General features: G+C 52.8%; 95 protein-coding genes (1 of these 95 running past the window's edge). 43 read left to right on the forward strand and 52 right to left on the reverse strand.

The window, feature by feature from the left end:
- Positions 1–540 precede the first annotated feature (540 nt).
- From AC0YNU_RS00005 to AC0YNU_RS00085, 17 genes are all read left to right on the forward strand, one after another.
- A complete protein-coding gene (locus AC0YNU_RS00005; protein ID WP_475753892.1) occupies positions 541–1,815 on the forward strand; it encodes an ADP-ribosylglycohydrolase family protein in 1,275 nt (424 codons plus the stop codon).
- A gap of 526 nt (positions 1,816–2,341) precedes the next feature.
- On the forward strand, positions 2,342–2,470 hold the full coding sequence (locus tag AC0YNU_RS00010) for a DUF4023 family protein (RefSeq protein ID WP_475752264.1): 129 nt from the start codon (positions 2,342–2,344) through the stop codon (positions 2,468–2,470).
- Between the two features lie 387 nt (positions 2,471–2,857).
- Complete coding sequence (locus AC0YNU_RS00015) at positions 2,858–3,172, forward strand: WGxxGxxG family protein (RefSeq protein WP_475752265.1); 315 nt, start codon at positions 2,858–2,860, stop codon at positions 3,170–3,172.
- Positions 3,173–3,492: 320 nt separating this feature from the next.
- Positions 3,493–4,650 (forward strand): glucose 1-dehydrogenase, encoded by a 1,158-nt coding sequence (locus tag AC0YNU_RS00020; RefSeq protein WP_475752266.1) that lies wholly within the window; start codon positions 3,493–3,495, stop codon positions 4,648–4,650.
- Positions 4,647–5,816, forward strand: a complete 1,170-nt coding sequence (locus AC0YNU_RS00025; RefSeq protein ID WP_475752267.1) for a Gfo/Idh/MocA family protein — start codon at positions 4,647–4,649, stop codon at positions 5,814–5,816. The genes AC0YNU_RS00020 and AC0YNU_RS00025 overlap by 4 nt, the downstream gene beginning before the upstream one ends.
- 40 nt (positions 5,817–5,856) lie before the next feature.
- On the forward strand, positions 5,857–6,627 hold the full coding sequence (locus tag AC0YNU_RS00030) for an SDR family NAD(P)-dependent oxidoreductase (protein WP_475752268.1): 771 nt from the start codon (positions 5,857–5,859) through the stop codon (positions 6,625–6,627).
- A 33-nt stretch (positions 6,628–6,660) separates the two neighbouring features.
- On the forward strand, positions 6,661–7,503 hold the full coding sequence (locus AC0YNU_RS00035) for an MBL fold metallo-hydrolase (RefSeq protein ID WP_475752269.1): 843 nt from the start codon (positions 6,661–6,663) through the stop codon (positions 7,501–7,503).
- Positions 7,504–7,606: 103 nt separating this feature from the next.
- Complete coding sequence (locus tag AC0YNU_RS00040) at positions 7,607–8,392, forward strand: SDR family NAD(P)-dependent oxidoreductase (RefSeq protein WP_475752270.1); 786 nt, start codon at positions 7,607–7,609, stop codon at positions 8,390–8,392.
- Between the two features lie 25 nt (positions 8,393–8,417).
- Entirely contained in the window at positions 8,418–10,406 is a 1,989-nt protein-coding gene (locus AC0YNU_RS00045; RefSeq protein WP_475752271.1) for a YjhG/YagF family D-xylonate dehydratase, read from the forward strand.
- Positions 10,407–10,787: 381 nt separating this feature from the next.
- Complete coding sequence (locus AC0YNU_RS00050) at positions 10,788–11,876, forward strand: alpha/beta fold hydrolase (RefSeq protein WP_475752272.1); 1,089 nt, start codon at positions 10,788–10,790, stop codon at positions 11,874–11,876.
- Between the two features lie 654 nt (positions 11,877–12,530).
- Positions 12,531–13,070: a cupin domain-containing protein gene (locus AC0YNU_RS00055; RefSeq protein WP_475752273.1), complete on the forward strand. Its 540-nt coding sequence runs from the start codon at positions 12,531–12,533 to the stop codon at positions 13,068–13,070.
- Between the two features lie 264 nt (positions 13,071–13,334).
- On the forward strand, positions 13,335–15,797 hold the full coding sequence (locus tag AC0YNU_RS00060; protein WP_475752274.1) for a discoidin domain-containing protein: 2,463 nt from the start codon (positions 13,335–13,337) through the stop codon (positions 15,795–15,797).
- A gap of 618 nt (positions 15,798–16,415) precedes the next feature.
- On the forward strand, positions 16,416–18,635 hold the full coding sequence (locus tag AC0YNU_RS00065; protein ID WP_475752275.1) for a golvesin C-terminal-like domain-containing protein: 2,220 nt from the start codon (positions 16,416–16,418) through the stop codon (positions 18,633–18,635).
- A 368-nt stretch (positions 18,636–19,003) separates the two neighbouring features.
- Positions 19,004–19,552, forward strand: a complete 549-nt coding sequence (locus AC0YNU_RS00070) for a class I SAM-dependent methyltransferase (protein WP_475752276.1) — start codon at positions 19,004–19,006, stop codon at positions 19,550–19,552.
- Between the two features lie 270 nt (positions 19,553–19,822).
- Positions 19,823–20,026, forward strand: a complete 204-nt coding sequence (locus AC0YNU_RS00075) for a hypothetical protein (RefSeq protein ID WP_475752277.1) — start codon at positions 19,823–19,825, stop codon at positions 20,024–20,026.
- Between the two features lie 90 nt (positions 20,027–20,116).
- Positions 20,117–20,632 carry a hypothetical protein gene (locus AC0YNU_RS00080; protein ID WP_475752278.1) on the forward strand — a complete coding sequence of 172 codons (516 nt, stop codon included), beginning with the start codon at positions 20,117–20,119 and terminating at the stop codon, positions 20,630–20,632.
- A 466-nt stretch (positions 20,633–21,098) separates the two neighbouring features.
- Positions 21,099–22,892 carry an alanine--tRNA ligase gene (locus tag AC0YNU_RS00085; protein WP_475752279.1) on the forward strand — a complete coding sequence of 598 codons (1,794 nt, stop codon included), beginning with the start codon at positions 21,099–21,101 and terminating at the stop codon, positions 22,890–22,892.
- A 418-nt stretch (positions 22,893–23,310) separates the two neighbouring features.
- Here AC0YNU_RS00085 and AC0YNU_RS00090 read toward each other — a convergent pair whose 3' ends face one another.
- The 3 genes from AC0YNU_RS00090 to AC0YNU_RS00100 form a co-directional block, all read right to left on the reverse strand.
- Positions 23,311–24,489: a hypothetical protein gene (locus AC0YNU_RS00090; RefSeq protein WP_475752280.1), complete on the reverse strand. Its 1,179-nt coding sequence runs from the start codon at positions 24,487–24,489 to the stop codon at positions 23,311–23,313.
- 61 nt (positions 24,490–24,550) lie between these two features.
- Positions 24,551–25,381, reverse strand: a complete 831-nt coding sequence (locus tag AC0YNU_RS00095) for a carbohydrate ABC transporter permease (protein ID WP_475752281.1) — start codon at positions 25,379–25,381, stop codon at positions 24,551–24,553.
- Complete coding sequence (locus AC0YNU_RS00100) at positions 25,378–26,358, reverse strand: carbohydrate ABC transporter permease (protein WP_475752282.1); 981 nt, start codon at positions 26,356–26,358, stop codon at positions 25,378–25,380. The genes AC0YNU_RS00095 and AC0YNU_RS00100 overlap by 4 nt, the downstream gene beginning before the upstream one ends.
- Before the next feature lie 250 nt (positions 26,359–26,608).
- On the opposite strand from AC0YNU_RS00100, the gene AC0YNU_RS00105 reads away from it, so the two are divergent.
- The 11 genes from AC0YNU_RS00105 to AC0YNU_RS00155 all read left to right on the forward strand — a co-directional run bounded on the left by AC0YNU_RS00105 (position 26,609) and on the right by AC0YNU_RS00155 (position 39,406).
- A complete protein-coding gene (locus AC0YNU_RS00105; protein ID WP_475752283.1) occupies positions 26,609–27,649 on the forward strand; it encodes a LacI family DNA-binding transcriptional regulator in 1,041 nt (346 codons plus the stop codon).
- A 167-nt stretch (positions 27,650–27,816) separates the two neighbouring features.
- Complete coding sequence (locus AC0YNU_RS00110; protein ID WP_475752284.1) at positions 27,817–28,692, forward strand: sugar phosphate isomerase/epimerase family protein; 876 nt, start codon at positions 27,817–27,819, stop codon at positions 28,690–28,692.
- A 60-nt stretch (positions 28,693–28,752) separates the two neighbouring features.
- The gene (locus tag AC0YNU_RS00115; RefSeq protein ID WP_475752285.1) at positions 28,753–30,189 is read left to right on the forward strand and encodes an ABC transporter substrate-binding protein; all 1,437 of its coding nucleotides are present in this window, start codon (positions 28,753–28,755) and stop codon (positions 30,187–30,189) included.
- 70 nt (positions 30,190–30,259) lie between these two features.
- Positions 30,260–31,672, forward strand: coding sequence for an MBL fold metallo-hydrolase (locus AC0YNU_RS00120; protein WP_475752286.1), 1,413 nt, complete (start codon positions 30,260–30,262; stop codon positions 31,670–31,672).
- Between the two features lie 25 nt (positions 31,673–31,697).
- Positions 31,698–32,279, forward strand: coding sequence for a histidine phosphatase family protein (locus AC0YNU_RS00125; RefSeq protein WP_475752287.1), 582 nt, complete (start codon positions 31,698–31,700; stop codon positions 32,277–32,279).
- Positions 32,280–32,342: 63 nt separating this feature from the next.
- On the forward strand, positions 32,343–33,578 hold the full coding sequence (locus AC0YNU_RS00130) for an MBL fold metallo-hydrolase (protein ID WP_475752288.1): 1,236 nt from the start codon (positions 32,343–32,345) through the stop codon (positions 33,576–33,578).
- 417 nt (positions 33,579–33,995) lie between these two features.
- Positions 33,996–34,976: a tRNA dihydrouridine synthase gene (locus AC0YNU_RS00135; protein ID WP_475753894.1), complete on the forward strand. Its 981-nt coding sequence runs from the start codon at positions 33,996–33,998 to the stop codon at positions 34,974–34,976.
- A 175-nt stretch (positions 34,977–35,151) separates the two neighbouring features.
- Positions 35,152–35,562 carry a DUF2332 family protein gene (locus AC0YNU_RS00140; protein WP_475752289.1) on the forward strand — a complete coding sequence of 137 codons (411 nt, stop codon included), beginning with the start codon at positions 35,152–35,154 and terminating at the stop codon, positions 35,560–35,562.
- Positions 35,528–37,267 carry an ABC transporter ATP-binding protein gene (locus AC0YNU_RS00145; protein ID WP_475752290.1) on the forward strand — a complete coding sequence of 580 codons (1,740 nt, stop codon included), beginning with the start codon at positions 35,528–35,530 and terminating at the stop codon, positions 37,265–37,267. Before AC0YNU_RS00140 ends, AC0YNU_RS00145 begins: the two co-directional genes overlap by 35 nt.
- A complete protein-coding gene (locus AC0YNU_RS00150) occupies positions 37,248–39,083 on the forward strand; it encodes an ABC transporter ATP-binding protein (RefSeq protein WP_475752291.1) in 1,836 nt (611 codons plus the stop codon). The genes AC0YNU_RS00145 and AC0YNU_RS00150 overlap by 20 nt, the downstream gene beginning before the upstream one ends.
- Before the next feature lie 182 nt (positions 39,084–39,265).
- Complete coding sequence (locus AC0YNU_RS00155; RefSeq protein ID WP_475752292.1) at positions 39,266–39,406, forward strand: paeninodin family lasso peptide; 141 nt, start codon at positions 39,266–39,268, stop codon at positions 39,404–39,406.
- A gap of 161 nt (positions 39,407–39,567) precedes the next feature.
- On the opposite strand, the gene AC0YNU_RS00160 is transcribed toward AC0YNU_RS00155, so the two are convergent.
- On the reverse strand, positions 39,568–40,422 hold the full coding sequence (locus tag AC0YNU_RS00160; RefSeq protein WP_475752293.1) for a LysR family transcriptional regulator: 855 nt from the start codon (positions 40,420–40,422) through the stop codon (positions 39,568–39,570).
- 135 nt (positions 40,423–40,557) lie between these two features.
- On the opposite strand from AC0YNU_RS00160, the gene AC0YNU_RS00165 reads away from it, so the two are divergent.
- Together AC0YNU_RS00165 and AC0YNU_RS00170 are read left to right on the forward strand one after the other, a co-directional pair.
- Positions 40,558–41,214 (forward strand): flavodoxin family protein, encoded by a 657-nt coding sequence (locus AC0YNU_RS00165; protein ID WP_475752294.1) that lies wholly within the window; start codon positions 40,558–40,560, stop codon positions 41,212–41,214.
- A 510-nt stretch (positions 41,215–41,724) separates the two neighbouring features.
- On the forward strand, positions 41,725–45,741 hold the full coding sequence (locus AC0YNU_RS00170) for an Ig-like domain-containing protein (RefSeq protein ID WP_475752295.1): 4,017 nt from the start codon (positions 41,725–41,727) through the stop codon (positions 45,739–45,741).
- 436 nt (positions 45,742–46,177) lie between these two features.
- On the opposite strand, the gene AC0YNU_RS00175 is transcribed toward AC0YNU_RS00170, so the two are convergent.
- The 5 genes from AC0YNU_RS00175 to AC0YNU_RS00195 all read right to left on the reverse strand — a co-directional run bounded on the left by AC0YNU_RS00175 (position 46,178) and on the right by AC0YNU_RS00195 (position 52,677).
- Entirely contained in the window at positions 46,178–47,092 is a 915-nt protein-coding gene (locus tag AC0YNU_RS00175; protein ID WP_475753896.1) for a metallophosphoesterase family protein, read from the reverse strand.
- Between the two features lie 88 nt (positions 47,093–47,180).
- Positions 47,181–49,199: a hypothetical protein gene (locus AC0YNU_RS00180; protein WP_475752296.1), complete on the reverse strand. Its 2,019-nt coding sequence runs from the start codon at positions 49,197–49,199 to the stop codon at positions 47,181–47,183.
- Between the two features lie 250 nt (positions 49,200–49,449).
- The gene (locus AC0YNU_RS00185; RefSeq protein WP_475752297.1) at positions 49,450–51,753 is read right to left on the reverse strand and encodes a carboxypeptidase regulatory-like domain-containing protein; all 2,304 of its coding nucleotides are present in this window, start codon (positions 51,751–51,753) and stop codon (positions 49,450–49,452) included.
- Positions 51,731–52,117 carry a hypothetical protein gene (locus AC0YNU_RS00190; RefSeq protein WP_475752298.1) on the reverse strand — a complete coding sequence of 129 codons (387 nt, stop codon included), beginning with the start codon at positions 52,115–52,117 and terminating at the stop codon, positions 51,731–51,733. Before AC0YNU_RS00190 ends, AC0YNU_RS00185 begins: the two co-directional genes overlap by 23 nt.
- Positions 52,114–52,677 (reverse strand): sigma-70 family RNA polymerase sigma factor, encoded by a 564-nt coding sequence (locus AC0YNU_RS00195; RefSeq protein WP_475752299.1) that lies wholly within the window; start codon positions 52,675–52,677, stop codon positions 52,114–52,116. The genes AC0YNU_RS00190 and AC0YNU_RS00195 overlap by 4 nt, the downstream gene beginning before the upstream one ends.
- A 230-nt stretch (positions 52,678–52,907) precedes the next feature.
- Here AC0YNU_RS00195 and AC0YNU_RS00200 point away from each other — a divergent pair, with 230 nt between their 5' ends.
- The 3 genes from AC0YNU_RS00200 to modB all read left to right on the forward strand — a co-directional run bounded on the left by AC0YNU_RS00200 (position 52,908) and on the right by modB (position 55,573).
- Complete coding sequence (locus tag AC0YNU_RS00200; protein ID WP_475752300.1) at positions 52,908–53,798, forward strand: cation diffusion facilitator family transporter; 891 nt, start codon at positions 52,908–52,910, stop codon at positions 53,796–53,798.
- Positions 53,799–54,101: 303 nt separating this feature from the next.
- The gene (modA, locus tag AC0YNU_RS00205) at positions 54,102–54,884 is read left to right on the forward strand and encodes a molybdate ABC transporter substrate-binding protein (RefSeq protein ID WP_475752301.1); all 783 of its coding nucleotides are present in this window, start codon (positions 54,102–54,104) and stop codon (positions 54,882–54,884) included.
- 26 nt (positions 54,885–54,910) lie between these two features.
- Positions 54,911–55,573 (forward strand): molybdate ABC transporter permease subunit, encoded by a 663-nt coding sequence (gene modB / locus AC0YNU_RS00210; protein WP_475752302.1) that lies wholly within the window; start codon positions 54,911–54,913, stop codon positions 55,571–55,573.
- 193 nt (positions 55,574–55,766) lie between these two features.
- On the opposite strand, the gene AC0YNU_RS00215 is transcribed toward modB, so the two are convergent.
- The 12 genes from AC0YNU_RS00215 to AC0YNU_RS00270 form a co-directional block, all read right to left on the reverse strand.
- Positions 55,767–58,982: a glycosyl hydrolase gene (locus AC0YNU_RS00215; RefSeq protein ID WP_475752303.1), complete on the reverse strand. Its 3,216-nt coding sequence runs from the start codon at positions 58,980–58,982 to the stop codon at positions 55,767–55,769.
- Between the two features lie 359 nt (positions 58,983–59,341).
- Positions 59,342–59,986, reverse strand: coding sequence for a formylglycine-generating enzyme family protein (locus AC0YNU_RS00220; RefSeq protein ID WP_475753898.1), 645 nt, complete (start codon positions 59,984–59,986; stop codon positions 59,342–59,344).
- A 60-nt stretch (positions 59,987–60,046) separates the two neighbouring features.
- Positions 60,047–60,568 carry an AAA family ATPase gene (locus AC0YNU_RS00225; RefSeq protein ID WP_475752304.1) on the reverse strand — a complete coding sequence of 174 codons (522 nt, stop codon included), beginning with the start codon at positions 60,566–60,568 and terminating at the stop codon, positions 60,047–60,049.
- Positions 60,569–60,748: 180 nt separating this feature from the next.
- Positions 60,749–61,411, reverse strand: a complete 663-nt coding sequence (locus tag AC0YNU_RS00230; protein ID WP_475752305.1) for a FusB/FusC family EF-G-binding protein — start codon at positions 61,409–61,411, stop codon at positions 60,749–60,751.
- Positions 61,412–61,699: 288 nt separating this feature from the next.
- On the reverse strand, positions 61,700–62,788 hold the full coding sequence (locus AC0YNU_RS00235) for an NAD(P)H-dependent flavin oxidoreductase (RefSeq protein ID WP_475752306.1): 1,089 nt from the start codon (positions 62,786–62,788) through the stop codon (positions 61,700–61,702).
- Between the two features lie 183 nt (positions 62,789–62,971).
- Positions 62,972–64,495 (reverse strand): malate:quinone oxidoreductase, encoded by a 1,524-nt coding sequence (locus tag AC0YNU_RS00240; protein WP_475752307.1) that lies wholly within the window; start codon positions 64,493–64,495, stop codon positions 62,972–62,974.
- Between the two features lie 306 nt (positions 64,496–64,801).
- Positions 64,802–65,071 carry a CD3324 family protein gene (locus AC0YNU_RS00245; RefSeq protein ID WP_475752308.1) on the reverse strand — a complete coding sequence of 90 codons (270 nt, stop codon included), beginning with the start codon at positions 65,069–65,071 and terminating at the stop codon, positions 64,802–64,804.
- 251 nt (positions 65,072–65,322) lie between these two features.
- A complete protein-coding gene (locus AC0YNU_RS00250) occupies positions 65,323–66,525 on the reverse strand; it encodes an enolase C-terminal domain-like protein (RefSeq protein ID WP_475752309.1) in 1,203 nt (400 codons plus the stop codon).
- 1,709 nt (positions 66,526–68,234) lie between these two features.
- Entirely contained in the window at positions 68,235–71,963 is a 3,729-nt protein-coding gene (locus AC0YNU_RS00255) for a fibronectin type III domain-containing protein (RefSeq protein WP_475752310.1), read from the reverse strand.
- Between the two features lie 309 nt (positions 71,964–72,272).
- Positions 72,273–73,103 carry a carbohydrate ABC transporter permease gene (locus AC0YNU_RS00260; RefSeq protein ID WP_475752311.1) on the reverse strand — a complete coding sequence of 277 codons (831 nt, stop codon included), beginning with the start codon at positions 73,101–73,103 and terminating at the stop codon, positions 72,273–72,275.
- 11 nt (positions 73,104–73,114) lie between these two features.
- Positions 73,115–74,032, reverse strand: coding sequence for a carbohydrate ABC transporter permease (locus AC0YNU_RS00265; protein WP_475752312.1), 918 nt, complete (start codon positions 74,030–74,032; stop codon positions 73,115–73,117).
- A gap of 84 nt (positions 74,033–74,116) precedes the next feature.
- The gene (locus AC0YNU_RS00270) at positions 74,117–75,469 is read right to left on the reverse strand and encodes an ABC transporter substrate-binding protein (protein ID WP_475752313.1); all 1,353 of its coding nucleotides are present in this window, start codon (positions 75,467–75,469) and stop codon (positions 74,117–74,119) included.
- 320 nt (positions 75,470–75,789) lie between these two features.
- Between AC0YNU_RS00270 and AC0YNU_RS00275 the strand changes: the two genes are divergently transcribed.
- Positions 75,790–76,953, forward strand: coding sequence for a GntR family transcriptional regulator (locus AC0YNU_RS00275; protein WP_475752314.1), 1,164 nt, complete (start codon positions 75,790–75,792; stop codon positions 76,951–76,953).
- Positions 76,954–77,116: 163 nt separating this feature from the next.
- On the opposite strand, the gene AC0YNU_RS00280 is transcribed toward AC0YNU_RS00275, so the two are convergent.
- The 8 genes from AC0YNU_RS00280 to AC0YNU_RS00315 form a co-directional block, all read right to left on the reverse strand.
- Complete coding sequence (locus AC0YNU_RS00280; protein ID WP_475752315.1) at positions 77,117–77,977, reverse strand: YheC/YheD family protein; 861 nt, start codon at positions 77,975–77,977, stop codon at positions 77,117–77,119.
- Positions 77,978–77,997: 20 nt separating this feature from the next.
- Positions 77,998–79,089, reverse strand: coding sequence for a glycosyltransferase family 4 protein (locus AC0YNU_RS00285; protein ID WP_475752316.1), 1,092 nt, complete (start codon positions 79,087–79,089; stop codon positions 77,998–78,000).
- A gap of 234 nt (positions 79,090–79,323) precedes the next feature.
- Entirely contained in the window at positions 79,324–80,427 is a 1,104-nt protein-coding gene (locus AC0YNU_RS00290; protein ID WP_475752317.1) for a GerAB/ArcD/ProY family transporter, read from the reverse strand.
- Positions 80,428–80,440: 13 nt separating this feature from the next.
- Complete coding sequence (locus AC0YNU_RS00295) at positions 80,441–80,665, reverse strand: hypothetical protein (RefSeq protein ID WP_475752318.1); 225 nt, start codon at positions 80,663–80,665, stop codon at positions 80,441–80,443.
- Positions 80,662–81,864, reverse strand: coding sequence for a Ger(x)C family spore germination protein (locus tag AC0YNU_RS00300; RefSeq protein WP_475752319.1), 1,203 nt, complete (start codon positions 81,862–81,864; stop codon positions 80,662–80,664). Before AC0YNU_RS00300 ends, AC0YNU_RS00295 begins: the two co-directional genes overlap by 4 nt.
- A 6-nt stretch (positions 81,865–81,870) precedes the next feature.
- Positions 81,871–83,397: a spore germination protein gene (locus AC0YNU_RS00305; RefSeq protein ID WP_475752320.1), complete on the reverse strand. Its 1,527-nt coding sequence runs from the start codon at positions 83,395–83,397 to the stop codon at positions 81,871–81,873.
- A gap of 227 nt (positions 83,398–83,624) precedes the next feature.
- Positions 83,625–83,888, reverse strand: coding sequence for a hypothetical protein (locus AC0YNU_RS00310; protein ID WP_475752321.1), 264 nt, complete (start codon positions 83,886–83,888; stop codon positions 83,625–83,627).
- Positions 83,885–84,613, reverse strand: coding sequence for a phytanoyl-CoA dioxygenase family protein (locus tag AC0YNU_RS00315; protein ID WP_475752322.1), 729 nt, complete (start codon positions 84,611–84,613; stop codon positions 83,885–83,887). The genes AC0YNU_RS00310 and AC0YNU_RS00315 overlap by 4 nt, the downstream gene beginning before the upstream one ends.
- A 252-nt stretch (positions 84,614–84,865) precedes the next feature.
- On the opposite strand from AC0YNU_RS00315, the gene AC0YNU_RS00320 reads away from it, so the two are divergent.
- Positions 84,866–85,810: a helix-turn-helix transcriptional regulator gene (locus AC0YNU_RS00320; protein ID WP_475752323.1), complete on the forward strand. Its 945-nt coding sequence runs from the start codon at positions 84,866–84,868 to the stop codon at positions 85,808–85,810.
- A 112-nt stretch (positions 85,811–85,922) separates the two neighbouring features.
- Positions 85,923–86,450 (forward strand): type 1 glutamine amidotransferase domain-containing protein, encoded by a 528-nt coding sequence (locus AC0YNU_RS00325; protein ID WP_475752324.1) that lies wholly within the window; start codon positions 85,923–85,925, stop codon positions 86,448–86,450.
- A 172-nt stretch (positions 86,451–86,622) separates the two neighbouring features.
- On the opposite strand, the gene AC0YNU_RS00330 is transcribed toward AC0YNU_RS00325, so the two are convergent.
- Positions 86,623–87,372, reverse strand: coding sequence for a phytanoyl-CoA dioxygenase family protein (locus AC0YNU_RS00330; protein WP_475752325.1), 750 nt, complete (start codon positions 87,370–87,372; stop codon positions 86,623–86,625).
- 323 nt (positions 87,373–87,695) lie between these two features.
- Here AC0YNU_RS00330 and AC0YNU_RS00335 point away from each other — a divergent pair, with 323 nt between their 5' ends.
- From AC0YNU_RS00335 to AC0YNU_RS00345, 3 genes are read left to right on the forward strand one after another with little or no spacing between them, the layout of a single operon-like run.
- On the forward strand, positions 87,696–88,925 hold the full coding sequence (locus AC0YNU_RS00335; RefSeq protein ID WP_475752326.1) for a glycosyltransferase family 4 protein: 1,230 nt from the start codon (positions 87,696–87,698) through the stop codon (positions 88,923–88,925).
- Between the two features lie 11 nt (positions 88,926–88,936).
- Entirely contained in the window at positions 88,937–89,110 is a 174-nt protein-coding gene (locus tag AC0YNU_RS00340) for a hypothetical protein (protein WP_475752327.1), read from the forward strand.
- Between the two features lie 3 nt (positions 89,111–89,113).
- The gene (locus tag AC0YNU_RS00345) at positions 89,114–89,716 is read left to right on the forward strand and encodes a class I SAM-dependent methyltransferase (RefSeq protein WP_475752328.1); all 603 of its coding nucleotides are present in this window, start codon (positions 89,114–89,116) and stop codon (positions 89,714–89,716) included.
- 166 nt (positions 89,717–89,882) lie between these two features.
- On the opposite strand, the gene AC0YNU_RS00350 is transcribed toward AC0YNU_RS00345, so the two are convergent.
- Positions 89,883–90,515, reverse strand: coding sequence for a DUF1796 family putative cysteine peptidase (locus tag AC0YNU_RS00350; protein WP_475752329.1), 633 nt, complete (start codon positions 90,513–90,515; stop codon positions 89,883–89,885).
- Between the two features lie 195 nt (positions 90,516–90,710).
- Between AC0YNU_RS00350 and AC0YNU_RS00355 the strand changes: the two genes are divergently transcribed.
- Genes AC0YNU_RS00355 through AC0YNU_RS00365 form a run of 3 tightly spaced genes read left to right on the forward strand, consistent with a single transcriptional unit; the run spans position 90,711 to position 92,537 of the window.
- On the forward strand, positions 90,711–91,046 hold the full coding sequence (locus AC0YNU_RS00355) for a hypothetical protein (RefSeq protein ID WP_475752330.1): 336 nt from the start codon (positions 90,711–90,713) through the stop codon (positions 91,044–91,046).
- Positions 91,047–91,050: 4 nt separating this feature from the next.
- On the forward strand, positions 91,051–92,133 hold the full coding sequence (locus AC0YNU_RS00360) for a glycosyltransferase family 4 protein (RefSeq protein WP_475752331.1): 1,083 nt from the start codon (positions 91,051–91,053) through the stop codon (positions 92,131–92,133).
- A gap of 14 nt (positions 92,134–92,147) precedes the next feature.
- Positions 92,148–92,537, forward strand: coding sequence for a hypothetical protein (locus AC0YNU_RS00365; RefSeq protein WP_475752332.1), 390 nt, complete (start codon positions 92,148–92,150; stop codon positions 92,535–92,537).
- Between the two features lie 93 nt (positions 92,538–92,630).
- Here the strand turns inward: AC0YNU_RS00365 and AC0YNU_RS00370 are convergent, their stop codons facing one another.
- Positions 92,631–93,545 (reverse strand): NAD-dependent epimerase/dehydratase family protein, encoded by a 915-nt coding sequence (locus tag AC0YNU_RS00370; RefSeq protein WP_475752333.1) that lies wholly within the window; start codon positions 93,543–93,545, stop codon positions 92,631–92,633.
- Positions 93,546–93,732: 187 nt separating this feature from the next.
- On the opposite strand from AC0YNU_RS00370, the gene thpR reads away from it, so the two are divergent.
- On the forward strand, positions 93,733–94,344 hold the full coding sequence (gene thpR, locus AC0YNU_RS00375; RefSeq protein ID WP_475752334.1) for an RNA 2',3'-cyclic phosphodiesterase: 612 nt from the start codon (positions 93,733–93,735) through the stop codon (positions 94,342–94,344).
- 106 nt (positions 94,345–94,450) lie between these two features.
- Here the strand turns inward: thpR and AC0YNU_RS00380 are convergent, their stop codons facing one another.
- The 20 genes from AC0YNU_RS00380 to AC0YNU_RS00475 form a co-directional block, all read right to left on the reverse strand.
- Positions 94,451–94,768, reverse strand: a complete 318-nt coding sequence (locus AC0YNU_RS00380) for a thioredoxin family protein (RefSeq protein ID WP_475752335.1) — start codon at positions 94,766–94,768, stop codon at positions 94,451–94,453.
- Positions 94,769–94,774: 6 nt separating this feature from the next.
- A complete protein-coding gene (locus AC0YNU_RS00385; RefSeq protein WP_475752336.1) occupies positions 94,775–95,149 on the reverse strand; it encodes a MerR family transcriptional regulator in 375 nt (124 codons plus the stop codon).
- A gap of 187 nt (positions 95,150–95,336) precedes the next feature.
- Positions 95,337–95,894, reverse strand: coding sequence for a cob(I)yrinic acid a,c-diamide adenosyltransferase (locus AC0YNU_RS00390; protein WP_475752337.1), 558 nt, complete (start codon positions 95,892–95,894; stop codon positions 95,337–95,339).
- Between the two features lie 33 nt (positions 95,895–95,927).
- Positions 95,928–99,221 carry a fused isobutyryl-CoA mutase/GTPase IcmF gene (gene icmF / locus AC0YNU_RS00395; RefSeq protein WP_475752338.1) on the reverse strand — a complete coding sequence of 1,098 codons (3,294 nt, stop codon included), beginning with the start codon at positions 99,219–99,221 and terminating at the stop codon, positions 95,928–95,930.
- 207 nt (positions 99,222–99,428) lie between these two features.
- A complete protein-coding gene (locus tag AC0YNU_RS00400; RefSeq protein ID WP_475752339.1) occupies positions 99,429–100,709 on the reverse strand; it encodes an ArsB/NhaD family transporter in 1,281 nt (426 codons plus the stop codon).
- A gap of 179 nt (positions 100,710–100,888) precedes the next feature.
- Complete coding sequence (locus AC0YNU_RS00405) at positions 100,889–101,812, reverse strand: tyrosine-type recombinase/integrase (protein WP_475752340.1); 924 nt, start codon at positions 101,810–101,812, stop codon at positions 100,889–100,891.
- A gap of 272 nt (positions 101,813–102,084) precedes the next feature.
- The gene (locus AC0YNU_RS00410; RefSeq protein ID WP_475752341.1) at positions 102,085–103,080 is read right to left on the reverse strand and encodes a Gfo/Idh/MocA family protein; all 996 of its coding nucleotides are present in this window, start codon (positions 103,078–103,080) and stop codon (positions 102,085–102,087) included.
- Between the two features lie 155 nt (positions 103,081–103,235).
- Positions 103,236–103,712 (reverse strand): GNAT family N-acetyltransferase, encoded by a 477-nt coding sequence (locus AC0YNU_RS00415; RefSeq protein WP_475753900.1) that lies wholly within the window; start codon positions 103,710–103,712, stop codon positions 103,236–103,238.
- A gap of 260 nt (positions 103,713–103,972) precedes the next feature.
- The gene (locus AC0YNU_RS00420) at positions 103,973–104,503 is read right to left on the reverse strand and encodes a hypothetical protein (RefSeq protein WP_475752342.1); all 531 of its coding nucleotides are present in this window, start codon (positions 104,501–104,503) and stop codon (positions 103,973–103,975) included.
- Between the two features lie 403 nt (positions 104,504–104,906).
- Entirely contained in the window at positions 104,907–105,845 is a 939-nt protein-coding gene (locus AC0YNU_RS00425; RefSeq protein WP_475752343.1) for a GNAT family N-acetyltransferase, read from the reverse strand.
- A gap of 13 nt (positions 105,846–105,858) precedes the next feature.
- A complete protein-coding gene (locus AC0YNU_RS00430) occupies positions 105,859–106,704 on the reverse strand; it encodes a P-loop NTPase family protein (protein WP_475752344.1) in 846 nt (281 codons plus the stop codon).
- Positions 106,705–106,760: 56 nt separating this feature from the next.
- The gene (locus AC0YNU_RS00435; protein WP_475752345.1) at positions 106,761–107,219 is read right to left on the reverse strand and encodes a hypothetical protein; all 459 of its coding nucleotides are present in this window, start codon (positions 107,217–107,219) and stop codon (positions 106,761–106,763) included.
- Between the two features lie 209 nt (positions 107,220–107,428).
- A complete protein-coding gene (locus AC0YNU_RS00440; RefSeq protein WP_475752346.1) occupies positions 107,429–107,896 on the reverse strand; it encodes a hypothetical protein in 468 nt (155 codons plus the stop codon).
- Between the two features lie 39 nt (positions 107,897–107,935).
- The gene (locus tag AC0YNU_RS00445) at positions 107,936–108,673 is read right to left on the reverse strand and encodes a DUF3221 domain-containing protein (RefSeq protein ID WP_475752347.1); all 738 of its coding nucleotides are present in this window, start codon (positions 108,671–108,673) and stop codon (positions 107,936–107,938) included.
- Between the two features lie 271 nt (positions 108,674–108,944).
- On the reverse strand, positions 108,945–110,333 hold the full coding sequence (locus AC0YNU_RS00450) for a UDP-N-acetylmuramoyl-tripeptide--D-alanyl-D-alanine ligase (protein WP_475752348.1): 1,389 nt from the start codon (positions 110,331–110,333) through the stop codon (positions 108,945–108,947).
- A gap of 71 nt (positions 110,334–110,404) precedes the next feature.
- Entirely contained in the window at positions 110,405–111,694 is a 1,290-nt protein-coding gene (locus AC0YNU_RS00455) for a histidine--tRNA ligase (RefSeq protein ID WP_475752349.1), read from the reverse strand.
- Between the two features lie 289 nt (positions 111,695–111,983).
- Positions 111,984–112,637 (reverse strand): HAD hydrolase-like protein, encoded by a 654-nt coding sequence (locus AC0YNU_RS00460; protein WP_475752350.1) that lies wholly within the window; start codon positions 112,635–112,637, stop codon positions 111,984–111,986.
- Positions 112,638–112,807: 170 nt separating this feature from the next.
- The gene (locus AC0YNU_RS00465; RefSeq protein ID WP_475752351.1) at positions 112,808–113,542 is read right to left on the reverse strand and encodes an ECF transporter S component; all 735 of its coding nucleotides are present in this window, start codon (positions 113,540–113,542) and stop codon (positions 112,808–112,810) included.
- Complete coding sequence (locus AC0YNU_RS00470) at positions 113,515–115,308, reverse strand: ABC transporter ATP-binding protein (protein WP_475752352.1); 1,794 nt, start codon at positions 115,306–115,308, stop codon at positions 113,515–113,517. Before AC0YNU_RS00470 ends, AC0YNU_RS00465 begins: the two co-directional genes overlap by 28 nt.
- Positions 115,281–115,343, reverse strand: the final stretch of a protein-coding gene (locus AC0YNU_RS00475) for an energy-coupling factor transporter transmembrane component T (protein WP_475752353.1). 831 nt of this gene lie beyond the right edge of the window; the window shows 63 of its 894 coding nt (coding positions 832–894); its start codon lies off the right edge, out of view; it ends in the stop codon at positions 115,281–115,283. Before AC0YNU_RS00475 ends, AC0YNU_RS00470 begins: the two co-directional genes overlap by 28 nt.

Here is a 115,343-nt window from a genome sequence, read left to right on the forward strand (position 1 = left end):
CGACCTCCTGATGGGCTTTTTGAGGCTTTTGACCTCGTGCGTAACCCCATCGTACCGAGGCGCTCGTTTTTGTTCAAACGCCAAATTATTCGTTTTACAGGAATTCTAACGAAGAACATTGGTTGAAAGCATTTTGGAGCAGTTGCCGGCGGCAGCTGCTCCATTTTCCGTTTAACTTAAGGGCATAAGCCGTAGGCAAATCAATCATGATTACAGTGAAGTCAATGGAGTCGGCCTTATTAGGTAACCTGTAGAAGTGTTAAATGTCGATTTATTCGGGATATATTAGTTTACGGATGTTATTAGTACAATTCATTCATAACAGCTTTTCATTCGTTATATCATGCCAACAATTCAATGGTGAGGGGTTTAAACTGTATGATAATTCCATATCATGAATTACGCAAAACATGCTCGGGGCGAATTGCGATGCTAGAGACGCAAGGTCATGATATCTCAAATCTTTACGAGTCGTTGGAGAGCGTGCCGGACAGTTACGATGCTTTGCTCGCGTTTGCCAAGTCAATCGTTGACGTACCGATGCGAGCAGATTTTACTTATGAGGAGCCTAACGATATCCGGGGCATTCAAACGGCAAGACCACAAGAGCGAGAGGATAGCCTGCCCTTATACATTAACGAAATAGAGATTCGGGATAAAGTATACGGCGGCGTCTATGGACGGATGCTCGGTTGCATTTTAGGCAAGCCTTTCGAATCTGCTATGACGCTGGCAGACATTCGCAGCTACTTGGAAGGCGCCGATGCTTGGCCGCTGCGGGATTTTGCCCCGGCGTACAGTCCGAGCCAAACCCGGCCGCTTCGCAGGGATTGTATCGAAAGCACGAAAGGCCATGTCAAATACGTGCAGCCAGACGACGATTTAAACTACATGATTTTCGGACTGATGGTTCTGGAGCATTTCGGACCGCAATTTAAAACGCAGGATATGGCTTATCTGTGGAGAGAAAATATGCCTTATGGTTGGAACTGGGGGCCGGAACATTCACGGATGTGCTTACTTTCATGCTTGTGGTGGGATTACAGAAATACGCTTCCCGAAGGCAAGGAATGGGATGATTTCGTTGCGTTGTTTAACGACGGCGAAGAGCTTATCGGCGCAATGATCCGCGGCGACTCCTTCGGACTCGTGAATCCGGGCAGAATGGAAGCGGCTGCCGAAATGGCTTGGCGCGACGGAAGATTAACTCACGGGAAAACGGGACTATACGCGGAAATGTGGACCGCCGCGGCGATTGCTGCTGCCTTCCACGAACAGGACCCCGTCAAAGTCGTTCAAGCCGGCATTGATCAGTTGCCTCAAAATTCCAGGTATGCGGAATGCATGAGAGAAGTTCTGGAATGGTCTATCTCCGAACCGGATTGGTTGAAAGTTTACGAGAAGATTAATGATAAGTGGGGGTATCTCGGGTTTAACGGAACGTTTAATGAAAGCGCGGCAATCGTCAATGCCCTTGTACATGGCGTCGACGAATACGGCAACGTCGATTTTGAGCAAATCATCTGCATGCAGGTAATGCAGGGATGGGACAGCGATAGTTCTGGCGCAACTGCCGGCTGTATAGCGGGCGTTATGGCTGGGGTCCGCAATATTCCGGAAAAATGGCTGTCTCCTATCAACGATACTTTCTATTCTACGGTTGCGGGCGAGAAGGAGACACGAATTAGCGCCTTCGCCGAGAGAATGTATCAGATGAGCCGAACTGTGCGCGCTGCCGCTCAATCTAAAGTTCCGACTCTGGTTCAACAGTCGGATGTCCAAGGGGAATCGGTCCATTTTACCGAGAAACGATAGCCCGGTGATGGATGCGGATCTGGTGCGCAAGGATGACCGTTTTGAGGTTATACGCACCCGCTAGGCCATACGCGAGTCAATTGAATAAGTAAATACTGACAGCGCGCATCAATAAACAATCGGTGCGCGTTATTTCATTTTCACTTGATAGCGAGCCTGATTGTGGGAATGAGTGATTGCTTGAAGTTAATCATGGGAATGCTTCTGACGTTATTATTAACGGAAGGGTTGAAACCCGCCTATCGCGCGGATTTATGCAAGTATGAAGATTGCGAATAAGAATAAAAATCAATGCGTTGAGGAAAGTTATGAACTGATTTCAAAGGAAAAAGAAGGCGAGCTTGAAACAGGCCAATTTGTATAATGCCTCATCGCCTGTGCTGCAGAAAGAATAAGACAAGCAAGTCGCGCAATATAAGCAAATGCAGCAAAAAACAGTGCAATTTGCTCAACAAGACACTGTTCAGTTTTTAATGACGGCCAGTTGTCCTTTGCAAGATGCAAATACAAAGCGAGGTGAAGGTGCATGGAATCCACGAATGAATTTGTGAAAAAGTTCAATGAGACACAAGCCAAGCAACGAAAAAACGCGGAGACAGGCAAAGGCAAACCATCGCAGAAACTGCAAAATGTGCAGCATACAAACAATCCTTGACTACTAAGAGTTGCAGCTATTTAACGACCGTCTACAAAATCCGTTGTAGCTGGTCGTTTTTGTATTGTATTATGACAAGCACAGGGTAGAGTGAAGGAATCATCTTGCTTGCTTTGACTTATGCCGCTCTAAAAGGAGAGGGACAAGGTGTTCTTTTTCAGCAATATGTCCGGTAAAGGTTGTTTATTTAGTTTGGTTGTTACCATCCTGGTCAGCGGATTGTTTTATTTGATTGGCAATATGTTTGGTTTTCCTTTTTTCCTATTTGTTCCTTTCGTCTTTTTGCCTTTTATGTTTAAAAGAAGATAACGGCTATGCGGAACGTATATTTAAATTCCTTAGGGGGAAAACCAAAGCAGAATTACAAACTGCCGAGGAGTTGACTCCATGAGGAAAGTTAAATTTCTATTGATGTTTTCACTGCTAAGCTGCTTTGTATTAATGCTGGGTGCCGGAATCATAAGCGCTGCGGGCTCAAATCATGTAAACAGCATGAACGCACCTGCTACCCAGGGCAACCAGTCTTATGACGATCGTTCAATGAATAGCTACAATGCGACCTCAACTGCAGGAGGGAATTATCGCGCTAATGCAGTTAACGATGACAACGATTTCGATTGGGGCTGGTTAGGCCTATTAGGTTTAATCGGTTTAGCCGGACTGAGAAGTCGTAATCATGACCGTACACCTGAGCGCTCGTAATTGAAAAATCGATTGATATAAGAGACTGTGGCTAACAATAGCCATGGTCTTTTTCTTTGTGAAAATTACTAATTACTGCTTAATCCCAAGCTCTACGAAGTATAGGGATACAGGCAGGATATTCAGTTCAACTGTGGAAGTATAGAATGACATCCTTTTCATTTCAAAAGAGGCATCATTGCTATCCAATAATTGTATAAATGTATACAAGCATTTTTGTAAGCACTTACAATATTGGAGTGAACGGGTTAGACGAGATGCATGAATCCGTCATCTTTATCAAAAAAAATTTCTGAATATTTGGATAAGGAGCGATAATTTTGAAAGCGATCACGATCAGCGGCGGGGAGAGTCTGGCGACAGTGTCGCTCGTGGATATGCCAAAGCCGAAATTGACCAGTCCGCAAGACGTATTAATTCAGGTGCTTTGCGTCGGACTAGACGGAACGGACCGGGAAATCATCGTAGACAACTATGCTCGATACCCCGAAGGCAGATCGGAAATGGTGATCGGTCACGAGTTATTAGGCGTTGTTGAGGAAGCCGGACCTGAGTCCGGACTAACCTGCGGCGATCTCGTTACGGCCCTCGTAAGAAGACCGTGCGGCGAAGAAGCTTGCGTCAATTGCCGCAACGGGCAGCAGGACTTTTGCCAAACGGGCCGTTATGTGGAACGGGGCATAAATCGTGCAGACGGGTACCTGTGCGAGTATATCGTAGAGCATATGAACTATGTCATTAAAGTTCCTGAGAAGTGCTTGCCGTACGGGGTATTAATCGAACCGCAAAGCATCGTGGAAAAAGTATATACGCAAACGTTACAGATTCAACAGCGAATGATGTGGCAGCCTCAGACGGTGCTAGTTATAGGTTCCGGGCCTTTGGGCATTTTGGCGGCGATGACATGCAGAGTTCTCGGCCTTGACACTTACGTTTGGTCCAAATCGGACGCTGAAAGCTTGAACGCGGACATCATCCGCTCCATCGGAGCAATTTACCAGGAAGCTGTATCCTCCGACGAAGACCCATTCTATTCCGGTTTAACCGCATACACGAAAGAATTAGACGAAAAGTTTGACATGATCTGGGAATGCAGCGGTCACGCGCCTCTCGGTTTCGAAGCGATTCCCCTATTGAACAATAACGGCATTCTCGCGCTTCTCGGCGTTACTCCCGGCAGCGGCAGTCTCGATTTGCCAAGCGATTTTACGTATCGGGAAATGGTCATGAAAAATAAATGCATCATTGGCTCCGTCAATGCATCATATCACGATTTTAAGACCGCGATTGATCGTCTTCACGACATCGAGAGCCATTATCCAGGCATGCTGGACATGCTCCAAACGAATCGGTTGTCTATCGAGGACGTACCGGACATTGATTTTGGCAAGATGACAATTAAAGCGGTTGTTGACGTGGTTCCCCAAGCTCAGTGGGCTTCTATTACGATGAAAATCAAGGAGGATATAGGACAATGAGCAAAAAACAAATCCGGGTTGGCATGATTGGCTATAAATTCATGGGCAAGGCCCATTCCCACGCATACAGGGACGTGCCGTTCTTTTTTGACTGCGACGGCGTTCCGGTGATGCAGGCGATTTGCGGACGAGACGAGGAAGGCGTGAAGGCGGCAGCTCAGAAGCTGGGTTGGGCATCGTACGAAACCGATTGGCGCAAGCTGATCGAACGAGACGACATTGACTTGATCGATATCGGTGCCCCGAATAACGCCCATGCCGAAATTGCCATTGCCGCCGCTCAAGCCGGCAAACATATCCTTTGCGAGAAGCCGCTTGCGATGAGCGTGGAGGAAGCCAAACAAATGCTGGAGGCGGTTAACGAAGCCGGGGTTATTCATATGATTTGCCATAACTACCGCTTTGTACCGGCTATTCAATATGCGAAGAAGCTGATCGATGAAGGAAAACTAGGCAGCATCTATCACATTAGAGCGAATTACTTGCAAGACTGGATCATAGACCCTAACTTCCCGCTCGTATGGCGTTTGAAAAAAGAAGTGTGCGGTTCTGGCGCGCTTGGGGATCTTGCCGCCCATTCACTTGATCTTGCCCGGTTTCTGGTAGGCGAGTTCAAGGAAGTGAACGGAATGATGGAAACCTTCATCAAGGAACGCCCGATCGGAGAAATGAGCGGCGGCTTAAGTGCCAGCGTGAAGGGAGGAGAACTCGGCAAAGTCGACGTAGACGATGCGTCTATATTTATGGCCCGCTTCGAAAACGGGGCTGTCGGGGTATTTGAAGCTACGCGTTTTGCCGGCGGCAACCGCAACGGAAACCGCTTCGAGATCAACGGTACGAAGGGCTCGATCCGTTGGGATATGGAGCAAATGAACACGCTGGAATTTTATTCAGCAGATGATGAGATTGGATCGCAAGGGTTCCGCTCCATTAATTGCCAGGAAGAAATTCATCCCTATGCGGGAGCGTATTGGCCGCCTGCCCATATTATCGGCTATGAGCATACCTTTATCAATCTGTTAGCCGAACTGATGAACAGCATTGCGAATGGCAAAAATCCGACGCCTGATTTCGAGGACGGCCTTAACAATCAAATGGTGCTGGAAGCCGTTGAGAAATCAGCCCAGACAGGGCGCTGGGTATCCATATCGGAAATTAGAGGTTAGTTGCTTGGCGGAACGTGAGGCACGGGAAGGAGGGATCGACATGGGAGGCCGGCTTAATGGCAAGGTCATAGTGATAACGGGCGGAACGAAGGGGATCGGTAAGGGAATCGCTTTGATGTGCGCCCAAGAAGGTGCTTCGGTTGTGGTGGGGGGAAGGAATGCAGAGGACGGCGCCAAAGTTGTACAGGAGATACTGGATGTCCACAGCGTAGAGGCGTTGTTTGTCAAAGGAGACATCAGCCGAGAAGCGGCATGCAAGCAGCTGATCGATGAAACGGTCAACAAGTTCGGCAGAGTCGACGGTCTTGTCAACAACGCCGGCATTTTCCCAAGAGGCTCGATGGTGGATACGTCCGAGGAAATGTTTGATGCGATTTTTGCCGTCAATATGAAAGGCTCTTTCTTCTGTTCCATGTACGCGATTCAATCGATGCTGGAAACCGGAGGAGGTTCCATCGTCCATATGGGCTCGACGAACGGCTACAAAGGCGGGAAAGAATTAGCCGCATACGCTTGTTCCAAAGGAGCCATGCGCACCTTAAACCGCCACATCGCAGGCCATTACGGCAGCAACCATATACGTTCGAACTGGATTACCGTCGGTTGGGTGGCCTCTGAGGGCGAAATCGAACTTCATCAAGACATGGGCATCAGTCCGGACGATCTGCAGAAGAAGGCGTCATCGGTTATTCCTTCCGGCCGCATGCAAACGCCTGAAGATATCGCGTACGGAGCGGTCTTCTTATTGTCCGGTGAATCAAGCCAAGTGACTGGCACCGAGCTGCACATCAGCGGAGGGATCGGCCTATGACGGACAAACTACGCGACAATGGGGGCTCGGCTTATGACAGATAAACGATACAACCGGCTCGGGGAAGAACTGATCCAAGAGATCGACCATACCCGCGTACCGTTCGGTATGCTCGCGATTTGGTTTCTCGGTCAGTGCAGCGTTGTGGTCAAAGGGGCGGATACCGTCATTTACATCGATCCGTATTTGACTCCATCGGCTTATCGGGCATTTGAGCCGCCGCTAAAGCCTGGGCAGATGACGAACGCCCAGTATGTTTTAATTACTCATGACCATATGGACCATATGGATCCGGACACCATTTCCGCTTTGGCAGAAGCTCACAGCCATCCGGTGTATATGGCACCCGGATATTGCCGGGAATCGATGCTGCGATTCGGGGTTCAATCGGAGAAACTGATCTCGGCGCGTACGAACGAGTGGTGGAATGGGCCGGGATTCCGCATCAAGCCGCTGCCCTCAGCCCATGAAGAGTTGGAATACGACGATGAGTTGGACCACCGGTTCGTCGGTTACGTCGTGGAACTCAACGGCGTTACGATGTATCACGCCGGAGACACGACCGTATATCCCGGACTGATCGAAGCGCTGCAAGCCGAATCGATCGACCTCGGCATGGTGCCGATCAACGGACGCGACACGTTCCGCAATGCGATGAATATCGTCGGCAACATGAATTATAGAGAAGCGGCTGAGCTCTCGGTCGCAGCCGGCTTCGATACCGTCATCCCGCTTCATTACGATATGTTCGCAGGAAATTCAGAACGCCCCGGTTATTTTATCGACTATCTGTACGATCGTCATCCTATGCAGAAGAGTCATGTATTGGCTCGGTTCGAGCGATTCGTGTACGTATCCGCTGCTGCATTGCGTTAATTGCTTTCGGGGCACGATGCAGCGCCAACCATTCTGCATTCATTCCAGGAAGTCATGGATTCGGCTAACCCGGCCGAAGGAAATATTCCAAGAGGTGATTCCGATGGTAACAATGGACTTACGCGGTAAAAATGCGCTTGTAACCGGTTCTAGCAGAGGTCTTGGTAAACAATACGCGATTGACTTGGCTCGCGCAGGCGCGAATGTCATTATTCATGATATCAATGAAGAGGCCGCGGCTCGCTTTAACGAGGCGGCTTCGGGTAGCGCAGTGGCGGTCGAGATTGCTGAGCAATATGGCGTTAAGAGCCATTTCATAACGGCGGATATGTCCGATTCGGAACAAGTGAAGGCGTTGATCGATCAATCGATCGAGACATTCGGATCACTTGATATTTTAATCAATAACGCCGGCGGCGATATCGGCCTGAATACGCCCCGTCCGGACCCGAACGACGCGCTCGATATCTCCGTGGATGACATCCGCTCGGTCGTGGAACGCAACCTGCTGTCAACGATGTTTGCGTGCAAGTTCGCAGGTCTGCATATGCGCGAGCGCCGTTCAGGTAAAATCGTCAACGTAGGTTCGGTCGCCGGACATGTCCCGGTGCGGGAAGGTATTATTTACGCCGCGGCGAAGATGGGGATTTCCCAATACACCCGCAGCTTAGCGGAGCAGCTCCGCCCGTTTGACGTCAACGTCAATTGTATTTCGCCAACGGCGACCTATACGGCACGATTCCTCGCTACCCGTACCGTTTCCGGACAAGAGGATCTCTCGCGCTTGCAGCAGATCGCTCAGCCGGAGGATATGTCCAATATCATCATGTTTTTGTGCGGTCCGCAGTCGGATGCCTTATCCGGCGAGACCATTGTCTGCTGGAGATAATGTGACGTAAGAGGTGAGATAAGCGATGAGTGACGCATTAACGTATATCATGGGGCAGGAAGATCCGGAGAGTTACAACTTGCAAACCCATGCGGAGGGTCCGGAGGGCTCGCTTCCTCTGACGAGCGACATGCTGCTTCATTGGCCGAGCGGCGATTTGTTCGGTTTGAGCCAGAATGTCGGAATGGGGTGGAAGCCGGATCAGTTGAACGGCAAGCAGGTGCTCATCCTTAGCACGCAAGGCGGGCTGAGGGCCGAAGACGGCACGCCGATCGCGCTCGGCTATCATACCGGCCACTGGGAAGTTGGCCTGTTGACGAAGGAAGCGGCGCTGGAAATAACGAAGCTCGGCGGCGTTCCTTTCGCAGGCTACATCAGCGATCCCTGCGACGGCCGCTCGCAAGGGACGACCGGCATGTTCGATTCGCTGCCCTACCGGAACGACGCCGCCATCGTGTATCGGCGCCTTGTTCGCTCCTTGCCGACGCGGAGCGGGGTAATCGGTATCGCCACATGCGACAAGGGACTTCCCGCCACGATGATCGCGTTGGCGGGAATCCACGATTTGCCGGGCATTATTGTTCCCGGCGGCGTGACGCTGCCTCCGACAAACGGAGAGGATTCAGCCAAGATTCAGACGATCGGAGCCCGTTATGCGCAAGGCCAAATTTCGCTGCAGGAAGCGGCGGATATGGGCTGCCGCACGTGCGCGACGCCAGGCGGTGGCTGCCAGTTTCTCGGGACGGCGGCAACCGCACAGGTCGTTGCCGAAGCGCTTGGCATGTCACTGCCTCATTCCGCGTTGGCTCCCTCCGGACAGGAGCTATGGAAAAATATAGCGAGACAATCTGCAAGAGCGATTTATTGGATGCAGTCCAAACGTATTCGGATGCGCGATATATTGACGGATGCGGCGATCCAGAATGCAATGGTCGTGCATGCGGCATTCGGCGGCTCGACTAACTTACTGTTGCATATTCCGGCAGTTGCCCATGCGGCAAAATGCCATGTGCCCGATGTGGCGGATTGGAACCGGATCAATAAAGCCGTTCCGCGCCTCGTCAGCGTGCTGCCGAATGGACCGGAATATCATCCTACGGTGCGCGTGTTCATGGCCGGCGGCGTGCCAGAGGTCATGCTGCACTTACGAAAGCTGGGGCTGCTTGACGAATCGGTCAAGACCGTCGCGGGTGAAAACCTCGGCGTCCTGCTCGATTGGTGGGAGTCGTCGGAGCGTCGCCATCACATTCGGCGGCATCTCAAGGAAACGGACGGTATTAACCCCGATGACGTTATTATGAGTCCCACCAAGGCGAAGAGCCGCGGGCTTACATCGACGGTGACATTCCCGGTAGGCAATATTGCTCCGGAGGGCTCTGTCATCAAGTCGACGGCGATTGACCCTGATGTTGTCGGCGAAGACGGCGTGTACGGTCATACCGGACGCGCGAAGGTGTTCACGACGGAAAAATCGGCGGTCAAAGCGATTAAAGACGGACATATCGTTGAAGGGGACATCATGGTACTCATCGGAAGAGGACCGTCCGGTACCGGCATGGAAGAGACGTACCAACTGACTTCTTCGCTAAAGTACCTGCCATTTGGCAAATATGTCACCTTGCTTACAGATGCACGGTTTTCTGGCGTATCTACGGGAGCGTGTATCGGGCATATCGGTCCGGAAGCACTTGCGGGAGGGCCAATCGGCAAGCTTCGCGACGGTGATCTGATCGAAGTGAAGATCGATCTCAATCGGCTTGAAGGCAGTCTCAACTTTATCGGACAAGACGAGGAACGATTCAATCCGGAGGAAGGAGCCGCCATTCTTGCCGCGCGCGATTCTCATCCGGAGCTGAAGCCGGATCCTCAACTGCCCGACGACACTCGGCTCTGGGCGGCGCTGCAAGCAGCAAGCGGCGGCACGTGGCGTGGCAGCGTGTATGATGTCGACCGCATCATTGAAGTGTTGAATGCCGGGCATAAGTATTTGCGGCAGGTAGAGACCGGCGGCTGATGGACGCCATATGCGCAGCCTCCGCGACTGGAAGGTTCAAGTGCAAATTGAAATTCATAAATATCAGCATAAAAAGGTATCGTTCTTTAGGGTTAGGGTTGTATAGCCCAAGCGCATCAAGAAAAACGGGAAGCATTACTTTTGGCATTGCGCATGTCATGCGCAATGACCGAGGGCGATGCTTTTTTTTTGCATATTCATGACATTTAACAGATTTGGCACTCCGCTCATTCTTGGTAAGATCAAGGTGCAAGAACGAGCGAAACCTTAAGGGCCGAGGTTGTTGCAATGCTTCGCATACGTTGCAAGATAAGGGAAATGATAGCCGATGTGAGTCAAGCGCAAGAGCATGCATGATGAATGTATAAAGGAGGGAATGCGATGTTCAGGAACCAATCGAGATGGACGGTCAAATGCACCGTAATACTGCTGATCGCCTCACTTATGCTGCTTCAGGCCTGCGCGCGAAACGGCAACGGCAACCAACAAGACGGCGAGCGCGCTGCCGAAATCAATCTAAAGGCAGTGGCATTAACCGCTGCAGGCAAGCCAACAGCCGACAACGATAAGCCGTATTCCGACGAGGAGCTCGTCAAAGAGCTTCCGGGCTTCAAAAACGGCTACAAGGAAGCGAACGGCGTCAAGCTGCACTACGTCGAAGGCGGGAAGGGCGAGCCACTGTTTCTTCTTCCGGGTTGGCCTGTAACCTGGTATTCGTTCCGCAAAATGATGCCGGAGTTGGCCAAGCATTACCATGTCTATGTCGTGGAATACCGGGGCATGGGCAGTTCGGACAAGCCTCAGTCGGGCTATGACAAGAAGACGATGGCAGAGGATATCTATGAATTGGCCAAATCGCTCGGCTATAAGAGCATCAACATCGCCGGACATGATATCGGAGCGACGATCGCTTACGCATATGCAGCCAACTACCCGAAGGCCACGAAGAAAGTCGTGCTGTTGGATGCTTCCCATCCGAACGATAACTTTTTAAAAATCCCGATTTTGCCGCCGCCGGGCGTATACGACGAGACTAACCCCGAACGCGCGAAGTTCTACTGGTGGTTTGCCGTCAATACCATCCCAGGCTTGTCGGAGCAGATACTGCAGGGCAAACAGCTGGATCTCGTCTATAATTGGATTTACGATTATATGGGCTACACCAAGGATGCACTGAGCAAGAAGGAACGCGAGGTATACCTCGCGGCTTATTCCCAGCCCGACGCGCTTCGCGCCGGGAACGAATGGTACAAGACGTTCAGGGAGGATATCGAAACGCTGAAAACGTACAAGCCGCTGTCCGTTCCCGCGCTTGGCATCGGCGGCGTGTCCGGTTACGGCATGCTCGAGCAGTTCTTAAAAGAGCATGCACCGAATTCAAAGACGGTGAAGCTGGAGAAAACCGGACACTGGATCATGGAGGAGAACCCGCAAGCGGCCATAAAATTGTTCAGAGAATTTTTGGGATAAACCTTCCCTTCAATCGGGATACAATAGTTAAACGAAAAACGGAGCATTCTGCCAACGGCAGCTGCTCCGTTTTTCGTTACGCAAGCGGGCAGATCGGTTCAATCTTGATATGCGGCAGACGATCAGACGATCAGCTTGCGTACACATACCTGAACACCTGTTCGTTATGCGAAAGTTATTTAACTGGGGGTGATTCCGGTTAAACGAATTATTTGTTATGATACATATTGTATCTACTTAGCGGGGGGTTAATTTCATGTGGATTCTCATAGGTAGCGTAGTAATCTTCGTTATCGTCGCCATTCTCTATGGATTATGTCTGTTTATCGAGCAGTATATGAAGCGGGACGAGGTTGGCGAAAATCATTAACGAGCCAATCATCGCTCCCCGAGTCCAGCCCTAAAAAAGAGCCGCTCACCAGGGCGGCTCTATATGATTCAATACGATGCCTCTGGGAAGTTCGTCCCAGGGCTTTTTTATTGTCGCTTATTATCCGCTTTCCGCTGCTGCATTCGACCGTTGTCCAACTGCGCGGTCAACACGAATAATTAACCCTTTTCGACATCGGCCACGGTAGACATTCCACGCTTCGCGCCCGTAGTATGAAAGTTAAAGAACGAATCTGGAATCTCTTTTCAAGACAAGGAGGGTTTATGCAAAATTCAGGACATGACATTACGAATCCCCGCAGCGGGCAGCGCATGATATTCCGCAAGACTGGGAAGGACACGAACGGGAAGATGGCGGAGATCGAAAGCTTCAATCCGCCGTCGCAAGAAAGAGAGCCCGAGCATGTGCATCCCAAACAAAAAAGCTCGTGCGAAGTGATTTCCGGCATTATTCATTTTCATGTGGACGGCAAGACCCATATATTAAAGCCCGGGGACAGCCTGGAGATTCCCGCCGGCGTACCGCATTATTTCTGGAATGAAAGCGCCGAGGAAGCGCATACGATTCAGCGGTTCTATCCGGCGCTCGAGATCGACGGCTTTTTTAAATGCTATTTCGCGTTTGCCAGAAACGGCATGCTGGGCAAAAAAGGACTGCCCAGCCTGCTTCGCATGTCGCGTCCGATGCTCAAATACCAAAACGAAATCCGCACGGTAAATCCGCCGTGGGCGGTTCAAAAAGCGGTGTTCACGGCGCTCGCTCCGGTTGCCGGAATACTGGGCTACAAGAAGACCTACGAATAGGCGGCTTGCAACAATTGATAGGGTGAGAAGAACTTGATCCCATTTCCGAAATGACAAAAACATAATCTCATTTGCGACGACAGACAGGTAATCACATCATTGTTCCGCATTCGCATTCGCATGTCTTCCAAGACATTGGGGTACCTCGGACTCAAGCAACGTTGGGTCCAGGGTACCCTTTTCTGTTTTAAGGTAAATTATGTTAAATAATTCTAAGCATATCCGTTGCAGGGGACGATACAGGAAGAAAGGAGGTTGGAACGGATGAAGAACGGAGTAATGATGTATGCAAGAATTGTGTTGGCGTTCCTAATGGCAATGACCGCCTTGGCGGCATTCATTCCATTCGGTCAGGCTCGAGGTGAAGGAACGATACTCAAAACGGGCAATTATGTCTATAGTGTTTCTCCGGATGGAGGCAATTCACCGGATCTGCTATCGACCGGTCTGATGGAGGCGGCGAAAGGCGTATTGTATGACGGCACAACCGCCTATGCAGGCTGGATGGGGAAAGCGAAATCGCCGATGACGGTGCATGTGGTGATCGACTTGCTAAGGGACTATCCCCTTGATCAATTGCGTGTGGTGATGAACTCACCGAACAAATACTGGGGCTTCAAAGATATAACCGTCAAATACCGTCCGGAAGCGGCGACGGGTTATTACATCGCAACCAGGCATATCAGACTAGGCACCGAGCTGAACTATACGGTCACCGTGCCGATGGCGGGCGTGACGGCCAGGTTCATTGTGCTGGACATCACGCGTACGCAAGCCTTTCAGCATATCCCTCTGACGGAAGTTGAAATTACGCAAGGCAGCGGCACGCCGGGGGAAAATCCGAAGCCCTCGTTCACCGCGGAGCAGCTGAAGGCCGAGCTGAACAAGGACGCCTTGCTGGCGGACCGTTACGGCCAATGGATGAACGACGCTTGGCCGGGAAAAATCACCTCCGACGCCCAGCTGCGTCAGAACTATACGGACGAAGCCGCCGCCTTGGATAACGTCGCTTTTAATCCGGCAATCTACGATCCTTACGGCGGCATCAAGCGTATTGGGAAATACGAGAGTACCGGCTATTTCAGGCTGCAGCAGGTCAACGGCAAATGGTGGTTCATTACGCCGGACGGGTATCCTTTCTTATTGAAAGGGGTGGATGCCGCAAGTTTATGGGAGGCCGGCTACAAGACGCCGACGCAGAAGCCGGACGGCACGCCAAGGCAAATTTTCGAGCAGCTGCCCGACCGGACGCTCTACGCGCCGGCTTATACCAAGGACGAGAACGGCGAGTACGTCAACTTCATTGTTTCGAATGTAATGAAGAAGTATGGCAGCGATTACGAGGCGAAATGGGGGGATATTACGCACAAACGCCTGATTCAGTGGGGGTTTAACGCGTTCAGCAAGTGGACCAAACCGAAGGGCATCGCTTTTCCGTACATTCAGGTGCTGCAGGACCCTGCTAACTTGCGAAGAATCCTATGGTCGTACGACGTGTTCGACCCTCAGACCTCGCCGATCATCGAGAGTACGCTAAAGGCGCAGCTGCAAAACGCGCGCACCAGCAAGTGGTTAATCGGCTACACCTACGATAACGAAGCCGGCTGGACAACCGATATCGTCAAAGAACTGCTGATGAACGGGGCGGATTCCCCTGCGAAGGGCGCTTTCGTGGATTATTTTGCCACGCGGCACGGCAGTCTCGCTAACGTCAATAAACTGCTCGGTACGAACGCCGCTTCGTTCAATGCGCTCAAGGACATCCCGATCGCGATCGCCAAGGTATCCGCTGCGGACGTATCCGGTTTTATTACCTTGGCATCCGAGACGTATTACGCCATGATCCGCGACATCCTGAAGCGGAATGACCCGAACCATTTGTTCCTCGGCTCCAATATCGTCCCCACTTGGCGAACGAGCTTGGATTGGGATCGGGGGGCTATGCCGTATGTCGATGCCTTCTCGGTAGACAGTTATACGAGGGATGGCAGCTGGATGGACGAATACGAAGCTTTCGGGAAGCCGCTGCTCAATCTCGAGCATTCGTTCGGCTCGTCCGACCGCGGTTTGTCCTATATCAGCGCTCCTACGAAGACGACCAGTACTGCGGAGAGGGGAGTCGCCTACCGGGCATTCGCGGAAAGCCAGGCACAGAATCCGCTGTTCGTCGGCTCGGGCTGGTATGCCTATTTCGATCAGGCCGTTACCGGACGCGTGGACGGAGAAAGCTACAATATCGGACTCGTCAATCAGCAGGATCAGCCATACACGGATATGGTCAGCATCATGAAGAATGCCCACGCGGGATTGGAAAACATCCATCTGTACGGCATTAACCTCGCCGCCGGCGCTGCAGTCGCGGCCAGCTCGACCCATGTCGCAACGCTTGCGCCCGCTAACGCGGTCGACGGCGACGGGGCGACGCGCTGGGGCTCGAACTATTCCGACAACGAGTGGATTTATGCCGATCTCGGCGCGGTCAAGACGGTGAACCGGGTTTATCTGAGCTGGGAGGCAGCCTATGCGAAAGCCTACAAGATCCAAGTGTCGAATGATGCCAAGACCTGGACGGATGCATTCGCAACCACTTCCGGGGACGGGGGGATCGACGATATCTCGTTCTCGGCCAAGAGCGCAAGATATGTACGGATGCTGGGTCTGAAGCGGGGTTCGGATTACGGGTACTCGTTATGGAGGTTTGAGGTATTTGCTCCGACTTCTGGTTAGCGGAACTGAAGTGAGCGGGAATATGGAAAGCCATTTTTCAAACTAAGCCGGAGCTGCGTTGCGTCATTACTTTAAGCACATAAAGTAATAGACTGGACCCAAAAACAGCAGCAGGCTTTGGACGAGAAACAACGTCCAAAGCCTGCTGCTGTTTTATTGAACAAGCGTTCCCTGTCAGGTGACAAGAACATGATCTTATTAAAGGCCGCGTAAATCGCGGCTTTTTTTATGGGATCAAGTGCAGTCCTAAGCCACAAGCCTTGGACGGCCTATTGTATCTTAGCGCCAGATTCGTCAACCATAACCGGGACATCCGCCGTTCATTTATTCGACGCATCCGGCATATATCGATAATGGAAGCGCATACCATAAGGTGCGGACGCTTCGGCTTTGGGTCTCGATAGGGGGAGGGATGCGGCAGTTCGGACGATCAGAACGGAACGATCCTGCGCAAAATATAAAGCGCTTACAACTGGAGGGGTATGCACATGAATAAAGGGTTGAAACGGATACTGCGCTTTTTTCGTTATCGTGCTCACCGTCTGCCTGTCGGCAAATAACGCGGACAGGGCCTGGGGAGGCGAGGAAAATTATATTACGCGATCTGGCGATAAACTCATGGACGGCGGCGCCGAGTATCGTTTCATCGGCACGAACGCTCCGTTCCTGGAACGGGCATGGGCCGATCCGGCCGAAATCGAGGATGAGATTCGGGCGGCGAGCCTATCGGGCATCGACGTCATCCGTCTGTACCCGTTCGAGGTGAGAATGGAGGGCGACCCGCCGGGCTTCTTCCGCCACGTCATGGGACCCGGCTTGTACAACGAAAGCGCCTTCAAGCTGTTCGACAAAATGCTTCAGCTGGCGAACGCGTACGGCGTCCGGCTGATCGTACCTTTTGTGGACAGCTACAACTATGTCGGCGGCACGCCAGATTGGGCGGCTTTCCGCGGCAAAAGCGCCGATGAATTCTGGACCGATCCGGTCATCCGGCAGGACTTCAAGGATTTCATCCGGTTCGTCGTGAACCGAGTCAACACGTATACGCAGGTGCCGTACAAGAACGATAAAGCCATTCTGGCGTGGCAGCTCGGCAACGAACTGCGGTCCACCGACGCCTGGACGAGCGAAATGGCCGCTTATATCAAAAGCCTGGATGCCAATCACCTAGTCGGCGACGGCGGATATGTACGCGCTCAAGGAATCAGGGCCAATGCGCTGAACGACCCTAATATTGATTTTATTGATCCGCATATCTATCTATACCACAATTATTCGGATCCCATCGCCAAGCTGAACGAATGGCGATCGACGACCCAGGGCAAGAAGCCGCTCTTCATTGGTGAATTCGGCGATTTCACGCCGGAGCTCAACGAGCGGCTGCTGCAAACCGTGCAAAGCAACGGCACGGCTGGCGCGATGGTCTGGGGCAGCATGCCCCATCATAAAATGGGCGGATGGCATTGGCCGCCGGTCGGCGACTGGTCGTACTTGCGCTATCCTGGCTACCCGAGCGGCAACTGGGCGAACGAAACGGCGATCTTCAATCAGCTGCGCCAGTATGCGTATGCCATCAAAGGCGTACCGGTCCCGGCATGGCCTGCGCCGACTGCGCCTATTCTGTTCCCGGCCGATTCCGTGCACGCGCTTTCCTGGTTAGGCGCCTCGACCTCCGCGGCGTATGACCTCGAACGCGCGGCTGCGCCGTCCGGCCCGTGGAGCGTCGTTGCCGCCGACGTGACGGACGACGTAACGGCGCCGGACGACTACAATGTTTCCGTGCCGATCGCGGACGATACGTCCGCGCCTGCGGGAACCGGCTACTACTACCGGGTGAAGGCGAAGAGCCCCGATGGCGGCTACTCCCCGTATTCCAACGTGATCGGGCCGATAAAGCCGCAGGAAACGATCGTCGCCGACAACGGCGGCAGCGGTTATGCGGAGACGGGAACATGGGGGGACAGTACGCTGTCCGGCAGCTACGGCGGCGGCTCCCGATACAGCAATTCGGCGGGCAGCACGGCGACGTGGACGCTGGAGGTTGGCGAACCCGGCTATTACAACGTTTATGTGCGTTATCCGTATCATCAAACGTCGTCGAAGAGCGTCGCGTACGCGGTGCGGCACAACGGCGAGAACGACACGATCCCCGCCGTCAACCAAACCACGATCACGGGGCAGTGGCGCTTGATCGACACCGTTTACTTCGCGGCGGGGGCCGACCAATACGTGAAGCTGACGGCCGGCACCGTCGCGGGTTCCGGCAACGTGACGCGGGCCGATGCGGTCATGCTCGAACCGGTCGCGTACGGCGATCGCTTCCAAGGGACCGGCATGGACGGCTGGACCGCCTCCGGCGGCGCCTGGTCCCCAGCGGTCGACGTCGCCAAGACGCTTATCTCGCAGACGCTCAAGCAGTCCGCGCCGGGAATCGCGGAAACGAGAGCGGGGGACGCCTATGCCGACGTCGCCGTGACGGCCTCCGTCAAAGCGTACGACCGTACAATCGCGGACTCCTCGTCGGGACTGATCGCGCGGGCGAGCGCCGATTTCTCCAGCTACTACACCTTGCGGATCAATTACGGGCAAAACAAAGTCCAGCTGTACAAGAAAATAAACGGCAGCTGGACGAAGCTCGGCGAGGCGGGGCTGCTAGCCAGCCCGGGATCTTGGTACCAGCTGCGCCTCGAGCTGCGCGGAGGCTCGATCAGCGGATACGTCAACGGCATCCGGAAGCTGGCCGTTGCCGACGCCGGCTTGACATCCGGCTACGCGGGCCTTCGCACGTTCGAGCAAACGGCCGTGTTCGACAACTTCGTCGTGACCGAGCTGTATTAATCGCCGGCGCGGGAAGGCCATGCGGACTTCGCACCCTTGGCCTTCCCGCCGGCGTCGAACGCGTAAGAAACCAAAGCCTCCAACTCCACGACGGTGGGATTGGAGGCTGTTTAGTTGGCATCCGGGATTCGGCGGTGCTTGTTTTATTGTCGGGTGACAAGAACATTGTGCGAATGAAGTCCGCAAAAAAGCTAGCTTTTTATTATCCGAGTTGTGACATGAACATGGAACGATTTCCAACGACGCCTTACAAGTGAGATTTATTAAGCTAACGGGCAGAACAGTTACAAATAAAGGAAACTAACTGTGCCTAGAGAATAACTACGTGGCTGTACTGTTCATGAACAAGACTGGAAGGTGGTATTTGCATGAAAGTGGTCATTGGAGCAGGGCGAACAAAGTTTGATGGCTGGCTCAGTACGCAGGAAGATGAGTTGAATTTACTATCCTTAGAAAGTTGGAACAAATTATCTGAACCTGAGAGTATTGATGCACTCTTAGCTGAACATGTGTGGGAACATTTAACCTATGAGGAAGGAATTTTAGCTGCTAAGTATTGTTATAAATTTTTAAAGCCCGGTGGTTACATTCGTTGTGCCGTTCCCGATAAAAACTTCCGTAACGATTGGTATCAACAGATGGTTCAAGTCGGCGGTCCTGGACCACTCGATCATCCTGCAGCAACGCATAAAATCGTCTATGATGCAAAAACCTTCGTAACTGTATTTGAATTGGCAGGGTTTGAAGTAATATTATTGGAGTATTGTGGCGAGAACGGAGATTTTCATTATACATACTGGAATGAAGGCGATGGTAGGATTGGTAGATCGTTTCGGTTTGATACGAGGAATTCTATTGAAGGTTTAGGGATGGTATCCATTATTCTAGATGCAAAGAAACCATTGATAATAAGATAATAACAATACTACTTATCTATCCATTTTGGGGCTAAGCTAACGGGAGACGATAGCTGAATGACGACCTTATATTTGACTACATTTCATTGCAAATTGTTTGGTGACAAGAACATTATCTCACTAGAGGCCGCGAAAATCGCGGCTTTTTTACTTATGGAATCAAGTTCTTGTCAAACCCAATGACACGGGCAGGTTAACGCAACGAATATCGTTCCATTCGCGTAAAATATCAGTAGGAAGACTTAGACCTACAAGAGGGGAAGCCGGGGAATGAAGAAGTATCAATTAGCTTTAGTCGGCGGTATCGTCCTGCTTATCGGGCAAGTTATTGTTTTGCTTCTGCCTTTACGTCCGCAGACGGGTCCTGTCGGGGAAGCCCATGGTTTAAACTGGCAAGGCTTTTTTCGAGGAATGTCAGTTGTTTTACCCCTCATCGTCATTGGGTTAGCCGGGCGGAAGAATGATAAACGATAATAGTACGCTCATGATTTGAAAACAAGAAACGGAGAAACGACATTGAAAAGAACGTTTTATTTTATTGTTGTTCTGATAGGCTGCGCGTCGATGATAATCTTGTATGGCCACAACCATGCGAAGAAAGACACCTACTCGCAAGTCGTAAATCGGCAAGGCTATACCTTAAAATTGACTCAAGATCCCGTTCCGGTTCAATTATCGCTCGAACCGGAGTTGTTGCATGAACAGGGAACGTGGAACGTCAAGCTGCTCGAGAAGTCGAATACGTCCTTTATCCTCAAACGAACGGAGATATCGAACGGGGGAATTACGTTTGATATCTCCATTCAGCCGGAGATGGAACGTTCTGAAGGAACATTCTTGTCCAACAAGGTGTTTGAGGAAAATGGCGGCTTTCATTATTACGCGCAAGCGCCGCTCTGGAAAATCTATGGCCAGGACGGGCGTCAGCTCTCCATGGACGTGATCGCGAACGGGCAGGGCGAGAGGCAGTTCTCGTTTACGCTGAGCAAGAAAGAAGTCGATGAAGTCGATGAAAGAGGCTCGCAGGGACTGATTGTCCAATACGATGGAATCGTCTTATATGAATACGCCCGAACCTAATACCTGCTCATGCGCTGCGCTAACGGAGAACCATAGCTCAATACAACACAATGGCAGCCGAAAAGTCTTTCGGATGCTGATTGTCGTTGAAGTAACGGGCAGATTACATTCATTACGGGTGGGTTTTCGAGTATTATACAAGGTGCCACTAAACACGATTGACATCTGAATTCCAACTGGTTACAATTTCAATAATTAGGAAAAAGTATACGTGAAATCAATGAATGAACAAAATATGCTGCATTTCGTTCAGAGAGGGATGTTTCGGTGTGAAATCCTACGAAATTTAGTATGTTGCCGGTTCAGGAGTGCGGTTAATACCCGCCGGTTTGACTCGTTATCGTCAACAGAGCTGATTGTATCGCTATATGCGAAGACAATAACTTGGGTGGTACCGCGATTAAATTCGTCCCAATCTTTGGGGCGTTTTTTTGTTGTCAAAAATAGAGAAAAAGGAGACATATCCATGAAATTGTATACATCTGAAGAGATTAGAGCGAAGTACATTCAGTTTTTTCAAGAAAAAGGTCATGCCGTCATTTCTAGCGCTTCCGTTATACCCGATAACGATCCCACCGTATTGTTTACGACAGCGGGCATGCACCCGCTGGTGCCCTATTTACTTGGAGAGAAGCATCCGTCTGGAACGAGGTTAACCAATGTTCAGAAGTGTATACGTACTGTGGATATAGATGAAGTCGGCGATGATACCCATTGCACCTTTTTTGAGATGATGGGCAACTGGTCACTTGGCGATTATTTCAAACATGAATCCATCACGTGGAGTTGGGAGTTCGTCACTTCGCCGAGCTGGCTCGATATACCCAAGCATAAAATTGCGGTTACCGTATTCGAAGGAGATGATGATGCTCCCCGCGATCAGGAGTCGTACGAGATATGGCGTGCATTAGGTCAATGTGAGGAAGAGATCTTCTTCTTGCCTAAAGCCGAGAATTGGTGGGGGCCAGCAGGTCAAACGGGTCCTTGCGGTCCCGACACGGAAATCTTCATTATCTCGGATAAAGAACGTTGCGGTCCAACATGTTCGCCAGCATGTGGATGTGGGCGCTATATTGAATTCTGGAATAATGTATTTATGAAATATAACCAAACGGCGGAGGGAAAGTTTGAACCGCTTGATCAAAAAAACGTCGATACGGGAATGGGCTTAGAGAGAGTGTTAGTCGCTTTGAATGGAGGAACAGTCTACGATAGCGACCTGTTTGCCGAGATATTCTCACGTATAGCAGAACTGTCGGCGGCAACATACGAAGATCAGCCCAAAGCGTATCGGGTTGTAGCGGATCATACCCGCACGGCCGTATTTATTCTCGGTGATAATTTCGGCATTACACCTTCCAACGTAGATCAAGGTTATGTGCTGCGCAGATTGATTCGCCGGGCTGTTCGATTCGCTATGCAATTGCGTATTCAAGAAGGCGGTCTAGCGCATATCGCTGGCGCTGTGATTGACAAGTACGAGCTAATATACCCCGAGCTGCAAAGCAATCGCGATAAAATTATTAGGGAACTCCAGGCGGAAGAAGCTCGTTTTCAAAAAACGCTCGCGCAGGGACTTCGTGAATTCGATAAGCTTTCGATTTCATTCGTAAATGGTCAACTGGACGGTGCAGCTGCATTCAAGCTTTATGATACGTATGGGTTTCCCATCGAATTGACCATGGAACTGGCAACAGAGCGTTCCATCGCCATCGACCTGGAAGGATATCTCGAGAACTTTCAGAAGCACAGAGAGTTATCGCAAGCCGGAGCAGCCCAAAAGTTTAAAGGAGGCTTAGCGGATCATTCCGCGCAGACGGCAAATCTGCATACGGCCACTCATCTTTTGCATGCTGCATTACGAAAGGTTCTGGGAGATGAGGTGGCGCAAAAGGGCAGCAACATAACGGCTGAGAGACTGCGTTTTGATTTTTCGTTCCATCGTAAAATGACTGATGAAGAGATCGCGGAAACGACGCGGCTGGTCAATGAAGCGATTGCCGAAGGCGTCGATATTACGTTCGAAGAGATGACGCTTGAAGATGCACGTAGAACAGGGGCTATTGGTCTATTCGAGAGCAAGTATGGCCAGATGGTAAAGGTATATTCGATGGGCAAATTCTCCAAAGAGATATGCGGCGGTCCTCACGCGGCGAATACGGCTGACCTTGGTACTTTTAAAATTGTTAAGGAAGAGAGCTCGTCGTCTAGCGTAAGGAGGATAAAGGCAGTACTTGAAAGCACTGTTGCATTAAGCTAAAGGGAAACGTTAGTTCATTCATCCAGTAGCTGTATATCACAACGGCAGCTGGGCAATCGTTAGGCAGCAGCAGCCTGTGCTTACAGGCTGCGACGTGACCGGAACGCTCCTTGCATTCATCAGTATTAGGGCGGCATGCTCGAGCTCGGACATCTTGAATAGGTTTACAAACGCCTGATATTTACTAACTATACGAGGACATCGCCGCGGAGGAGAAAGCGCGTGAGTGGAGATGATGAAGTCAGATTGGGGTGCGTAAAAGTATTTAACGTGTAACTATAAATTCAAATAACTCGACAGCAGCCGGTGACGGCTGCTGTTTTTTATTCAGCTATTCTGGCTAATAGCTTGTCAATATTTAATATTTAATGTAGTTGGTTTCGACTCGTTCGGGTTCAGGGAAGTACTGTTAAGCTAATCATTTTGGCTGTCTCTCTAACGCTTCGGTGCTCTTTCCGGAGAAATACGGGACTATTAAAGCGCAGACGAGCGCTAGCAGCATTAATGCTATAAACGTTCCCCCATGAATCTCTTTTACCGATAAGGCCAATATAAGCAATAGTATTTTGGAAGCATTCAAGAAGCATTCTCGCCATAAAAAAATATGAGCTTGTTGAATGACGGTTTGCTTCGTAATTATTCTGAATTGCCTCGAGTTCCAAACCGTCCCGAAATAAAACATACCGATGGTTGTTAAAATGTTTGAAATGATAAGCAGAGGTGCCTTAGGCAGCAACGGCAGAAGAATTCCAAACGATACAAAAATCATACCGATGGCGAGCCAAGTCCCTTCACGAACCTTCAAACGCTTATATAAGAACATAGCCCCCATGGCGAAGCAGGCATTCAATACATTCAGTATCGCGATAACCAATTTATCTTCTGATACGGTGAACGTAAACACTAACGAAAACAATACTTGAAACTGCAAAAATATTCCTGTTGCCATATAGGACGGAACCATCCAACGCAGCCTACTGCTGGAGAACACCAGCCGAAATTGAATGCCGCGGAATAGTCGCTCCGATTGACCGGCGAGGGTAATGGAAGGAATATAAAATGAAACGGTCAGCAAGAGCGCGACAAACAACATCAATAGTAGAAAGGAGCCAGAGTAACCAATCCACTTGATAATAAGCGCGAAAGCGATTGGATTAATGATCGAGACGAGCTGGTTAATGATATTGGCTATCGAGAAATATTGCTCGAAATCCTTTCCTTTCCCATACACGCTCAATGTAATGTTCTGCGTGACGGCATATAATCCCCACATGATACCGATTGGAATGGCGATAATCGTAATCCATAGAAGTCGGTTATCCAGTTCCAGTACCGATAGCAGGAGGAAAACGATTGCTCCGCAGCATGCATTGATTCGAATCAGTACGCGGGTCGTATAGTTGGTCAGCAATCTGTAACCGCCCGCAAACCCGAATGTCCAAACGATAAACATGATTAGATTGAACCAAACCACCTCGGAGATACTGTGGTTCTTTTCCCAAATAAATAAATTAACGAATATACCAATGTAGTTGAAAATAACTACTGACACAGCATTCATGAGCAGTAATCGTTTCATTTGACTGCTTATATGCATTTCTTTTAGCCGCCTTCTAGAAGTTTCCTTGCGTGCCGGACTTACCTCAACAATCGGGTATTCACCCCTTTACAGCCCCGTTGAATATGCCGCCCACCATATTCCGCTGAAACAAGATGAAAAACAAAATAGAAGGAATCATGATAACCGCTATCCCGGCAAATACAAGGGTATCGTTCGATCCCTCATGGGCGGTCAGCATCGTGATGCCTACTTGTACCGTGCGCATTTCCGTCTTGGTCGTAACGAGCAACGGCCATAAGTACGTGTTCCACACGCCGACAAACGATGACAAGCCAAGCGATGTTATAATGGGCAAGGAAACGGGGATGCAGATTCTGGAATAGAACCGGAAGTCGCCGCAGCCATCCAGAAACGCGGCTTCCCGCAACGTGTTGGACACCGTTTTGAAGTATTGGCGAAACATGAATACCTGAGTGGCGGATACGAAGAACACGATCATAATGCCAAGGTAGCTGTTTAACAGATGCAGCTTGCTGACCGTAATGAAGTTAGAGATCAGCAAGGCTTCCGACGGGGTCATCATCGTGCCAAGAATAAAGAAAAACAAGAAATTGCTTCCGGGAAACTTTAAAAAGGCAAAGGCGTAGGCAGCCAAGCTGGATAGGACGAGTCGTACTACTGTGACGACAAGCGCGATGACGAATGAATTCCACATGAAGCGCAAAATTTGGGTTTCGAACAAAACGGTGCGGAAATTGTCCCAATTGGCAAAGCTTTGCGGCAGGATCGAGGGCGGAAACATGCCGAACTCGCTTTCGGTTTTGAATCCGGCCATGATGGCGTAAAATATGGGAAATATGACAATTAAACCGAGCAGCAGTTTGAGGACAGCTGTCATGTACGGTTTTAAATTTCGATTGTACGTCATTCGTACACCACCCCTTTTTTCTCATACAGAAAGTTGATCAACAGGAAGATAAACGTGAGGATGAAGGCGCAAATGCTTGCCGTGCTTGCGAGTGAGTAATTCACGCTTCGGAACCCGGATGTGTAAATATAATAGATCAGCGTCGACGTAGCCCCAAGCGGACCGCCTTTCGTTAGGATCATAACCGGGGCGACCATTGTTAACCCGACAATGATTTGAATACATAAAACAAAGAATAAGGTAGGCGATATCAGAGGAAGTGTAATGCGGAACGTTTTCGTCCAATAGCTGGCTCCATCCATTTCGGCCGATTCCAATATTTCCTGCGGAACATTGCGCACCGAGGCCAGCATGAGCAGGAAGTCGAATCCCATATGGGTCCAGACCATCGGGATCACAAGGGAAGGGAGTGCCCACGTCTGGTCGTTCAGCCAATTGATAGCCGTTGTATTCTGAAACAAGCCAAGCAGGTCTAGCAAGTAATTCAAGAGCCCGGAGCGACTAAAAAATTGTTGGAAGATTAAACAAGTCACCGCCATGGAAACACCCATCGGAATGGAAAACAGCAGCTGACTGCTTCTGGCAAATAGACTCTTGGGAGCAGCGATTAATGCCAGCAGCAATGGACAGATAAGGGCAAGCGGAACATACATAGCCGTAAATTTCAACGTAACGAGCAGCGCGTTTACGAATTCCTGCCTGCCGAACAGGTTCATGTAATTATCCAATCCGACGAACCTGATTATTTTGCCTTGTGCATTGACACTGGATAAGCTGTAGATGAAGGTGCGCAGGAATGGAAAGTAGTCGAATACGAGGATAAACGGGATGATTGGCAGGACGAACAAATAGGCCTTCAACATATCTTTTCTGCGCTTGCTCTTGCTGGTTACCGTGTGAGGCAACGATGGTGAAGACACAAATTTGGCCATGAGACGAGAACCTCCGAACATATTTATTAGGCGTTCTATGGCCAACTAAAATTGGAGCGTTCCAAATTCAGTTGGCAACCTTCCAATTCATTACCAATTTTCCATTAAAACCAATTACAAACGATTAAATAAAGCAGCCCTGGCAACACAACGTATATTACCGTACACTAAAAAAAGTTGTCAATTGGATGGACGAGATTTAACATGGAGTTAATCATCAGCTAACAATTCGCATGAGAAGGCAGTATATATTGTAAATAGTTATGAATAGCTGGATATTGGATTGGAGGCTTTTATGGGTGTCACGATTATGGATATAGCCATGGAGGCTGGCGTGTCCAAAAGCACAGTTTCATTGGTCATTAACGGGAGCAACCTAGTCAAGCTGGAAACGAGATACAAGGTACTGCAAGCCATCCACAAACTGGGCTATGTACCTAATATGGTTGCGCGGGCGCTGACCACAAGCAAAAAAGGGACATTCGGGTTGATCTTTGTAACCTCCGGCGAGGAAAACTTGTCCTACGGATTCGATTCGATTCCCGAGACGCTGCTTTTCGATGTCAGCTACGGCATCAATGAAGGATTGAACAATACGGATTACACGCTGCTTACTGAACGTTTCTCCATGCATGACAAGCTGCCGAACATTGTCAAGAACAAGCGCGTAGACGGGGTATTTATCATTGGGGGCTTGTTCGACAGTCAATTTATCGAGAATCTCCGAAAGGAAGATATATACGTCGTCATTATCGGGCGTACCTATGAGGGAGTCGATTCCGTATCCGTCAATGCGTACCAGGTTGGTTATCTTGCCGCCAAGCATTTGCTGGAGAAGGGACACGACAATATTGCTTTTATAAATGGACCTCGGGATAATGTGAATTCCCTGGAAAAATTGGCGGGCTTTACGGCAGCCTTCAACGAGGACGGTCATTCGGAAGAGAAAAAAATGCATGTTATCCATGCTGCGTATACCGGCAAGGGCGGCTACGAAGCGATGAGCGAGTTGTGGGAGAAGGGCATCAGGCCCGATGCGGCTTTTGGCGGAAGCGATGGAATTACGATGGGAATTATTCGATATTTGTACTCGCAAGGCGTGCGAATACCTGAAGACGTTTCCGTTATGGGTTATGAAGAATCGATCATTACCGCGCATTCGCCATTGGCGTTGACCATCATCGACGGACATAAAAGGCAGCTGGGTGAAGTGGCATGCCTTGCGATGCTGAATCGTATGCATAACAAGAATGCCCAAGAAGTTTCTTTGAAGCTGGAACCCACCTTAATGGAGCGTAATTCAGTAAGGGATTTAAATATTCACCGCCAAATGTAACTTTTTGGCGGTGAAATTCATAATTTGTTTACTTGCAGTTAACCCAAATCGGTTTATTTAAAGCAAGCAGTAATGATAAGTTGAATAAGGGCGAACGGAAAAAATTTTTTTCCGGAGAATTTAAACCGTTCCAAAAATACAAAAAAGCTTAGATAGGAGGTCTGACCATGCGTTTGGCAACAATGACAAGCTTGTTCAGAGAAAGAATCGAAGAAGACGGACATATCGGATATGAGGAGTCTATCCAACGATGCAAGAATGCCGGTTTCTCCGTACTGGACCTCAATCTTTGCGCGATGATTCACAATAAAACCGAACTAAACGGTCCAGATTGGGAAGTTGCGCTTGACCGCATTAAAGAAGCAGCCGAGAAGGCCAACGTGGAATTTTGCCAGTCGCATCCGCCCTACATGCCTGGGAAACTTTACCCTGCCGGTTCGGAAGAGGAAGCATTCTTTAACGAGATTACCCGCCGTTCATTAATCGCAAGTAGCGTTCTGGGCGTGAAAGCCGCCGTCTTTCATCCCTTAACGGAAACGGGCTTGGATGAGCATAGCATGGAAGCCAACATCCGGCTGAACCGTCGATTTTATGATCCTGTTATGGAGCAAGCCGCGAAGTTGAATGTCAATTTGGCATTTGAAAACATGTTCGACGCGAATGGTCATCGGCGTTTCGGAACGACAGCCGAAGAGTTGATCGAATTGGCGGACTCCTACAACGATCCTCGAGTCGGGGTATGTTGGGATATCGGACACGCTAACCGAGTCTATTCAAGTCAGCTTCGCCCGATTCGTTTGTTAGGCAATCGGATTATCGCGTTGCATGTCGATGACAACCAGGGTCTGGCGGATGATCATTTACTTCCTTTCCTCGGGAATATCGACTGGAATTCCATTATGCCCCTATGGAGCGAAATTGGGTACAAGGGCGATTTCGTCTATGAAATTAAGATGAATAACGGCATGCCGGACCAATTAAAGGATGTTACAGCCGGCTACTCCTATCAGATCGGACAATATTTACTGTCGCTGGCGAACTGATCGAGAGAAATTTGATCGTTGTAGGCTAATCAGAAAACAAATAGGAGTGGAGTTCGAATCATGTATAACAAGTTGAAACTATCATTCATGTCAATTCTTTGCTTCTCCGTTATTACGGCATGCTCTTCAAACCAGGATCAAGAAGCTGCGCCGGCGCAGGAACAAGAATCTACGGCGGGGTCGGATGCGCTGTCCCAAGAAAGCTTGCTGCCGAGCGCTCCTGTTAAAGTTGTTTTTTGGCACTCTATGACGGGTGCGGCCGCGGAGAGTATCGACAGCACGGCCAAAGCCTACAATGAAACGATCGGCAAGGAGAAAGGCATCACGATCACTCCGGTTTTTCAAGGTACTTATGACGAAGCATCGACCAAGCTGGCCGCCGTTCTGCGATCGGGTTCGCAGGAAGAGCTACCGGATATTATGCAGCTCAGCTCCAAGGGGATTTTCGATGTGAAGGATTCAAAATATATCGTTCCTGTCCAGCGCTTTATCGATAAGGACCAGTCCGGCTTGAACCCAAGCGATTTGAACCCGAACGCATTGCAGTACGCCATGTACAATGACAAAATGCTCGGATTGCCGTTTTCGAATTCGTCCATCATGCTGTACTACAACAAGGACCAATTCCGCAGCGCGGGACTGGATCCGGAGAATCCGCCGAAAACACTGGAGGATCTGGCAAAAACGGTAGAGAAACTTACCGTGAAAAAGGGCGACAAAATCGAGCGCTACGGTATTAGCGCGCAGCTGCGTTTCTTCTTGCTCGGGACGTGGATTCCGATGCAGGGCGAGAATAAGTATATCTTCGATAATGAAGAAGGGCGGACCGGTACGCCTACCGCAATGACGATGACGAGCGACGGCACGTTGAAAACATTGTTGACCGAATGGCAGAAAGTGCTCGCAACCGGAGGAGTAGAATTTACGGATCCGGCGCCTACGAAAGGATTTCAATCCGGGCTGTATTCCATGATCCCGGCGTCGACGGCTTCCATGGGCGGAATGAAGAGGGATATTATCGACGCGGGTTTGTTTGACGTAGGGGTTGCTGAATTGCCGCGCGTCAACTCGGCGAGCACGAGCGGGACCGGTATCGGCGGCTCGGCCGTATATCTGTTTGACCGGACCAATAAAGACAGCTTACTGGGAGCATGGGATTACTTGAAATACCTGGCAACCCCTGAGGTGTCGGCGAAATGGTTCATGAACACGGGCTATTATCCGATGAATACCAAAGCGATGGAGCTGGATGAAACGAAGGCATTCCTGGAAAAAAATCCGCAGTTCAACATCGTCAAGAAGATCAGCGAGAATTCGAAAGATTACAAGAAATATTTGGAGCCTTGGATTCCATCCTTCACGGACGTGGATCACATCGTGCAGGATGAAATTATCCGGTTCAGCGAAGGGAGTCAAGATATAGACAAGACGATTGCGAATATCGACTCCAAATCCAAACAGATGCTTGACGACTGGATTCAAGCGAATCCGCAGTAGCAGGTTGAGCATGTCCGGATGTGGATGGATGCTTAAGACAACACAATCCTGAAAATGGGAGTCGAGCGCAATGCACAACGGGCAATTAACTTTTTTTGGCGGGGTAAGTGAATCGGGAGGCGTACAGGTTCTTTACGGGAAAGGCGAACAGGCTGTTTTCTTCGATTTCGGCGTCGAGCACAGCAGCCTGCTGTTCCCCAAACAGCTGACGCTGTACGAACCTGTAGGAGCAACGACCGGTCGCGAGCTGCGGCAGTTCTTGCTTGGCGGAATGACCGCCCCGCTGCTTGAGCTGTACGACCCGCGGCATATCAAGCAACTGGATATGGCGAAGGTACGCCGTTGTTGGGGCGACAGTGATTTTCCTCATTACGAGGGAATCAGTTTGTTTATCGGCCATATGCATACGGATCATATGGCCGTTCTTCCTTATGCCCATCCGGATATTGCCGTCTATATGAATCACGACGCTCATTCCCTGTACCGGGGAATGGTTGCGGGTGGCCATTCCCCGGATACTGCGGCACGTATTACGGTGTGCGACGATTTGAGCGATATCGATTTCGGCGAATTTACGATGCAGATCGTCGAGATGGACCATAATGCTACCGGGACGGCGGGTATTATTATAGACGGCGGCGACCACAAAATCGCTTATACGGGAGATTGGCGGAATCAAGGCAAACATCCGGAGCGGATCGATCGGTTCATCGAGCTTTGCCGCGATAAGCGGATCGACCTGTTAATTACGGAAGGAACGCGTCTTGCAGCGGACCCGTCTGCCGTGATGTCCAACCAAATGACGGAAGTCGAGCTGTTGTCCCGATATGCCGATATCGTGGATGAAGCGGAAGGACTCATTTACCTGCAAATGTCGCCGCGGGATCTGGAGCGAATGGCGGATATGATTGCCATTGCGGTTGAGAAAGGGCGAACAGTTGTCATGGAGGCTTCCCATGCCGTCATCTGGCATAGGGCAAATCGAGAGGGCCTGCGCATTCTGGAAGGACACCCCGCGCTTGGCATGGATATTCTAATCGTCGACGCGACAGTAACGGACAGGATGCAGGTGCCTTATAAGACGATTTCCTTGGAGAATATGGCCGAGCGGAAAAACCACTATGTCTACTTTTATAAATTTCCCGATCTTGCCCATATGATCGAACTTGAAACGCTTGGCGATTTGCAGGGACGTTCGCATTTCATTCAATCCGACTATAGCGTTAAACTCGATCATGCCGATGTGGCGAAATATTTGCAAGCCTTCGGCATTACCGGCCATTCATTGTGCAACGGCGGGCACGCGCATCCCGAAGCCATCGCCGATATGATCGAGCGCATAGCTCCTAAAGCGGTTATTACACTGCACAGCCGCCATCCAAGGTCGCAAAATACGAGGGGAATCCACGCGTATTTTCCGCAAAAGGGAGATACGGTGGAGGTGGCTTCGATTCTTGCTTCCGCCCTCAGCGCAAGGAAATAAAGTTATTTATGGGAGAGGAAAGACGATGACCACGATTACTTTCGTCAGGCACGGCATTACCGATCACAATATGGAGAGGAGAGCGCAGGGCCATACGCAAAATCCGCTGAACGAAACGGGGAGAGCGCAAGCGGCGTTAGTTGCCGAACGGCTCTCCGAAGAGCAGTGGGACGTCTTCATCTCAAGTGATTTAAGAAGAGCCCGAGAAACGGCGGAAATTATTTCTGCTGCAATCGGCAAGCCGGTTGACGTATTCGATGATCGGCTGCGTGAGATGGATAGAGGGAAAATCGCCGACACGATTGAAGAGGAACGGGTTGCGCGATGGGGAGAGAACTGGAATGAGCTCGATATGGGCCAGGAAACCCATGAGGCCATGCGTGCGCGCGGAATCGACTTCGTTCGGGATGCAGCTTCGCGGTATGCTGGCCGAAAGGTGCTTGTCGTCACGCACGGTTATTTCCTTGGACAAACCTTAAAGGAATTAATGAAGGACGAGTCGACTGGTAACGATATGCGCAATACGTCCGTCACTACGATTATCAGTAACGGAGAGAAGTCGGAATATGTGCTGTATGATTGTGTCAGGCACTTATCAGAGCATTAATATGGAGAAGCTAACATTCGGCTTAATCTATCGAGTTATTCTACTATAGAGGAGAGTATTCGTATGATAACAAAATTGCGGATGAAAATGGCTGTGGTTGTACTATTTTGTATGGGTTTGCTTATGTTAAATGCAACCACGTTTGCAGCTGCTCCTACTGAAGCTGGCGTTTACTTTATCAACCTTGGCGAAAAAGGAAATGCTACCCTGATAAAAACAATTAGCGGTACTACGGCAAGCTATGGGTTGGTTGACACGGGAACGAGCGGTGATTACGCCGCTTATGTACAGCCATACTTAACCTCGGTACTTGGATCGGCCAAATTGTCTTTTATAGCCTTCTCGCATATGCATGCGGATCATGCAGGCGGAGCCGAAGCCGCAATCGCTAGTTTTGCGGATGCAAACACGACACTCTACATAAAGGACGTAGCGGATGCCGCTTCGACTTATTCCGGTGAATCCAGCATTGGCACTAGAGCAAATGCGATTATAGCTGCAGCGAAAGCTAAAAGCATGGCAATCGGTAAAATAAAGCCTTATGAAGCCTTCGACAATGATGTTGGGTCCATATCGGAACTTAGAGGTTTATCCGCTGACAAATTCAAGGCGAAAATCGAGAGGTTCACTAAAAATGCACAAGGCAGTTACGTATCCGTTGGCCTATACGATACGATTACATTCGGCAAATTTACAATGACATGGTTCAACGGCAACAACTGGAATCACGAGTCTATCATCGAACAATTGTCAAATACATGGGATGAAAATTTGAATGCAGCCACATTGTTGTTAAAGTGCACGACGAGTACTGGCACAAATTTCAGAACCTACTTGGGCGCCGATGTAGGCGAGAACAGCAATCAAAATTATTCTTACGAGGTAGGAAAAAAAATACAAGAAGTCGTCGGGAATATCAGCGTTTATCAGGTTGCGCATCATGGTTTCTATTTTAGTCTGATGCCGGACTCTATCGCTAGCACCCTCAATCCGAAGTATGCGATTGTTACGAACAGCTATAATGACATCGTAAATTCTTATTATGAAAACAAAAACATAACGAACCCGACTTCTTCCGATTTGACGGACGCTACCAGCACGCTGAAGGAAACCTTGCATAGTACGGCTCTGCAGAAAATGTACTTTTTGAGTGGAAAAGGCGGCGGAACTGATAATAGGATCATTGATGACTTGAAAGCAAATAATTATGCACTGCTTAACTGGACCGGATCAACCATTAAATCTGGACATGTACATGTTGAATTTGGCGGTACGGACCTCACAATCACACAACCGTAGAATCTCCGGAGTTGTCGCTAAACTTAAAGAGCAGGATATATTTCATTAAAAGTCGCGAAAATCGCGGCTTTTTTTATTTATGGGATCAAGTTTTTGTCAAAACTAGATGACAAGAACTTGATCCGATTACCGAAATTGACAAGAACTTGATGTCATTGCCGACGAAAAGGCTGGGAAGTGTCCAGTTTATATTCGGAGACCTCCCAATTACAAAAATATGGTGTAATTACGAAACATTGTTGACGGTACGAAGGGGACATACCCATCATGACGTATTCAGTTTATAATAAAGTCATATATGTTATGGAATGTCGGTTGTTAACCTGTGATGGTGGTTGAACGAGGTTCCACATACAGCAAGTATTTTACTATTCTAAGGACAACGATTGTTCTGGTAGGTATAGAGGAGCTTTAATGATGAAAGAAAACTTTTGGCGCGATTTACCACGACCTTTTTTTGTACTGGCACCCATGGAAGATGTAACAGATGTTGTGTTCCGCCATGTGGTAAGTGAGGCAGGCAGACCGGATGTGTATTTTACGGAGTTTGCGAATACGGAGAGTTATTGTCACCCAGAGGGGAACAAAAGTGTACGTGGGCGCTTGACTTTTACCCCAGATGAACAGCCCATTGTAGCACATATCTGGGGAGACAAGCCGGAATTTTTCCGCGAAATGAGCATCGGCATGGCGAAAGAAGGATTCAAAGGCATTGATATTAATATGGGTTGTCCAGTGGCGAATGTAGCAGAGAATGGAAAGGGCAGCGGCCTGATCTGCCGTCCTGAAATCGCAGCGGATATCATCCAAGCCGCCAAAGCCGGGGGACTGCCTGTCAGTGTTAAAACAAGGCTCGGTTTTAGTGACCTGGACGAATGGCGTGACTGGTTAACCCATATTTTGAAACAAGACATTGTTAATCTGTCCATTCATCTTCGGACAAGAGAGGAAATGAGCAAAGTAAAAGCGCATTGGGAACTGATTCCGGAGATTAAGAAGCTTCGCGATGAGGTGGCGCCAGATACTCTTCTGACCATTAACGGGGATATCCCTGACCGTCAGACCGGCCAGCAGCTTGCTGAGCAATACGGTGTCGACGGTATTATGATTGGACGCGGTATTTTTCAAAATCCATATGCATTTGAGAAAGAGCCGAAGGAGCACAGCAGTGCGGAATTGCTTGATCTGCTGCGGCTCCATCTGGATCTGCATGATCAATACTCGGCAGAGGAACCGCGTTCGTTTAGTGCGCTTACCCGTTTCTTCAAAATCTATGTCCGCGGGTTTCGAGGGGCAAGTGAACTCAGAACCAGCTTGATGAACGCCAAATCAAAAAGTGAAGTGCATGTATTGTTGAATAAATTTGCAAGCAAGGAGCATGATGGGGCGTATTCATAATTTATTCCGAACGATAGCTCAGAAAACACGATGGCAGCGGACTTGATGGTCAGCTGCCGTTTTCATTAAAGTAACGGGGATACTTCCAATGTTACCTATTATTTTAAAGTTGTTCTGTGATAAATGAACGTTATCAAGAGGATAAAATAATTAAAGCGTTGCTTATCGAAAATCCATGGTAATATACCACTATCTGGAAAAGGTGGTGGCTGTGTTGGATATCAATGTGCTATCCGAACGTTTTAGGATTTTTGCAGAAAGGGAGTGTAAAGACTCCAGTAGTCTTTATGAACATCTTGCAGGGAACATTGCATATGACTTAGACTTGCTTAAACTGGCTGCACATTCCAAACCTGGACAGCCTGTACCTAATCTCTTACTTGGGGCTGTTCATTATTTGCTATTAAGTGGGATAGAACATGAGTTGGCCGCGTATTATGCCAGCCTAATCCATAAGGCAACAATTCTTCATGCTAGCTGTAAGCGAAGGAATGACGCTGGAAAACGCTCGCAAAGGGAAAAAGTTCATAACTTGGCGGAGGAACATAGGCATGGCCAACATTTTGCGTTTTTTAGGAAAATATAGGATTGCAGCCGGCATGGCTGTCGTTATGATGCTGGTTGAGCTGGCAGTGGAGCTGATTCAGCCTTATCTGATTTCGGTCATTATTGATGAAGGTATTTCGCAAAAAGATACTTCAGTGGTGCTGCTGTGGGGCGGAATATTGGTAGGGGGCTCAGTTGCCGCCTTCATCGCTGGTATTCTGAGCTCTTTTTTTGCCTCGCATGCCAGTCAGGGGTTTGCGTTCGATGTACGGGAGGCCCTTTACGCCAAGGTGCAGGGATTCGCTTATCCGGTTTTTAATCGCTTTGCCACTTCATCCCTCATCACTCGGTTAACGAATGATGTGACGCAGCTTCAGGATACGGTATTCATGGGACTGCGGTTCATGCTGCGCATGCCGCTTGTTGTCATCGGGAGCATCATTATGGCGCTTGTCGTACACGTGCAATTGGGATTCCTGCTTACCCTGACCGTTCCCGCACTGCTCGTATTCGTCATTTGGATCATGAAGAGAGCGTCCGTTTTATTCAAAAGAGTTCAAATGAGTCTGGATACGCTGAACCGCGTGATGCAGGAGAATCTGACCGGCATGCAGCTGATCCGTGTGTTTGTCCGGCGCAAGGAAGAAGCGGGCCGTTTTGCACGTCTGAGCCGGGAATTAATGGGGAGCACGGTTTCCGCTTTGCGTCTGACGGAGATTACGATGCCTTTTATTCTGCTGATCATGAATGCAGGAATTATCGCGGTGCTATGGTTTGGGCATAAGCAAATAAGCATGGGGACCGCAACTGCGGGCGAGGTGGTGGCGGTTGTGAATTATTCGCTCCGAACGGCGGGCGCCCTGTCGGCCTTTTCCATGATTGTGGCGGCCTTCTCCAGAGCCCGTGCGTCTGCCCAGCGGGTTGATGAAGCGCTCAGCACGGACAGCGAAGCGCCGGTCAGGTACGGTCGCAATACCGAAGGACTGTGTGAAGGGGGCATAGAATTCGAAAATGTTTCCTTCCACTACCCGCACTCAGAAGCTCGCGTGCTGATCGATATTTGCTTCAAGGTCCATCCGGGTGAAACCGTAGCAATCCTGGGGGCTACTGGCTCGGGCAAATCCTCGCTGATGCAGCTTGTTCTGCGCCTTTATGAGGAAACCGCCGGGACCATCCGCATCGACGGACGGGATGCCCGCGAGCTGGATATGGAATATTTGCACCGCTCCATCGGCTATGTATCCCAGGAGGTGCTGCTGTTCTCGGGCACTATACGCGATAATATCGCTTGGGGCCTGGAGGATGCCAGTATGGAGCAGGTGATGGAAGCGGCCAGGTTGGCGCAAATTCACGAGACGATCGAGAAGCTGCCAGATCAGTACGATACCCTTCTTGGACAGAGGGGCATCAATCTCTCCGGGGGGCAAAAGCAAAGGCTGTCCATCGCCCGCGCCTTGATCCGCAAGCCGGCTATTCTGTTGCTGGATGATAGCACCAGCGCTCTTGATGTACAAACGGAAGCGGCATTGTTGCAGGCGCTCAAGAGTATGTCCTGCACAACGCTCTTGATTACGCAGAAGATCAGTTCCACGATTGGGGCGGATTTGATTCTGCTGCTGGACGAGGGCAGTCTCATTGCACAGGGAAGCCACGGGCAGCTGTTGGCCAGCGACTACTTGTACCGGCGTATTTATGAATCCCAATTCGGGAAGGAGGGGGTAGCGCATGTGGGAAGCTTTAAGTGAACCCTTCCGGTATCCCGGGCCGCGGGTGAAAGATACCGTTCAAGGCGCTTCTCCAGCGGACAAGCGGGCCAAAGCCAAGGCCAAGGATTGGCAGGGAACGCTCAGACGGATATGGCATTATCTGTCCCACCGGAGAGGCAGGCTGTCACTAGTCATGCTGCTCGTTATTGTAAGCTGCGGGCTCACGCTGCTCGGTCCGTATCTGATCGGAATAGCAATTGACGATTATCTGGAAGGACCGGGCGGCAGGCCATGGCTGCTGTTTCTGCTCGGATTGACCTGTGTCTATGTGCTTCAGTCCATTGTAGGCTGGCTGCAAAATATCTGGATGATCAAGATCGCTCAGGAAACCGTGCTGAGGATGCGTACCGATCTCTTCGCGCAGCTGCACCGCCTACCGATCCCGTTCTTCGGGAGAAGCCGGCAGGGCGATCTCATGAGCCGCATGACCAACGATATCGACAGCGTGAGCTCTACGCTCAACAGCTCGGCGATCCAGCTGTTATCCAGCGTGCTGATGCTGGCGGGCACGGTCGTTGTCATGCTGCTGCTAAGTCCGCTGCTAACGCTGCTCACCTTTGTGGTGGTTCCGCTGATGGCGCTCGGCATGCGGTGGATTACGCGGCGGACAGGCGTGCTTTTCAGGGAGCGGCAGCGAAATTTGGGAGAATTGAATGGATTTGTGGAAGAAACGCTGTCCGGTCAGCGGATTATCAAAGCGTTCTCCCAGGAAGAGCGGGTTATCCAAGAGTTTCATGAACGAAATGTGCGCATCAAGCATTCGGGATTCTGGGCGCAGACCATATCGGGCTTCATTCCCAAGCTGATGAACGGTCTCAACAATCTGAGCTTTGCGATTATTGCCTGCGTCGGCGGAATATTGGCCATCCGGGGGGCGATAACCGTTGGGGTTATTATCGTTTTTGTCGAGTATGCCCGGCAGTTTACAAGGCCTCTTAATGATTTGGCGAACCAGTGGAATACGCTCTTGTCTGCTATTGCCGGTGCAGAGCGGGTGTTCGAAGTATTGGATGAACAGGAAGAAGACGTGGATGAGCGTGCGGCGCTTATGCTTGATACTGTACAAGGTGCGGTCGTCTTCCATAAGGTGTCCTTCGCTTACGAGGAGGGAAGAAATACGCTTAAGGAGATCAGTTTTGAGGCGAAGCCTGGTGAAACGATAGCGATCATCGGTCCTACCGGAGCCGGCAAGACGTCGCTTATTCAACTGCTCTCCCGTTTCTATGATACGAATGAGGGGACGATCACGCTTGACGGGCGGGATATCCGGACGATTCGGCGGGAAAGCCTCCGCTCCCATATGGCATTTGTGCTGCAGGATTCCTTTCTGTTTGAAGGAACGATCCGCGACAATATACGGTATGGCAAGCTTGATGCCACCGACAGCCAGGTGGAAGAAGCCGCTAGGCTCGCCAATGCCCATTCATTCATTATGCGCCTGTCCGGCGGATATGACCGGGTGCTGATTGCCGATGGCAGCGGTATCAGTCAGGGACAGCGGCAGCTCATTGCCATCGCGCGTGCCATTCTGAAGGATCCGGCCATTCTCGTGCTGGACGAGGCAACGAGCAGCATCGACACCGTTTCCGAGATCAAAATCCAGGAGGGCTTGAAGCGGTTGATGGAGGGGCGAACGAGCTTCGTCATTGCCCACAGGCTGAACACGATCCGCGAGGCTGACCGCATTCTGGTGCTTAAGGAAGGATGTCTGGTGGAGCAGGGGCCTCATGAAGAGCTGTTAGGCAAGCAGGGACTATATAGTGATCTGTATCATGGTCAGTTAGAGCATCGGTAACCGTCAAACCGCAGTACGGCAGCTCGGCGTACAGCCACTCCGCGGATTAATCTTGTGCATTGAAGTAACTGACGATAGGAATCTAGTAAAAAACGAACGTTAGATACCCCGGAAAACCACAAGATTATTCGAATAATATAAGTGTTCTACTAGGAGAATTTTAATTAGAGGTGGTGATATCGGTGGCTAACGGAACAGAGAAAAAAGATTGGGCAGTTCCGACGTTAGAAACTCTTAACGTCAATGAAACGAAGTATGGGAAAGGCACTACAACGATTGACTTTGTCACGACAGATGACTTAGATATTTATAATCCGAGTTAGAGCAAGCAACCACGTAAAAATGATCCGCCGCGGCGGATCATTTTTACTTTTACACCAACTATAATCTTAGGTACGGAACTTGGTGGCGATTCCGGCTGCCGGGGATTAAAGACGCAGTTTCTGACAATTTCGGTTCCGGCGATCGGTGGCGCTGGGCAGGGTTACAAGCCATTTTCTTTAATGATCTCCACGAAGGCGGCAAAGGCTTTGCTGGAATACCGGTCATTGCGGCGGACCAGGCTCGTTTGAATATACCGTAAATCCTCCGGAATGGAGCTGCTGCGCAGTACCGCATACTCTCCCGCCAAGACGGCTTCCGGCAGCAGCGTGGAAGCAAGTCCGGACCGCACGCAGCTCAGCAGCGTTTCCAACGAACCGATCTCGATCAAATTCACAAGCGGAATCCCTTCTCTGTACAGCCACTCTTCCAAAATCGCCCGAAAAGGGCAGCCCCTTGGAGAAACAGCCCATTTCATACCCGATAAATCGGGATCACCCTCCAGCGTATGCTTGGTAAGCAACTTGATTTCATCCTGCATGCTGTATTCAAATATCAGCGTGGATGACTCTATTTTACCGGTAATGAACGCTCCATCCAGCTGATGGTTCACCACTTTTGCAAGCAGCTCCGAAGGGTTTCCGGTTGATAACGACAGCGAGACATCGGGAAAGCTGGTTTGAAAGTCAGCCAGGGCATTCATGAAGTTGCCGCACGTTACGGTCTCCACAACCCCAATAGCCAGCGATCCGCTTGGATAAGATGTCTCCTGAACGACATTTACCGCTTCCTGGGACAAGCTCAGAATCCTGTGGGCATACTCCCGAAACAGGATTCCTTTCTCCGTAAGAACAACGCCCTTGGAATGCCGGTGAAACAGCGCAACCCCGAGCTCAGACTCCAATTTGCGAATCCGGGCCGTGACATTGGACTGCACGTACTGCAGTCGCTCAGCCGCGCGGGATATGCTGCCCTCCTCAGCGGTTATGTTAAAAACGTTGAGATCAGTCAATTCCATGAGCAGATCCTCCGATTTGATATCAAAAATAATGATAGGAATATGAATATCAATCATTATACGTTATGCAAATCCTTGTTTACAATGAAACTAGCCATACGGATAGGCAAATCGAAGAGCAAAGGGGAAAAAGAAATGAATACATTGACCGAATCATCAAAACTGCTTATTCTTGTCGGCAGTCCGCGGCGCAACGGGAATTCAGCGGCACTTGCCGCCGCCGTTCAACGCGGTGCGGAGGAAGTGGGTACGCAGGTTCAGCTTCGCTTCGTTGACGACTATATTTCCAGCTTTCTCCGCGACTGCCGAACCTGCCGTCTTCCAAGCGGCGAATGCTCCATCAACGACAGCTTCCGCTCTCTGTTCATCGACGAGTTCCTTCCCGCGCAGGGCGTGATTTTCTGCTCGCCCATCTATTGGTACGGCTTGTCCGGCCAGATGAAATCCTTTTTTGATCGTACATTCTGCTACTATGCCGCCTCGCACCCGGAATCCGACCAGGTCGCCGAGGGAATGACCCGCAAGCGGATCGGTCTCGTTCTTGCCTCCGAGGAAACGTATCCGGGTGCGTCGCTCGGAATCATTCATCAGCTTCAGGAGTTTTCCCGTTATACTCGCTCTGAATTTGCAGGTGTTGTCCGCGGCTTTGGCAACAGCCGCGGCGAGGTAACGCGCGACCCGAGCTCCCCCGCGTCTGCCGCCGAGCAGCTTGGGCGTGAGATTCTGGAGCGCAAATATTCCGATTTCCGCCTCGATACCCCAAGAAGCGGGGAGGTTTGGCCATCCCGATGATCTTCATAAAGGTCTAAAGATGCGCTCGTCATTGCAGTTATAGTAAGCCGAGGCTACTGCTACGAACATACGAAACAGACCCACGTTTTTCAGCGGTTGCGGACCCTGATGGGAGATCGAAAATATTGGATTGCAAATAGTGTTCGGCTGCAAAATCGCTTACGTAAGAGGCTAGGGAATTCCCCTTTGCCTCTTTTCTGTTTATCGGCGCAGTAAATATCCTGACGTTGTTATGTTATAAATTGTGACATTATGTTGCATCAAAATACCTAAAAGTAGCGTAAAAACTAGTTCTATGGCAGCTAAGTGATAAGTTTTAGCGAAGAAATGATTGATCAATGGAAAATGTTCGGGTATTATGTACCTGACAATATGACAGAAAATTAAGTGTATTTTGTCTTATTTAATTTATTAAACATAACTTCTAATAGATAGGATAACAGCTTTTTAGTTGTATATGAACCTTTCTTTGAAAAGGGTTACATATAAAATTGATTTAGGAGGAAAGTCATGCATCATCGGAAGGTTGTCAGAAAAGCTCTATCATTATCGCTCGTATTTGCCGTACTCATTGGTTCGTTATTCGGCAGCATGGCTTTTGCCTCGCCAAGCACAAATATCGGCGGCGAGCCGGGAACCGCGCCAGAACAACCGGCTGTTCAGGATGCGGCGTCCGCGCAGTTCGACACGCTGACGCCAAGCGAGTCGAAGGTTGCCTTCGCCTTGTCGGAGGGAAGCCATCCGGTGACGGTCGAAGCGAAGTATAAGGACGGTTCGGTGAAAGACGTGACGACACAAGGCACTTGGATGTCCATGAATCCAGCCGTCGCCGTCGTCGACCGGGGCGTCATTACGGCCAAAGCGGCTGGAACGACGGAAGTGCGCCTCAATCTCGGCGACGCCGTCGTCAACGTTCCTGTTACGATCACCGCAGGCGCCGGAGCGCCGGAAGCGGCAGAGCCTTCGGAGCCGACGCTTGTCACATACCTGCTGTCCACGCTGAACGTGTTCGTCGAGGCGGATACGAACTATCCGCTTCATCTGCATGGGACGTTCACGGACGGGTCGACGCGGGATATTACGGCCGATGCCGTCTGGAGCACGGACGATGCCGCAGTCGCGACCGTTTCGCACGGCATGATCAAGGGCATCAAGGGCGGGGCTTCAACGTTCATCCGTGTAAAATACGGCAGTATGCCGACACTGTCGATCGCGGTCACCGTTCAGAAGGATCCGACTCCGTTTCAGCTGTTCGGTCTTATGATGTCGGAAAGCGTACTGAAGATCATGGAGACCGACGCGCCGCATAAAATCTATGCGGACCTGGAATATCCCGATCAGGATCTTTACGAGGTGACGAATCTTGGCAAATGGTATTCGTCTAATGAATCCATAGCCACTGTCGACCAGAACGGCTTCATTACGCCGGTCGGCAAAGGCATGGCCTATATTTACTTCGAATATAAGTATACGGCGCCGTCCGGCACGGAAGGCGAAGATGACTACGACGACGGCCTGCTTGTCGCGAGTGTGCAAGTGTTCGTCGGCGGCCCGTTCAAGCTGGAGCGCTTTACGCCAGACATGATGGCGCAGCTGGAACTCGACACGCCTGTTTCGCTCCCGCCGCGGAGCTATCAGGAAATTACGATCATGGGCGTTTATTCCGAGGATCCTCGGACAGGCCTAAACTATGACGCCGATGACGTCACGGGCGATATCGAATGGACCGTCGGGGATAAATCCATCGCCACTATTAACGATTCCGGCCGAATTTTTGCAGGCGGCAAAGAAGGCACGACGACCATTACGGGCCATTATTTAGCGCTCGAACCCTTCACGTTTAACGTGACGGTGACGAAGGCAGCCGCCGCCAGCACGGTGTTGAATTTGGTGGCTGAGCCGACCTACGTGGAAATTAAGGATGGCAAACCTGTTCAGCCGCCAATTATCAAAGCCATCTACAATGACGGCACGGTTGAAGACGTCACGTCCAAGATCGCCGACAGCGATTGGCTCGCTTCCGATGCATCGGTAGCGTACCACAGCGACAATGGTACGATCGTTGCTGAATCCGTCGGATCGGCCGTTCTCGGCGCGATCTACAAGGATGAAATTGTTATTATACCTGTAATCGTGAAGCAATCAGATCCGAAGACGGCGGTCTCCCTTTCCGTTACGCCCGATTCGCTGAACTTGCAGCTCGGCAAGCATGAAGCGTTGTCGGTCGAAGCGGTCATGTCCGGCGGCGAGACGCTGAATAAAACGCAGGCAGCTGTCTATCGCTCGACCAACCCGCAGGTGGTCTCCGTTAACCGCAAGGGAGAGATCACAGCTGTAGCCAAAGGAACGGCAGCTATCGAGGTGTCGTACGGCGGACAGAAGCAATCGGTCACGATTGAGGTTGCTGCTTCCGAGGGATTGCCGCCGGTTGCAGAGACACCGAAGCAGATTACCGGTATTACCGTAAGCGATCCGAAAATAACGCTGGATGTGACGGCTGGCCCTCGCCCGGTTACCGTGCAGGTTGCCTACAGTGACGGCACGAGCGCAGACGTAACGGCGCAAGGCAAGTGGTCGACGCAGGATGCCGGCGTGGTGACGGTCAAGGACGGCGTCTTGACACCGGTAGCTCTTGGCTCTACCCGCGTGCATCTGGTGTTGGACGGCGCTGTCATCGCAGTTCGCGTAACCGTTAAGGAAGGCGACTACTCCTCCAACGTCAGAGTGGCAGACGAAGGAGCAGCAGAACCGACGGTAGATGCGCTGCTTCTGTCGACGACGAAGATTTTGGTGCAAAAAGGAGCCAAATACCCTGTCCAGCTGCTTGCTGTAAAGAGCGACGGCACGACGGAGGACGTGAGCGATCAAGCGGATTGGTCGGTCTATGATACTGAAATTGCCGACGTAGTGAAGGAGAACGGCGCCGTCAGCATCCTCGGAAAATCGACGGGTGACGCAAATCCGGATCAGGGCTATCAGAAGTTCGGCAGAACGACGCTCACCGTCGGATACGGCGATTTTACGCCGACGATCGTGAACGTGTCCGTTAGTGAGCAGCCGGATCAGCCCGATGTGCTTGACATCGGTTTCCGGACTTCCGACTATTCGTGGTACTTCGACGGCGCGTCCTTCAGGTTGTACAAGGGACAATCGCCATACGAGCTGAAGCCGTTCGCTTTGGATACGACGGGCGATACTTACCCGGTGGAAGACGGAGCATGGACATTCTCTCAGCCGGGCGTCGTGAACGTCAATGCGGACAGCGGCTTCGAGGCCGTGGGAACCGGCGAGACCGATGCCGTGTTCACGTACGAGCGTTTCGGCGTGACCTACAAGCGCACGCTGCACTTCGAGGTCGTCGACCTGCAGGGCATCGCTGCCGATGCGGACGAAGCAAGCGGCGACTATACGGTCGATGTTCACCCGCAAGGCTCGTCGCTCGTCGCTTTGAATGAAACGTACACGGATAAGGACGGACAATCGCATTCGGATCCGCTGTCCGGATTCGTCAATTGGCAGGTCGAGGACCCTTCGATCATCGCCGTTTACGACGAACATCCTTACGTCCGTTTCGTTGCCGGCACGCAAGAAGGCACGACGCGGGTGACCGGGGAGTACTTCGGCCATGAGATCGCATTCGACGTGACGGTGACGAAGAACCCAATCAAGCCGAAAATCATGACGCTTGTCGCGGATCCGACATATTACGTATTCGATGACGCCGACGATCAGCCGGTTACTCCGGTGGTCAAAGCCATCTACAGTGACGCGACCATTCAGACACTGAACAATGCGGATCTGACGTGGTTCAGCGGAGAGCCGACGATTGCCGATCTTACGGAGGACGGCAAAATTACGCGGACGAACCGTAAAGGCGGAACCAACGTCGTTGGCCAATACAAGGGTATCGGGGTCAGAATACCGGTAATCGCGACGTATTCGGATGCGACGCCGGTGGCTACAGCATTGACCATTACGCCTGACTTGAAATCGATGGCGGTCGGCGGAACGCAACAGTTGAAGGCAACGGCAACGTTGAGCGATCTAAGCGAGCCTGTCGTGACGAATCTCGCGATGTTCGAATCGAAAAATCCGGACGTGGTTACCGTCAACGAAGATGGTCTCGTAACCGCCGTTAAGCCGGGTACGGCGAAGCTGCGCGTTTACTATTGGGGCTTCAATGAATACCTGACAATTACGGTTACGCAAGCGAATACGGGCGGTTCGGGCCCGATTGTAACGCCTCCGGCACCTCCGGTTACGGATCCGGTTACGGATCCGACGCCGGTCACGCCGACGCCGGAAACGCCTGTATTGAACGCTTCCGTGGATGGCGCGGCGGTGAAAGATCGCATTGGCAAAGCAAAGGCCGATCCGACGTCCGTTACGTTCAGCGACGTTCCGTCTACTTCTTGGAGCGCTTCGTCCATCGAATTGGCTGCGAAAGCCGGGTTTGTCCAAGGTTATGCGGACGGCTCGTTCCTGCCGAAGAAGAACGACGCGGGATATGCCAAGGGTTTTATTTGATTTATTGACATATGTATAAAATACGGGTTTTGTGTAAAAGTATTACCTTGGAGTTCCCGGGCTCATATTGCTTTTATTTCGCTTTCTTTTAATTTCTTCGTTTGTTTTGTATTTCACTTTCTGTTTTCTTTGCTCGTGTAACTAAAACTTCATTTTAACTATTTTGAATTTTGTTGAGTAGCCAGTCGCAGCAGCGGATCTATGTCGCAATATTAACAATTCACAATAATCGAGATTTTTTCTTTTCCTGCCATGAGTTATTTGAATCCGATTCGTACCAACGTCGGCAGCTCATGCGGCCAATATCTTTTACGTAATTATCATTATGTAAACTTTCAATCTAAAAACCGCACCTCAAAAAGCGGCGTCTGCAATCAGACGCCGCCGCTTCCACGTTCCCCCAACAACGCTTACCACGATATTCCTACTCCCAGCTTCAGTCCGCAATCAACCGAATCAACCGGTTCGCACTCGTGTACCCAGGCGCAGTCACGTACTGGTATCTGCCTTCGCGAAACGCATCCGTATGATTGAGATGAACATGCCCGCAGAAAATGCCGCGTATGTTGCCGCTGTCCGGACTCGCCAGCCATCTGCAGAATTCGCCGGTGCTTTCGTCTTGGTTGCGCACTTGCCATGCCTCGCGTACCGCAGGATCCCAGCCGGAAGCCCCCATCATGATCGGCGCTTTCCATTTGTCGACGACGTCTTTCACGAGCCCCGATAGATACATAGGAATGTGCATGAACAATAAATACGGTTCATCGATCGCTGCTGCTTCCTGGATCGTCTCGAACTGTTCCCGGGTCACTTGATAATTGCTATTATCGAGCGCGATCAGCTTCAGGCCGCCTACCGTCCGGACGTCGCAGCCCGGCGTCGTGGAAATCCAATCCCGAAACTGCGGATAAGCTTCGGCGCGCGCTTCATCCGTAAAGCTCCCGCCGAAATTCCAATCATGATTGCCAACGGTATAGAGGAACGGCGCGTTCAGGCGATCGTAAGCGGTCCGAATCGTTTCCAAGTTCGCCTGAGACGGAAAATCAATGATATCGCCGGTAAATACAGCAAAATCCACCTGCTGCTCATTGCTCGCATCTATGAATCGTTGGAAATTGCCGAGCGTCGTTTCGCCGCCGTTCACTTGTTCGGCAAACACCTTGGCTCGTCCCATCGCTGCTTCGCGTATAACTTGCGTTTCACGGTCATCGCATTCCGTCAGGTGGCAGTCCGTCACGTGCATAATCGTCAAGTCGTTGATTAGTCCCGGTATGCGAATCGTAGTCTCTTCCTGTTTGGCGGTATCCTGTGTTGTATACAGATTGGTATCCTGTCTAGGCGTCATCGTCATCACTCCTTCACCCTCCTTACCCCGTTAGGACCTAGTTCATAACAGAAAATGATGACCGCAATCTCCCTATGCTCCATCTAGCTCCAGATCAGGACTTATGTGCAAGCAAGGCGAGCAAATTGACCGCGATTACGTCAGGCATGATGGCCATGCCGCCGTATAGACCGGTCACGGCATTATGCGTGTCGGCAAAACAATCGTCAAACAGGCCTTGCTCATAATACGCTTTGGTATGCTGCAGGTTATGCGGCATCCACGTTTCGTCGCGGTGATCGAGCATCCAGCGCAGCGACGCATTCGTAATGCCTTCCTGATAGACGTTCCAATCGATGGCAGAATCGATCTGTGCCCAATCGATGCCGAGGCGGAACGATTCCGCAAAGGTCTCGAGCACTTCCCACTGCACGTGATCCCTGACCCAATTGGCAAAATACCAGTCGCTGGAGCAGAAGCACGGCTTCGTGTTATAAAGCATCGGTTTGTCGTTCGGTTCCCAAAGATGCGTGAAGGGAAGCAGCGCGCGCAGCCAATAGATCGCCTTATCCCTGTAAATCTGGTCGCCGGCAGCCTGATAAGCGAGCTCGTACGCGATGGCAGCATGACCGGCGGCGAATAGATTCGGGCTGTGCAGAGGCGTCTCCCAGAAATCCCCGCCTTCCGGCCGTGTCAGCGGCAAGCAGTAATCAACGGCGCGCAATGCGCCTTGTTTTAGTCGATCATCGCCGGTCGCTTGCCAATAGCGAAACAGCTCGATAGCCGGCAGAACGCATAGATCAAGCGCCGTATCCCCCGCAAGGCCCATAGGCTCGAGAAAAGCCCGCGCGACGACAAAATCATCCTTCATATAATGGCGCCCGTCGGGATCGAACGGGAACGATCCGTCTGCGCGTTGATGCTCGAGCAGCGCCAAACCGCGCTCGAGAGGATCGGTCGCGGAGGCAGACACGCTGCGTTGTGCGAGCGTTTGACACTTCTCAACAGCCTGCTGCAGCGCGATCGCCGCTTCACTGCCCGCATATCGGCGAATGAAGGGTTCGGCAAATCGCGGCTGCTTCAGCGAGTAGCCCTTCTCATGCTGCGGAGTGCCGAAGCCTTGTCCATCCGTCCAATACCGATTGCCGTAAGCATCGGCGATCCGATGCAAGGCTTCCTCATACGGCCAGCGCGGCGCGGAAGGTGCGGGCAATCCGCCATTCCGCTGAATCCAGAATATCACCGCATCGAGCGAGGTTCCCGGCACGACGAACAGTTCTGCGCTCCAAGCGACGGTTTGCTGCGGGTGAAGCTCAAGCGGTTCGGCGGCATAGATTTGGTTCTCCGTATGTTCCCCGGCGGCGTCCGGCACCATCAGGCCGAGCAAATGATTGTTCCGTCGGTCGATAAAGTTCGGGGACGCAAAGACCGGCTGCTGTACATGCGTCCGATAGTTGAACCACCGGGTCGACTTCATACCGGCGTTCCACGATAGTCCGACAGCCAAACCGTCGCAGCTGACCGCCATTAGCGGCATGGCGACTTTGTTCGGATGCGGCGCGGCCCGAAGCGCCCACGGATCCTTGAACCAATCGGTGCCGCTTGACCATTCCTCGCCCTCCAGCCATTCAATGCCGGGGAAGATCGCATCCGTCTTCCGAGCACCGAACGAATCGGCGCCAACCTTCACCCAAGGCCCTCTGACATAACGAGCGAACAAATTGAAATGGGAGGTGAGCTTGAAGTCCAGCTTGAGCACAGGATCATCCTTCAGCAGCGTAAGCTTGACCTCGCCTTCCATTAATGCGGCATCGAACGGATACTGAATCCAGGAATCGAACGATGTCCCGCGCAGCATCTGCTGTACGTTAAGCGCTTTCACTTGGAAAATCAAGCTTTCTCCGCTATCCGATACGTCCCGCTCCCAGCTTGCGGACTCCATGCGAATCGGAATTTCTTGATCGCGAAGCAGCAGCTCGCCAAAATGCTCCAATACACCCATGAATCGGCCGTCAGTCGTAAAGATCTCCGCCCAGCCCCAACCCGTCAACCGTTTATGCACGTCCACACGAACATGATCATTAGCGATCGAAACTGTCTCTCCGCCATAACTGCCCTGCTTGAAATTTGGCAACGTCGTCACTCCTCGAGATCCGTAGTAGCGTTCGTTTTACTAGGTTAAGAAATTCGAGAAAACCCTTCTAACTCCTGTCAAAATTCGTGTCCACTTCAGCCTAGCGTGATTTTATACCGGGCTATAGGCAAGAGGTCCGCAAGAAACTCGTTATCGCCGCCAACAGCCGGTCACTAGATGAAATAACCGCTGATTCTCCTTTAGTATAAGAAGAATCAGCGGCCTATAACAGCCTATAAATTCGCTTCAGTTAATCGTTATTTTTGGCCAGCGCCATTAAGAAAATGACCATGGCCTGATGTTCCGTCGTCTTCTTCCACTTCTCGAGTGCCGCCGTCTCGCCAAGGTACTGCCAGCGCAGCGCCTGCTGAAATTCTACGAGATACGACTTGCTTCCGACTGCCTCCTCGTCCATGGCGCGGATCAACGACTCCCAGCGCGTAGGAGCATCATCTCCGGATTGACGCTCCGGGTATTGCTTCGCCAGTTCCGCCGCATGAGCAAAAGAATCGTTTTCATATAAATCTGCGGCGAGGTACGGTCCGATCTCCGCATGGCTGTTATCCAGGGGAACGGATTTGGCCAGCAGAACGCTTGCTTCACTGAACTTTCCCTGCTTCATCAAGGCTCGTGAATACTCAGCATGTATATACGTTAGATCGTCTTCTTTGCCCAGCGTCAGCGCAAGCTTGTAATACTGCTCTGCTTTCGCCCAATCGCCGAGGCCGACGTAATAGTCCATCAACCAGAAGCTATTGTCCAAGTCGGGGCGAAGTTCCTGCATTTGCAATCGATAAGGCAGCGTTTCTTGCTTCAACGCTTGTTTATCCTCGGCGCTGTCTCGAACGCTATAGAGCTTGATGATCTTCCCGAGGCTGTAGACATCTGCGGGATTCGCTTCCCATGCCCGTTTGTAAGCAGCCATGGCGTCGTCGCTGCGCTTCGCCAGCAGAAGCCTGTCGCCTTCCGTCAGCTTGCGAGCGTTCAGAACGAAATACGGCAGCTCGCCCATCGTGTTCTCCGTCAGCCGATACCCGCTGCTTTGCGAGAGCTTATGCCCTTGACTGTCGTAAGCTTCGACGCTCCAAGAGAACCGTTTGCCGGGATTGGCGAAGCCAAGCAGAGATTCGGGATGGGGAACCATCCGATCATCAATCGTATCATAGAGGATACCTGCGGTGAGATTGTATAGATCGTCGACCGGCAAAGTGATCTGAGAGCCTTGGATATGACTATGGATTTGAACGCCGAGCGTACTGCTCCCATTGCTGTTCAGAATCTTATTATTGCCGGTCAGCTTATAATAAGCCGCTCCAACCACAGGCTCCCAGCGAAACGTGATGCGATCGCCCGTCACCTGCTCGTCGTTAACCGGAGTTATCAACCGCATTAGCGGCCGGAGGACGACCGGGTACGTAACCGGATTGCCGTGTTCGACGTCGATCCATTCATTCATGTCGATTGGCCACGCCCAGCCGTCGATGGCATCGTAAGTAAAGCCCAGCGTCAACTGGTAGGCTCCTGGCGTCACGTCCGCGAACGAATAGCGTCCTTCCGCGTCAGTCATCGTTTGGTAAGGCTCCGTCTCGATGACACTATGGTTGACTGCTTCTCTTGTACGCAAGAATACGCCGACATACGCCATCGGTTGGCCGTCGTTGCGCGTTACGGTTCCGGAGACGACCGAAGGCTGAATAGCAGCAGAACCTTTCGACCGATCCTCAAGTACCTCTTGCAGCGCTTGCAGCTGCTCCAATGGAGCGGGCTGATCGGCATTCGCATCCCCCGTGAGACCGGCGAGCTCCTGTTGCTGCTTCTTGTAAGACGCGATCGCCTGCTTCACGCTCTCCAGCGCCTCCGTCAAGCTGCTTCGGCGGATCAGAAGCTGCGCTTTCAGCTCCGCGACCTTCACATTGCGATCGAGGTCGATGCTCTTTCCGCCTGCTTCCTGGATTTCATCAAGCAACGCTTCAGCCTGTTCGTCCTTCCCAGACCGAATGAGCAGCTTGGCTCGCTCATACTGTAGTTGCGCCAGCAAATACGGCTGGTCGTTTCTGCTGCGCCGCTCTGCCGTCTCAAGCGAATCGATAGCCCGATCGAAGTCTCCCGACACGCTGTAGTAGAGGGCAAGCTGCTTTGCTGCCGTGATGAGATAGGTCGTATAATTTGCATCCGCCGGGCCTTCTCGGAGATAAAGCAGGAGTAAAGGCAGCTTCTCCTCCCAAGTCAGCAGAGGTCTATTCGTTCGGGAATCCGGTCCGATCGTTTGGACAGAACTTGATCCGACGTAGACTTGAAAACCATGCGCGAGCGTATCCGTGCCGTCGCTTAACACATAATCCTGAATCAGCTTCCATGTTTTCGCATTCGAAGCCGGATTCGTTAGAAGGGACAACAATTCTTCCCTGCTGCGCACCTCTTGCCCTGCAGCCAGATGAACGCCCGAAAGATCAGCAACGACAGGCAGCGTCCTATAGCCAACGACGAGGACAAGCACGACGGAGACAAGTCCCGTCACCAGATGCTTGACTTTAACGCGAAGTTTCAGTCTCAATGGAAGCCACCGCCCTCTCGTAGTCATCCTGCCAATACACGTTGTTGCCTTCATAGACGAGCACCCGATCTACATCGGAATCGATCGGATTGACGCTGGATGTGCTTCGTATTCTGCCAAACAACAGCGTTCCGGCGAGCACGGCTATCAGCGCTGCCAGCGGAACGACAGGGATTTCCAGCTCCTTATTCCAGATCGCCTCAAGCCGGTGCAGCCAGCCGTGGGGGTGCGTCCTTCTAATTACTTGTGCATGGCCCGTAAACTGAATCCGTCCCAGCTCTTCGTCGAGCACCGCTTTCATTCGATCGCGCTCTTCCTGTCCGCCTGGATTCTCCAGCTCTTCCGTCACATCATTTCTATTCATGACCACCCCTCCTCGCCGGCTTCAAGTATCGTTCGAAGCAGCCTTCTGCCGCGCGCCAACCGCGCTTTGATCGTATTCTCGTTCGCGCTCAACTGCTCCGTAATCGCTGCGATCGACAGCTCGTGGTAATAATACAGCGTAATGACTTCACGGTATTTGTAATCCAGACAGCCGATCGCTTCATGGAGTTGTGCCTGTTGAAATCCAAGCAGCAGCGCTTGCTCAGGTCCCGGCTCGGGCGTCTCCGTATCCCGCTCCGCCCGCAAATCCGGCAGCAGATTCCGCCAGCTCCATGTTCGCTGCTTCATTCGGCAGCGATTGAGCAGAATTCGCAGCAGCCAGCCGCTCAGCTTGTCACGATCCTGCAGCTGACCGATTTTATGATAAGCCTGTATAAACGTATCCTGCACGGCTTCTTCCGCGGCCTGAAGATCTTTCAGCAGCAAGAATGCCGTTCGATGAAGCCGATCGCCGTAGGCATCCATCAGCATGCGCAGCGCTTCTTCGTCTTTCCGTGCCAAACGTTCGATGACATCCAACCCCAGGTCCCACCTCTCCACCTAATGATGATGCACCTCGTTTCCGATAAGTTGCAACGGTATTCAAAAAAATGCACTAAATTATTTCACTCTGTTGTTTCACTTGTTGTTTTAGGCTGATTGTTTTGGACATGTCCAACTTTTTTGCGCGATGCCGATTTTTGAGGACGCCGACAACACTGTTTCTCTAGACCCACACGGTTTTCGTCAAGTATGATGTCTTAGCGAATGTTAGTTGATGGAGGTTGGGCATGGAAAGCACGTACGAAGACATCAAGAAAGGCGAAATCGGCGCATGGGTCAGCATTGGTGCCTATCTCCTCTTATCGGCATTGAAATTGACCGTCGGGTACTGGACGAACTCGGAAGCGCTGCAGGCGGACGGACTGAACAATTCCACCGATATTATCGCATCGATAGCCGTGCTGATCGGGCTGCGCATCTCGCGCAAGCCGCCGGACAAAGACCACCGTTACGGCCATTTCCGTGCAGAAACCGTATCGGCGATGATTGCTTCGTTCATTATGTTTGCGGTCGGCATTCAGGTGCTCTATCAAGCGGCATCCTCCTTTCAAACCGGTCATGAGGTCCCACAAGGCGGTCTCGCCGCGTGGACAGCCCTCTTCTCGGCGGCGGCGATCTACATGGTCTACTTGTATAACGTTCGCCTCGCCAAGCAAATCAACAGTCAAGCGATGATGGCTGCAGCGCAGGATAACCGATCCGATGCGCTCGTAAGCGGAGGGGCATTCATTGGTATATTAGGAGCGCAGTGGGGAGCGCCTTGGTTGGATCAGCTGACGGCTCTGCTCGTTGGGTTGATGATTTGCAAGACGGCATGGGGGATTTTCCGCGATGCGACGCATGCGCTCACGGACGGCTTCGACGACGGGGAGCTGCAGGTCATTAAAAGTACGATCCGCGACGTGCCGGGCGTCGAGAAGATCATCGACATCAAAGCCCGCATTCACGGCAATATGAAGCTGGTTGACGTTACGATCGGAGTCCACCATCTGCTTAACGTGACGGAGAGCCATGAAATTACGGAGCAGGTCGAGAAGGAAATGTACGATCAGCACAATATTACGCATGTGCATATTCATATCGAGCCTTACGAAATTTCGAAGCGGCATTCTCATTGAACATAATAATTATTATGTAAACTAAAATCCGATTGCTCTCCAAGTGCCTGCATGCAATTTACAATTGCGTGTGGGCTTCTTTGGGCTTCTTTGAGCTTCTTTGGGCTTCTTTGGGTTTTTTCGGCTTTTTTCACCTCTATCTCTAGCAGGTTCTTCCCTTGCGGGCAGTTGCATCCTCTTTTTTCAAATCAGCCCGAATCAATAGCATCTGCCTCTACTAATGCTAGGAAATCGATGCAAAGCTTCATAGAGTTATGTTACGATAAATGACATGGTACGACTCAATAGATACCAGGAGGTCAAATGATGAAGAAAGCAACAACCTGCGCCCTAAGCCTTGCCCTATTGACGGCAGTCGTGGCTCTGCCTGCGACTCCGTCCGCGACGGCGGCGGCCAAGAAAACGGAGCTGCTCGTATCCGCGGCAGCCAGCCTGCAGGACAGTCTCAGCGTCATCGAGAAAGCGTACGAGAAGCAGCATCCGACGATCGATCTCGTATTCAATTATGGTTCCTCAGGCACGCTGCAGAAGCAGATCGAGCAAGGCGCTCCGGCGGACCTCTTCTTCTCGGCCGGATCGAAGCAGATGGACACGCTGGTGAAAGAAGAACTAATCGCGAATCATACCACGCTATTGTCGAATGATTTGGTCATGGTCGTGCCTTCCGATTCTCATCTGACATTCACGACGGTCAAGGAGCTTACCGGCAAGTCCGTCAAGAAGATCGCGATCGGTCAGCCGGAATCGGTCCCCGCGGGCCAATATGCCAAAGAAACGTTGACGACGCGTAAGGTTTGGGACACACTTCAATCCAAGCTCGTGTATGCCAAGGATGTCCGTCAAGTGCTGACCTATGTGGAGACCGGCAACGTCGATGCGGGCTTCGTGTACAAGACCGACGCGTTGACGTCCAGCAAAGTCAAAATCGCGCTGCGCATCATTCCCGACGTCCACAGCCCGATTCTGTATCCGGCAGGCGTCGTCAAGGAAACGAAACACGCTTCGGAAGCGAACGCCTTCTACGCGTACCTGCAAACGAAAGAGGCGGAAGCCGTTTTCGTTAAATACGGTTTTCATCTTTCCTAACCGCCGCTGAATGAAGGAGTGCTCGCATGAGTTGGAACCAATTTATGGAACCCATCGGGCTTTCCATTCAAATCACCGTTGTTGCCAGCGTGCTCGTCTTCGCCGCCTCGCTCTTGATCGCCTGGCGCATGGCCAAAGCGCGCTTCTTCGGCAAAAGCATCCTGGAAACGGTCCTGCTGCTCCCGCTTGTGCTGCCCCCAACCGTTGTCGGCTTCATCCTGCTCGTCATACTCGGGCGGCGCAGCTGGGTAGGCAAAGCGTATGAGACGCTGTTCGGCGGTCCGATCCTCTTCACCTGGGAATCCGCCGTCATCGCCGCGGCGGTCGTTGCTTTCCCGCTTGCGTACCGAACGATCAAGACCGGTATTCAAGGCGTGGATTCCGATCTCGAAAATGCCGCACGCGCGATGGGTGCCAGCGAGTGGCAGGTGTTCCGCTATGTAACCGTTCCGCTCTCCGCTCGTTCGCTTACGTCCGGCTATATTCTGGGCTTCTGCCGAGGACTCGGCGAATTCGGAGCTACGCTGATGGTCGCGGGCAATATTCCCGGACGCACGCAGACGATTCCGACCGCGATCTACGTCGCATCGGACGGCGGCAGCATGACCATGGCGTGGGCGTGGGTCATCTCGATGATCCTGCTGTCGTTCCTTATGCTGCTCGTCGTCAATCGGATAACGAAGGATTAACGTGGTTGCATCGCTCTCTATGCCTGCAAAGGTGTAGGGAGCTTTTCTCATTTCCCCCTCCGGCCTCGAAATCATGATTGTACGCGTTCAAACCCGAGCATCTCGCCACGAAATAATAAAGACACAGCCATGTAATATCTGCTGTGTCTCTAATTCACAAAACGGATGCCAACCTGCCAACCTATTGATCTCCTTACTTCACGATGGATTGCACGGCAAGCTTAGGCGCAGACAGTAGTCCGGACGGCAGCAGCACATAATCATCCGAGAAGTTGCCGCCCTCCGTCAACCAGTTCGGCGGACCGTAACCCGTCGCGTGAAGCGGATTCTGATGCAGCGGTCCGAACGTGTTGCGGCGCGTGAAGACGAGGTCGATTTCGATCGCGCTCACCGATGCAGCCGAATGCGAGAGCTCGGTCTCGTACGGCTGCCATGCCAGCAGCCGTTCCGCTCCGTCGGCGCGAACGCGAATGCAGCCTGCTCCGAGCGACGAAGGGAACTGCAGCACCGTCCTGAAGTCAGCTCCTTCCAATGAACCACGGGCATGCAAGGTAGCGAGGGCTTCCTCCGATTGGTCAGGATCCACGATATACGTTACCGTCCCGCCGTAGAACGGCAGGCCTTGTTCTTCGATACCGCCTATAGCAAGCATCTCCGGCAGCTCGGTCAGCGTCGGAGAGTGACCGTTCGTCTTCACGCCGAAGCTGCCTAGCAAATAGATGGCTTCCAGATCAATGCCGGTATGGAAACCCGTCGATAACGTGATTTCGTTCGTCCCCGTCCGCAACAGCGAGCTGGCGATCGGCAGCGTGACGAAGCAAGGATCGACCCACCAGCCGCTAGCATCGGAAGTCTCCAGGGATTGCCCGTTGACCACGATGGCGAACCGCTCCGGCCGCTCGACTGCGAGCTGAATCGCGCCTTCCGGCAGCCGTTCCGCCTCGAATCGGAACGTCAGCTTCAGCGGCGTCGCTTCGAGCAACGATTCGCCGAGATATTTGTTCCTGTACCAGGGCTGAATCATCTCGCCCGATCGATAAGGCAGCTTCAACTCATCGCGGATGCCTCGGTCCGCCTTCAAAATTTCAAACGGACCTTGCGGCGCTCTCCCGTCCAGTTCATAGAAGACTTGATCCAGCACGCATACGTTCGGCTCATCCAGCTTGAACGCGAACGGACCGGACAGCTCCGCGGACGCAACCTCCTGATAGCGGCGAAGGGTCGGCAGTGAAGCATTATTGCTTTCGGAATCTGAATCAGCTGCCCCAGCTGCCCCAGCAGGCTTCATCACGATAACATGCTCGCCGGTCGGCGGAAAATCGAGCACGAACGTAAATTTGCCGTCTGCTTCTTCCGCCTGAACCGCTTGACGTTCGCCGGTTGCGCATGACCATGCTTCAAGCGTATAACGTCCTTCGGTTGGCGCAGCCAATGTCACTTCCACGCCTTGATTTCCGCGCTCGCGGTCCATGTTCATCAGCACCGTATAGCGAATGTCGCCTTCCGTTCGCTCTTGCGCGAAGATCTGATCCGCCGTCTGACCAGCTGCCGTCGCACGAACCGTTACCGCCGGCGGTACGGCAGCGCGAACAGCGCCAATCAGCGTACGCTGCTCGAACCCGACCCGCAGCGAACGTTCCGCAAGCTCGCTCGCTGCAACGGATGGCAGCGCATCGACATACGCAGGCGCATCCCCGGCAACGATGATGCGTCCGCCCTCGGCCGCGAATTGCTCGAGCAAGCGTACCGTCGTGCCGCGTATCGTCGTCATCCCGGTTACGAGCACGGCACGGTACGTTGCTTTCCCCATGACAAGCCGCGCGGTACCGTCAGCGTCCCGTTCGATTCGGCAGAGGCGAGACATCATTTCTTCGTCACCGTAGTCGAAGTCGATCTGCGCGCCCGACAGCCAGTGGAAAGCTTGCTGATAATGCCGTTCCAGCTGCTGAATGTCCGGGGACTGCGCGGACAGCCCCTTCGACCAGCCCGGATAAATCTGGCACCATAGGCTTTCCACCGGATTAAGCACGAGCAGGTCGCATACGGGCATGCCTGCGCTCATCACGACGCCGAGCCGGGAGAAGTACGTTTCCAGCTTCTCGTAATCGCGCCACCAAGCGGATTGGAACGAGATGCTCGCCGGGTAGTCCCGTTTGGCCTCGCCTTCCATGGAATACCAGGACAAATGATGGCAGCGGACGTTGATTCCGAAGAGCGCCTGCCAATCGCCGACGGCTTTATGCGCTTCGAGCGGCATTTGCCAGCCTGTGCAGCCGTACAGCTCGGAGAGCAGCCAAGGTTTGCCGAGCTGCCTCGCAGCGGAGGTCAATTGTTTCACGATCCAGAAGTTCACGTTGCCCTCCGTTAAGACGTCCACGCCAGGATAACCCATATGCTCGTAGAAACGCATCATGGAACCGACCATCGCCGTCTGCGCCGCTAGACTGTCCTCATGCAGCGTATGCCCCGTGAGCACCAGATTGTTCGCCTCGCACCACGCATTGATCGGCTTCACGAAGCTGTCTTGGAACAAATCCTGCAGCAGGTCGGTATAGTGCCATTTGACTTGCGCGATCGGCCGGCCATCCGGCTGAAGGAACAGCTCCGGCAAATGCGGTATGAGATCATAGCCGTATTTGGCTTGGAAACGCTCCGTTAAAGCCGGCGTCCACGGAGCCAGCCAATGCGCGTTCTCGTTCTGTATGGAGAATCCGTCCATGAGCGCGCCGCGATGAGGCTCGTCGGTGAAAATTCCTTTGATCGTTTTGCCGAAATGCTGGCCGCTTTCTTCCTTGTACTTCTCATGCGTAAGCGTTATGAACCGCTCGACCGCTTCCTTGTTCATCGTATCGAGATAGGTGTAGCCGTTGTAAAAGCTCTCCTTCTCATGCTCCTCGACCGTGAACAGCAATACGCTTCGCCCGTTCTCCAAGCGAGTACCCCGTTCGATGCGAGCGCAGTCGGTGAAAGCAAGCCCGTCCAACGTGCAGACGAACGCGGCGATTGCTTCTTCCGGCCAGACATATGTATCGCTCGGAACGACGCTGAGCCGGATGAATTTCAGCCGGTAAGCCGGTTCCTCCGTCACGAGGCCGCCTGCCGTCCCGCTCGGCCAGCGGTCCTCATCGTAGAGCCATGCTTCAAGTCCGAGCTTCTCTGCCTCCTCGGAGCATTTATTAATGAACGCGAACCATTCTTCGCCCAAATATTCCGTGATAAGCCCCGTACGGGAATGCATGAAGAAGCCGCCGAAGCCCATTTCCTTGAACACGTGAATTTGCCGCAGCAGTTCTTCCTCTTCCAGCTTGCCGTTCCAGGACCAGAACGGTTTTCCCCGATAGGCGGCCGTCGGCTGCAGAAATGATTCATAAGTCGCTTTCGTATGCGTGATTGCGGATGAACTAGACATGATCGCAAACCCCTTCCATGAATTGAATGACCTGTATGCGCAATGAATCAGAGAATCGATGAATCGATGAATCGATGAATTGAAGATTCGAATCATGAAAAGGCTTACAATGTTGAGCCCTATTCTATCATTCGTTATTGCGACTATCAATAGAAACGTTTTAATATATTCGATGATTTTAAGGTTAATTCAGGCCTAAAATGCTCTAATTATGCAGGGTAATCCACTATTTATTCGTAAAACGTTTTTATTGATCACGCGAATAAAGCCCCATGATCCGTTAAGGACCATAGGGCTTCAATAGGCAACATAAGGTTCTACCAGCGAAATGTTCAGACACGTTGCCAGTTCAATGACCGTCATCTCGATTGAGCAAGGCGGAATCCAAGATCATCGATTCGAAATGTCGGATGGCTGCGACGACGAACCGTCGCTCCGCAGCCTCTGGCCTCCTCGGCCCAGCTGCCTCCTCGAAAAATGCGGTACGAGCCATAAACATGCGCATCATATAAGTCCCAGCACCATTCCCACACATTACCCAACATATCATACAAACCCCAAGCATTCGGTTCTTTGCTTCCTGCTTCATGAAGAATGCCGCCCGAATTTTCTTCATACCAAGCGATCTTATCCAGCTCCCCGTATCGATAACCGGTCGTTCCCGCTTTGCAGGCATACTGCCATTCTGCTTCTGTAGGCAGACGATAGCCAGTGGCTTCCCAATTACATTGAACGGTTTCATCATTTTCTCCTGCAACGTAACAAGGCTGCAGGCCGACAAGCCGGGACAGTTGATTACAGAATGCAATGGCATCCTCCCAAGAAATATTCACAGCCGGCATTCGATCACCGCTTATGGAAATAGAAGGTTGATTCATAACCGCATCGTACAGCTCTCTAGTTACAGGATAGCGGGCGAGACGAAACGGCCTTATTTCCGCTTTCCATTTGCGTTGAATGCGGTCATCCCGCAGTTCGACTTCTCCGCCTGGAATGGGTACCATGAGGGCGTCCAAGTAACGCTTTAGCTCATCGGACACTTAGCTTCACTCCTGATTATGCGTTCACGCGTATTGGAGAACCCATGCTTTGATTTGAGCGGCTACTTCAGCAACATCGGCATCCGTCGTATCGACGATCGGCATTGGAGGGGTATACGCTTTATCCGCATTTTCAACCAGCCACTTGGCAAAGTCCTTGTAGTCTTGAATCATCTCTTCCGGCCAGTTTCTTTCGCGTAAACGTTTCTCTCGCGCTTCCTCGTCACAGTGCAAGTTCAGATAGTAGATATGCTTGAAGTAGGGATAGTCCGGGCATTGCTCGATATCCCACGTCATGGCTGTTCCGCATATGATCGTCCTGCGACCGCTTTCCGCCGTATTACGCGCAACCCGAAGCCATGCGTCTCGAATTTGCTGCTCAGCCGTAATTCCGATCTCGCGGAGATTATCGATGTCGAAGACGTCATAATCCGGCAGAAGCTTTCGAAGCTCGGGAATCACGTAGGTTTTGCCAGAACCGCTCGACCCCGTCACAATGAATAAAGGGACTTGCTTCTCCCGAACAGCGTTTTGCAGATTCCCCATGAATCGAACACCTCTTCATTTCCAAAATAGGTACATGTTCCATCATAAACGATGATTTCGCACGAAGGATAGGTATAAAACGGTTATAAACGTTAATCACTTCCCCCGAAAAAAAGAGAGCCGCTCTCCGGTCTCTATGACCTTCGGAACGACTCTCTTTATGGCTAGGCGTCGCAGCCCTTATGGACCTATCAATACGCCATGAATGAATGTCTCCAGTGCGTCGACATCGGTTATATTCGCGTTGCAAACCTCGCTGTTCACGCACATATAATTGCCTATTGCCCTGTAATAATCGGAGGATACGCCAGCCGGTTTCCACTTGGTCACCGCGGTCACCAACGCGATCTCCGCATGCTTGTTGCATACGAAGCACACGCCCTTCTTATTCGTCGGCGTATATTTCCCCTCAATGCCGACGAGCTTCCCGTTCAGCATGTACACGATGAACAGCTTGTTCGACGCCAGGTCGGTCCAGCCGAGGTACGTCGCGAATCTACTGCCTCCCGCTTGAAGATCGGGAAGCTTCAATTTCTTGATCTTCGGAAAAAGCTTCTTCAGCTGATTATCCGTTACTTCCGCATATTCTTTGACTAAACAAGGCTCCAAGGCCTGCAGGTAACGCTGAAAGTCCCCCGAGCTATGCAGCTGATCCAGGTTCTCTAGCAATTGCTTCTGCCGATCCGTCGAATCCGGAAATAACCCGATTAGCTTAACTTCGATATGATTGCGAACCGCTTCGACGACTTTCTTGTCCCCAACGGTGTTACGGGCCTTTTGCAGCAGACCGATCTGCTTCTTAATCTCGTTATATTGATGGTTTCTAATGAATGGTTGATTCATAGCTTTCAGCTCCTTATTTTTGAGTTGCAAAATAATAGCAGCTGCAAAGCCCCATTTTAGAAACGATTCACATCTTCTCGGGCGATCACGACCAGCGAATCACCCCATGCAAAGATCGCCCTAATGGTAGGCTTTGCATGAGTCGCTTCTTATTCCGGCAAATTGATTTGCCATATTTACCGCCTCCCTTGTTCCAATCATTATAAAGGAGGCTTGATCGTGACCGCAACCTGCAGCTTTCAACAGGTCATGCAGAGTGAACACGTTTCTACCTCTTCGATTGGCTTATTACTTAGTGCCATTAATAATCTCCGCTGCCCGATCGATCGTTTCCTGAACGATCAGTTGCGCGCTTTGACCCGACGTAAGAAGCCTGGTTCCTTGCCCGGCCCATAGCGACATGAAGTCCGGATTGTTTTGCTTCGCCGCTTCGTTGCGAATATCGCGAGTGGCCGTATTCTGCGTCGGAAACGGCAGCGGGTCCATGGCGACTCGGGTCCAGCGCTCCATAAACGCATTGTTCAGTCCCCGTGCCGGACGCCCCGAGAATGCCCTTGTCAGCACGGTGCTTTCTTCATTGCTGGCGAGCAGCCTTGCCTGATACGCCGCATGTGCGCCGGATTCATTCGCTGTCAGGAACCGCGTCCCCATCTGTACGCCTTGCGCGCCCAGAGCGAGCGCGGCTGCGAGACCGCGGCCGTCCATGATTCCGCCTGCCGCGATGACCGGCACATGAACGCGATCCACGATTTGCGGGACGAGCGCCATCGTGCCGATATTGGCACCCATATGCCGATCCCCGGCAACGTCGAAGGTTCCGCGATGACCGCCAGCCTCGCTGCCTTGCGCGACGATGACGTCGCATCCGGCTTGCTCGGCCATGATCGCTTCGTTCACGGTCGTAACCATAGCGATGACGGCGATACCGGCAGCTTTCGCCTGCTGCATCATCGACTGAGGCAGGAGACCGAACGCCACGCTGATGACGGGAACCTTCTCTTCCAGCAGCACCGCGATTTGTTGCTCAAAATAATCCGGCGTTCTTAACTCGGCGGGGCTAACGGATGCCAAGCCCAGCTCGTCCCGAATGCCGTTTAACGCTTCCTGAACCTGCTGCGTGCGGGCATTGTCATCCACAGCCCGGGACGCGAATACATTGACGCCGAAAGGCCGAGCGGTTTGCTGACGAATAAGGCGAATCGCGCCGCGAATCGCCTCCGGCTCCATATAAGCAGCTCCCAAGGTGCCGAGTCCGCCTGCTTCGGAGACGGACGACACTAATTCCGCCGTGCTCGGTCCTCCCGCCATGCCGGCCAGAAACAGTGGATAACGGATGTCCAATAAACGGCAAATTTCAGTATCCAATGTTAATCCCATGTTAGGGCGCCTCCTTATGTAAAAAAGGATTCGCATCGCTGCGAACCCTTGACTGAATTTCTTCTGAATCGGTAATAGTATAAATAATGGCCGGAATGAAATCAAATGGTGATCCATTGCGATCACATGATGAACCAATAGGGATTAAATGGTGAACCAATGTAGATCCAATCGAAATCGATTTTAAATCAATACTTCTCTTGCCTTACGCTCGCCTGCGGCAGCATGCTGACGCAATCCGAGCGCTTCGGATGTCGATGCATGAATGTCTTGGAGCAGCTCCGGATTCTTCATGAGCGACACGCCGTAAGAAGGAATCATTTCTTTGATTTTCTCTTCCCAGCCCTTCATCTTCTGCGGGAAGCATTTGTTGATGACATCCAGCATGACGTGAACCGCGGTGGAAGCGCCCGGAGAAGCACCTAGTAAGGCAGCGATCGAGCCGTCGCCGGAACAGATGACTTCCGTGCCGAATTGCAGCGTGCCTTTGCCGCCGGCTTCCGTATCCTTGATGACCTGTACGCGCTGGCCTGCCACGACCAAATCCCAATCCTCGGTTTTGGCGTCCGGGATAAACTCGCGAAGTTCTTCCATGCGCTTTTCCTTCGACAACATCACTTGCTCGATTAAGTATTTGGTAAGCGCCATATTCTTCGCGCCTGCCGCCATCATCGTGACCAAGTTATGCGGTTTGACGGAGGTGACTAAGTCGAACATGGAGCCGTTCTTGAGAAACTTCGGCGAGAAGCCGGCAAACGGTCCGAACAACAACGATTTCTTATTATCGATAAATCGCGTATCCAGATGCGGCACGGACATCGGAGGCGCGCCGACCTTCGCTTTGCCGTAAACCTTGGCATGATGCTGCGCGATGACATCCGGATTCTTGCAGGACATGAATATGCCGCTTACCGGGAATCCGCCGATATGCTTGCCTTCCGGAATACCGGATTTTTGCAGCAAATGCAAGCTTCCGCCGCCTCCGCCGATAAAGACGAATTTGGCCGTACGGCGTTCGACAGTGCCGCCGCCGTTGCGAACCTTCAGTTCCCACGAACCGTCGCTCGTGCGCTTCATGTTCTCGACCGTATGGTTATAGTGAATCGCCACTTTCTTGCGCTTCAAGTGATCGAACAGCATGCGCGTCAAAGCACCAAAATTGACATCCGTTCCCGTGTCGATTTTGGTTGCCGCAATAGGTTCATTGGATGGACGTGCCTGCATGATCAGCGGGATCCATTCCTTCAGCGTCGCGGGATCTTCGGAGAATTCCATCCCTTGAAACAGCGGGTTCGCCGTCATCGCTTCGAAACGCTTCTTCAAGAACGAAATATCTTTCTCCCCTTGCACCATGCTCATGTGAGGCAGCGGCATGATGAAGTCCTGCGGATTCTTGATCAGCTTTTTGTTGACGAGATAGGACCAGAATTGCATGGAAAGCTGAAACTGTTCATTGATGTTGATTGCTTTGCTGATATCTATAGAGCCGTTCGATTTTTCGACCGTGTAGTTAAGCTCGCACAGTGCCGCATGCCCGGTTCCGGCGTTATTCCATTCGTTGGAGCTTTCATCCCCTGCGTGATCGAGCTTCTCCAGCACCGTAATCGTCCATTCCGGCACGAGCTCTTTCAGGATCGTCCCCAATGTCGCACTCATGATTCCGGCACCAATCAAGATGACGTCTGTTTTCGTTTCTTTGCTGCTCATGTTTACCATCCTTATATCGTAAGATTTGCAGAAAGGATGCGGGCGCTCCTGCTTAAGCACATCGACAAGCAAGGGCGCGACCTCGTCACACACCTTTTCTGGATCAAGAAACCCGTTAGATTAAAAAATATTTATATTCTATTATATGATAGTTGCCTGCAATACGACAAGAAGCGCAGCGATTTAGGCTTATATTCCCCCTGCTTCCACTTAAATCGGATATTCTCGTTTCTATGAAACTGGTGGAACATGCAAAAAACGCCACCTCAGAGTGCGTCCGAGGCGGCGTTTTTTCGTTATTTGTTTCTATTTTGCTTTCGCATACACGATCTTCTTGATCGTATCGCAGGCCAGAAAATAACGTTCGGCAAGATGATCGATCACAGCGCCTTCCGCGAACTCGCGGCGAATTTCAATGTTCCTTCGCTTGATATCGCTTCTGCTGCCGGAATTTACGCCCCAACCCTTTCGTTCGCCTTCAGGCCTGGGCACGTAAATCATGACGCCGCTTATATAGCGCTGCACTTCTTTCAGTAATTCCTCCGGCAAGAGGACATCCGCATTTATATATTTCATGATTGCTCTACTCCTTAAAATAGCATGCATTTCAAGGCAGCAAAGTCTCATGATAAACAGCTTTACCCATCAAGGATGGCGGTACGCATGATCCGCTCTATACAAACAACCGCCGTTGTTTACCGTGTAGACTTTGCATAGAGCGCGTTCTCTTTGTCGTCCAACATGCTTTGACTCCCCTTTCTTCTAGCCATTGTTTAAGTGTAGCATGATAGGGTTCCCATAAATACCCTTTTGCGTTCAGCTTGCGATTAAGGACGCACCGACGTGCCGTCCGGCGTGCGGGCTAACGTCCACTCCGGGAGACGATTGTCGCAGGGGTACTCGGCTGCCTTCTTCTCGTCGATGTCGATGCCGAGGCCGGGATTATCGTTCGGGTAGGCATAGCCATACTTGACGATCGGACAGCCGGGGAACACCTCTTGGATCTGATCGGAGAAGCCGTACCACTCCTGAATGCCGAAGTTGATCGAACTGACGTCGAGATGCAGGTTGGCCGCATGTCCGACCGGCGACACATCCCCCGGGCCATGCCAAGCGGTTCGAACGCTGAATGCTTCGCACAACGTGGCGAGCTTCTTCGCCGGCGTCAATCCGCCGATCGCGCTGATATGGCAGCGAATGAAGTCGATCAGTCTGCCTGCGATTAGCGGCGTCCATTCTCTCGGATGCGTGAACAGCTCGCCCATGGCGATCGGAATGGCAGTCTGGCTCCGCATCGTCTCGAACCAGTCCAGCTGCTCGGGCGCCAGCGGATCTTCCAGGAAGAACAGCCGATACGGCTCGAGCTGCTTGGCCAGCCGGATCGCCTCGATCGGCACGAGCCGCTCATGGATATCATGGAGCAGCTCGACTTCCACTCCGACTGCGCTGCGAATATGCTCGAACATGCGCGGTACGCTGCGAGCATAGGCGTTTGGATCGAAATAAGCGCCCGGCAGTGCATGCTCCGGTTGGTGCAGCGTATGGTTCCGTCCGCCGTACCCGCCCATTTGGCAGCGAATGTACCGAAGTCCCTGCTCCATGAGCCGGCGCACGTTGTCTTCCACTTCCTGCTCGTCCCGACCGTCGGCATGGCGGTAGATCGCCGCCGCTTCCCGGCATTTGCCGCCTAACAGCTGGTACACCGGCAGCCCGGCGCTTTTGCCTTTAATATCCCATAACGCCATATCGATACCGGATAACGCGTTGTTCAGTACAGGTCCGTTGCGCCAATAGGAGCTTACCATAGCCGATTGCCAAATATCCTCGATGCGATGCGGGTCTTTGCCGATCAGAAACGGTTTCAAATAGTGCTCGATCGCCGTGGCGACCGCCAGGTAACGCTGCGTGAACGTCGCGCAGCCAAGGCCGTACAGCCCGGGCTCGGACGTTTCGATTTTCACCACGACCAGATTGATGCCCTCCGGCGCCGTCAAGATCACCTTCACATCGCGAATCGTCAAATTCGACATGTCTATTCCTCTCCTTGCTCTGCATAGTGGATGTTCCGTCTGCTTCTCCAACCTTGTGCATCCTGTCCCGCCGCGACTTGCCGGCACGCTCGATGAAAACCCTTACATATTGAACGTTGCTATCACCTTGCAATTCGAATTGCACGTACAATGGAAAGCTCGTCCACTCGAGTTTAACTATTCGAAGCGGCGATGGAATATCCTGCCTGCTCGTGAAAATGCTCTGTATGGCGCCGCGCATTGCGCTCTCGGCTTGGCGAGGACAAGGCGTATCGCGCTTCGCGCTCTTACTTGGCAGCTGCGCTCCAGTGCCGGCACTGCCGATGAGCGCTCCCGTGGTGCTTCGCACCAAAGTCGCTCTCCTTCAGCATGCCGGTGCTTGCGCTTCGGCTCTACGCCGAAGAGCAAAGACGCGCTTCGCGCTCGAAGAGGACAAGGCGTATCGCGCTTCGCGCTCTTGCTTGGCAGCTGCGCTCCAGTGCCGGCAATGCCGATGAGCGCTCCCGTGGTGCTTCGCACCAAAGTCGCTCTCCTTCGGCATGCCGGCGCTTGCGCTTCAGCTTTACGCCGAAGAGCAAAGACGCGCTTCGCGCTCGGCGAGGACAAGGCATACCGCGCTTCGTGCTCTTGCTTGGCAACTGCGCTCCAGTGCCGGCAATGCCGATGAGCGCTCCCGTGGTGCTTCGCACCAAAGTCGCTCTCCTGGCAACCGACATTACAAGAACATCGCTGCCGCCCTAAATAAAAATAACTGCAAATCTGCAGTTAATTCCTCCAACTCAACGAATGATTTCGGAATAACTGCAGTTCTGCATTTATTTCGAACGAAAACATAGCAATCGGCGCGAACGCAATAAAATAGCTGCAGATTTGCACTTATTTAACTCAAATCCCCATTTATCCTTGAAATAACTGCAGATTTGCACTTATTTTGGTATACACCAACCCAAATATCAACTTATGTCCCCGACATACGATAGATGGGAATTGGAAGCGACTTTTGTGCTAAATCCCACGAGACGGGAAACCACCCTGTAAAGCCAGATCCATTATAATCGCAGCCCATCACTCACTGAAATGCAAACGAAGGTTTCGCGTATGACGCGGCTTTGGCGCGGAAAACCAAGGAAGCGTCCGTTGCGACACGGAGCCCGGCTTTGGTGCGGGACACCAGGAGCGTCCGTTGCGACACGTAGCCCAACTTTGGCGCGGGAAACCAAGGAAGCGTCCATTGCAACACGGAGCCCGGCTTTGGTGCGGGACATCAGGAGCGTCCGTTGCGACACGGAGTCCGGCTTTGGTGCGGGACACCCAAGAAGCGTCCGTTGCGACACGGAGCCCAACTTTGGAGCGGGACACCAAGGAAGCATCCGTTGCGACACGGAGCCCGGCTTTGGTGCGGGACACCCAGGAGGCGTCCATTTAAAACACGGAACCTGACTTTGGAGTGGAGGACACCACGGAGGCGTCTACCGCAAACACCGAATCCCGACTTTGGTGCGGGATACCACGGAAGGATCCGTCGCAAACACCGGATCCCGACCATAGTGCCTGGCATGCAGGAGCTTGTACTTTCGCTTGGCCCCTTGGCCGCCGGAGCATAACCGCGCTTCGCGTCCTTCAGACGGCAGCGCGTACAACGCAAAAAAACGCTTAACGCGGTCAATCCGCGTTAAGCGTCTAGCAACATTGCCGTTACCGGCAATTAATCAATAAGCGGACAAGTACGAGCCGCCGATGACCGTGATCGTCGAGATGCCCGGTCCGGTCCAGCCTACGGCAAGGTTGTCGCCGCCTCCGCCTTCTTTGTGGAGAATCTCGAAATAATACGGCTGTCCGGCCGTCAAGGTGATTGCGGCGGACTGCTGATTCGTGTGTTTATTCCACTCGCGAACGCCGGCGTATTCATATTCGTACGCGATCAAGGATTTGTTCGATGGACTGTTGTTCGTGCTCAGATAGAGCTGGCTTTCGTCATCGCCGGCAATGTAGAACGTATACGTGCCGGATGTCGTCGGCGTGATGTAGCCGCGGATGCGGTCGCCGTAATTATCGTCCCAGTTCGTCGGTCCTTCGAGACTGGTCAGCGTAGCCGTGCCGCTAGGCGTCGTTCCCGTCGGGATCGTGGATGCCGACGTACCCGACACTCCCGTCCAGTACTCTCTTATGACGCTTCCGCTGCCGCCCGAAGCAGCATTGGTCGTCACGCTCAACGCGCTGCTGGCTGCGGAAGTATTGCCTGCCGCATCCTTCGCTTTGACCGTGAAGGAATAGGCCGTGCTCGCCGTCAATCCGCTTACCGTGAAGGTCGTAGCGGCTGTCGTTCCCGCAAGCGCACTGCCGACATACACATCGTAACCCGTCACGCCGACATTATCGGTCGATGCGCTCCAGGAGAGGCTGACGCTTGTTGCCGTCTTCGACGGCGACGCCAACCCGCTAGGCACGGTCGGCGCCTGCGTGTCGCTGCTGGCATTCGTCGTGACGCTCAGCGCGCTGCTTGCAGCGGACGCATTGCCCGCCGCATCCTTCGCTTTGACGGTAAAGGAATACGCCGTGCTCGCCGTCAATCCGCTTACCGTGAAGGACGTACTGGCTGTCGTGCCGGCAAGCGTGCTGCCGTTATACACGTCATAGCCCGTCACGCCGACATTATCGGTCGATGCGGTCCACGAGAGATTGACGCTTGTTGCCGTCTTCGACGGCGACGTCAGACCGCTCGGGGCAGTAGGAGCCTGAATGTCGCTGGTGCTGCTCGTTGTGACGCTCAGTGCATTGCTGGCTGCCGAAACATTGCCTGCCGCGTCTTTCGCCTTGACTGTGAAGGTATAAGCCGTGCCCGCCGTCAGTCCGGTGACCGAGAACGTCGTGCCGGACGCTACCGTTCCTGCGAGTGTGGAACCATTGTAAATGTTATAGCCGGTCACCGCTACATTGTCCGTGGACGCCGTCCAGGACAAGTTCACGCTCGTGGCCGTCTTCGACGGAGACGTCAAATTCGACGGCGCGCTCGGTGCTTGCGTATCTCCCGTGCCGCCGGCCAGGTTCACTTCGCATGTTTTATAGTAGCCTGGAGCCGGATCGCCGAACTGGTTCGTCGAACACATGACGGAGTTCGTGTAGGTGCCGTAGAAATAGCTGCCGTTCGCGCCGAAGCGCACCTGCTTCGTGCCCGTGAAGCTGCACGTATTGTTCTCTCCCGCGCACAGCGTCCAGTTAGCCAGCGGATCCGTCGTGACGGTGATGCTGCCGCTGGCGGCCGAGACGTTGTTCGAAGCATCCTTCGCCTTGACCGTGAACGTGTACGCGGTGTTCGGCGCCAGGCCGCTCGCCGTGAACGTCGTGCCGCTCGGTCCGGTCGTGGAGCCGGCCAGCGTCGTACCGTAGTAAACGTTATAGCCGGTCACGCCTACATTGTCGGATGAAGCTGACCAGGATAGGCTGACGCTCGTATCCGTCTTGCCGGTGGTGGCCAGATTCGTCGGTACCGTCGGCGCCTGGGTGTCGCCGGCTGCCGTCGTGACGCTCACCGTATTGCTGGACGCGGAGACGTTGCCCGCCGCATCCTTCGCTTTGACCGTGAAGCTGTATGCCGTACTTGGCGTCAAGCCCGTGACCGTGTACGTCGTCGCGCCAGCTCCGGTCGTGGAGCCGACAAGCGTGCCGCCGCGATAGACATCATAGCCGACGATGCCGACGTTATCCGTGGCGCCGGACCAGGAGAGATCGACGGTTACATTGGATTTGGAAGGCGAAGACAACGTCGGTGCCGTCGGTGCCTGCGTATCCGGCGGGCCGGTGAAGACGTTCACCGTTTGCTCCTTGAGGCTCGCGCGTCCGCCGTTATCCCAGACGACGAGCGTCACGCGGTACGTGCCCGCCTTCTGGTACGTATAGGTTGGGTTTGCCGTGTTCACCGGCGGTCCTTCGCCGAGATCCCACAGGTTTTCGGCGATCGTGCCGTTATCCGTGGAAGCGTTCGTGAACGTAATCGGCTGCCCCAACTGCACGCTGAGCGGCGCGCTGAAGTTCACGACCGGCTTCGGATCGCTGAATCCGCGGCTGACCAATTGCGTGTTCGTTCCGTTGCCGCTGACCGTGTTGTTGCTCCATTCGAGATCCGCCGCCGCCGACGGGTATTGATCGATCGACGGTCCGCCGTTGCCCGTGATGACATTGTTAATGAAGCTGAGGCGGTCCGTGCCGGACGCGCTCGTGATCTCGATCGCTTTGCGCCCGTTGTTGATGATTTGGTTGCTGTCGAACGTCAAGTTCTGCGAATTGCCGTGAATCCGGACGGCATTGCCGTCATAACCCGGATAGGCGGCCGCAGGATTGCCGATCGGACCGTTCTTGAACGTGTTCTTGTAGAAGTATTGGAACTGCTCCGTTTCGCCCGTATCCGCGCCTTGCAGCTGCATGCCCCACATGACCATGTTTTGAATGGTGTTATAGCCCCAATATTGGTAGCCCGTGCCCGGGGATTGCTGCATGCCTACTTGCTGCCCGCCGTCGACGAGATTGTCGGTCGTGACGCCGTGGGTAACCATGACTTCAAGGCCCATGCCCTGCACGGTGCCGTCCGTCGTATGGACCGTGTTGCGTCTGACCGCGATATTGTTGGACCGCACGGCGCTGATCCAATGGTCGACGTTATTGTCCTCGATAACCGAGTAGTTGCAGTTCGTGTGCAGCTCGATTGACAAGCCGTGCTCATGCAGGCCCGAACCGGTGATCGTATTGTTCTTCACTTCCACGTTGTTGCACGTATCGTTGGCGAAGATGCCGCCGCGTCCCGTGTTGGCGATCGTGTTGCGCAGAATCTTCGTCCCGTTGGAATTCCAGCCGGCCCGTATCGCGCCGCCCCATGAGGAATTCACGCCGATGTTCGTGAACGTGTTGTCCGCGATCGTCGAGTTGTCCGTACCCGAGAGCAGGACGCCGAACGGCGCGAAGCCGTCGGATTTGACGAGATCCTTGATGATATTATGATGGATGTTATGCGCACTGCCAGGCTCTCCCCAAATGCCGGAGACGACATGCGTGTTGCTGTTGCCGTCCAGCGTCAGCTGAGCGACTTCGACGCCCGTCGTATTGCTGAGCGTAATCATGTTATTGTCCGTCGTGCCGCTGTACTTAATAATCGTCGTGTCCTTGCTTTGCCCGATCAGCTTGATGCCTGACTTGGCGTTGATCGTGCCGGTGATGTAATAGGTTCCGGCTGGAAAATAAACCGTGTCGCCGCTCGCAGCGGCTGCGATGGCGTTCGTGATTCCTTGCAAGTCATCCGTCGTGTCGCCGCCGTTCGCTCCGTAAGCGGTTACATTAACTGTCGCCGCTAACGCCGACGGCAAGGGGACGACCGGAAGCAGCGTCGCGAACGCAAGCAGAATGCTGCCCAGTTTGCGCCCCGGCTTTCTTCCCAAAGCTTTTCTCATCAATCCTCAGCTCCTTCTCTCCTGGTTCAAATGGCTGACTGATCTATGATGTCAGACGATCAGCATCTTGCCCGATTCGTCCGAAGCTGCGTTCACCTCCCTTCGATTGGAGTATCGCTCACAGCGGCTATGCGAGCCACTGTGCATAGCGCGAAAGCTTCTTGTAAGGACTATGTAATTTGCGAATTCCTCTTTTTCGATTGTTCGCAATCCTGCGTCCCCGCTTCCCTTCCGCTTGCGCACGGCGTCCGCACCTTGCTCTGGACGGCAAAAAAGCCGCGATATTCGCGGCTTCCAGCCTTATCCTGCCTATGATTTGATCGCGCCCGACGTAAGTCCTTGGATAAAATACTTCTGCAGCAAGAAGAAGCACAAGATGACGGGGACGATCGTAATGAGCGAACCCGCCATGAGCACGTTCCACTGCCGGAAGACGCCGGTATCGAGCAGCATGACCGCCAGCGGCAGCGTGTAGAGATGCTGGCTGTTCAGCAGCACCATCGGGAGCACGAGGCTGTTCCAGGAGCCGAGGAAGTTCATGATCGTGATGGTCGCGATCGCCGGGATCGCCAGCGGAATATAGATTCGGTAGAGAATCCGCAGGATGCCCGCTCCCTCCAGTTTGGCCGTCTCATAGAGCTCATGGGGGATCGTGCGGAAGTAATTCCGGAACAGGAACAGCGCCATCGGCGCGCTGCCGTTGACCATTGGCAGGATGAGGCCGAGATGCGAATTCAGCAGTCCGAGCGAATGCTCCGTCAGATAGAGCGGCACCATGACCGTGATGCCCGGAACGAACATCATGCCGAGGAAGCCGAGGAAGAGCGCGTTATTGCCGGGAAAGCGCAGCTTGGCAAAGGCAAAGCCAGCCATGGTGAAGAGTACATTAATGCCAAGTATAGTGAAGAACGTCACGTTCACGCTGTTGAGGAAGTAATGGAAAAACTTCATTTTGTTCCATACGTCTACGTAAGTGTTCCAATGCCAGACGCCGTTCGGCAGCAGCGAGTAGGAGCTCATGACGTCCATCGGATCCTTCAGCGATGCGCCGATCATCCATAGAAGCGGGTACAGGCATAACGCTCCCCATAGACTCAGCACGGCATACAGGGGGATTTTACGAATCAGGCTCGGTCTCATCAGCTGGCCCCCTATTCGCTCTTGTCGCGCAGAAGGCGCAGACTGATTAAGGACAATACGAACGTCAGCACGAAGATCGACCAGCCCATCGCATTGGCTACGCCCATGTCGCCATTGACGAATGCCTGCTGATACACGAGCACGTTGACGACTTCCGTCGCGTTTGCCGGCCCGCCCTTGGTCATGATCCAGACCGGATCGAATATCTGCAGCGCGCCGTTCATCCCCATAATGAGGCAGATGACCGTGATCGGACGCAAAATCGGCCACGTAATCCGGTAGATTTTCTGCCAGGCACCGGCTCCGTCCATCTCCGCCGCTTCGTACAGATGGGGATCCACCGTTTGCAGACCCGCGAAGTACAGGATCATCATGCCGGGCACGCTGCCCCAGATCACGGTGACGATCAGCGCGGGCAGTGCCGTGTGGAGCTCGCCGAGCCAGCCGTTGACGGCGACGAGCGAATCGAGTCCGACCGCTTCGAGCAGCTTGTTGAGCGTGCCTTCCGGTTCATAGATGCCCTGCCAGACATAATAGATCGCGACGGACGAGGTGACCATCGGAAGAAGAAACACCGTGCGGTACAAACGGATGCCCTTCGAGATGCGCTGCAGCATGACGGCGATCGCGAGGGCGATCGGAATGACGACCAACGTCGACAACAGCACCCATAGATTATTGATCAGCGCTTGATTGAATGCTCGTGATAGATTCAGGTCGCGGCCGAACAAGAAATTCCGGAAGTTGTCCAGCCCCGCGAACTTGGCGCTCGTAATGAGCGAGCCCTGTCCCAAATGATAGAAGGACAGACCGATCGAGAAGAGCACCGTGAACAGGCCGATCAGCAGAAACAACAGAATCGCCGGCGCCACGAGCAGATAACCCGCGGCCGCCTCCCGGCGCGCCATGGCGGAGAAGCTGTTTTTCATGGTACGCATGCCTCCTTGAAGAAGGCGAAAAGGGAGGCTGCTCCTCCCTCTCGCCCTTGGATGATTGCGCCGCTGGCGCAGCGTTTATTTCTGAGCCTTGGCTTTCTCGGCCGCGGCCGCCTTATCGAAGTCTTCGGCCGCCTCCGCGGCGGTCATATTGCCGAGAATCACCTTCTGCATATCGGCATGGAAGGTTTGCCATTCCGGCTGGCCGATCTTTCCCGAGATGGCCGAGTTCTCCGACCACCAGTTGCTTTCGCTGCTGAGCGAGCCCGCCATCGCCTGCAAGGAGCCGTTCAGCTTGCTCGTATCGTTGATCTTGACTGCCGGCAGGTCGAATGCGCCGTTCGCATACAGGATCTGCCCTTCCTCGGAGGTCAGGAACTTGACGAACTCCAGCGCTTCCTTCTGATGCTTGCCGCCTTGAGTGACGACCATTTGGACAAGCGGAAACGGCGTTACTTTGGCATCCGGCACTTTGGAATCGGCGTATGCAGGCACGCGGAAGCTGATGATATCATCCGGGTTCATGCCCATCGCGACGAGGCTGGCATACGTGAAGGTGCCGCCGATATCGTACGTGGCTTTGCCCTGCGCGAACGCTTGGTCGGCCGGATCGATGTCGAGCGAGACGGAGCCCGGAAGGATGTTGCCGGACTTGGCGAGATCCTCGATGATCTTGATGGCGTGGATATGATTCGGATCGGACAGCTTCTCGTCATGATTCATGAAGTTCGTGAACGACTCTTCGCCGTTCTTCATGTAATCGACGAAATTCATGAACCAGTTCTCGTACAGGGTAAAGGTCTTCGCGCTGAATACGAGTCCGGGCACATCGGTCTTCTCCTTTACCTTGTTCATCGTATCAATCCAATCCTCGATCGTTGCCGGTGCTTTCGCTTCCAGTCCCGCTTCCTTCAGCAGCTTGGCATTGCCGTAGATCGTATAGAACGCGCCGACATCAAGCGGCACCCCGTAGATCTGACCGACCTTGCGCTCCTTCTTCCAGTCGCTGCTCTTCTCGTCCGCCGCCCATGTATCGAGATTCGCCTGACTGACGGTCACCCCTTGCAGCGCCGAAGGCAGGAAGCCGTTCTTCCATTCCGCGTCCTTCTCGAGCTCCGGTCCCATCTCCAGCGCTTTGCCGTCGAACGCGCCTTCGAGCGGGCCCGCCCAGTACGCATAGAGATCCGGCATATCGCCCGCCGAAGCAGCCCCGGTCAGCTTCTGACGGTAAGCATCGTCCGGCGTGAACGCCTGCGTCACGACCGTGATGCCCGTCTTCGCCTTAAACGCGTCGGCGACTGCCTTGAAGCCGGGATCGAACGCGACCTTCCAATGCCACATCGTCAATTTGACATCGCTGCTCCCTGACGACGAATTGCCGTTATTGCCCCCGCATGCGGTAAGAATGACGGCCATGGTCAATACAAGCATCCAAACCGGACTCCACTTGCGCATTCCTCTCATTTTCCAAGCACCCTCTCTTGGCAGGTATGTTTCGCTAGGAAGCGCTTACAATCCACTCCCTTTAAAAACCGAACGTTTGCTTCGGTTCTTGTAAACGGCAATAGGTTAGCCATGTTTTCTATACAACTTATTATCCCTGCCTTGCGATCATGCCAGTTGTCATCTTGTCTGGCACAATTTATTCAACCTGCGGATGCCGCGCGTCACTTGTATTAAAACTTGAATATTCAATATATATATGGAGTACATAACCATGATCGGGATTCCACCAAGTCAGGGGCGTTGACATGCCGAGACCATCGCCGCGCGTGCCTATTTATAAGCAGCTTCAGGACTATCTGTATGATCGCATTCAAGAAGCGCACTGGAAGCCGGGGGACCTCTTTCCGTCCGAGAATGAATTGTCCGCCCAGTTCAACGTCAGCCGCATCACGGTGAAGAAGGCCTTGGAAGCGCTGCTTGCGAAAGGGCTGATCTATCGAATTCAAGGCAAAGGCACCTTCGTCGCCGAAGGACGGTCAGGCGAACCGGACCATTACAAGCCACGCCAGGCCGTCTATTCGGACCAACGACTGGTCGCGTATCTTATGCCGCATCTCAGCAATCTGCATACCGCTCATTTGCTAAGCGGAATTGAGCTTGAACTTGCCGCGCATGGCTGCCGTCTCCTCTTCTCCAGCACGCATAACTCGCAGCAGCGCGAGAAAGACATGATCAAAGAAATGATCGAGCTCGGCGTCGTCGGCATCATCGTGTACCCCGTGGACGGCGAGTCGTACAACGAAGATATCCTCCGTTTGACGCTGGATCGGTATCCGCTCGTCATCATCGACCGTTACTTGAGAGGCTTGGAGACGAACTGCGTCTGCTCGGACAACGTCGACGGCGCTTTCGGCGCGGTCTCGTACCTCATCGGACTCGGACACACGCGCATCGGTCTCATTACGACCGATTACGTCGGCACGTCAAGCATCGAAGACCGCATCGTCGGCTACGACAAGGCTCATGCCGAGAATCAGCTGCCGATCGACCATCGGCTTCGGCTGACGCATTTCGACGTCGAACAGATGAATGATGTGCTGATATCGGGCATTCCGAATCCGACTTACTCGTCCGAGCTCCAGCAGTTTCTGCTGCGCAATCCCGATATGACCGCCGTGTTCGCCATCAACGCTTCGATCGGCGCCACTGTCCTGGATGCCGCGCACGGTCTAGGTCTTCGCATTCCCGAGGACTTGTCCGTCTTCTGTTATGATCACGAAATTACGGCGATGGCCGCCTTGCCGACGACCTGCGTCAGCCAGGACGGCACCATGATCGGCCGCGAGGCGGCCAAATTGCTCGTATCCGTCCTTGGCAATCCGGACCAAGAGCGCCAGCGGATCATCGTTCCGTCGAAGCTGGTCGTGCGGCAGTCGACGGGTCCGATCTCCGGACGAACCAGAGCCTGAATCATGTCTTGCGGCAAGCCGTGAATTCATCGGCGCATACGCAAAATAACGGAGCCCTGGCGACTTTCGCGCCTAGGCTCCGTTTGTTTGCTTCTTGCTTCTTGCTTCTTATTTCTTATTTCTTGTTTCATACTTTCTCAATTCATACTTCTCAATTCTTGCATTATACCTTTCGTTTTGCATGCCCAGCTTTGAGTTTTCTGCTCTGCACGATTTGCCCCGCGCTTCCTGTACGGTTTCCTGCACCTCCGGTACTGTGCCCTGCGCTGCCTGTTCTCTGCCCTGCGCTGCCTGACTTCGGATAGGATTTGGCATACCGCATAATTTTCTTGAAGACGGTCGGGTCCGGATGTTTTCTGAAAATGTAAGGATCAGGGCGCGTATTCACTTCCAGAATCCAAGGCTGCATCGTTTCGTCCATGGCGATATCCAGTCCGATCACATACACGCCGGGGAATGAGCTCTGCATAGCCATTCCCGCGCGAACGCCAAGCCTAGACAACGCATTAAGCTTGGAAGTAACATCGCTCGTGTGAGGACGCAATAACCGGCTCGCCGTGAGAAGTTTGCCTCCGCCGTGATAATTGGTCACGATTTTATTCTTGGCGGCCACTCTGCCTATGATGCCTGTCGTTTCCCAAACCCGTCTCGGACTGAATTGCGCCATGACCCGAATATCGAATTTTCTGCCGCGATGCTCGAGCAGGCGGATGCCCTTCTGCACGAGATACTTTTTGCCGCCGGTTTGAAGCTGTATCGAGCGGTACATCGCGGCATACTCTCCGAAGGAGCGAGCTTTCGTGCCAAGCTGGTACTTGTAACCGGAAGCCGTGCGTTCGACGCGAATGACGCCATTGCCGTGCATGCCGAATTCCGGCTTGATATACACCATGGCGTAACGGTTTAAATGCTGGAGCAGCGTCGTACTTGTCATTCTAAGCGTATCGGGCACGTATGACGCCAATTCATTGTTCTTGCGAATGGCAGCCGTTTTACTCCATTTGCTTCCTACATAGCGCGACATCGCTCTCTCCTTTACCTGCTTTACTTCCGTGCTTGTTGATAGATTTCCATTAATTTCGTGCCGGTCGACTTCCAATTGAACCGGCTCAGCGCATCCTCTCTGGCCTGCTTGGACAGCCGGCCGCGCAGGTTCGCATCTTGGGCGAGCTTGACGATTTGGGCGGCGAACGCGGCGGGATTCCGGTAATCCGGAACGAGCAGGCCGTTGCGCTCATGCTGCACGATTTCCGGAATGCCTCCGATATGGGAAGCGATAACGGGAAGTCCGCTCGCCATGGCTTCGACGTTGACCAGGCCGAAGGCTTCATGCTTTTGCGACGGACAGACGAAACCATGCCCGGAGCGGTAGAACGCGGGCATTTGCTTGCCGGTCAAGCGTCCTTTGAATTGCACGGGGACGCCGAGGCTGCGCGCCTTCTTCTTCAAGAAAGCGATATACGCGGCTTTCCCGGTGCCTCCGGCTACGGACAAGCGCAGCGCAGGAACGGACTTTCGGGCCAACCGGCAGGCGCGCAGCAGGACGGGAACGCCTTTTCTAGGAATCAGCCTTCCGGCGAACAGCAGGCGAAACGTCTTGGACGTTGGCTGGCTTCGAGGTCGAAACTTGGTCCCATCCACGCCGAGATGGACGAATTTCACTTTGTCCGCGTGGGCTGGAAAGCGGCGGGCCACGGATTGCTGCAGCGACTTGCTGTTGCCGATAATCAGGTTGACATGCTTCAGATCGGCGTTCGCTTTACGTAACGTCGTCATTGGGGAGGAAACGAAGGTCATGGAATGCAGGAAGAGGGCTATCGGCGTTTTGGGAAAGGCTTGGCGCACGGAGCCGGCGAAGCTTGGTCGGTTGTCGATTTGAATGACATCGTACGCATTCCCTCTCACCTTCTGAATGGCATTTGCTAGATACTTCTGCTTCGACCCGCCGGATACTCTCAGAATGGTCGTATTGTTCAAGACCGATTTGCGAGGCAGGTTGTTTCGGAGCAGGCTGACGATCGTGACTTGATGGTCGTTCGAGATGTGCTTGGTAATTTGGTAGATGCAATTCTCGACGGAGCCGCCTGAAACCGGCGGCACGGGCAGCTGCTCCGGCGCGATGATCAGAACTTTCATTCCATGCTCCCTTCGCTCGGATATAAGTTGTACTTCAAACTATTCATAAGTTTCGTTCTGTTGCTAGGCAGCTATCGATAGGAGATAAATATAATTGCAGTTAATAGAGGCGATTGGTTTGCGTGTACAACCGAGAGGTTGGACATGCAGCATTCGCCTGGCATAGAGGCGATTGGTTTGCGTGTACAACCGGGAGGTTGGACATGCAGCATTCGCCGGCCCTCCATTCGCCTGCTAATCGGCATGACTGACGAGCTTTCTCCCCTTCCTCGAGCGCAGCCAATCCACCAGCAAATACAGCGCGGGAATGGAGGCTTTGAGCAGCAGTATGGTCGATTCGCTTTGAATGGTGATTTTTTCGATATCCGCCATTGAATCGAACATGGCAATCGACAGCACGATCATAGCGGCGGCCATGCCGTAGGAGAACGGCTTATGGTCCTTCAGGCCGAACAGTCGGGTCGTGACCACCGTGCCGATCAGCAGGAACAGTCCGATTTTCAGCAGCATGCTGAACAGCCAGAATACGATCAGGAGCGGATCCAGGTTCTCCAGGAACGAGCCTGCCCGAATGTAGCGAATCATTTCCAAGGTCGGGTATGTCAGGTTCGACGTCAGCTCGGAACCGAACAGCATGAGCGTCGCGACGATATTGGCGACGGTCACGAAGACAGCGGTCAAGCCCGACCACGCCAGCATGCGGAAGGTTCGTTTCTTGTTATTGAAATACGGATTCAGGCAGACGATGAACGCCATCTCGCTGAACAACGCGCTTGAGATGAGCGCGCCGTTCCAGATTCCGGCCGGGTGAAAATCGGTGACGAACGCGATCATCTTCTCCGTGTCCACTTCGCTCGAGACGAACAGCGGGAACGTGAACACCGTAACGACGCTGAACAGGAACAGCCCTTGCGCGCTGCGAAAGAAGTGAACCGGCCCCGAGCGGACGCCCCTGGCGACGCACAGTCCGAATAACGATGAAACGGCCCATTCCGGCGTCCCGGGCAAATAGATCAGGATGATAAAATCGCTCAGCTCGCGAAGCACGAAGGCCGCAATGAACAGATGAATCAGGATCGCGCACCCGAAGATAATATAATGCGGCCATCTGCCGACGATTTGTTTGCCGTATTGCGCGAGAAATTCATCCGGCCTGCGCAGCATCAGCTTGCAGGATATATACGTCATGACCAGGCCGACACCGCAGCCGAGGATGACGCTGATCCAGCTCATGAATCCGGCATTCAGCACAAGCGGTCCGACGAAGAAGCCGATCGCCGTCGAGAATAGAAACTGGGTAGACATCATATAGACCTGCAGCGGCGTAATTCCCTTCAATGGCCTTCCCCCTCTATTCTTCGATAAACAACAGCTTCTGCAGCGGCTTGAACACGTCCGTAATGACGATCCCAGGCGAGAATCGGCCCTGCAGCAGGACGACGGCCGAAGATAGAACCCACAGGAAGGTCAGAAAGCCGAGCACCAACCGAACGGTCCGTTTGCTGCGACGGTGGCTGCGAAGATACCGGTACTCGAAATACCCGATCAGGACGAACGCGAACGTAACGGCGATCATGTCTTCTGCTCCTTGCCGGCAAGCTGCCAATTCCATGCCGGCTTCCGCGCGCCGCCGAACCATTTGATTCGAAGGTCGGTCTGGACATCGATTTGCACTTGATCCTTATAGATCGCGTTCCAATCGCCTTTCAGACGATCCCATCTCTTCGGATTTCGCCAGCGGATCCGCTGACCAAGCTTGAAAGGATCCGTTCGATTCGCCTGCGTGCGCGCCATCGTCAGCTGAATGACATCCTGCAGTTCCTTATTCAAGCTTTTCTCCAAGGCCTGGAGCTGTCGTCTGTCCGTGACGTCGATCGTCGATTCGCTGGCGACCACTTTCGCTATGCCTTTGCAGTAAATAATGAACCGAATATGCCCTCCGCTCAGAAACGGTTTGATCTTGGATCCAGATCCGAAGATTTTGATGCCGATCGGTTTGCCGTCCGTCGGAGAGGAGACGATCATGATATACTCGCCCGGCTTGCCCAAGATCCACATCGCCGCCCGCATTTCCTTCGCATTCAGCTCCGATGCCAGCTTGCCTTGCCGAAACAAGGCCGCGCCGTCGGTTCCCATCCAGTTTTTCGCTTTTTGCTCCGTTTCCGCGCCCATTTTCCCGAATTGAATCATCGGCAGCACGAAATCGCCCCCTCCTATCAAGATCGCCGCAAGCACGTCCTTGGCCGATACCGACATCATCGTCCGATGCTTCGCGTAAGCCGTCAGTATATCTGTCGGAAACCGCTCGAAGGTGAGGGGAATACCTCCGATCTGCTTGGCGGGACCTTTGGTCACGATCATATTGGCATTAATATGGATCTCCGTGTTGCGAGCGAGAAAATCCATCATGGGATAAAGCCCATCCCGCGCGAAAGCCTCGCTGATCAGGATGTTCCGGAGCTGTCCGAACGTAATGTGTCGCGATAGATCGGCTTGCATGAGCTGGAACGCGTCTCCCAAATCAGTGCCGATCTTGGACACGAGCGTAAACGGCGGTTCCGGCGGCATGTTTCCGGAACCGCTCGAACCCCCGCCTACCATGCGGTTCGGCAGCGGAAATCCGAGGGTAAGCTCGACCCCTCTCTCCGACTTGTCCAGTATCATCATGCGGGCAAACGCGCGCTCGTTCAGTTCCGCGCTCGTCCAACATCCGCACGTCGTGAAGACAAGCCCGCATAGAAGGGCAACCGTTCCTGCTAACCGAAGCCTTGTCACCTTCGCTCACTCCTCCTCGTCTTTGAGCGTTGCCCACTGCCGCCCGCGGGTGCGCAAGCCGTTGTCGGCAGCGGCATGCGAAGGGTACTTCTTCATCGCCCACCATGGCGCCCGAATGAACACATCCTTCAAATCCCCGGCTTGCCTTGGGGCCAGCGGCTCCAGGTAGGGGACGCCGAACGAGCGCAGCTCGATGAGATGAAAATAGATCAGAATCACCCCGCAGGCGATGCCGAACAGGCCGAAAGCACCCGCGAGCACCATAATCGGGAAACGCATTAGGCGCAGCGCGAGCCCCAAATCATAGTGAGGGATGATGAAGGATGCGATGCCGGTTACGGATACGATGATGACCATGGCGGCGGATACGATCCCTGCTTGGACTGCCGCCGTGCCGATGATCAGGGCGCCGATAATCGAGACCGCTTGTCCGATCGCTTTCGGTATACGAAGCGAAGCTTCCCTGAGCGCCTCGAAACAGAGCTCCATCATGAAAGCCTCCAGGAGCGCCGGGAATGGCACGTTCTCCCTCGCCGCCGAGACCGTCACGAGCAGCCGCTCCGGAATAATGTCGGGATGAAAGGTCGTAATGGCAATGTAGATCGAAGGGAGCATCACCGAGATGAACATAAAGACGAAACGGATGATGCGTATCCAGCTCGCCGCGATAAAACGTTGATTGTAGTCTTCCGCCGACTGCATCAGCATGAAGAGCGTGACCGGAGCAACGATGGCTATCGGCGTCCCGTCCACGATCAGCGCCACCCTGCCCTCGAGAAGCGAGGCGCTGACCACGTCCGGCCGCTCCGTATATTGCATCTGGGGAAACGGCGAATACGGATTGTCCTCGATGAATTCTTCGAGATAGCTGGCACCGAGTACGCCGTCGATCTCGATATTCGACAGGCGATTCTTCACTTCCGCGACCAATTCCGGCTTGCAGATGCCCGTTAGGTAAGCAATCGCCACGCAGGTATGGGTTTCCGTGCCGAAATGCATCATGTCGAGCGTAAAGCGATGCGTTCGGAGACGTCTTCGCAGCAAGGTGATATTCGTCTCGATGTTCTCGACGAACGCTTCGCGCGGTCCCCGAATGACGGACTCGTTGGGAGGCTCGTCGATCGAGCGTTCCTTGAGCACGCTCACCGACAAGCACAGCATGCGGCGTTCGCCGTCCAGGAGCAGCAGCGCTTCGCCGTCCAGCACGCTTCTCTCCGCTTCCTTAAGCAGGTGGATGACGGTCTGCAGCGCAATCGGCAGCTGCATGCTCTCGAACAGGCTCGAGAAGAGATCTTCGTTCGGCGTAACCGGGTCGAGGCTGGTTAACACGCTAAGCGCCTTCTCTTCTACCGCCTGTAAGTCGATCATGCCTTTTATATATATGAGCGCGCAAGCAAGGCTGGACGGCGTTACGAACGTATGGTAGACGACATCCGAGCTTTGCGAGAAGCGCGAGCGCAAGTAGGCGATTCGAGAAGCGACGTCGACGGATTCTTCCGTCGCGGCTCCCTTCGCGTCAGGTTGCTTTCTCACGGGCAGGGCCTTTTGACCGCGCAGCATAGTACGAAATCGATTGATAAGCGCCACTCGTTAGCCTCCCTGCATTCTTTCTGCTTATTATGCGGCCGGGCGTCAGGAAATATGTAGGAATTGGCAGAGGCGTACAGCGAACAGAAGGCTTCGCCGTCGTGAACCGCAAAAAAAAGAGCAAGAGACTGCCGATATACGGCGATCTCCTGCTCTATGGGTGATGGGAAGTATTATGCTCTCTGACCGGGTTGTTGTCCATCCTGATCGAGCCGCGCCTGCGGATCGAATCCCATCGCCAGCCTCAGCTCGGCTTGATTGCTCGCGCCAATCCATTTGCCGTCCATCGTAAGCGAGGGTCCTTTGCGACAGCCGATGCAATGATTCAAGCATTGCGCGAGCGATACGTCATGACCGGCAGCGACGAGCTCATTCAGCAGGTCGCCGTGGCGGTTCTCCTGCAAATTTCGGAGACAGCAGACGATGACCGCACTCATTTCGCCAACAAGGCAACGCCGTCTTTGGAGATCAGCGGACCGTTGTTGAACACCACGCCGGTGTTCGGGTTGCGCGTGCCTTCGACCGTGTATTGAATGACGTAGGCTTTGCGGGTATCTTGGCTTTGGTTCGGCGTACTGCGGTGAAGCAGCAGCGAGGAGAAGACGGCCATGCTTCCTTTGCGAAGCGGGACCGGAATTCCCGGGTCTTCGCCGAAGTAGCACTGCCAGCCCGTATCCGTCTTCACATGCTCGATATAGCCTTGATGATGCGATCCGGGTTGAACCCAGATGCAGCCGTTCTCGATCGTCGCGTCGTCAAGCGCAAGCCAGCAGGTCATATATTCGACGGGTTCCGTCGGCACGTAGCCGTTATCCTGATGCCACGGGAAATCGCGGTTCGCTTCAGGGCGCTTGTAGACCGACTGGTCCCAATACAGACGAATGTCCGGGCCAAGCACGCCGGTCGTCAAGTCTACGAAACGGTTATCACCGATAAACGCCGTCAGGTCCTCGTCCCGATGCGTCAAATTGCACGTGAAATTAATCTGATTGGGAATGTTGTTGAAGCCTTTGCTTCCGACCTTCAGCGCCTCTTCCCCTTCCAGATCGTAGACATCGATAATGCCGCGAATCCGATCCATCTCTTCGCTGCTGAATAGATCCTCGAGGATCACATAGCCTTGCTCTTTGTACTGTTTCATCTGTTCATCGGTAAACAACATCCGTATCGCTCCTTCGGCTTCTGCCCGATTAAATTGGCGTGTGGTATAGCTTTATTATCGAGCATGGCAGATCCTGCGGACAATGACTGCATTCCTGCATTTATTGTACTTTTTCCACCTTATTGGATGAGGTGTATTTACGCATGGTCGATCACCTCTATACCGTGTTGTTCGCTGTATGTAACGCAAGGTATAATAGTGACAATTTCTGTCGCGAACTTAAAATGAGGCATAAAGAGGAGGCTGGCCAGGATGCCCAAGTCCAAACGATTAATGGAACTGATGATGACGGTCAACCGGAAACGCCGGTTCAAGGTTCAAGAGCTTGCCGACGAATTCGGCGTCTCCGCGCGCACGATTCTACGGGATTTGCAGGAGCTAAGCGAGCTGGGAGTTCCGCTCTACTCGGAAGTCGGTCCTCATGGGGGCTATCAGGTCTTGAAGGAGCGGGTGCTCCCTCCGATCGCTTTCACGGAGGAAGAAGCCGTGGCGATGTTCTTTGCGGTGCACGCCTTGCGCCATTACGCCTCGCTGCCGTTCGAAGCGGAATCCGCCTCGGCGTTAAACAAGTTCTACCTTCATATGCCCGGAGACGTCCGGGACCGGATCGACGGCATGAAGAACCGGGTCGACTTCATTACGCCGACAAGGCGCGGCGATGCCCCTTGTTTAGCGATTCTTCTCGATGCGGCAGTACATCATAAGGTGCTCGCCATCGAATACGATTCCAAGGAGAATAGGCTGGACAGCCGCCGGATTCAGCCCGTCAACATCTACGCGAACAACGGTTTTTGGTATTGCACGGCCTACTGCTTCCTGCGCGAGGACTTCCGCGTGTTTCGATGCGATCGGATTCGTAAGGCCGCCTATGACGAGTCCGGTACTGCGCCGCTTGATCTGGGAGACGTCAACCTCAGCAGACGGGATGCAGCAGAGCCGAGGCAACCCGTCCGTCTTCGCGCGGAGCTTAGCCCGTCCGGCGTCCAACGATGCGAAGCCGAGCTGTGGCTTGCTCCGATGATGCAGGTGAGAGAAGACGGCAGCGGCCTGATCGATCTAGACGTGGAGCGCGGCGATATTCCTTTTTATGCGGCGTTCTTCATCGGGCTTGGAGACGAGGTCGTTCTGCAAGAGCCGGCAGAATTAAAGGATGCGATCCGAAGGAAACTGTCCGAACTGCTTGCAAGGTACCAATGAATCGTACGGTCACCACGATCTGATTCCGCATCCAACGCTCCGGGTAATAGGTCATACGCTGCCGGTACCCTAGCGCAGATGAACCTAACACAGAGTTGAAAAGGATGTGGAAATGATGACCAATAAAGTCGCTTTTCTGCTAGCGAACGATTTCGAAGATTCGGAAATGAAAAACCCATACGATGCGATAACGAAGAATGGCAATCAAGCGGTCATTATCAGCCTGGAGAAAGGCGCGGAGCTGACGGGCAAGAACGGTACGGTATCCTATACGTCCCATCTGTCCATCGACGAGGCGAACCCGGATGATTATGAAGCGCTGATCATTCCCGGCGGCAAGTCCCCTTCTCATCTGATCGGCAACGAGCGGGTGTTGGAGTTCGTGCGGCAAACTGATAAACAGAAGAAGACGATTGCCGCGATCTGCCATGGGCCGCAGCTTCTGGAGAAGGCCGGTCTCATCCAAGGCCGCAACTTGACGGCCTATCCGGAGCTGCATGCCGAGCTGAACGATGCCGGCGGCCGCTACATCGACAATCAAGTCGTCGTCGACGATAACTGGATCACGTCCCGCACGCCGGATGACGAGCCTGCTTTCATCGAGGCGATTATTAAGAAGTTAGGCGTGAACGCTTACTAAGCGGATTTCGTGTACAGACGCCACTATACGCACAGCTTAGCTGCATGCAAAAAAGGACCGTGCCCGCATTCGGGAACCGTCCTTTTTTTTGCGTCCGCATGAAAGCCGATCATGGTAACCCAATTCCATGCGCGGAACCGCCATCCCGCACCGCTTCTCGGCGATCAGGCCATTATCGAATCTCGCGAATACCCGGCCAATGCATCCATATATCCGTCATCGGCGCTTTCCAGTCCGACTCGTGCTCCGAGTGTTTGACGCGGAAGAAGATCGCGTAGCGAGTCAGCGGCGACACATTCGTGGCCACGCCATGCGCCAGCTGGTAATGAACGAGGAACACGTCGCCCGGCTCTCCCCTGGTCTGGATCGGTTCAGGCAGCTCGACCGGAGGCATGCCATTCAACAGCGCTTCGGGTCCATGCGCTTTGAAATACGATTCGTACGACGTATGCGTTCCCGGCCATACGGTGAAATTGCCCGCATAGTCGTCTCTCACCGGGCTGAGCAATACGCCGACCAGCATGGTGAAGTTCCCGATCGTCCCTTCTTCCATGCCATTGAACGGCGTGTACATCCCGTCGAGGTGAGGCTGGGGACGGTTCGGCGGATCCTGCAGCGTAGGGAAACGAAGCGCGATTTGTCCGCTGCCTACGGGCTTTGCCTCCCCTTGCCCGATCAGGTCCTCGACCAGCGCTTTGACCGGCGTATCATTGAACAGTCCCGCTATGACCGGCAGGTCCTGCAGCTCTGGGCAAAAGGATTGGGAACGGTAAATGGACATCTTGCCGGGATCCATCCCCTCGCCGACCGAATGATTGATCTGCCGCATGGCTTGGTCGACCATGACTTTAGGAATGACGCCGGGCACATGAATGTACCCGTTCTTCAGCATGGATGTTTTTTGCTCGAATGAAAGTTTCATGACGCAGCTCCTTCAGAACGTAGTTGGCAATACGCGAGAACGTTGTCTATCATTCATTGGTATTCGAGATGGAATCCGACAATCCTCCCTCTTGGAATCGTTCGAATTTTAGCTTCGCGTAAACGAATGTCCGGTGCGTTCTATCTATCTGCTCATAGAATGAACGGAGCGCGATAGGAAACGAAAGGAGGTTAGGAAGCAAAGTGCCGTGTCCCTTCTAACCGTCCTTCCATATACTACTAGCATTGTAGGCCATGCTGTCCAGTACGGGCAGCGACAAGCGCGTTGGCAGCGGCTCGCACGCTCCCGATTGGAGGGATTCAATGAAAATCTTACTGGCAACCTATTGGCTGGTGCCTCATGTCGGCGGCGTCTGGACGTTCATGTGCCAGCTTAAGCAGCGGCTCGAAGCGCAAGGGCACGAAGTGGATCTTATGGGCAAAGGTCCCGATTATACCAAATACCATATCGCGAACCGCGGGCTGGAGCTGTCCAAAGAGAAGCTGATGCCGCTTCTGCTGAGTAAGCTGAACGCGCTGCAAATTCCTCCTCCCCGGCTCGATCCGCACGGCATCATCCGCACGTATGAACTGGACCGTTATTGCATGGAGCTGTCCGCGGCTTATTTCGGTCTGGAACGGTACGATATCATTCATACGCAGGATATTTTCGCCGCGCGCGCCTTAAGCCGCGTGAAGCCGAAGGGGACGCCGCTTGTCGCGCATCTCCATGGCTCGGTAGCGACGGAGCTTCATGATCATTTTCGAGACCGTCCCAAGCTCGGCATCACGGAGCAATCCACGGAATGGCATTATATGAGCGCAATCGAGCATTACGGGGCGGTCTCGTCCGATGTGACAATCACGGCGAACGAGTGGCTGAGAAACATGCTGACAGCGCAGTTCGACGTGCCGGAACGGCAAATCGCTACTTTCCAATACGGGCTCGATGCCGAATCCTTCTGGGGCAGAGCCAAGCTCGGCACTCCGATTACGCGTCCGGTCGCCAAGAAGGTCATCATCTTCCCCGCAAGGCTCGTGTACGTGAAAGGCATCCACGTGCTGATCGACGCGCTTCGCCTGCTTAAGCGCGTTAACCAGGATTGGGTGTGTTGGATCGTAGGCGACGGCGAACAGCGCCCCGAGCTGGAACAGCAGGTGTATCGCTATGCCTTGCAGAACGACGTGCGTTTCCTCGGCAAACGGGATGATGTCCCGGCGCTTCTGCTGCAGGCCGATATCTTCGTGCATTCCTGCATTCAGGACAATCAGCCCTTCTCCGTCATGGAAGCTCAGCTCGCGGGACTTCCCGTACTGCTCTCTTCGGCTGCCGGATTGCCGGAGATGGCGGAGCATGGCAAAACAGGGCTCATTTCGCCGGTTGGCGATTCATTCGCACTATCTCAACAGCTCAGACTGCTGCTGGAGAACGATTCATACCGCAAGCAGATCGGGGAAAACGCGAAGACGTGGGCGGCCAAACATTGGTCAATGGAGCTCATGATCGAACGGCTGTTACAGGTGTATACCTCCGTCATTTCCAAATCCGACTAGGGGGATGAGGCATGGATCCTAATTTTCAAGTTCGAGGCGATTTGTACAATCGGATGTTTATGTCGAAGATGCTGGAATCCGATGTATTGGTCGATTACCAGGTGTGGAATCAACTGTTCGCGGCATTGCCGGACGACTACAAGCTGCCGGATATGACCGTGCTTGCCTTTCTATCTACTCATTAAGGAGTGACGACCATCAAAGACATTACCTCTTATTGGAGCCGCGTGAATCCGGACGAATTCCTGCAGTCGCCTGGCGAAGGCTACGACAAACCCGTTCGCCAGCTGTACCGTTCCCTGCTTTCGATGCTGAACGTGCAGCAGATGCTTGAAGTGGGCTGCGGTCCCGGCGTTGATTATTTGGGGGCGGTTCGCACGAATCCGACGGTGGATTATACGGGGATCGACATCACGGCCCAGATGGTGGAACATTGCAGCCGTACTTACCCGGAAGGCCGCTTCTTGCAGGGAGATATCAACAATCTGCCTTTCGAGGATAATCAGTTCCCGTTCGTTTATTGCAAGGACGTGTTGAACCATTTGGACGACTGGAAAGCCGGGTTCTCGGAGTTGTACCGCGTCAGTTCGCAGTACGTGCTAGTCAACTTCTTCTACGGGCTTGGGACGAAGACGTTGAATCAGAAGGAACTTCACGATGGGCATTTGAACCACTTTTTCGATTGGAACGAGGTTATGACGACACTCTCTGCCTACCAACCGCTAGCGATTACGAGCTATCCGCGGATGTGTACGTTCGAAGAAGTGTCGATTCTCATTCAGAAACCGTAACTTCCGGACTGGTGGGCGTCCATCAGTCTTTTTTGGTTTGGGGGCGGCATTCGCCCGCGCGCGCAAGGAAAACGCTGGTTTACCGATCCATTCGGCAAATCAGCGTCCTTGTCCTACCATATTGAAGGTAGATTCGTTTCGAACTCCTGTCATTTCGTCTTGAAGGTCAATCCGAATCGACCATCGTAACGCCGGAGAAAATCTCCGTCCACAGGCGGTTATTGCCCTCCCAAATCTCGACGTTCGGGAATTGGACGGCAACGACCTTGTCGATCCCCCACTTCAATTCGACCATGCCCGGTACGTCGACGTGATTAATGACCAGCAGGCGAAAATCATTGGCAACCAGGCCCGACAGCACATTCTTCAGGTTCAGCGCTTCCTCTTGCGTGGCTTCCGTCCGAATAAAGAGCATCTTGCTGCTGGATGCCGCTTTCTCCAGAAACCGCGCGATCCGGCGGTCATACTTGGCCTTGATCTCGGGATACGCCGCATAATGCGGAGGGAAGTTATTGTGCGTGTAAAAGTCATGGTTGGATATGATGTCGTAATGCGTATCCTGCACCATCATAATCTTGTCGTTCGCGTAACCGACGAACTTCAGATTGCCGTATTCCAGGAAGCCCGCGAAACGATTGGCCAGCAGCCGCGTTACCTCCGGCAAATTGTAGGAGGCCACCCAATCGAGAGGCCCGGCGAATTGCCTCAAATCGTTCTTCTCCATCTGGATCGCAGCCAAACATAGATGACCAAGGCTGTATATGGCGTCGTATTCACCTTTCAAAGCGGACAGTTTCATTGCATGCACATCCTTTCAATATATGTGGACAGCCGTTCATGTTCTATCAAATGCAGACCGCGTGCTTCTTGCATGGTCAATCGCATATTCAGACGCACAACGGGTGTCTGTCCGGCATGTATATGCCCGTACGCTCGCGCGTTTCCAACATAAGCTGGTACTAGCCGCTTTACTTATTCGGGGGAGGGAACGAGCATGGCCGTATTCGCGCTGCATGCGGCGCCTTATCAAATGATTGACTGCCGGTATATCGATTCCGTCGATCTGACCATCGCCAATGTTGGCGAGAAGACATTCGATGTGCTTATCGAAGTTAGGGATGCGCGCAGTATCTTGTATCTCTCTTTATGCGAAGTGAAGCCGGGGACCGTTCACGTCCAACAGAATTTGCTTACCCGGTTCGCATCCTTCGATCTGTTGGTGGTCACCAATCTGAATCACTATCTAACGACCAGCTTGACGATCGTCGCGAAGAACCAAGGGACGACGGTTGCGGTCTTCAACCAGGAGAATTGCGAACGAATGAACTAATCCCGTGAGAGGAGGACCGAACCTGAATATTTTATTCGTGTACTACGTTCCGAGCGGCGGCATGGAGACGTTGAATCGCCAACGCGTCCGAGCGCTGCGAGAGGCCGGCATTAACGCGCATTGCCTCTACTTTCAATGGGGGGCAGGCATGCAGAACTCGACGGATCCGTCGATCTTCATCACAAGCAGCGACATTGCGATAAAGAATCTATTGGATAACATGAAGTATGATTTCATCGTCGTGACGACCGATCATCCGACTTTTTTGAAATTCCGCATGCTCGGTTACACGGGAAAGTTCATTCTTGAAATTCAAGGTTATGGTCCCAAGCACGTTGCATGGCGGGAATTATCCAATGCCGCCCCCGCGATCAACGGGCACGCCTCCGCCTTGCTGCATCCGAAAACGCCGCATATCGGCACGATATTCGAAACCTTGTATCCGCATATTCCGCAATTCACGATCAACAACTGCTTCGATTCCGCGGCGTTTACGTATCGGAAGCTTACTCCCCTATCCTATCCGGTTCTCGCTTGGATCGGGCGTATCGAAGATAACAAGAATTGGCGGGAGTTTCTGGCTATCGGCTCCAGAATGGCTGCGATCCGGCCGGATGTCCAGCTCTGGATGTTCGAGGATCCGTCGCTTTCGATCCCCTCCGAGCGAGAGGAATTCGAGCGGTTGCTCCAGAGCGATCCCACGCTCCGCAATCGCGTGTCGCTCCATGCCAACGTGCCGAATGCGAAGATGCAAGAGATATTTTCAAGAATCGGAGATTCAGGGGGCATGCTGGTGTCGACGTCCAAAGTGGAGGGCGGGCCCTACTGCGTCTTGGAAGCGATGAGCTGCCGCTGCCCTGTCTTGGCGACGAATTCAGACGGCGTAACCAGTGCGATCTTTCATAATGCGACCGGCAAATTATATCCGCTTGGCAACATCGATCAAGCCGTCAAGGAAGTGTGCGAGCTCATGTACGACGCTTCGTTAAGAGAAGTGATACGGGTTCAAGCGCAATATCATGTGCAAACCGATTTTCACCCTTCCAAGTATGCCAGCCAGTTCATTCAAATGTTACAACTGCTATGAAAGGAGCGAGCTGCATGAGCGTAAAATATACAGACAAGATCGAAGCGAAGGCGGGAACGTTCCCTCCCTTCCCGGTTCAAGGGAAGGAAATCGTGCTTACGGGCCTCCTGCTGAAGGATACTGCGCCAGGGGACCGCATTACGCTTAAAATCGATATCGGCTGGGGCAAACCGGTCTACTTGGATTTGGCCGAGATGGAAATCCTCCTCCATCGCGGCACGGAAGACGGCCCTGTCGTGTATTGGACGCAAGAAAGCTGCATGATTAAAGCCAGATTCAAAGACACGATCTCTCTCAACGCGCAAGGGAACTACGAGCTGTTTTATTTGACCGTCCGCTCGCAAGAACAACGCGCCATTATTCAAGGCCCTTACTCGCTGCAGGGCACGGTGTACGCCGACTAAATAAACAGCCTTGTTACCCGGGCGGGCCAGATACCCGGGAACAAGGCTGTTTTCATTTAATAGACGTGTGTTGTAGGGTGAGTACGTGATACGTTATGCCTGCTGCCATGACTTATACGTACGAAGCAGACCATCGTCCAGCGATACAGCCGGATGCCAGGCGAGCTTGGCTGTCGTTAAGCGATTATCGAGACAACTGTCGCGGATATCCCCTTCTTTCGCTTCGCGATACTGCACCGCGATGGCTTCGCCCCGGATTTGTTGCAGCACGTGAACGACTTGGTTGATGGACGTACGGCTTCCCGTGCTGACGTGGTACGTGCCACGGTCTCCGCGATGGATGGCCGCAAGATTAGCCGCCGCGACGTCATCGACATAGACAAAATCCCGCGTCTGCTCGCCGTCGCCGTTAATGGGCAGCGTGAGGTTATTCTTGATACGTTCCATGAAGATGGCGATGACGCCGCCTTCCCCTTTGGCCGTTTGCCCTGGGCCGTAGACGTTGCCGTAACGCAAAATCGTATAGTTCAGGCCATAGAAAGCATGATACAGACGGATATAATGCTCGGCGGTTAATTTGGATAATCCGTAGTACGATATCGGCTGCACCGGATCGGTCACGGAAAGCGGCAGCTGCTGCAATCGGCCATACACGGCCGAGGTTGAAGCGAAAATGAATTTGCGAACGCCCGCTTCGCGGCATGCATCAAGCATGTTCACCGTCCCCGCGATATTGACGGCGGCATCGTAGCCCGGCTCCTGAATGGAGCGCTGCACGTCGGCTTGCGCCGCAAGATGAAACAGCGTATCCGGTTTAATGGCATTAAGGATGGTTTTGGCTTCCGGAACGCGAATATCCACTTGATGCAGAATAGCCAGCGGGTGCAGCTTGCTTCCATCGCTCGTTGATAAATTATCCAGTACATGAACCTCCGCGCCTTGCCCAATCAGTGCATCCACAAGCCGGGAACCGATGAACCCGGCTCCTCCCGTAACGACCGCTTTCATCCCCAGGCCTCCCCGACGAAATTAATGCTTCATCATATGTCGGGTTCGCGGATCAGGAATGGGACAATAGCCAGCAGGCGAAAATTAACCTCGTTCTCGTCTCTTGCCGTCGTCTGTTCGTTCGCCGTTACGGTTAAAATGAATTAGAATAAACCTAGACTTGATAGCTGCAAGGAGGAAACTGACGATGTCCGCTCTAGAACATGATCCTGTTCAATCGATAGAAACTGATCGCTTGTTTATAGCCGTGCCGCTGCCGGATGATTTGAAACGAAGACTCGGCGCATGGTTCAAGCCTGTTCGCGAGGAGCTTCCCTTTCGCAAATGGACGGAAGAAGCGGATCTGCATGTTACGCTTCAATTCCTCGGGGATACGAACCCCAGCCAGCTGCCTGAATTGAAGGAAGCGTTGGCCGCGGCTTCCGGTTCAGGCAAGATTCGGCCCTTCGGATTATCGCTGCTTGGCATGGGCGTCTTCGGCAGAACGGAGCAGCCTCGCGTGCTCTGGGCAGGAATCGGCGGCGAGCTGGAGAAGCTTCGCCTTTTGCAGCAGACGATCGTTAAAGCAACCGCGCCGCTTGGATTCGCCGCGGAAGAACGTCCCTACAGCCCCCATCTCACCATCGCTCGCAGATATACGGGAACGGAAGCTTTCAGCCTGCCGGAGCTGCTTAGAACTGAAGAACCGAGTGCTCATGCGAGCGATTCGCATTGGCTGGTCGATGAGATCGTGCTGTATCGCACCCACATGTATCGGCGGCCGATGTACGAAGCAGCGGCACGCTTCGAATTGGGCTAGCTCTAGTTGCAGGCAGCCGGCTTGGTTAGCGTTGTGGAACGTTTCGACCGGTGGGTGAACTTACATGCTATTCTGCTATGCACTCGTCACCCTCGCCGTTCTTTCGTTAGATCAGCTTCTCTGCCGCCAACCGGTACGACAGCTTGGGCCGCAGGCCGACCAGTTTGTCCATCGGCTCGCCGTTCTTGTAGACGATTACCGTTGGCGTACCCATAATACCAGCCGCAGCCGCAGCATCAGGCAATTGATCGCAGTTGACATACGCTACGCGCAGTTGAGGTGACAGCTCGCTCACCAGTTCCTCCAGAATGGGCAGCAATGCCTTGCAGGGCGGGCAGTGCGTGGCGCCGTAATTGACCAACACGATCCCTTCTTGGGTGACCTGCTCCAAATGTTCAACGCTCTCGACATGTTGAATGCCCATACCATTTCACTCCTCTTTCGACTCTTCCTCTGCTTGCTCCGATTGAACGGCTGCGATGCGATCCAGCAAATTGCCCCGGATCTGGTTGAGCTGCTCGATCTGCGCTTCGATCTCCGTAAGCTTCTGCTTGTAGATCGGCAGAATTTCCGTACAGAAGGCTTCCTTATTCCGCAAGACGCAAGTCAGAAACCCGGCGATTTGCTCGGTCGACAGCCCCAGGTTCAGGTAGAGCTTGATCGTTTCGACGGTATGAACCGTTAACGGCGAATAGTCGCGATAACCGTTCGCTTGGCGCAGCGGCGATATCAAGCCCTGCTGTTCGTAGTAACGGAGCGAACGAACGCTCACGCCCGCTTCTTGTGCCAATTGGCCGATTTTCATGGGAATCCTTCCTTTGCGGCTTGTTGACTGCTTTATTATAAAGTCTGACATCAATGTCAGAGTCAAGTGCTTTCCGCTAGTATATCAGTTCACAAATAAAAAGAACCCGCAAGTTCGCGGATTCCATAGGCGAATCGAATGCTGCCCGCACGTCGATTGCTTGGTATGACAGGTCCTGTCCCTCCCCCTACGCTTGATCCTGATGCAGCTCCGGTTCGGCACGCCTTTCCCGATGATTGACATAACGGGCGGCAACGAACAGCAGATCGGATAGCCGGTTCAGATAAGCGAGCACCAGCGGACTGATGTTTTCCTCCTTCCACACCTGAGCGGCCATTCGCTCCGCGCGCCGCACGATCGTCCGGGCCACGTGCAGCGCGGCTCCGCACGGATGACCGCCGGGCAGCACGAATTGCGTTAACGGCGGCAAAGCGGCATCCAACTCGTCAATGTGCTCCTCCAAAAACTTCACGTCCGCTTCCGTCAGCGGCCATGCCACCTTCATTAGAGGCGGCGTCGCCAATTCGGCTCCCGCATGGAACAGCTTCGTCTGCACGACATGCATCAGCTGCCGGAATGAAGTCCATTCAACGCCGGTTCCCAGCGCCGACATGGCCAAGCCGATCATTGAATTGGCTTCATCGCATGTGCCGTAAGCATGAACCATCGGCGAATGCTTCGATACCCGTTTCCCGTAAACCAAGCTCGTTTGACCTTGGTCGCCTGTTCTCGTGTACAGTTTCATGTAAACCCTCCTCGTGGATGTCTACATCTTGCGCTACATATTGCGCCGGTATTGACCGCCGATTTCGTACAACGCATCCGTGATCTGACCGAGCGAGGCCGTTGTCACGGCTTCCATCAGGGCTTCAAACAGATTGCCGCCGGCCAGGGCCGTCTGCTTCAATCGTTCGAGCGCGGCTGCGCACTCGTTCTGATGCTTCGACTGAAACGCCCGCAAACGTTCAATCTGCTCTTGCTTCTCTTCTTCCGTCGATCGGGCCAGCTCCATGTCATGCGCTTGTTCGCTCGGGTTCGGATCCAGGAATGTATTCACCCCGATGATGGGCAGTTCGCCGCTGTGCTTCTTCAGCTCGTAGTACAGCGATTCGTCTTGAATTTTGCCCCTTTGATAACGGGTTTCCATCGCACCGAGCACGCCGCCGCGGTCATGCAATCGCTGGAGCTCTTGGAGCACGGCTTCTTCCATAAGGTCGGTCAGCTCTTCCGCGATGAAGGAGCCTTGCAGCGGATTCTCGTTCTTGGCTAAGCCGAATTCCTGCTCGATAATGAGCTGAATCGCCATCGCCCTGCGGACCGAGCTCTCGGTCGGCGTCGTGACGGCTTCGTCATAGGCATTCGTATGAAGGGAATTGCAATTATCGTAGATCGCCAATAAGGCCTGCAAAGTGGTGCGGATATCGTTGAAATCCATTTCCTGCGCGTGCAGCGATCTGCCGGATGTCTGAATATGGTATTTCAGCTTCTGACTCCGGTCATTGGCCCCGTATTTCCGCTTCATCACGGTCGCCCATATGCGGCGCGCCACGCGTCCCATGACGCTATATTCCGGATCGAGGCCATTGCTGAAGAAGAACGATAGATTCGGAGCGAAATCGTCGATTCGCATGCCGCGGGACAAATAATATTCCACGTAGGTGAATCCGTTCGCCAGCGTAAACGCCAGTTGGGTGACCGGATTGGCTCCCGCCTCCGCGATATGGTAGCCGCTGATGCTGACGGAATAGTACTGGCGCACTTGATGATCGATAAAATACTGCTGGATGTCTCCCATCATGCGCAGCGCAAATTCCGTACTGAAAATACACGTATTCTGCCCCTGATCCTCCTTCAGAATATCCGCTTGCACCGTTCCGCGGACGGATCGAAGCGCCAGTGCCTTGATGGACGCGTATTCTGCTTCTTCGGGCGGTCGTCCCTGCTTCGCCGCGAATTGATCGACCTGCTGACCGATCGCTGCATGCATGAACATGGCTAGTATGATCGGCGCCGGACCGTTGATGGTCATCGATACGCTGACGGCCGGATGGCAGAGATCGAAGCCGGCGAATAGATCCTTCATGTCTTCCAATGTGCACACGTTCACGCCGCTGTTGCCGATCTTCCCGTACAGATCGGGCCGGTCTCCCGGATCCTGGCCGTACAGCGTCACGCTGTCGAACGCGACGGACAGCCGCTTGGCCGCTTCGTTCTTGCTAAGATAATGGAAACGGCGATTGGTCCGTGACGGCGTTCCTTCGCCGGCGAATTGCCGCTTCGGCGCTTCATCCGTACGCTTGAAGGCAAACACGCCGGCGGTAAAGGGGTAATAGCCGGGCAAATTCTCCTTCAGCAGCCAGCGAAGAAGCTCTCCGGCTTCTTCGAATTTCGGCAGACTGACGCGCGGGATTCGAGTGCCCGACAGCGATTCCGTTGTCAATTCGGTTATCGTTTCTCGCTTATCGAGTTGGATCGTCAGCCGATCCTTGCCGTAAGCTTCCCGAATGAGCGGCCAATTCTCCATCAGCTTCCTGCATTCCGGATCCAGCCGCGTCTCGTAATCCGCGATGATGGCACCCAGCTTCGCGGCGAAAGCGTTTGCGTCCGTCTCGGCGAGAAGCTGTCCGCTGTCGGCAGCAGCGATCAGCTGCCTGGCCCCCTTCAACTGATCGATTTTTCGGGCGATTTCGGCCTGTTCCTGAGCAAAGGACTGGTATCTTCGAACGGTCTGCAAGATTTCGCCTAGGTAGCCGATTCGATCGGATGGGATGATGACCGCATTGCGCGCCGCGCTATTGCTGCTCGAACTCATGCTGGCCGACTTCTGCAGCGCGGTCCAGCTTCCGCCCGTCTTCACTTCCACAAGCTTCATTAGACGATGGAAGAGTACCGTCGTCCCGTTATCGTTGAATTGATTGGCTGTCGTTCCGAATACGGGCAGCTGTTCCACCGGCGCATCGAATTGCTGTCTGTTGCGCTGGTACTGCTTGCGAACATCCCGAAGCGCGTCTTCCGACCCCCGGCGTTCGAACTTATTGATGACGATCACGTCCGCGTAATCGAGCATCGCAATCTTCTCCAGCTGCGTCGCGGCGCCGAATTCGCCGGTCATGACGTACATCGATATATCGCATACATCGACGATGGCTGCATCGCCCTGACCGATCCCGCTTGTTTCCACGATGACGAAATCATACCCTGCCTGCTTGACGATCGTGATGGCATCTCGGACGGCTTCGCTAATCTCGGACCCGGAGCCTCTGGTCGCCAAACTTCGCATGTAAACGCTTGAATGTTGAATCGCGTTCATCCGAATTCGATCGCCGAGGAGCGCCCCGCCTGTTTTCGTCTTCGTCGGGTCGATCGCAAGGATCGCCATGGATCGGCCTGGAAAATGTTCAAGATACCGTCGCACCAGCTCATCGGTCAGCGAGCTCTTGCCTGCACCGCCGGTACCGGTAATGCCGAGCACGGGGACCGTAGGAGCAGCAGACTGCAGCTGCTTCAGAACGGCTGCCTCGGCATCCTCCAGTTGTTCCTTCGACGCGTTCGATTCGGCAAGGGTAATCAATCTGGCAACAGCACCCTGGTTCCCCGCCGACAATTCCGCCAGATCCAGCTCGGCTTGCCGCGGCGTCTGATGATCGCAGGCTAGAATCATATGGTTGATCATCCCCTGCAGCCCCATTGTCCGGCCGTCGTCAGGCGAGAAGATCTTGGCGATTCCGTACGCGTGCAGCGCCTTGATTTCCGCCGGAATGATAACGCCGCCTCCGCCGGCAAAAATTCGGATATGCCCTGCACCTTCCCGCCTCAGCACATCGTACAGATAAGTCAAATATTCGATATGACCGCCTTGATAGGAGCTGATGGCAATCCCCTGCACATCCTCTTGAATCGCCGCATTCGCCACGTCCTGGACGGAACGGTTATGGCCTAGATGGATGACCTCCACTCCGGAAGCCTGCAAAATCCGTCTCATCATATTGATGGATGCGTCGTGACCATCGAATAATGCGGCTGCCGTTACGAAGCGTACGTGGTGTTTCGGGCGATAAACAAGGTTTTCCAAGGTACATTCCGCCCTTCCGTCAATCGTTGTCCCCCTCCGACTGCATGCGTCCCCTTACTACAATATTCGATCGCGCGGACGGAGATTCCGCGTCCAAGCCGCGTTGTCATCCACCGATAACCGCTTAGGCCAAAAACACCCGAGTGAAGCGTAACCCATTCATTCGGGTGTTCCTATCCTTCCTCTATGCAGCTCTTCCGCCTGTCGTTACATGAGATAGCGCAAGTAAAGATAAGCACTCGCCATCACGATCGACAGCAGCATCAGCGGGAACGCAATCTTCATGTAAGCCAAGAAACGAATCGGATACCCTTCCTTGCCGGCCAATCCGGCCGCGACCAGATTGGCGCTTGCGCCGATCAAGGTGCCGTTGCCGCCGAGGCAAGCGCCAAGCGCTAGACTCCACCATAACGGTTCCAAGTCATGAACGCCCATGTTGCCCATCTCTTGGATCATCGGAATCATTGTAGCCACGAACGGGATGTTATCCATAAAGGCGGAAGCGATGGCGCTCAGCCATAGTATCAGCATGGACGCCGCGACCGGATTACCGCCGGTAATATCGATCGCCTTGGCCGCCAGATCGGCGATGACGCCGGTTTCCACCAGGCCGGACACGAGTACGAACAGTCCGACGAAGAAGAAGATCGTCGTCCACTCCACTTTACCGAACGCCGCTTCCATGCGGTGTTCCCCCGTCAGCAGCAGGAGGATAAACGCGCCGACTAAGGCCACCACGGCAGACTCCAGATGCAAAGTTTGATGCAGGAAGAACCCTGTCATCGTGATGATTAACACCATTAAACTCTTCGTTAGCAGCTTTCGATCAGTGATCAGACCGGTTAGCGGAAGCGCCATTATCGCTTGCGTACGCTCGGGCGTCGTCTGTATGTGTTTCCTGAAGAGCAGGATGAACAGCGGGATGTAGGCTGCCATGACGATGACGGCGATTGGCGCCAAATTGACGATAAACGCCGCAAACGTCAGCTCCTTCGCGGCGCTGCCGATCATGATATTCGGCGGATCGCCGATCAACGTCGCCGTCCCGCCGACGTTCGACGCGATAATTTGCGTCATTAAATATGGAATAGGCGCGACCCCGAGCTGCCTTGTGATGCTGAATGTAACGGGGATCATCAGCAGGATCGTCGTTACATTATCCAGGAATGCCGAGGCGACCGCGGTAATCAGCGCAAGCAGCACCATGATGTGTACCGGCTTGCCTTTCGCCTTCTTGGCCGCCCATACCGCAATGAATGCGAATAGGCCCGTGTCGGCCGTAATGGACACGATAATCATCATGCCGATAAGAAGTCCGATCGTATTGAAGTCCACATGCGAAATCGCCGTTTGTTGATCGACGATACCGACTGCGACGATGAGCAGTCCGCCGAGCATCGCCACGATGGTACGATGAATCTTCTCCGAAATCATGAGCGCATACGCGGCTAAGAAAATAATAATGGCCCAAATTGCTTGTTGATCCACGGTTGCAATACCTCCCCATCTCTCCCTAAGCCTATCATTCCCCAAAAAAAGACAAAAAGAGCCCGTCAATGACAGGCTCCTCCGGAATGTTGCTATGAAGTTTGCTTAAAAGTTACTTTTCAGTCTACACAATAACCATGCGGTTTGTAAAGCAATTTGAAGAAATAGCTGTTTCCGAGCTATACGATGGCTTGTGCCGGAATACGAATCGTCGACATCGCTTGCTTCTTCTGACTGTCATTGACATGCGTATAGATCATCGTCGTCTCGATCGAAGCATGACCCATCAGCTCCTTGACGACCCGGATGTCCACGCCGTTCTTCAGCAGCATCGTTGCAAAGGTATGACGGAGCTTGTGGCAGGACAATTTCATGTCCATGGCTTTCGGATTCTCCTTCTTGAACGCCATGAACGTCTGCGCGGCGATCTTCTGAATTTGCCGGATCGACAGCCGTTTGCCCTTCTGAGATACGAAGAAGGCGTCTTCCTTCTCGCGGTATGGCGCGATTCTCTCCCGCTCTACGTCCGACAGCACGGATATTAAGGCGTCGGGAACCGGAATTTCGTTCCACTTCCGCCCCTTGCCGAACACCTCGATCATGCCATTGGCCTGCTTAAAGTCGCCCAGATTGAGCCGATGAACTTCGCCGACCCGGAGCCCGCAGTAGCTCATCAGCAGGAAGATCGCCATATTGCGGCTGCGGTAGCGTCCGTCGATGTACGCGAAGCTCTCGATGAGCTCCTCTTCCTCCAGGTAGACCGGCTTTTTGTTTTTCTCCGTCTTCGACTTCTTCACCTCAAGCGCCGGATTGCGCTGGGCAAGCTCGAAATCGATCAGCGCGATATAGAAGGCTCGAATCGCGGACAACGTCCGATTCCTCGCCCGGTCACCCGCCGCCTGCTGCTTCGAGACGAGATATCCGATCACGTGCATCTTCGCGGCTTTGTCCACCGCCAGTCCGTCCAATGAATGCAGATAAGCGTAAACTTCACGCTGATACTCCTTTTGCGTCGCGTCCGTATAGCCCGCTTGCTTCATCCAAATCCGAAAGGCATGCGTCTGTTCGCCGTACGCCTCGTCCAGCTCATGATGTCTCGCCAAAAACGTCCCCACCTCGCGCGTATTTTGTCGAAAAGCAGCCCATGCTGCGCGAATAAAATCAATTAGAATCGAAAGTGCGCAAAACACTGATTTTGCGCACTTATTATAGCACAATTCGGAGGCTGCAAGCCATGCCCGAATCTTTTACTACAGAAGCATAGGAAAGCAAGTATCCGTTTGCTATTTGCTACAATTCAACGCGTAAAAAAAGACGACGAGAGAGGCTGCCCTCTGCTCATCGTCCTTTCCTTTAACGTTCGGCTCGAGACCGATTACGCTTCTGTAGGATATTTAAGTCCCCATGGCTCCCGAATCCGGTCCAGCGTATCCATGATGCGCACCGTTTCGTCGACGGTCAAGACTTCGCTCTCCTTGCGGCCCGCGCGCAGGCACTCCATTGCCTCGATCGCCTGGTAGAAGTGGCCGGACGGCTCGAGCTCGTGCTTGAAAGCGACCGGCTCTTCGCCGCTCACGTGCAGCGTCGCGGCCTTGGCGAACAGGAATCCCGGCACTTCGATTCGACCCTTCGTGCCGTAGATGACGGCTTCGTTGGTCAAGGACAGTCGCACCGAGCCGTGCAGGGAGGCGGTGCGGCCGCCTTCGTATTCAAACAGCAGCGAGAACTGCTCGTCCACGCCTGTCTCGCCGATCCGGACGGAGCTCGCGATCTTGGCAGGCTGCTCCCCGCCATATATCATCGATGCGAACGACACCGGGTAGATACCGGCGTCGAGCAGCGTGCCGCCGCCCTTTTCCTTGTTCAGCAGCCGGCCTTCGGGATTCCAGCCCGCGTCGAAGCCGAACTCGGCCTTCACGATGCGAACTTCGCCGATCGCGCCGCTGTCCAGCCACTCCCGCACCTTGGCGATCGCGGGCAGGTAACGCGTCCACATCGCTTCCATCAGGAACAGACCCTTCTCACGGGCCAGGTCCGCGATCTCCCTAGCCTCGGCAGCATTGATCGTGAACGGCTTCTCGCAGAGCACGGACTTGCCGCCGCGCAGCAGCGTCAGCGCGTTCTCCTTGTGGATCGGATGCAGCGTGCCGACGTAGACGATCTCGACGTCCGGATCGGCCGCGAGCTCCTCGCAGCTGCCGTAAGCGCGCGGGATGCCGAATTTCTCCGCAAATGCCTGCGCCTTGTCGAGCGAGCGTCCCGCGACGGCGACGAGCTCCGCGCCCGGCGCGTGCGGCAGCTCCGTAGCGAAGTTGTCCGAGATGCCTCCCGGTCCCATAATGCCCCATTTCACGATGCGTTGTTCCGCCATGATCAATTCCCCTTTACCAATCAGATAACTCCACTTTAACCGATTCGAAGGCGCTTGCATAGCGATTCGGACAAAGTTAACTTACTCAACAATAGGCGAACACTGCGTGCTCAATTCGATATTCAAGCCTTCGACCTGGATGATTGCCCCTGCGATCAGAGTCGGAAAACGGTCGTTTGTTCACCCTCGCAGATTTCACCGTTGTCGCGGAAGCCGCAGCTTTCATAAAGCTTTGCGGCGGGCACGTTTTCAGCCTTATAAGGAATCCAGCAAAATTCTGCCGGTCCTGCCGGGAACGTGCGGATAAACGCCAGAATTTCCTTCATCGCGTCCCGACCGTATCCCCTGTTCTGGTATTGTTTGTCGATCATTAATCGCAGGATGCAATAGTTGTCTTCCGCGATTGCTGGAAGCTCGTAGCCGGTGATGCGGTACGTAATCATTACGAATCCGACCGGCTGTTCGTCCGCGTAAATGGCAAAGGGGAACGGATGGCCTCCATTGGTTGCAAGGACATAGCAAGACGCGACGCTGGATAGGTTGGACGCCACGAAACGGCGTTGATCCTCGGATACTTCCAGGTTAAATATGGCACGTCGATTATCCAGCGTAATTTTCCTGAGGGAAATGATCGGCTTATTTCCACTACGCTGCTCCAAATTATCTTCCCTAGGTATTGGTTCCATATGACAACTCCCTGTTCGTTATTGCGCCGCGGTCGCTTCATAAAGATACAATCTATGCCAATAAAGGTATAGACTTATGTGGAATTTTTTTGTATTCTATTATGTATCCATGGCATTTTTAGGTGATTTCTAAAATAACCCGTTCCCAAGGCTAGAGCGCCTCGGGAACGGGTTTTGTTTGTTCTTCTTATTTCTGCAATAATCCGTTAAAGGTTGATTTCATCCACTTTTTTAAAGATGTTTGTATACACTTCTTTGATGTTCTCATTCGTCTTCTCATCATTATATAAGCCAAATCCCCAACTATTTAATGTGTCCGCCTCGTATGACGTAAGAATTCCAACAGCATAGCTATCACCAGGATTCCAATCCCATGATGAGTCATATTCGATGTCCTTTTTAGTAAATGGAACATCACTATTCGTCGCTACAAAAAAGATGGGAATGGTCGCATGCAGATAGATGTCGGCATATTGACTCGCAGCGGCATGTGGAAGCTGTTCTTTCATGACAAAGACAGCGTCGTAAGATTTCATTGTTTCATCGGTCAATTGATCCCATGCAATCGAGGTAAACCTTACTTGATTTTCTTTAACTTCAGGCGGCTCGCCTAGCACTGCGATGTTTAACGGTTTTCCTTGGTAGATTTCCCACGCTGGTCTTGAGGTACACGCTGACAGGGCAAGAATCAGAATGAATAAGCCAAATGCTTGAAGCATTGCTATTTTTCTTCTCATACAGCTCCTTCTTCTACCCGCTTCAAATAGAAATAGAATCCTGCTTTGACCGAAGAGTCGGTATGGAGTCGGAACAACGAAGTGGTCGCCTTTGTAGTCGGATAACAACCGTTTAGGCTTTTATAAAATAAAAGTTATCCGACTACAACAGCGAGTGTAGACCCATATCGACCGCAGGTCATGCTATGATCTCTTCTGCTTCCTTCATGTCTGTACACGGTTCAATATCCATATAACGAGTTATATATTCGTCCGAGAAATGCTTGAACACCTCTTCGGCATCTTGAAGCTTTAGAATTCTCAGCATTAGCCGTTCGGTTTCCAATGGAGGATACGCTATTTTCCGTTGATTCGACACCGCCCAAACCCTCCTATTAAGTACGGATCCGATGATATTCCCGAGCTATGGACTCGCAGGCAGATACATGCTTTGGATTTCTTGGACGCCCGGCACAAATCCAACATTCAGATAGACGGACTCCGCATCATTGCCTTCCATCACATACAACCGCAAGATTGGATAGATGTCACTTAGATTGTTCAGCGCTCTTTGCAGCATATGCGTGGCGAGCCCTCTTCCTCTGTAAGCGGGTATGACGCCGATACTGTATACGGCTGCGTAACCGTCTTGTAAACAAAGGCGGCAATTGGCAACAAGCTGACCCGAAACCTTATCATAAACAAGCGTAGACGCTTGCATTAAGATCTCATTGGTATAAATCGGATCTTCGTTAGGGATAAAATCTTCCAGCGCGAACTTTTTGCGCCTTACGGCTTCAAATCCGCCAACAAAGCTATTAAAATCACAATGAGCGATTTCATCTTCATTCACGTATTGCTTCGCGCCCGCCTCATTCACGATCACTTGCGGAGGCACGATAATTAGATCCGTATCCCAGTTAATCTCGAAATGATCGGTAGGACGCTGCATCCACCGGCATCTGAACTCATCCGGCCAAAATCCGGCTCTCGCGAATAAACTCGCTTGCTCCGGGAGAATTTCAAAGGTCTTGATCGGCTGCGTGCGATCCGACCATGCGAGCAGAAGCTGTTTCAGCATCTTCAGCACCCCAAACGAATCCTGAAATGGAGGAATAAAAAATAAATGATAGATCCGATTGGGCGACATTCTCACTCCGCCAATTTTGGATGCGCCGTTATAGATCCAAAAGGAGTTATTGCGCGAGGCATCGTAGCCCTCTTCCCTGAAAAAGCCATTGTAGCTCATATGATAATAGATGGAACAATAGCTTCCCCATTTATCGGGCGCTGCCCTTCGAATCGAATATTCCCCCGACAAATCATACGTTTGACGATCATCTGACCAATCCGCTGCATGCACGCTTCATCCCTCCCTACGTAAAATATTCCGCTAATAGGCTCTCTAATTGTTGCTTATACTCGTTGCTTTGATAGGAGGAGTTGTTCACTCTACGCTTCAACATATTAAGGTCATTAAATATTTCTTCTTCCAGTTCCTTCCTAGCCCTCAGGACCTTCAATGTTCCTTCTAACCCTATGTATCCCTGCTGTTTCCCATATCCCTGCGAGGTATAATAGTCGATGAATCCCGTTGACCATTCTTTCGGTCGTTCCTCGACAGCCTTCGTAAAGGAATAATCAAGGTCGTTCTGGTCGACGTAAATCAATACGGGATTCAGCCGCTCCACGCTGGCTGCCAGTTCAGCGACATAACTTACCACGTCTTCTCTGTCGGCCCCGCACTTGATCATTCCCATCGTTACAGGGTTTTGGATAAAACAACATTCAAAGATAAACGTATCCGGACCCTGCAATACACGTTCCGTAAACTTCTTCCACCGCTCGGTGATCTGTTTCCTATTTTGATCGAGCGGCAATTCATAAACGTCATGTTTGAAAATGGTCTGCACCAACTCATCAGGAAAATGGGTTCCGTGTTCGTTGAGCATTTTTCGATATTCCAAAAAGTAATGGTTAATGTCATTAACGACCCGCCGATTCAACATATCTTTGTACGGTTCATGGGCAGCCAACAAATGCTCCCATTCACCTTTGGCGAATACGGCAACGCCATCATAATCAGCTGGATGATCCAGATTCCCTTCTTCAAACAGCTGAGACGTCATGTTCATTTCCGTAAGAATTTCATGAACCAATTGAGCAGTCGTCGTTTTCCCGGAGCCTGGCAATCCTTCAATCAATACTAATTTCGGCCTCATCGGCAAGTTCCTCCATTCGCAAGCATGCATGCGTTGTTTGATCGGACGCTAGTCCGTTACGCGTTGATTTGAATGCCAAAGTGATACGATGCCGTATTTTTCACATCCCACACGGCCGACAGACGGTATCTGTAATATCCTGGTTGCAGCGGAAGCTTGAAATGGGTGAGATTGGGTTCACCTACCGATTCCTCACTGCCATCTGTCTGGACAATCGTTAACGTTAAGACATCCGGCTTGAGCGGGAACTTAATCTTGATTTCGCCTTCGGCGTCAGCCACAATGGCTTGTTCCTTGATACGTTTATTGAAAGTAGTCGGATGCGGAGGATCCTCGCAGATGCCTGCCTCTTCGTTTGTGCCATACCAACAGGATTGACCGTCGAGATAGGTAACCTTCTCTTTATTCCATGTAATCATGGGTCTTACAGGCTCATCTGGTAGTGGTTTCGCGCATCCCGCAACCATCCAACAAGCGAGAACGATATAAAGGAAATAGAAGCTGCGTGCATTCATGTTGCACCTCCTGCATTCGTTGGCGACTGCATGAAGTATAGACGCGTAATGTGACAAAAAGTTCCAGTATTTTCTAAACCTTATGCATGTTGTGGTACCCATGGGGAATGCTGCATATTCACGCAAAAAAGCAACCAACTCGAAATCGAATTGGCTGCCCTATTCGCATAACCGACTATTCGTTCAATCGTATGCCACCTAGCGTAACTTTAAGCTGTGCCCGTACTATCCGTTCCGTCGGGACCGTCAACGATATCAATGACGCCGACAGCAAGAATCGTGACCGCAGCTGCTTTCCCCAACTTCTTGGCGCTGTCTTTCATGAGCTCTTTATCCTTCTCCTTGATGCCTGTCACCAAATCGATTCCGCTGTCGACCACGTACCCGATCCCCTGGCCAGCGCCTTTAACCGTCGTCGTTACCACATCTCCAAGCTCGTCGAGTCCGCTCTTCGCTTGATGCTTATCCGACGTCACCAAGCCCGCGCCTACATCCCAGACGCCGCTTGCTGCTTGGCCAGCGATTTCGCCTGTTTTCGCGGTCACCCGTTCCACGTCATTGCCGATCTCTTTGATGTACTCGCTGTGAACGAGTTCACCCGCAACCCGCACCGTACCTCCCAGCACTTTGCCTGTCACATCGCCCGCCAGCTTCCCGATCCCTTTCAATACATCCATCTAAAACACCTCCGTCGCTTCCTTTATACTATATAACGATTATTGACGCGTTTCGTTCCCATGTACGCCAAAAATAGTGCCAATATCCCCGTTACGCTTTGGGGCGACCAAAACCAGCTTCTTGGCCGTCGCCTGAGCCGGCATGGAATCATTGATCATTCCCGTTGACCATACGCGAACTTCCTGCTGAACTTTAAGGTCGTCAAAGGTAATAGGCGAACCATCGGTGCTCACCATCACGGAATGTTCGTCAAAGCCGAAGAAAATGCTCGGCTCCTCTTCCCCGTCGACCAATAGAAGGATGCGATGTGCGTCGGCGTCGAGCTCGGCGATCGTCCCGCTATATTCCGGTTTCTCGCTCATGGTCTGAATATCATAGGCCAGCAAGCCGGGATCGATGAGCTTCTCGATTGCCGGCTTCGCTTGTGCCTTGCTCGATTCCGGCATCGTAAGGATGATCTTGTTCTTGATGACATCCAGCGACGAGCCGTACACATTCAGTTTGCGGAGAAGGTCGTTATCCGTCAGCCCCTGTTGTGCCGCTTCCAATTCCTCGATCGAATGGGCGACATTGACGAGCGCATACGTACCGCTCTTATAGTGGTCCGCCAGCAAACGGCTTGCGTCATCGTCCAACCCTACAATATTGATATAGACTTTGCCTTCTCTCAGATAGATATCGCCATTTGCGATATGGTTCTCTTCGAGAAAACCGCGAACCTCGCCAGGGGCCGATGTTGGATCGACCGTTCCGGTGCCTTCAATCCTAGGAGCCACTTCTCCTATTCCTAAACTTCCCCCAGAGCTATGCGTTGAATGCGAAGGATTATCGGTTCCGTTACCGCTCGTCTCCACTCGTGATCCGCAGCCCGTGATGAACAGGACCAGCAAACTAAACAGGAATAGCCTCCAAAACGATCTTTCCATGCATGCCCCTCCCCCTCTATTCTTTTCCATTCAGACGTAGGAGGAGTCATGATTGTTGCTTGATCCCTTTGCTGCGTATAGCATGAGCTTGGTAGTCGTCAAATTCGTTTCATTCATAAGCTCATTGATTTAACGCGTCGCAAATATCTTCTAATTTCAGACCGCGTGATCCTTTAACTAATAAGACATCATGCTTAGTCAATAGTTGGTTACATGCAGCCACAAGCTCTTCTTTTGACGTAAAATGCTTCACGACGCCTTCAAACCGGGAATCGCGAAGCGTATCCGAGATAAGCTTGCTCAACCGTCCGATCGTGAATACGGCCTGTATGTTGGTTCGACCAATTTGTCTGCCGATTTGCTGATGAAAATCATTTTCTAGCTCCCCTAATTCCAACATATCGCCTAAGACCAGCACCTTCTTCTGAAAACCCTCGAGGTTGGCCACGGTCTCGATCGCCGCTTTCATCGACACGGGACTTGCATTCCAGGCATCGTTAATCATCAAGAAGCCTCTAGGCGTGAGAATCCGTTCCATTCGCATACCCGTGAGCTGCAGCCCGGTAAAGCCAGATTGAATGTCCGGTTGATTGAATTGAAACTGATCTGCCAAAGCAATCGCAGCAAGAGCGTTCCATACGTTATGTCTTCCAAGTAAGGGCACGGTAAATTCCTCGCCATACCTGTTCAGCGTAAATATAAGCCCGGATGGATTCTCGTCGACGGACAGCGGATAATAGTCGTTGCTCTCCGACTCCCCAAATCGAATAACGGACAACGTTGCAGGGAGATTCATCTCCGCAATCGCATCCGTGAGCAAAGGTTCATCGCCATGGATAATCAAGGCTCCGCTCGGACTTAAGCCTACCAGCAGCTCTAATTTGGCTAAAGCGATTCCTTGCCTGGATCCCAGATTCGATAGATGCGACACGCCGATCATCGTAATGATGCCGTAATCGGGCTTCGCAATCTCCGATAGCGCCTTCATTTCGCCGGCATGACTCATGCCCATTTCCAGCACGATAATTTCAGTATCTTCGCTCACCTCTAATAACGTTAAAGGCAGGCCGTATTCGCCATTGAAGTTCCCTTCCGTTTTGTGAACGGCGTACCGGGTACGGAAGATCGACGCGATCATATCTTTGACCGTCGTCTTGCCGTTGCTCCCCGTTACTCCAATGACTGTGCACGTTAGTTGCTCACGATAAGCTTGCGCGAGATGCTGTAAAGCCTTTAATGAATCCTCAACGATGATGAGCGGTACTCCTACGGGATGCGGAACATGATCTGCTTGCCACAACGCCGCGGCCGCGCCGTTATCGAATGCCTGCTTGACGTAATTATGCCCATCATCGATTCTCACGATCGGGATGAATAAATTCCCTGCCTTCAGCGTTCTCGAATCGATGGATACCCCCTGGATGGTCAGACTTGAAGGCGATTGCAGGGATGCGGTGAATCCATGTCGTTCGATCATCGAACGAATATCTTCCATGGAACGCTTAATCATGTTCTCCCCCCTTAGGCATACGCTTCTATTATGTCACAGCAGCGGAAGAAATTTAACCATTTATAGGGAATTCATTCCTTCATACGCTCCGGTTTGAGCAAGGCGACAGCCTCATCGATTCCTACCACGGCTTCCGTCTGCTCCAACATATCCTTAAGCACCACATTATTGGCCGCTGCTTCGGTCTCGCCGATTAACAGGACATAACGAATTCCTCGGGATGACGCGCTCGCCAGCGATTTTCGCAATTTGCGCTTCGACATATCCACTCGTATTCGGATGCCGTAACCGCGAAGAGCGGATGCAGCTGCGAGTGCATCTCCGATGGTCTCTCCGATCGGGATGATCATGGCAGTCGGATTCATGGCAGGCCGGAAGCGATCTCCTAGCAGTTCCATGATGGACTCCATTCCGAATGACAACCCTACCGTTGGATAGCGAATATCCTCTCTCCCGACCAGCTGCCCGATGATGTCATCGTACCGTCCCCCGCCGCCCAAGCTCGACGTAAAGGCACCCGAGGCATCGAAGATCTCGTACACGGTTCCCGTGTAGAACGATAACCCGCGGGATAGAAACGGATCGAATCGGCAGATACCCTCCAGACCTAATTTCCGAATCAGCTCCTGAAGCGCGACGACCTCGAGCGCGCCGGAATCGTCCAGCAGGCCGTATTTAGTCGCGATGGCCTCGAATGTCGGGTTCTCCATTTCAATGAGCGTTATCAACTCCGCCGTCGCCTCGGCACGCAAGCCTTTGTCCAAAAGCTCTCTTCGTACATTCGCGCTGCCGATTTTCTCGATTTTATCGAGCGTCAGCATTACCGTAAGCTTCATCTCGGATGGAACTCCGATTACTTCCAGCAGTTCCCCGAGAAAACGGCGGTTGTTCCATTTCAAGGTCACGGGGATGTCCAATCGCTTGAAGACTTCCACGGCCAACTGCATCAGCTCCGCTTCCGCCTCCGGTCCCGCAATGCCGACGACATCGGCGTCGCATTGAAGGAATTCGCGCAGTCGACCGCGTTTGACAGGGCCGTCCCTGAACACTTTACCGATCTCATAACGCTTGAACGGGAGCTCGATGCCTGGATTCAGTGCAACGATTTTGGCAAAGGGAATCGTAAGATCATATCGCAGCCCAAGATTCCGCTGGCCCTGATCAGTAAGTTGATACATTTCCTTCAAAATTTCTTCGCCGCCCGCATACTTGGAGGTCAGCAGCTCGAGCTCGTTCAAGATCGTGGAATCCATGCTGTCGAAATCATAGAGCTCGAACGCCTCCTGCAGGGTCGTCTGTACCTGCTTGCGGATTGCCTGCTCCGGACCGAAGTAATCGAATGTACCTTTGACGTTTTGCATGTTCATCATTTCCCTTCCGAGGTTTGAACGTACGATTAGAATATAAAAAAACGCGCAGGACCTCGAGGTCCTGCGCGTTCGTATGCCGCAGGGAGGCCAACGCGAGAAGCGCTAGCCCGCCCTGTATCTATACAGGCGTGCTAACGCTGATTGTGATGATGAAGTTGATTCAATAATATGGCTGTCATAGCAGGATCTCCTTCATGTAACGAAGCTGAATAGCGCCATTATAGCGCATCGCTGCCCTTCGACGCAACTCACGCGTTTTCCGTACCGTCTGCCTTCTCGCTTATCGAAGATTGAATATCGTCTTTAATTCCAGCAAATCGTCAACTACGGCATCTGCCTGAGCGAGTTCATCTTCTTGGGCAAAATCGAACCGACAGCCGACGGCCATCAAGCCGTTGTTCTTGGCGGCCCGGATATCCGAGAGTCTGTCGCCAACGACTGCGGCTTGTACGATGTCATACTTGTGCATCATATGCCGAACCAAGTCCGTCTTATCTTGCGAATCGATCTGTTGGATGCTGAAGGTTTCCGTTACCCAGCGATCTAAGTTGTAATGGTCGACAATGGCTTTCAGATAATTGATTTGCCCATTGCTCGCAATGAAGATGGAACGGCCGGATTGTTTCAATGCCTCGAGTACCTCGTGGACATGCGGATATAACGCGCCGTTTCTACGATGAATGTTATCGATCAACCGCTCATGGAAGACCTCGTTCGCGATTTGCCGCAGTTCGTTCGTTTGGTCCGGCAACAGCGTCTCCCATACGACTTGCAACGTCACGCCCATGATCTTACGATACGTTTCAATGGGCGTTTCTCCAGACCAGCCATGGTCGGACCTCAAATACGCAAACGTATCGTCGAGCGCCAATTCCAAGATTTTGTTCGTTTGAAACAGCGTTCCGTCCATATCGAAGATGATTGCTTGGGTCATGCCGTTCTCTCCTCGTTTCGCTTTCCAGTACGCAGGAAGCCGTAGAATATCCATTCGTTCACCTCTGACTCAGAAGAGGCACTAGGAATGGTCATTCCTTTAGAATAGCATTTTCTTGTAAATCTGTGTAACAAAGCTTACTCCCCCAGCAATGAATAAGCGCGTTCGACCTACTCCATCATGCCGTACTTTAACTTGATTCTGTCCAGCTTCTCCAGCATCGGCCTTGCGAGGAAGAAGAGGAAAATGACGGTGGCGGTTGCATGTACCATATCGAACCAGAAGCCGGAAGCATAGGAAGCCAGAATGGCTTCTCGGCTAGGAACGGGGGCGAACATCATGACGGATGCGACGTTAATAATCCCTCCGTACACGAGGAGCGTCGATAATCCGCCAAAGACGCATAGCGACCATCGGCTCCGTCTTAGCCAGCCAGCGCGATACAGAATTCCCGCGATGAAGCCGATGAGTCCAAAGCAAAACATCTGCCACGGCGTCCACGGACCTTGACCGAAGAAAAAGTTCGAGACGACGCCGGCCGTAGCCCCGACCATGAAGCCTGCCTCGCCGCCGAAGCATACGCCTGCGATAATCACGATGGCGACGACCGGTTTGAACTCCGGCAGCATGAAGAAGGCCGATCTGCCGGCTACGGCAATCGCCGCAAGCACTGCGATAACGATCAGCTCTCGGCCCTGAGGCTTGCGGTGCTCGAATACCATGGCAAACGGGATCATCGTGTACAACACGATTAAGACGCTGATGAACATATATTTCCGATCGTCCAGCACGAATAAGCCTAACAAAATCGTAGCCGGGATGACGATGAGAATAAGCGCGGCAGCGACGAGCGTTCGTCGTGAGAATTTTCGATTGATCACCGGATCTTGCCGTTGCTGCTGCATCTTGCGATCACATCCTCTACCGTGACGGCGTTTGGCCAGCGATGCCTTGCCATGCGATTGGCTGCCGTCGTATAGAAGCCGTTGCCCGCGAAGAACGGCTTCGCCTTATCCGAAGCAATGATGCTGCCGTCGAAGAACATCGCGCCGATCTCCCCGTACTTCGCGCAAAACTCGATGTCATGCGAGACCAAGAGGATCGTGATGCCGGCCGCGTTTAACCGTTGGAGATAACGGCCAAGCTTCGCTTTGAAAAAACCGTCCAGTCCCTTCGTCGGCTCATCCAACAGCAGAATCGAAGGCTCGAGCAGCAGCACCTTCGCAAGCGCGGCCCGCTGCTGCTCGCCTCCGCTCAAGTCATAGGGATGCATGCCGAGCAAATGCTGGAGCTCGGCGAGACGGACAACGGCATCCAGCTTCTCTTGCTTTTGTTCCGTTGTCAGCCTGGAGTCGGACAGCATCTCCTGCAGATCTAGCGCGACCGTCTTTTTGACGAATAACGACTGCGGATTTTGCGGAAGCACGCCGAGTCCGTTCGTGAACAACTCGCTCGGCCGCATTGCGGCAGGATTGCGGCCATTGATGGTCACTTGACCGCGATAGGGCCGCTGTAAGCCGCTGATTAGAGATAACGCGGTGGATTTCCCCGTCCCGTTCCCGCCGACGATGCAATAGAATTGGCCCTTCTTCACTTCGAACGACAAATCCTTGATCACATCCGGACCCTGCCGGTCGTATTTGAACCACACCTCTTGAAAGGCAACGGCTATCGAATCGGCACGGCTGTTGGCATTGGATTTCCGGTTCAAGATCGATTTCCATGCGGCGATCCGTTCCGCCCTTCCGCCGGCGTGGGCGTGCAGGTCATGAACAGGATCTACACTTGCATCCGATTCCACTTGCAGAACCTCCAACACGTCCAACAGAGCACCCTTCGAACGATTGAGCCATTGCCTGCCCTCTTTGACCGTCATGGGAAGCGGTGCATGCCGTGCGTCTCCCCGCTCTACAGCCGAATAGACTTGAATCGGCGTGGGCATGGCGGCCAGCATCGGATGCTGCATGGAAACGAGCTTGGCGCATGCTTCGCGCGGCGAGTCATCCGCGATAATCGTTCCTTGATCGAGTACGATCAATCGATCCGCAAGCGGAAGCACCTCTTCCAGCCGATGCTCCGTCACGATGACGGTCGTTCCGAGCTCTCGGTTGATTTTGCTGACGGCCTCCAGGAACTCCACGGCCGCGATGGGATCCAACTGCGAGGTCGGCTCGTCGAGTATAAGCACGGAAGGTTGCATCACCATGACCGAGGCGAGATTAAGCAACTGCTTCTGTCCGCCCGACAGCTCCGTTACGGACTTGTGAAACCAGGTTTGAATGCCGAAGAAGCTGGCCGTCTCCGCGACGCGCAGCCGAATCGTCCGTTGATCGCAGCCGAGACTCTCCAGGCCAAATGCCAGCTCATGCCATACTTTATCCGTTACGATGCCGTTGTCCGGTTGCTGGAGCACAAAGCCGATGTCCGCCGCCTGCGTGCGCCGGTCGGCTTCCTCAAGCGGCAAGCCTCGGAACAATACAGTACCGCTTCGTCTGCCATGCGGCGTGAGAATGGTCTTGAGCTGACGAAGAAGCGTGCTTTTGCCGCAGCCCGATTGGCCGCAAATCGCAATAAACTCGCCCTCCTCGATGGTCAGGTTAACATCCGCTACTGCTGCCTTGTCTTGACCGGGGAAGGCGAAGCTTAGTGCCTTGATCGTATAGATTTCCATTTCCAATCCTCCCAGGTTTGAATCATTGCCGGCAG

This window comes from Paenibacillus sp. J31P316 (assembly GCF_056269105.1).

Excerpts from the sequence above, each read along its gene's own strand:
- AC0YNU_RS00120 (WP_475752286.1), top strand. The coding sequence starts at position 30,260 with ATGCACAACGGGCAATTAACTTTTTTTGGCGGGGTAAGTGAATCGGGA.
- AC0YNU_RS00135 (WP_475753894.1), top strand. The coding sequence starts at position 33,996 with ATGAAAGAAAACTTTTGGCGCGATTTACCACGACCTTTTTTTGTACTG.
- AC0YNU_RS00280 (WP_475752315.1), bottom strand. The coding sequence starts at position 77,977 with ATGTCGCGCTATGTAGGAAGCAAATGGAGTAAAACGGCTGCCATTCGC.
- AC0YNU_RS00015 (WP_475752265.1), top strand. The coding sequence starts at position 2,858 with ATGAGGAAAGTTAAATTTCTATTGATGTTTTCACTGCTAAGCTGCTTT.
- AC0YNU_RS00310 (WP_475752321.1), bottom strand. The coding sequence starts at position 83,888 with ATGAGTGCGGTCATCGTCTGCTGTCTCCGAAATTTGCAGGAGAACCGC.
- AC0YNU_RS00220 (WP_475753898.1), bottom strand. The coding sequence starts at position 59,986 with ATGGTACCCATTCCAGGCGGAGAAGTCGAACTGCGGGATGACCGCATT.
- AC0YNU_RS00190 (WP_475752298.1), bottom strand. The coding sequence starts at position 52,117 with ATGAATAGAAATGATGTGACGGAAGAGCTGGAGAATCCAGGCGGACAG.
- AC0YNU_RS00145 (WP_475752290.1), top strand. The coding sequence starts at position 35,528 with ATGGCCAACATTTTGCGTTTTTTAGGAAAATATAGGATTGCAGCCGGC.
- AC0YNU_RS00335 (WP_475752326.1), top strand. The coding sequence starts at position 87,696 with ATGAAAATCTTACTGGCAACCTATTGGCTGGTGCCTCATGTCGGCGGC.
- AC0YNU_RS00470 (WP_475752352.1), bottom strand. The coding sequence starts at position 115,308 with ATGGAAATCTATACGATCAAGGCACTAAGCTTCGCCTTCCCCGGTCAA.
- AC0YNU_RS00420 (WP_475752342.1), bottom strand. The coding sequence starts at position 104,503 with ATGAGAAGAAAAATAGCAATGCTTCAAGCATTTGGCTTATTCATTCTG.
- AC0YNU_RS00315 (WP_475752322.1), bottom strand. The coding sequence starts at position 84,613 with ATGTTGTTTACCGATGAACAGATGAAACAGTACAAAGAGCAAGGCTAT.
- AC0YNU_RS00070 (WP_475752276.1), top strand. The coding sequence starts at position 19,004 with ATGAAAGTGGTCATTGGAGCAGGGCGAACAAAGTTTGATGGCTGGCTC.
- AC0YNU_RS00200 (WP_475752300.1), top strand. The coding sequence starts at position 52,908 with ATGGAAAGCACGTACGAAGACATCAAGAAAGGCGAAATCGGCGCATGG.
- AC0YNU_RS00105 (WP_475752283.1), top strand. The coding sequence starts at position 26,609 with ATGGGTGTCACGATTATGGATATAGCCATGGAGGCTGGCGTGTCCAAA.
- AC0YNU_RS00010 (WP_475752264.1), top strand. The coding sequence starts at position 2,342 with ATGGAATCCACGAATGAATTTGTGAAAAAGTTCAATGAGACACAAGCC.
- AC0YNU_RS00295 (WP_475752318.1), bottom strand. The coding sequence starts at position 80,665 with ATGATCGCCGTTACGTTCGCGTTCGTCCTGATCGGGTATTTCGAGTAC.
- AC0YNU_RS00150 (WP_475752291.1), top strand. The coding sequence starts at position 37,248 with ATGTGGGAAGCTTTAAGTGAACCCTTCCGGTATCCCGGGCCGCGGGTG.
- AC0YNU_RS00005 (WP_475753892.1), top strand. The coding sequence starts at position 541 with ATGCGAGCAGATTTTACTTATGAGGAGCCTAACGATATCCGGGGCATT.
- AC0YNU_RS00390 (WP_475752337.1), bottom strand. The coding sequence starts at position 95,894 with ATGAAACTGTACACGAGAACAGGCGACCAAGGTCAAACGAGCTTGGTT.
- AC0YNU_RS00460 (WP_475752350.1), bottom strand. The coding sequence starts at position 112,637 with ATGACCCAAGCAATCATCTTCGATATGGACGGAACGCTGTTTCAAACG.
- AC0YNU_RS00370 (WP_475752333.1), bottom strand. The coding sequence starts at position 93,545 with ATGAAAGCGGTCGTTACGGGAGGAGCCGGGTTCATCGGTTCCCGGCTT.
- AC0YNU_RS00380 (WP_475752335.1), bottom strand. The coding sequence starts at position 94,768 with ATGGGCATTCAACATGTCGAGAGCGTTGAACATTTGGAGCAGGTCACC.
- AC0YNU_RS00330 (WP_475752325.1), bottom strand. The coding sequence starts at position 87,372 with ATGAAACTTTCATTCGAGCAAAAAACATCCATGCTGAAGAACGGGTAC.
- AC0YNU_RS00215 (WP_475752303.1), bottom strand. The coding sequence starts at position 58,982 with ATGTCTAGTTCATCCGCAATCACGCATACGAAAGCGACTTATGAATCA.
- AC0YNU_RS00240 (WP_475752307.1), bottom strand. The coding sequence starts at position 64,495 with ATGAGCAGCAAAGAAACGAAAACAGACGTCATCTTGATTGGTGCCGGA.
- AC0YNU_RS00130 (WP_475752288.1), top strand. The coding sequence starts at position 32,343 with ATGATAACAAAATTGCGGATGAAAATGGCTGTGGTTGTACTATTTTGT.
- AC0YNU_RS00080 (WP_475752278.1), top strand. The coding sequence starts at position 20,117 with ATGATAATCTTGTATGGCCACAACCATGCGAAGAAAGACACCTACTCG.
- AC0YNU_RS00040 (WP_475752270.1), top strand. The coding sequence starts at position 7,607 with ATGGTAACAATGGACTTACGCGGTAAAAATGCGCTTGTAACCGGTTCT.
- AC0YNU_RS00365 (WP_475752332.1), top strand. The coding sequence starts at position 92,148 with ATGAGCGTAAAATATACAGACAAGATCGAAGCGAAGGCGGGAACGTTC.
- AC0YNU_RS00340 (WP_475752327.1), top strand. The coding sequence starts at position 88,937 with ATGGATCCTAATTTTCAAGTTCGAGGCGATTTGTACAATCGGATGTTT.
- AC0YNU_RS00085 (WP_475752279.1), top strand. The coding sequence starts at position 21,099 with ATGAAATTGTATACATCTGAAGAGATTAGAGCGAAGTACATTCAGTTT.
- AC0YNU_RS00455 (WP_475752349.1), bottom strand. The coding sequence starts at position 111,694 with ATGCAAAACGTCAAAGGTACATTCGATTACTTCGGTCCGGAGCAGGCA.
- AC0YNU_RS00230 (WP_475752305.1), bottom strand. The coding sequence starts at position 61,411 with ATGAATCAACCATTCATTAGAAACCATCAATATAACGAGATTAAGAAG.
- AC0YNU_RS00260 (WP_475752311.1), bottom strand. The coding sequence starts at position 73,103 with ATGAGACCGAGCCTGATTCGTAAAATCCCCCTGTATGCCGTGCTGAGT.
- thpR (WP_475752334.1), top strand. The coding sequence starts at position 93,733 with ATGTCCGCTCTAGAACATGATCCTGTTCAATCGATAGAAACTGATCGC.
- AC0YNU_RS00255 (WP_475752310.1), bottom strand. The coding sequence starts at position 71,963 with ATGAGAAAAGCTTTGGGAAGAAAGCCGGGGCGCAAACTGGGCAGCATT.
- AC0YNU_RS00095 (WP_475752281.1), bottom strand. The coding sequence starts at position 25,381 with ATGACGTACAATCGAAATTTAAAACCGTACATGACAGCTGTCCTCAAA.
- AC0YNU_RS00075 (WP_475752277.1), top strand. The coding sequence starts at position 19,823 with ATGAAGAAGTATCAATTAGCTTTAGTCGGCGGTATCGTCCTGCTTATC.
- AC0YNU_RS00065 (WP_475752275.1), top strand. The coding sequence starts at position 16,416 with ATGGACGGCGGCGCCGAGTATCGTTTCATCGGCACGAACGCTCCGTTC.
- AC0YNU_RS00030 (WP_475752268.1), top strand. The coding sequence starts at position 5,857 with ATGGGAGGCCGGCTTAATGGCAAGGTCATAGTGATAACGGGCGGAACG.
- AC0YNU_RS00025 (WP_475752267.1), top strand. The coding sequence starts at position 4,647 with ATGAGCAAAAAACAAATCCGGGTTGGCATGATTGGCTATAAATTCATG.
- AC0YNU_RS00165 (WP_475752294.1), top strand. The coding sequence starts at position 40,558 with ATGAATACATTGACCGAATCATCAAAACTGCTTATTCTTGTCGGCAGT.
- AC0YNU_RS00090 (WP_475752280.1), bottom strand. The coding sequence starts at position 24,489 with ATGCATATAAGCAGTCAAATGAAACGATTACTGCTCATGAATGCTGTG.
- AC0YNU_RS00355 (WP_475752330.1), top strand. The coding sequence starts at position 90,711 with ATGGCCGTATTCGCGCTGCATGCGGCGCCTTATCAAATGATTGACTGC.
- AC0YNU_RS00430 (WP_475752344.1), bottom strand. The coding sequence starts at position 106,704 with ATGAGGCCGAAATTAGTATTGATTGAAGGATTGCCAGGCTCCGGGAAA.
- AC0YNU_RS00320 (WP_475752323.1), top strand. The coding sequence starts at position 84,866 with ATGCCCAAGTCCAAACGATTAATGGAACTGATGATGACGGTCAACCGG.
- AC0YNU_RS00440 (WP_475752346.1), bottom strand. The coding sequence starts at position 107,896 with ATGGATGTATTGAAAGGGATCGGGAAGCTGGCGGGCGATGTGACAGGC.
- AC0YNU_RS00410 (WP_475752341.1), bottom strand. The coding sequence starts at position 103,080 with ATGGCGGAACAACGCATCGTGAAATGGGGCATTATGGGACCGGGAGGC.
- AC0YNU_RS00350 (WP_475752329.1), bottom strand. The coding sequence starts at position 90,515 with ATGAAACTGTCCGCTTTGAAAGGTGAATACGACGCCATATACAGCCTT.
- AC0YNU_RS00115 (WP_475752285.1), top strand. The coding sequence starts at position 28,753 with ATGTATAACAAGTTGAAACTATCATTCATGTCAATTCTTTGCTTCTCC.
- AC0YNU_RS00385 (WP_475752336.1), bottom strand. The coding sequence starts at position 95,149 with ATGAAAATCGGCCAATTGGCACAAGAAGCGGGCGTGAGCGTTCGTTCG.
- AC0YNU_RS00060 (WP_475752274.1), top strand. The coding sequence starts at position 13,335 with ATGAAGAACGGAGTAATGATGTATGCAAGAATTGTGTTGGCGTTCCTA.
- AC0YNU_RS00055 (WP_475752273.1), top strand. The coding sequence starts at position 12,531 with ATGCAAAATTCAGGACATGACATTACGAATCCCCGCAGCGGGCAGCGC.
- AC0YNU_RS00270 (WP_475752313.1), bottom strand. The coding sequence starts at position 75,469 with ATGCTTGTATTGACCATGGCCGTCATTCTTACCGCATGCGGGGGCAAT.
- AC0YNU_RS00110 (WP_475752284.1), top strand. The coding sequence starts at position 27,817 with ATGCGTTTGGCAACAATGACAAGCTTGTTCAGAGAAAGAATCGAAGAA.
- AC0YNU_RS00125 (WP_475752287.1), top strand. The coding sequence starts at position 31,698 with ATGACCACGATTACTTTCGTCAGGCACGGCATTACCGATCACAATATG.
- AC0YNU_RS00160 (WP_475752293.1), bottom strand. The coding sequence starts at position 40,422 with ATGGAATTGACTGATCTCAACGTTTTTAACATAACCGCTGAGGAGGGC.
- AC0YNU_RS00175 (WP_475753896.1), bottom strand. The coding sequence starts at position 47,092 with ATGACGATGACGCCTAGACAGGATACCAATCTGTATACAACACAGGAT.
- AC0YNU_RS00245 (WP_475752308.1), bottom strand. The coding sequence starts at position 65,071 with ATGAAATATATAAATGCGGATGTCCTCTTGCCGGAGGAATTACTGAAA.
- modA (WP_475752301.1), top strand. The coding sequence starts at position 54,102 with ATGATGAAGAAAGCAACAACCTGCGCCCTAAGCCTTGCCCTATTGACG.
- AC0YNU_RS00035 (WP_475752269.1), top strand. The coding sequence starts at position 6,661 with ATGACAGATAAACGATACAACCGGCTCGGGGAAGAACTGATCCAAGAG.
- AC0YNU_RS00450 (WP_475752348.1), bottom strand. The coding sequence starts at position 110,333 with ATGATTAAGCGTTCCATGGAAGATATTCGTTCGATGATCGAACGACAT.
- AC0YNU_RS00285 (WP_475752316.1), bottom strand. The coding sequence starts at position 79,089 with ATGAAAGTTCTGATCATCGCGCCGGAGCAGCTGCCCGTGCCGCCGGTT.
- AC0YNU_RS00465 (WP_475752351.1), bottom strand. The coding sequence starts at position 113,542 with ATGCAGCAGCAACGGCAAGATCCGGTGATCAATCGAAAATTCTCACGA.
- AC0YNU_RS00045 (WP_475752271.1), top strand. The coding sequence starts at position 8,418 with ATGAGTGACGCATTAACGTATATCATGGGGCAGGAAGATCCGGAGAGT.
- modB (WP_475752302.1), top strand. The coding sequence starts at position 54,911 with ATGAGTTGGAACCAATTTATGGAACCCATCGGGCTTTCCATTCAAATC.
- AC0YNU_RS00225 (WP_475752304.1), bottom strand. The coding sequence starts at position 60,568 with ATGGGGAATCTGCAAAACGCTGTTCGGGAGAAGCAAGTCCCTTTATTC.
- AC0YNU_RS00435 (WP_475752345.1), bottom strand. The coding sequence starts at position 107,219 with ATGAATGCACGCAGCTTCTATTTCCTTTATATCGTTCTCGCTTGTTGG.
- AC0YNU_RS00170 (WP_475752295.1), top strand. The coding sequence starts at position 41,725 with ATGCATCATCGGAAGGTTGTCAGAAAAGCTCTATCATTATCGCTCGTA.
- AC0YNU_RS00050 (WP_475752272.1), top strand. The coding sequence starts at position 10,788 with ATGTTCAGGAACCAATCGAGATGGACGGTCAAATGCACCGTAATACTG.
- AC0YNU_RS00275 (WP_475752314.1), top strand. The coding sequence starts at position 75,790 with ATGCCGAGACCATCGCCGCGCGTGCCTATTTATAAGCAGCTTCAGGAC.
- AC0YNU_RS00265 (WP_475752312.1), bottom strand. The coding sequence starts at position 74,032 with ATGAAAAACAGCTTCTCCGCCATGGCGCGCCGGGAGGCGGCCGCGGGT.
- AC0YNU_RS00235 (WP_475752306.1), bottom strand. The coding sequence starts at position 62,788 with ATGGGATTAACATTGGATACTGAAATTTGCCGTTTATTGGACATCCGT.
- AC0YNU_RS00250 (WP_475752309.1), bottom strand. The coding sequence starts at position 66,525 with ATGTCGAATTTGACGATTCGCGATGTGAAGGTGATCTTGACGGCGCCG.
- AC0YNU_RS00325 (WP_475752324.1), top strand. The coding sequence starts at position 85,923 with ATGATGACCAATAAAGTCGCTTTTCTGCTAGCGAACGATTTCGAAGAT.
- AC0YNU_RS00140 (WP_475752289.1), top strand. The coding sequence starts at position 35,152 with ATGGTAATATACCACTATCTGGAAAAGGTGGTGGCTGTGTTGGATATC.